This window comes from Enterococcus sp. LJL128 (assembly GCF_056924295.1).
Window position 1 is genome coordinate 1 of record NZ_JBXPBP010000002.1, and the last position, 111788, is coordinate 111788.

General features: G+C 38.6%; 129 protein-coding genes, 1 pseudogene, 1 riboswitch and 2 other annotated features (1 of these 133 running past the window's edge). Of the genes and pseudogenes, 99 read left to right on the forward strand and 31 right to left on the reverse strand.

Annotated features, from left to right (window positions below; all coding sequences use genetic code 11):
• Positions 1-361 precede the first annotated feature (361 nt).
• The 3 genes from AC1Z3K_RS02825 to nrdD all read right to left on the reverse strand — a co-directional run bounded on the left by AC1Z3K_RS02825 (position 362) and on the right by nrdD (position 4921).
• Entirely contained in the window at positions 362-1579 is a 1218-nt protein-coding gene (locus AC1Z3K_RS02825) for an IS110 family RNA-guided transposase (RefSeq protein WP_461731788.1), read from the reverse strand.
• Positions 1580-1813: 234 nt separating this feature from the next.
• Complete coding sequence (nrdG, locus tag AC1Z3K_RS02830) at positions 1814-2419, reverse strand: anaerobic ribonucleoside-triphosphate reductase activating protein (RefSeq protein WP_461731789.1); 606 nt, start codon at positions 2417-2419, stop codon at positions 1814-1816.
• A gap of 312 nt (positions 2420-2731) precedes the next feature.
• On the reverse strand, positions 2732-4921 hold the full coding sequence (gene nrdD / locus AC1Z3K_RS02835) for an anaerobic ribonucleoside-triphosphate reductase (RefSeq protein WP_461731790.1): 2190 nt from the start codon (positions 4919-4921) through the stop codon (positions 2732-2734).
• Between the two features lie 578 nt (positions 4922-5499).
• Between nrdD and AC1Z3K_RS02840 the strand changes: the two genes are divergently transcribed.
• The 8 genes from AC1Z3K_RS02840 to AC1Z3K_RS02875 all read left to right on the forward strand — a co-directional run bounded on the left by AC1Z3K_RS02840 (position 5500) and on the right by AC1Z3K_RS02875 (position 16008).
• Complete coding sequence (locus AC1Z3K_RS02840; protein ID WP_461731792.1) at positions 5500-6267, forward strand: ABC transporter ATP-binding protein; 768 nt, start codon at positions 5500-5502, stop codon at positions 6265-6267.
• A complete protein-coding gene (locus AC1Z3K_RS02845; protein WP_461731793.1) occupies positions 6254-8299 on the forward strand; it encodes an ABC transporter permease in 2046 nt (681 codons plus the stop codon). The genes AC1Z3K_RS02840 and AC1Z3K_RS02845 overlap by 14 nt, the downstream gene beginning before the upstream one ends.
• A gap of 155 nt (positions 8300-8454) precedes the next feature.
• The gene (locus tag AC1Z3K_RS02850; RefSeq protein WP_461731794.1) at positions 8455-9537 is read left to right on the forward strand and encodes a M42 family metallopeptidase; all 1083 of its coding nucleotides are present in this window, start codon (positions 8455-8457) and stop codon (positions 9535-9537) included.
• 13 nt (positions 9538-9550) lie between these two features.
• On the forward strand, positions 9551-10336 hold the full coding sequence (locus tag AC1Z3K_RS02855) for a DUF975 family protein (protein WP_426083952.1): 786 nt from the start codon (positions 9551-9553) through the stop codon (positions 10334-10336).
• An 87-nt stretch (positions 10337-10423) separates the two neighbouring features.
• Complete coding sequence (locus tag AC1Z3K_RS02860) at positions 10424-11164, forward strand: MBL fold metallo-hydrolase (RefSeq protein ID WP_461731795.1); 741 nt, start codon at positions 10424-10426, stop codon at positions 11162-11164.
• A gap of 24 nt (positions 11165-11188) precedes the next feature.
• Positions 11189-12193, forward strand: a complete 1005-nt coding sequence (gene lplA, locus AC1Z3K_RS02865) for a lipoate--protein ligase (RefSeq protein ID WP_426083948.1) — start codon at positions 11189-11191, stop codon at positions 12191-12193.
• A gap of 334 nt (positions 12194-12527) precedes the next feature.
• A complete protein-coding gene (locus AC1Z3K_RS02870) occupies positions 12528-14297 on the forward strand; it encodes a glycoside hydrolase family 35 protein (RefSeq protein ID WP_461731796.1) in 1770 nt (589 codons plus the stop codon).
• 37 nt (positions 14298-14334) lie between these two features.
• Positions 14335-16008: a hypothetical protein gene (locus tag AC1Z3K_RS02875; protein WP_461731797.1), complete on the forward strand. Its 1674-nt coding sequence runs from the start codon at positions 14335-14337 to the stop codon at positions 16006-16008.
• 538 nt (positions 16009-16546) lie between these two features.
• Here AC1Z3K_RS02875 and AC1Z3K_RS02880 read toward each other — a convergent pair.
• Entirely contained in the window at positions 16547-17605 is a 1059-nt protein-coding gene (locus AC1Z3K_RS02880; RefSeq protein ID WP_461731798.1) for a LacI family DNA-binding transcriptional regulator, read from the reverse strand.
• Between the two features lie 151 nt (positions 17606-17756).
• Between AC1Z3K_RS02880 and AC1Z3K_RS02885 the strand changes: the two genes are divergently transcribed.
• From AC1Z3K_RS02885 to AC1Z3K_RS02920, 8 genes are all read left to right on the forward strand, one after another.
• Positions 17757-18167: a hypothetical protein gene (locus tag AC1Z3K_RS02885; RefSeq protein ID WP_461731799.1), complete on the forward strand. Its 411-nt coding sequence runs from the start codon at positions 17757-17759 to the stop codon at positions 18165-18167.
• 2 nt (positions 18168-18169) lie between these two features.
• Positions 18170-19984, forward strand: coding sequence for a DUF2264 domain-containing protein (locus tag AC1Z3K_RS02890; RefSeq protein ID WP_461731800.1), 1815 nt, complete (start codon positions 18170-18172; stop codon positions 19982-19984).
• Between the two features lie 9 nt (positions 19985-19993).
• Positions 19994-21145: a glycoside hydrolase family 88 protein gene (locus tag AC1Z3K_RS02895; protein WP_426083937.1), complete on the forward strand. Its 1152-nt coding sequence runs from the start codon at positions 19994-19996 to the stop codon at positions 21143-21145.
• 53 nt (positions 21146-21198) lie between these two features.
• On the forward strand, positions 21199-22482 hold the full coding sequence (locus tag AC1Z3K_RS02900) for an ABC transporter substrate-binding protein (RefSeq protein ID WP_426083935.1): 1284 nt from the start codon (positions 21199-21201) through the stop codon (positions 22480-22482).
• A 104-nt stretch (positions 22483-22586) separates the two neighbouring features.
• Complete coding sequence (locus AC1Z3K_RS02905; RefSeq protein ID WP_426083933.1) at positions 22587-23489, forward strand: carbohydrate ABC transporter permease; 903 nt, start codon at positions 22587-22589, stop codon at positions 23487-23489.
• A gap of 13 nt (positions 23490-23502) precedes the next feature.
• Complete coding sequence (locus tag AC1Z3K_RS02910; protein ID WP_461731801.1) at positions 23503-24375, forward strand: carbohydrate ABC transporter permease; 873 nt, start codon at positions 23503-23505, stop codon at positions 24373-24375.
• Positions 24376-24394: 19 nt separating this feature from the next.
• Positions 24395-25069 carry a DUF624 domain-containing protein gene (locus AC1Z3K_RS02915; protein ID WP_426083929.1) on the forward strand — a complete coding sequence of 225 codons (675 nt, stop codon included), beginning with the start codon at positions 24395-24397 and terminating at the stop codon, positions 25067-25069.
• 124 nt (positions 25070-25193) lie between these two features.
• Positions 25194-25877: an O-methyltransferase gene (locus AC1Z3K_RS02920; RefSeq protein ID WP_461731802.1), complete on the forward strand. Its 684-nt coding sequence runs from the start codon at positions 25194-25196 to the stop codon at positions 25875-25877.
• 33 nt (positions 25878-25910) lie between these two features.
• Here the strand turns inward: AC1Z3K_RS02920 and AC1Z3K_RS02925 are convergent, their stop codons facing one another.
• The 3 genes from AC1Z3K_RS02925 to AC1Z3K_RS02935 all read right to left on the reverse strand — a co-directional run bounded on the left by AC1Z3K_RS02925 (position 25911) and on the right by AC1Z3K_RS02935 (position 27597).
• On the reverse strand, positions 25911-26444 hold the full coding sequence (locus AC1Z3K_RS02925) for a 3'-5' exonuclease (RefSeq protein WP_461731803.1): 534 nt from the start codon (positions 26442-26444) through the stop codon (positions 25911-25913).
• An 86-nt stretch (positions 26445-26530) separates the two neighbouring features.
• Positions 26531-27286 carry an exodeoxyribonuclease III gene (locus AC1Z3K_RS02930; protein ID WP_461731804.1) on the reverse strand — a complete coding sequence of 252 codons (756 nt, stop codon included), beginning with the start codon at positions 27284-27286 and terminating at the stop codon, positions 26531-26533.
• Positions 27287-27312: 26 nt separating this feature from the next.
• A complete protein-coding gene (locus tag AC1Z3K_RS02935) occupies positions 27313-27597 on the reverse strand; it encodes a hypothetical protein (protein ID WP_426083921.1) in 285 nt (94 codons plus the stop codon).
• A 237-nt stretch (positions 27598-27834) separates the two neighbouring features.
• Between AC1Z3K_RS02935 and AC1Z3K_RS02940 the strand changes: the two genes are divergently transcribed.
• Both AC1Z3K_RS02940 and murB read left to right on the forward strand, forming a co-directional pair.
• The gene (locus AC1Z3K_RS02940) at positions 27835-28749 is read left to right on the forward strand and encodes a Gfo/Idh/MocA family protein (RefSeq protein WP_426083919.1); all 915 of its coding nucleotides are present in this window, start codon (positions 27835-27837) and stop codon (positions 28747-28749) included.
• A 177-nt stretch (positions 28750-28926) separates the two neighbouring features.
• Complete coding sequence (murB, locus tag AC1Z3K_RS02945) at positions 28927-29832, forward strand: UDP-N-acetylmuramate dehydrogenase (protein WP_461731805.1); 906 nt, start codon at positions 28927-28929, stop codon at positions 29830-29832.
• Positions 29833-30148: 316 nt separating this feature from the next.
• Here murB and AC1Z3K_RS02950 read toward each other — a convergent pair whose 3' ends face one another.
• The 5 genes from AC1Z3K_RS02950 to cbpA all read right to left on the reverse strand — a co-directional run bounded on the left by AC1Z3K_RS02950 (position 30149) and on the right by cbpA (position 32370).
• Positions 30149-30355: a hypothetical protein gene (locus AC1Z3K_RS02950; protein WP_461731806.1), complete on the reverse strand. Its 207-nt coding sequence runs from the start codon at positions 30353-30355 to the stop codon at positions 30149-30151.
• A gap of 47 nt (positions 30356-30402) precedes the next feature.
• On the reverse strand, positions 30403-30612 hold the full coding sequence (locus AC1Z3K_RS02955) for a hypothetical protein (RefSeq protein WP_461731807.1): 210 nt from the start codon (positions 30610-30612) through the stop codon (positions 30403-30405).
• A 46-nt stretch (positions 30613-30658) separates the two neighbouring features.
• Positions 30659-30868 carry a hypothetical protein gene (locus AC1Z3K_RS02960; protein WP_461731808.1) on the reverse strand — a complete coding sequence of 70 codons (210 nt, stop codon included), beginning with the start codon at positions 30866-30868 and terminating at the stop codon, positions 30659-30661.
• A 57-nt stretch (positions 30869-30925) separates the two neighbouring features.
• Positions 30926-31183: a hypothetical protein gene (locus tag AC1Z3K_RS02965; protein ID WP_461731809.1), complete on the reverse strand. Its 258-nt coding sequence runs from the start codon at positions 31181-31183 to the stop codon at positions 30926-30928.
• A 542-nt stretch (positions 31184-31725) separates the two neighbouring features.
• Positions 31726-32370, reverse strand: a complete 645-nt coding sequence (gene cbpA / locus AC1Z3K_RS02970; RefSeq protein WP_461731810.1) for a cyclic di-AMP binding protein CbpA — start codon at positions 32368-32370, stop codon at positions 31726-31728.
• A 195-nt stretch (positions 32371-32565) separates the two neighbouring features.
• Here cbpA and rpmG point away from each other — a divergent pair, with 195 nt between their 5' ends.
• The 9 genes from rpmG to AC1Z3K_RS03015 all read left to right on the forward strand — a co-directional run bounded on the left by rpmG (position 32566) and on the right by AC1Z3K_RS03015 (position 41509).
• Positions 32566-32718, forward strand: coding sequence for a 50S ribosomal protein L33 (gene rpmG / locus AC1Z3K_RS02975; protein ID WP_426083906.1), 153 nt, complete (start codon positions 32566-32568; stop codon positions 32716-32718).
• Between the two features lie 17 nt (positions 32719-32735).
• On the forward strand, positions 32736-32906 hold the full coding sequence (gene secE / locus AC1Z3K_RS02980; RefSeq protein ID WP_426083904.1) for a preprotein translocase subunit SecE: 171 nt from the start codon (positions 32736-32738) through the stop codon (positions 32904-32906).
• A gap of 229 nt (positions 32907-33135) precedes the next feature.
• Positions 33136-33678 (forward strand): transcription termination/antitermination protein NusG, encoded by a 543-nt coding sequence (gene nusG, locus AC1Z3K_RS02985; protein ID WP_426083902.1) that lies wholly within the window; start codon positions 33136-33138, stop codon positions 33676-33678.
• Between the two features lie 814 nt (positions 33679-34492).
• Complete coding sequence (locus AC1Z3K_RS02990; protein WP_426081148.1) at positions 34493-35329, forward strand: ABC transporter permease; 837 nt, start codon at positions 34493-34495, stop codon at positions 35327-35329.
• Complete coding sequence (locus AC1Z3K_RS02995) at positions 35322-36101, forward strand: ABC transporter permease (protein ID WP_426081147.1); 780 nt, start codon at positions 35322-35324, stop codon at positions 36099-36101. Before AC1Z3K_RS02990 ends, AC1Z3K_RS02995 begins: the two co-directional genes overlap by 8 nt.
• A 60-nt stretch (positions 36102-36161) precedes the next feature.
• The gene (locus tag AC1Z3K_RS03000) at positions 36162-37202 is read left to right on the forward strand and encodes an ABC transporter ATP-binding protein (protein WP_461731811.1); all 1041 of its coding nucleotides are present in this window, start codon (positions 36162-36164) and stop codon (positions 37200-37202) included.
• 30 nt (positions 37203-37232) lie between these two features.
• Positions 37233-38297 carry an ABC transporter substrate-binding protein gene (locus AC1Z3K_RS03005; RefSeq protein ID WP_426081145.1) on the forward strand — a complete coding sequence of 355 codons (1065 nt, stop codon included), beginning with the start codon at positions 37233-37235 and terminating at the stop codon, positions 38295-38297.
• 180 nt (positions 38298-38477) lie between these two features.
• Positions 38478-40202, forward strand: coding sequence for an adenine deaminase C-terminal domain-containing protein (locus AC1Z3K_RS03010; protein WP_461731812.1), 1725 nt, complete (start codon positions 38478-38480; stop codon positions 40200-40202).
• Entirely contained in the window at positions 40199-41509 is a 1311-nt protein-coding gene (locus AC1Z3K_RS03015) for an amidohydrolase (protein WP_461731813.1), read from the forward strand. The genes AC1Z3K_RS03010 and AC1Z3K_RS03015 overlap by 4 nt, the downstream gene beginning before the upstream one ends.
• A 321-nt stretch (positions 41510-41830) precedes the next feature.
• Here the strand turns inward: AC1Z3K_RS03015 and AC1Z3K_RS03020 are convergent, their stop codons facing one another.
• From AC1Z3K_RS03020 to sdaAB, 4 genes are all read right to left on the reverse strand, one after another.
• Positions 41831-42616 (reverse strand): CPBP family glutamic-type intramembrane protease, encoded by a 786-nt coding sequence (locus AC1Z3K_RS03020; protein ID WP_461731814.1) that lies wholly within the window; start codon positions 42614-42616, stop codon positions 41831-41833.
• Complete coding sequence (locus tag AC1Z3K_RS03025; protein ID WP_461731815.1) at positions 42606-43274, reverse strand: TetR/AcrR family transcriptional regulator; 669 nt, start codon at positions 43272-43274, stop codon at positions 42606-42608. The genes AC1Z3K_RS03020 and AC1Z3K_RS03025 overlap by 11 nt, the downstream gene beginning before the upstream one ends.
• 300 nt (positions 43275-43574) lie before the next feature.
• Positions 43575-44435 (reverse strand): L-serine ammonia-lyase, iron-sulfur-dependent, subunit alpha, encoded by an 861-nt coding sequence (sdaAA, locus tag AC1Z3K_RS03030; RefSeq protein WP_461731816.1) that lies wholly within the window; start codon positions 44433-44435, stop codon positions 43575-43577.
• Positions 44436-44522: 87 nt separating this feature from the next.
• Positions 44523-45191: an L-serine ammonia-lyase, iron-sulfur-dependent subunit beta gene (gene sdaAB, locus AC1Z3K_RS03035; RefSeq protein ID WP_426081139.1), complete on the reverse strand. Its 669-nt coding sequence runs from the start codon at positions 45189-45191 to the stop codon at positions 44523-44525.
• A gap of 147 nt (positions 45192-45338) precedes the next feature.
• Here sdaAB and AC1Z3K_RS03040 point away from each other — a divergent pair, with 147 nt between their 5' ends.
• The 5 genes from AC1Z3K_RS03040 (at position 45339) to rplL (ending at position 48222) form a co-directional block, all read left to right on the forward strand.
• Positions 45339-45536: a hypothetical protein gene (locus AC1Z3K_RS03040; protein ID WP_461731817.1), complete on the forward strand. Its 198-nt coding sequence runs from the start codon at positions 45339-45341 to the stop codon at positions 45534-45536.
• A 169-nt stretch (positions 45537-45705) separates the two neighbouring features.
• Positions 45706-46128: a 50S ribosomal protein L11 gene (rplK, locus tag AC1Z3K_RS03045; protein ID WP_426081137.1), complete on the forward strand. Its 423-nt coding sequence runs from the start codon at positions 45706-45708 to the stop codon at positions 46126-46128.
• A 110-nt stretch (positions 46129-46238) separates the two neighbouring features.
• Positions 46239-46928, forward strand: a complete 690-nt coding sequence (gene rplA / locus AC1Z3K_RS03050; RefSeq protein ID WP_426081136.1) for a 50S ribosomal protein L1 — start codon at positions 46239-46241, stop codon at positions 46926-46928.
• Between the two features lie 145 nt (positions 46929-47073).
• Positions 47074-47209, forward strand: a sequence feature (ribosomal protein L10 leader region).
• 87 nt (positions 47210-47296) lie between these two features.
• Positions 47297-47794, forward strand: coding sequence for a 50S ribosomal protein L10 (gene rplJ, locus AC1Z3K_RS03055; protein WP_461731818.1), 498 nt, complete (start codon positions 47297-47299; stop codon positions 47792-47794).
• A 59-nt stretch (positions 47795-47853) separates the two neighbouring features.
• Positions 47854-48222 carry a 50S ribosomal protein L7/L12 gene (gene rplL / locus AC1Z3K_RS03060; protein ID WP_426081134.1) on the forward strand — a complete coding sequence of 123 codons (369 nt, stop codon included), beginning with the start codon at positions 47854-47856 and terminating at the stop codon, positions 48220-48222.
• Positions 48223-48324: 102 nt separating this feature from the next.
• On the opposite strand, the gene AC1Z3K_RS03065 is transcribed toward rplL, so the two are convergent.
• From AC1Z3K_RS03065 to AC1Z3K_RS03080, 4 genes are all read right to left on the reverse strand, one after another.
• Entirely contained in the window at positions 48325-49476 is a 1152-nt protein-coding gene (locus AC1Z3K_RS03065; RefSeq protein ID WP_461731819.1) for a site-specific integrase, read from the reverse strand.
• A 43-nt stretch (positions 49477-49519) separates the two neighbouring features.
• Positions 49520-49858 carry a hypothetical protein gene (locus AC1Z3K_RS03070; RefSeq protein ID WP_461731820.1) on the reverse strand — a complete coding sequence of 113 codons (339 nt, stop codon included), beginning with the start codon at positions 49856-49858 and terminating at the stop codon, positions 49520-49522.
• A 121-nt stretch (positions 49859-49979) separates the two neighbouring features.
• Positions 49980-50885 (reverse strand): helix-turn-helix domain-containing protein, encoded by a 906-nt coding sequence (locus AC1Z3K_RS03075; RefSeq protein WP_461731821.1) that lies wholly within the window; start codon positions 50883-50885, stop codon positions 49980-49982.
• A 566-nt stretch (positions 50886-51451) separates the two neighbouring features.
• Positions 51452-51847, reverse strand: a complete 396-nt coding sequence (locus AC1Z3K_RS03080; protein ID WP_461731822.1) for a helix-turn-helix domain-containing protein — start codon at positions 51845-51847, stop codon at positions 51452-51454.
• Between the two features lie 135 nt (positions 51848-51982).
• Between AC1Z3K_RS03080 and AC1Z3K_RS03085 the strand changes: the two genes are divergently transcribed.
• On the forward strand, positions 51983-52156 hold the full coding sequence (locus tag AC1Z3K_RS03085; protein WP_461731823.1) for a hypothetical protein: 174 nt from the start codon (positions 51983-51985) through the stop codon (positions 52154-52156).
• A gap of 12 nt (positions 52157-52168) precedes the next feature.
• Positions 52169-52417 carry a hypothetical protein gene (locus AC1Z3K_RS03090; protein WP_461731824.1) on the forward strand — a complete coding sequence of 83 codons (249 nt, stop codon included), beginning with the start codon at positions 52169-52171 and terminating at the stop codon, positions 52415-52417.
• On the opposite strand, the gene AC1Z3K_RS03095 is transcribed toward AC1Z3K_RS03090, so the two are convergent.
• On the reverse strand, positions 52414-52629 hold the full coding sequence (locus AC1Z3K_RS03095) for a hypothetical protein (RefSeq protein ID WP_461731825.1): 216 nt from the start codon (positions 52627-52629) through the stop codon (positions 52414-52416). The two genes, AC1Z3K_RS03090 and AC1Z3K_RS03095, sit on opposite strands and share 4 nt — an antisense overlap.
• An 83-nt stretch (positions 52630-52712) precedes the next feature.
• On the opposite strand from AC1Z3K_RS03095, the gene AC1Z3K_RS03100 reads away from it, so the two are divergent.
• The 20 genes from AC1Z3K_RS03100 (at position 52713) to AC1Z3K_RS03195 (ending at position 62439) form a co-directional block, all read left to right on the forward strand.
• The gene (locus AC1Z3K_RS03100; protein WP_461731826.1) at positions 52713-52997 is read left to right on the forward strand and encodes a hypothetical protein; all 285 of its coding nucleotides are present in this window, start codon (positions 52713-52715) and stop codon (positions 52995-52997) included.
• 33 nt (positions 52998-53030) lie between these two features.
• Positions 53031-53219 carry a hypothetical protein gene (locus AC1Z3K_RS03105; RefSeq protein ID WP_461731827.1) on the forward strand — a complete coding sequence of 63 codons (189 nt, stop codon included), beginning with the start codon at positions 53031-53033 and terminating at the stop codon, positions 53217-53219.
• 148 nt (positions 53220-53367) lie between these two features.
• The gene (locus AC1Z3K_RS03110) at positions 53368-53661 is read left to right on the forward strand and encodes a hypothetical protein (protein WP_461731828.1); all 294 of its coding nucleotides are present in this window, start codon (positions 53368-53370) and stop codon (positions 53659-53661) included.
• Positions 53642-53824, forward strand: a complete 183-nt coding sequence (locus AC1Z3K_RS03115) for a hypothetical protein (RefSeq protein WP_461731829.1) — start codon at positions 53642-53644, stop codon at positions 53822-53824. The genes AC1Z3K_RS03110 and AC1Z3K_RS03115 overlap by 20 nt, the downstream gene beginning before the upstream one ends.
• A 15-nt stretch (positions 53825-53839) precedes the next feature.
• The gene (locus AC1Z3K_RS03120; protein ID WP_461731830.1) at positions 53840-54085 is read left to right on the forward strand and encodes a helix-turn-helix transcriptional regulator; all 246 of its coding nucleotides are present in this window, start codon (positions 53840-53842) and stop codon (positions 54083-54085) included.
• Between the two features lie 5 nt (positions 54086-54090).
• Complete coding sequence (locus tag AC1Z3K_RS03125) at positions 54091-54387, forward strand: hypothetical protein (protein WP_461731831.1); 297 nt, start codon at positions 54091-54093, stop codon at positions 54385-54387.
• Positions 54388-54561: 174 nt separating this feature from the next.
• The gene (locus tag AC1Z3K_RS03130; protein WP_461731832.1) at positions 54562-55473 is read left to right on the forward strand and encodes a rolling circle replication-associated protein; all 912 of its coding nucleotides are present in this window, start codon (positions 54562-54564) and stop codon (positions 55471-55473) included.
• Positions 55470-56048 (forward strand): Holliday junction resolvase RecU, encoded by a 579-nt coding sequence (locus tag AC1Z3K_RS03135; RefSeq protein WP_461731833.1) that lies wholly within the window; start codon positions 55470-55472, stop codon positions 56046-56048. Before AC1Z3K_RS03130 ends, AC1Z3K_RS03135 begins: the two co-directional genes overlap by 4 nt.
• Entirely contained in the window at positions 56045-56287 is a 243-nt protein-coding gene (locus AC1Z3K_RS03140) for a hypothetical protein (protein WP_461731834.1), read from the forward strand. The genes AC1Z3K_RS03135 and AC1Z3K_RS03140 overlap by 4 nt, the downstream gene beginning before the upstream one ends.
• Complete coding sequence (locus AC1Z3K_RS03145) at positions 56284-56583, forward strand: NUMOD1 domain-containing DNA-binding protein (RefSeq protein WP_461731835.1); 300 nt, start codon at positions 56284-56286, stop codon at positions 56581-56583. The genes AC1Z3K_RS03140 and AC1Z3K_RS03145 overlap by 4 nt, the downstream gene beginning before the upstream one ends.
• A gap of 11 nt (positions 56584-56594) precedes the next feature.
• A complete protein-coding gene (locus tag AC1Z3K_RS03150) occupies positions 56595-57122 on the forward strand; it encodes a DUF1642 domain-containing protein (protein WP_461731836.1) in 528 nt (175 codons plus the stop codon).
• A complete protein-coding gene (locus AC1Z3K_RS03155; RefSeq protein WP_461731837.1) occupies positions 57119-57595 on the forward strand; it encodes a hypothetical protein in 477 nt (158 codons plus the stop codon). Before AC1Z3K_RS03150 ends, AC1Z3K_RS03155 begins: the two co-directional genes overlap by 4 nt.
• Positions 57592-57969 (forward strand): hypothetical protein, encoded by a 378-nt coding sequence (locus AC1Z3K_RS03160; RefSeq protein ID WP_461731838.1) that lies wholly within the window; start codon positions 57592-57594, stop codon positions 57967-57969. The genes AC1Z3K_RS03155 and AC1Z3K_RS03160 overlap by 4 nt, the downstream gene beginning before the upstream one ends.
• A gap of 319 nt (positions 57970-58288) precedes the next feature.
• Positions 58289-58660, forward strand: coding sequence for a hypothetical protein (locus tag AC1Z3K_RS03165; protein ID WP_461731839.1), 372 nt, complete (start codon positions 58289-58291; stop codon positions 58658-58660).
• A 2-nt stretch (positions 58661-58662) separates the two neighbouring features.
• Positions 58663-58854 (forward strand): hypothetical protein, encoded by a 192-nt coding sequence (locus AC1Z3K_RS03170; protein WP_461731840.1) that lies wholly within the window; start codon positions 58663-58665, stop codon positions 58852-58854.
• A gap of 12 nt (positions 58855-58866) precedes the next feature.
• The gene (locus tag AC1Z3K_RS03175; protein WP_461731841.1) at positions 58867-59469 is read left to right on the forward strand and encodes a hypothetical protein; all 603 of its coding nucleotides are present in this window, start codon (positions 58867-58869) and stop codon (positions 59467-59469) included.
• Positions 59466-60116 carry an N-6 DNA methylase gene (locus AC1Z3K_RS03180; protein WP_461731842.1) on the forward strand — a complete coding sequence of 217 codons (651 nt, stop codon included), beginning with the start codon at positions 59466-59468 and terminating at the stop codon, positions 60114-60116. The genes AC1Z3K_RS03175 and AC1Z3K_RS03180 overlap by 4 nt, the downstream gene beginning before the upstream one ends.
• Positions 60116-61063, forward strand: coding sequence for a site-specific integrase (locus AC1Z3K_RS03185; RefSeq protein WP_461731843.1), 948 nt, complete (start codon positions 60116-60118; stop codon positions 61061-61063). Before AC1Z3K_RS03180 ends, AC1Z3K_RS03185 begins: the two co-directional genes overlap by 1 nt.
• Before the next feature lie 13 nt (positions 61064-61076).
• Entirely contained in the window at positions 61077-61622 is a 546-nt protein-coding gene (locus AC1Z3K_RS03190) for a hypothetical protein (RefSeq protein ID WP_461731844.1), read from the forward strand.
• 139 nt (positions 61623-61761) lie between these two features.
• Positions 61762-62439 (forward strand): DNA-methyltransferase, encoded by a 678-nt coding sequence (locus AC1Z3K_RS03195; protein ID WP_461731845.1) that lies wholly within the window; start codon positions 61762-61764, stop codon positions 62437-62439.
• 23 nt (positions 62440-62462) lie between these two features.
• Here AC1Z3K_RS03195 and AC1Z3K_RS03200 read toward each other — a convergent pair whose 3' ends face one another.
• Positions 62463-62687: a hypothetical protein gene (locus tag AC1Z3K_RS03200; RefSeq protein WP_461731846.1), complete on the reverse strand. Its 225-nt coding sequence runs from the start codon at positions 62685-62687 to the stop codon at positions 62463-62465.
• Positions 62688-62766: 79 nt separating this feature from the next.
• Here AC1Z3K_RS03200 and AC1Z3K_RS03205 point away from each other — a divergent pair, with 79 nt between their 5' ends.
• From AC1Z3K_RS03205 to AC1Z3K_RS03375, 35 genes are all read left to right on the forward strand, one after another.
• A complete protein-coding gene (locus AC1Z3K_RS03205; RefSeq protein ID WP_461731847.1) occupies positions 62767-62913 on the forward strand; it encodes a hypothetical protein in 147 nt (48 codons plus the stop codon).
• Positions 62914-63001: 88 nt separating this feature from the next.
• A complete protein-coding gene (locus tag AC1Z3K_RS03210) occupies positions 63002-63622 on the forward strand; it encodes a sigma factor-like helix-turn-helix DNA-binding protein (protein WP_461731848.1) in 621 nt (206 codons plus the stop codon).
• Between the two features lie 219 nt (positions 63623-63841).
• The gene (locus AC1Z3K_RS03215) at positions 63842-64174 is read left to right on the forward strand and encodes an HNH endonuclease (RefSeq protein ID WP_461731849.1); all 333 of its coding nucleotides are present in this window, start codon (positions 63842-63844) and stop codon (positions 64172-64174) included.
• Positions 64175-64280: 106 nt separating this feature from the next.
• Positions 64281-64643 (forward strand): P27 family phage terminase small subunit, encoded by a 363-nt coding sequence (locus AC1Z3K_RS03220; RefSeq protein WP_461731850.1) that lies wholly within the window; start codon positions 64281-64283, stop codon positions 64641-64643.
• Positions 64643-66394 carry a terminase large subunit gene (locus AC1Z3K_RS03225; RefSeq protein ID WP_461731851.1) on the forward strand — a complete coding sequence of 584 codons (1752 nt, stop codon included), beginning with the start codon at positions 64643-64645 and terminating at the stop codon, positions 66392-66394. The genes AC1Z3K_RS03220 and AC1Z3K_RS03225 overlap by 1 nt, the downstream gene beginning before the upstream one ends.
• Before the next feature lie 16 nt (positions 66395-66410).
• Complete coding sequence (locus AC1Z3K_RS03230; protein ID WP_461731852.1) at positions 66411-67628, forward strand: phage portal protein; 1218 nt, start codon at positions 66411-66413, stop codon at positions 67626-67628.
• A complete protein-coding gene (locus AC1Z3K_RS03235; RefSeq protein ID WP_461731853.1) occupies positions 67625-68209 on the forward strand; it encodes an HK97 family phage prohead protease in 585 nt (194 codons plus the stop codon). The genes AC1Z3K_RS03230 and AC1Z3K_RS03235 overlap by 4 nt, the downstream gene beginning before the upstream one ends.
• Complete coding sequence (locus AC1Z3K_RS03240) at positions 68200-69489, forward strand: phage major capsid protein (protein WP_461731854.1); 1290 nt, start codon at positions 68200-68202, stop codon at positions 69487-69489. The genes AC1Z3K_RS03235 and AC1Z3K_RS03240 overlap by 10 nt, the downstream gene beginning before the upstream one ends.
• A gap of 17 nt (positions 69490-69506) precedes the next feature.
• Positions 69507-69746 carry a hypothetical protein gene (locus AC1Z3K_RS03245; RefSeq protein WP_461731855.1) on the forward strand — a complete coding sequence of 80 codons (240 nt, stop codon included), beginning with the start codon at positions 69507-69509 and terminating at the stop codon, positions 69744-69746.
• Complete coding sequence (locus AC1Z3K_RS03250; protein WP_461731856.1) at positions 69746-70027, forward strand: hypothetical protein; 282 nt, start codon at positions 69746-69748, stop codon at positions 70025-70027. Before AC1Z3K_RS03245 ends, AC1Z3K_RS03250 begins: the two co-directional genes overlap by 1 nt.
• Positions 70020-70358: a phage head closure protein gene (locus AC1Z3K_RS03255; RefSeq protein ID WP_461731857.1), complete on the forward strand. Its 339-nt coding sequence runs from the start codon at positions 70020-70022 to the stop codon at positions 70356-70358. Before AC1Z3K_RS03250 ends, AC1Z3K_RS03255 begins: the two co-directional genes overlap by 8 nt.
• Positions 70358-70741, forward strand: a complete 384-nt coding sequence (locus AC1Z3K_RS03260) for an HK97 gp10 family phage protein (RefSeq protein ID WP_461731858.1) — start codon at positions 70358-70360, stop codon at positions 70739-70741. Before AC1Z3K_RS03255 ends, AC1Z3K_RS03260 begins: the two co-directional genes overlap by 1 nt.
• On the forward strand, positions 70738-71055 hold the full coding sequence (locus AC1Z3K_RS03265; protein ID WP_461731859.1) for a hypothetical protein: 318 nt from the start codon (positions 70738-70740) through the stop codon (positions 71053-71055). The genes AC1Z3K_RS03260 and AC1Z3K_RS03265 overlap by 4 nt, the downstream gene beginning before the upstream one ends.
• Positions 71056-71067: 12 nt before the next feature.
• On the forward strand, positions 71068-71631 hold the full coding sequence (locus tag AC1Z3K_RS03270) for a major tail protein (RefSeq protein ID WP_461731860.1): 564 nt from the start codon (positions 71068-71070) through the stop codon (positions 71629-71631).
• A 3-nt stretch (positions 71632-71634) separates the two neighbouring features.
• Positions 71635-72129, forward strand: coding sequence for a Rho termination factor N-terminal domain-containing protein (locus AC1Z3K_RS03275; protein WP_461731861.1), 495 nt, complete (start codon positions 71635-71637; stop codon positions 72127-72129).
• Between the two features lie 35 nt (positions 72130-72164).
• Complete coding sequence (locus AC1Z3K_RS03280; RefSeq protein ID WP_461731862.1) at positions 72165-72341, forward strand: hypothetical protein; 177 nt, start codon at positions 72165-72167, stop codon at positions 72339-72341.
• Positions 72342-72355: 14 nt separating this feature from the next.
• Positions 72356-74824, forward strand: a complete 2469-nt coding sequence (locus tag AC1Z3K_RS03285; protein WP_461731863.1) for a phage tail tape measure protein — start codon at positions 72356-72358, stop codon at positions 74822-74824.
• A complete protein-coding gene (locus AC1Z3K_RS03290) occupies positions 74824-75582 on the forward strand; it encodes a phage tail protein (RefSeq protein WP_461731864.1) in 759 nt (252 codons plus the stop codon). Before AC1Z3K_RS03285 ends, AC1Z3K_RS03290 begins: the two co-directional genes overlap by 1 nt.
• The gene (locus AC1Z3K_RS03295; protein ID WP_461731865.1) at positions 75579-78191 is read left to right on the forward strand and encodes a phage tail spike protein; all 2613 of its coding nucleotides are present in this window, start codon (positions 75579-75581) and stop codon (positions 78189-78191) included. The genes AC1Z3K_RS03290 and AC1Z3K_RS03295 overlap by 4 nt, the downstream gene beginning before the upstream one ends.
• 14 nt (positions 78192-78205) lie before the next feature.
• Complete coding sequence (locus AC1Z3K_RS03300) at positions 78206-79096, forward strand: phage baseplate upper protein (protein ID WP_461731866.1); 891 nt, start codon at positions 78206-78208, stop codon at positions 79094-79096.
• Positions 79096-79380, forward strand: a complete 285-nt coding sequence (locus AC1Z3K_RS03305; protein ID WP_461731867.1) for a hypothetical protein — start codon at positions 79096-79098, stop codon at positions 79378-79380. Before AC1Z3K_RS03300 ends, AC1Z3K_RS03305 begins: the two co-directional genes overlap by 1 nt.
• On the forward strand, positions 79377-79724 hold the full coding sequence (locus AC1Z3K_RS03310) for a collagen-like protein (RefSeq protein ID WP_461731868.1): 348 nt from the start codon (positions 79377-79379) through the stop codon (positions 79722-79724). The genes AC1Z3K_RS03305 and AC1Z3K_RS03310 overlap by 4 nt, the downstream gene beginning before the upstream one ends.
• 3 nt (positions 79725-79727) lie before the next feature.
• On the forward strand, positions 79728-80210 hold the full coding sequence (locus tag AC1Z3K_RS03315) for a phage baseplate protein (RefSeq protein WP_461731869.1): 483 nt from the start codon (positions 79728-79730) through the stop codon (positions 80208-80210).
• A gap of 31 nt (positions 80211-80241) precedes the next feature.
• Positions 80242-80634 (forward strand): phage holin family protein, encoded by a 393-nt coding sequence (locus AC1Z3K_RS03320; protein ID WP_461731870.1) that lies wholly within the window; start codon positions 80242-80244, stop codon positions 80632-80634.
• Positions 80627-81421 carry an N-acetylmuramoyl-L-alanine amidase gene (locus AC1Z3K_RS03325; RefSeq protein WP_461731871.1) on the forward strand — a complete coding sequence of 265 codons (795 nt, stop codon included), beginning with the start codon at positions 80627-80629 and terminating at the stop codon, positions 81419-81421. Before AC1Z3K_RS03320 ends, AC1Z3K_RS03325 begins: the two co-directional genes overlap by 8 nt.
• Before the next feature lie 585 nt (positions 81422-82006).
• Positions 82007-82702, forward strand: a complete 696-nt coding sequence (locus AC1Z3K_RS03330) for a DUF1003 domain-containing protein (protein ID WP_461731872.1) — start codon at positions 82007-82009, stop codon at positions 82700-82702.
• Between the two features lie 171 nt (positions 82703-82873).
• Entirely contained in the window at positions 82874-83305 is a 432-nt protein-coding gene (locus AC1Z3K_RS03335; RefSeq protein ID WP_426081132.1) for a hypothetical protein, read from the forward strand.
• A 434-nt stretch (positions 83306-83739) separates the two neighbouring features.
• Positions 83740-83855, forward strand: a riboswitch (SMK box riboswitch).
• Positions 83853-85040: a methionine adenosyltransferase gene (metK, locus tag AC1Z3K_RS03340; protein WP_426081131.1), complete on the forward strand. Its 1188-nt coding sequence runs from the start codon at positions 83853-83855 to the stop codon at positions 85038-85040. It overlaps the preceding riboswitch by 3 nt.
• Before the next feature lie 184 nt (positions 85041-85224).
• Positions 85225-86700 carry an MDR family MFS transporter gene (locus AC1Z3K_RS03345; RefSeq protein WP_461731873.1) on the forward strand — a complete coding sequence of 492 codons (1476 nt, stop codon included), beginning with the start codon at positions 85225-85227 and terminating at the stop codon, positions 86698-86700.
• Between the two features lie 28 nt (positions 86701-86728).
• Positions 86729-87514, forward strand: coding sequence for an alpha/beta hydrolase (locus AC1Z3K_RS03350; RefSeq protein ID WP_426081129.1), 786 nt, complete (start codon positions 86729-86731; stop codon positions 87512-87514).
• A gap of 214 nt (positions 87515-87728) precedes the next feature.
• Positions 87729-88013 carry a hypothetical protein gene (locus tag AC1Z3K_RS03355; RefSeq protein WP_461731874.1) on the forward strand — a complete coding sequence of 95 codons (285 nt, stop codon included), beginning with the start codon at positions 87729-87731 and terminating at the stop codon, positions 88011-88013.
• 155 nt (positions 88014-88168) lie between these two features.
• Entirely contained in the window at positions 88169-88729 is a 561-nt protein-coding gene (gene amaP, locus AC1Z3K_RS03360) for an alkaline shock response membrane anchor protein AmaP (protein ID WP_461731875.1), read from the forward strand.
• A 13-nt stretch (positions 88730-88742) separates the two neighbouring features.
• Positions 88743-88937, forward strand: a complete 195-nt coding sequence (locus AC1Z3K_RS03365) for a DUF2273 domain-containing protein (RefSeq protein WP_426081125.1) — start codon at positions 88743-88745, stop codon at positions 88935-88937.
• A gap of 71 nt (positions 88938-89008) precedes the next feature.
• Entirely contained in the window at positions 89009-89536 is a 528-nt protein-coding gene (locus AC1Z3K_RS03370; protein WP_426081124.1) for an Asp23/Gls24 family envelope stress response protein, read from the forward strand.
• A gap of 49 nt (positions 89537-89585) precedes the next feature.
• The gene (locus AC1Z3K_RS03375; protein WP_426081123.1) at positions 89586-89828 is read left to right on the forward strand and encodes a GlsB/YeaQ/YmgE family stress response membrane protein; all 243 of its coding nucleotides are present in this window, start codon (positions 89586-89588) and stop codon (positions 89826-89828) included.
• 67 nt (positions 89829-89895) lie between these two features.
• On the opposite strand, the gene AC1Z3K_RS03380 is transcribed toward AC1Z3K_RS03375, so the two are convergent.
• Complete coding sequence (locus AC1Z3K_RS03380; RefSeq protein ID WP_461731876.1) at positions 89896-90552, reverse strand: TetR family transcriptional regulator; 657 nt, start codon at positions 90550-90552, stop codon at positions 89896-89898.
• 229 nt (positions 90553-90781) lie between these two features.
• Between AC1Z3K_RS03380 and AC1Z3K_RS03385 the strand changes: the two genes are divergently transcribed.
• The 6 genes and pseudogenes from AC1Z3K_RS03385 to AC1Z3K_RS03410 all read left to right on the forward strand — a co-directional run bounded on the left by AC1Z3K_RS03385 (position 90782) and on the right by AC1Z3K_RS03410 (position 97312).
• On the forward strand, positions 90782-92500 hold the full coding sequence (locus AC1Z3K_RS03385) for an ABC transporter ATP-binding protein (RefSeq protein WP_426081121.1): 1719 nt from the start codon (positions 90782-90784) through the stop codon (positions 92498-92500).
• A complete protein-coding gene (locus AC1Z3K_RS03390) occupies positions 92497-94266 on the forward strand; it encodes an ABC transporter ATP-binding protein (RefSeq protein WP_426081120.1) in 1770 nt (589 codons plus the stop codon). The genes AC1Z3K_RS03385 and AC1Z3K_RS03390 overlap by 4 nt, the downstream gene beginning before the upstream one ends.
• Before the next feature lie 316 nt (positions 94267-94582).
• A complete protein-coding gene (locus AC1Z3K_RS03395; protein ID WP_461731877.1) occupies positions 94583-95653 on the forward strand; it encodes an acyltransferase family protein in 1071 nt (356 codons plus the stop codon).
• Between the two features lie 63 nt (positions 95654-95716).
• Positions 95717-95991 (forward strand): annotated as a pseudogene (locus AC1Z3K_RS03400) (response regulator); the annotation flags it as partial.
• Positions 95992-96213: 222 nt separating this feature from the next.
• Positions 96214-96387: a winged helix-turn-helix domain-containing protein gene (locus tag AC1Z3K_RS03405; RefSeq protein ID WP_461732058.1), complete on the forward strand. Its 174-nt coding sequence runs from the start codon at positions 96214-96216 to the stop codon at positions 96385-96387.
• A 1-nt stretch (position 96388) separates the two neighbouring features.
• A complete protein-coding gene (locus AC1Z3K_RS03410; protein WP_461731878.1) occupies positions 96389-97312 on the forward strand; it encodes a sensor histidine kinase in 924 nt (307 codons plus the stop codon).
• 197 nt (positions 97313-97509) lie between these two features.
• Here the strand turns inward: AC1Z3K_RS03410 and mnmM are convergent, their stop codons facing one another.
• The 5 genes from mnmM to AC1Z3K_RS03435 form a co-directional block, all read right to left on the reverse strand.
• A complete protein-coding gene (gene mnmM / locus AC1Z3K_RS03415) occupies positions 97510-98073 on the reverse strand; it encodes a tRNA 5-(aminomethyl)-2-thiouridylate-methyltransferase MnmM (protein WP_426081115.1) in 564 nt (187 codons plus the stop codon).
• Positions 98073-99041 (reverse strand): tRNA modification radical SAM protein MnmL/YtqA, encoded by a 969-nt coding sequence (gene mnmL / locus AC1Z3K_RS03420; protein WP_461731879.1) that lies wholly within the window; start codon positions 99039-99041, stop codon positions 98073-98075. The genes mnmM and mnmL overlap by 1 nt, the downstream gene beginning before the upstream one ends.
• A gap of 16 nt (positions 99042-99057) precedes the next feature.
• Positions 99058-99708 (reverse strand): phosphatase PAP2 family protein, encoded by a 651-nt coding sequence (locus tag AC1Z3K_RS03425; RefSeq protein WP_426081113.1) that lies wholly within the window; start codon positions 99706-99708, stop codon positions 99058-99060.
• 381 nt (positions 99709-100089) lie between these two features.
• Positions 100090-101139 (reverse strand): DUF4097 family beta strand repeat-containing protein, encoded by a 1050-nt coding sequence (locus AC1Z3K_RS03430; RefSeq protein ID WP_426081112.1) that lies wholly within the window; start codon positions 101137-101139, stop codon positions 100090-100092.
• A 1-nt stretch (position 101140) separates the two neighbouring features.
• Entirely contained in the window at positions 101141-101791 is a 651-nt protein-coding gene (locus AC1Z3K_RS03435) for a DUF1700 domain-containing protein (protein WP_426081111.1), read from the reverse strand.
• A gap of 300 nt (positions 101792-102091) precedes the next feature.
• Between AC1Z3K_RS03435 and AC1Z3K_RS03440 the strand changes: the two genes are divergently transcribed.
• The 4 genes from AC1Z3K_RS03440 to abc-f all read left to right on the forward strand — a co-directional run bounded on the left by AC1Z3K_RS03440 (position 102092) and on the right by abc-f (position 109659).
• On the forward strand, positions 102092-104122 hold the full coding sequence (locus AC1Z3K_RS03440) for a LysM peptidoglycan-binding domain-containing protein (protein WP_461731880.1): 2031 nt from the start codon (positions 102092-102094) through the stop codon (positions 104120-104122).
• A gap of 47 nt (positions 104123-104169) precedes the next feature.
• Positions 104170-104395, forward strand: a binding site (T-box leader).
• Positions 104396-104516: 121 nt separating this feature from the next.
• Positions 104517-107030 carry a leucine--tRNA ligase gene (gene leuS / locus AC1Z3K_RS03445; protein WP_461731881.1) on the forward strand — a complete coding sequence of 838 codons (2514 nt, stop codon included), beginning with the start codon at positions 104517-104519 and terminating at the stop codon, positions 107028-107030.
• Between the two features lie 271 nt (positions 107031-107301).
• Positions 107302-107703 carry a FosX/FosE/FosI family fosfomycin resistance hydrolase gene (gene fosX / locus AC1Z3K_RS03450; RefSeq protein ID WP_426081108.1) on the forward strand — a complete coding sequence of 134 codons (402 nt, stop codon included), beginning with the start codon at positions 107302-107304 and terminating at the stop codon, positions 107701-107703.
• Between the two features lie 348 nt (positions 107704-108051).
• The gene (gene abc-f / locus AC1Z3K_RS03455; protein ID WP_426081107.1) at positions 108052-109659 is read left to right on the forward strand and encodes a ribosomal protection-like ABC-F family protein; all 1608 of its coding nucleotides are present in this window, start codon (positions 108052-108054) and stop codon (positions 109657-109659) included.
• A gap of 157 nt (positions 109660-109816) precedes the next feature.
• Here abc-f and AC1Z3K_RS03460 read toward each other — a convergent pair whose 3' ends face one another.
• The 3 genes in view from AC1Z3K_RS03460 to AC1Z3K_RS03470 are tightly spaced (at most 16 nt apart) and all read right to left on the reverse strand, a layout consistent with a single transcriptional unit that may run on beyond the window.
• The gene (locus tag AC1Z3K_RS03460) at positions 109817-110635 is read right to left on the reverse strand and encodes an amino acid ABC transporter substrate-binding protein (protein WP_461731882.1); all 819 of its coding nucleotides are present in this window, start codon (positions 110633-110635) and stop codon (positions 109817-109819) included.
• 14 nt (positions 110636-110649) lie between these two features.
• Entirely contained in the window at positions 110650-111285 is a 636-nt protein-coding gene (locus tag AC1Z3K_RS03465) for an amino acid ABC transporter ATP-binding protein (RefSeq protein ID WP_426081105.1), read from the reverse strand.
• A 16-nt stretch (positions 111286-111301) separates the two neighbouring features.
• Positions 111302-111788 carry the 3' portion of an amino acid ABC transporter permease gene (locus AC1Z3K_RS03470; protein ID WP_426081104.1) on the reverse strand. The gene runs 155 nt beyond the window's last position, so only the last 487 of its 642 coding nucleotides appear in the window; its start codon lies off the right edge, out of view; it ends in the stop codon at positions 111302-111304.

The window sequence follows — 111788 nt, forward strand, 5'->3', positions numbered from 1 at the left end:
TTAACCCCTGTCAGCTCTAGTATCTCTTTTGTTGTCTTTCCTTCAATTTTCAATTCAATTACTTTCTCTTTGACTTCAAGAGAATACGCCATTTTTTTCTTCATCAAAAGCACCTCCGCTAAATTTATTATATAAAATAAATTCAACGGAGGTGCCTCTTTTTTATATTCTCATTCTTGGGGGTCAGTGCCCTTCTGTCACAACCTCTTCCTACGATTAGTCAAGAGGAAAATAGAAAAATAATTTTTGTAGATCATCGTTAAACGAGAACTAGTCCAATGAAGAGTAAACTAAATAACCCAGGTGAATCGCTGAAATTTTTACCTAGGCTTTGATATAATTATGGTATAAGGATTCGTCCTTATTGGTCGTTGGAGACCGTATACGCATACGCGTATCTTGTATGATTCTTAACCATGGAATGCATACATTTCAGAAGCTTGTTCATACAGGCAACTGTGGCAACCTTTTCCTTTTTTGGGAGGGGTTGCTTTTTTAGTTTGTAATAATAATCAACGATATGATTGGAGACTGCGTGCTGCTGACGAATCATGTTTCGAATGGTGAAGTAGAGAATCTTGCGTTCCTTTGGGTTTCCTCTTTTATTAATGTGATCCTTCCCCCTATACTTTCCAGACTGAAAACGCCGAATATCAATTCCGACAAATGCATTCAGTTTGTTGGAAGTAGAGAACCGTCGAATATCGCCTAGCTCTCCAAGTAGAAGAGCCGCCGTTGGCGCGCCGATACCCGGAATACTCTGAAATAATTCAAACGCTTCAAGAGACTGAGCGACTTCAATCATCTGCGCCATTATTTGTTCCTTTTGTTCTAATAGGTCTTGAAGAAGTTTGGCATAGTAAGCGACTTTCTGACAATGGATACTGTCCGCTTCTACGGCAGGATAAGAGTTGGTCGCATAGTCTAAAATCTGGTCGGCTTTCTGCCAAGCCCTGTTTTCGGAGATTCGTTTTCTGGTCGTTTTCATTAAACGGTTCTTGATTTTCGTTCGACTGGAAGCGAGAACGAACACCGGATGAGGAAACAGTTCAATCAACGATAGAGCGTAAGGTGTGATACGACTAGAAAAAAACAGCTCCAGTTCAGGGAATGTCGATTGAAGTCCGTTGTGAAGATCCATACGAACTTGGCTGATTTTTCCTTCTATCTCTTGATAAAAGCGTGAAAGATCACGTAGTTTAAGATAAGGCACCTGCTGGTGCTGTTTTACTTCTCGTTGATTTTTTTGGTGTGTTTGAGCGAGTTTGTGTGCATCGATTTTATCGGTTTTCCAGCTACGTAGGGAACCTTCCTCCATCTGTTTTTTTGCTTCCAAAGGATTCAAGAGGCAGTAGGACAACTGATTGTCCTGACAGAATTTTTCTAAAGGACGAGAGTAGACACCCGTCGCTTCAAAAACAATTTCGGGTGTTTCGGACAGCGCATTGATTTCTTGAAGCAACTGTTGGAAACCAACTTGATTATGTTGGATTTTCCCTTCCGATAAACAACGAGTCCCATGATAGAGCACTTTGTAGCTTTCTCCTTTTGATACATCAAGAGCTAGAATAACTGTCATTGTTTTCTTCTCCTTTTCTTTTTTATTGAAAGACCTTCACTGATTCCTTCCGATTCTACTTTCCTTTACACGGACTCGAAGTCCCAACATACTTAAACCTGATTCTAAAAGGATAGTGAAGGAGCTCGGTTTATATTTCGGACTCGTGGTCCTTGAGGTTTTGTTCGAGCTTCCTTTCACCCTCACTATACGCTATAAATAGAAAATAGTGGGTAAGATATTCCGTCGAATACCTTACCCACTAATCTTAGTATGTTTAATTTGTTCATAAGCGGTTTCTGCATCGTGGCATTTATCCCAAATGACTGCTTTTCCAGCTGCCAGTGATTTTTTTACATCAATAATTCGCTGATTACTGCTGCCTCTAAACTGTAAATTTAGGTTTCTTTTGCTAAGTTCAAAGCGGCCGTCTACCAAAATATCTATCTTGCCAAGCAGCTCCAGCTTATCAGGGGTTTCAAGAAGCAGTTCTTCAAAAGTATAGCCGCTCCATGACCAAATATCCTTTTTAATCCCAAACTCCTGATGGATTCGGTTGACAACCTTTAAGCAGACCTCTGTATTTAGAAAGGGTTCGCCGCCAAGCAGGGTTATCCCTTGAACATAATCATGAGAAAGATCTTCAATGATTTTTTCTTCTAACTCAGCTGTGAAAGGCTGTCCATACTTGAAATTTTGAACAGCTTTATTAAAACAGCCCTCGCAGGCAAAAAGACAACCGCTGACGTATAAGCTGTTGCGGACACCTTCGCCGTCTACAAAGTTAAATGCTTTATAGTCTGCAATGTAATTCTGACTGTAGTCCTCAGCACGCCATTCTTTTGGAGCTGGATTGTTCATAACAATCATCCTTTCAATAAGGCTTCTTAAGTCGCGGCATACGGCTTGAAGCGGGAAGTTATCTACAAGACTGCTGTACCAAAGCAAGTAAAGCAGAAGGGAGAAGAAGCATTTTACTTAAAAAATAGAAACGCAGCTTTAGGATTGACGGTTCTCATGATACAGCACTTTATTGTAGTCAACGAAGCGTGGGATACATGGAAATATCATTTTTTCATATTTAAGGGGCTATAGCATCGTCAAATTGACGAATGTCACAACCCCTTTAAACCTATCAGTCTGTTTGTTAATTAAAAACTAGAAGTAAAGCTGCTATTTCATATGTTTGACACGGGAAGAAATTTCTTTGTGACGTCCGTGAACCATTGGACGTGCTTGGGGATTGCCAAGGTAGCCGCAGGTTCTTTTTACAACATCACATGATTTTGGATCATGGTTGCCGCATTGCGGACATTCGAATCCGCGCTCCGTTGGCTGGAAGTCGCCTTCATAGTCACATTCGTAGCAATGATCGATTGGTGTGTTTGTACCAAGATAGCCGACACGGTCATATGCGTAGTCCCAAACAGCCTCCAAAGCTTTTGGATTTTGCTGAAGAACAGGGTATTCACAATAATGGATAAAGCCGCCGGAGCAATATTTTGGATAGTCTTTTTCAAAATCCAGCTTCTCGAACGGTGTTGGATTTTTCCGTACATCATAGTGGAAGCTATTTGTATAGTATTCCTTATCTGTAATGTTATCTACAAGTCCGAATTTTTCTGTATCCAGGCGGCAGAAACGGTCTGTCAGGCTCTCGCTTGGCGTAGAGTAGACACTAAAGTGGTAACCGTAATCATTCCCCCATTGATCAGCAGAAGCCTTCAAACGTTTCACTACATCTAATGTCAGGTCCTTTGCTTCAGGATTGGACTCCCACTCGCCCCCGAAAAAGGCAGAAGCTACTTCATAGAGTCCGATATAACCTAAAGAAACAGTCGCCCGTTTATTTTTAAATAATTCGTTGACGGACTCTTTTCTTGAAAGACGTTTGCCGAAGGCACCATACATATAAAGAATAGGTGCATTGGCTGGAGTCGCTTCTTTACAACGCTCTACGCGATAAACAAGAGCATCCTTCATAATTTCCAGACGTTCTTCAAGAAGCGTCCAGAATTTTTCGAGATTGCCGTTTGCTTCTAAAGCAATTCTAGGCAGGTTCAACGTCACAACGCCTAAGTTCATGCGGCCAACGTTAATTTCTTCACCATTTTCATCTTTCCACCCTTGAAGGAAAGAACGGCAGCCCATTGGCACTTTGAAGCTTCCTGTTAATTCCACCAGCTTGTCATAGCTCAGAACATCTGGATACATCCGCTTTGTAGCACATTCTAAAGCTAACTGCTTAATATCGTAGTTTGGATCTTCTGCATTTAAATTAGTGCCGCGCTTTAACGTGAAAATCAGTTTAGGAAAAATTGCTGTTCGTTTTTCACTGCCTAAGCCGTTGATTCTAATTTGTAGAATTGCCCGTTGAATCTCACGCTCAAACCAGTTTAGTCCTAGGCCAAACCCTAAAGAAGTGAAAGGTGTTTGGCCGTTAGACGTGAATAAAGTATTAATTTCATATTCAAGACTCTGCATCGCATCATAGATATCTTTTCTTGTTTTTTCTTTTGCGAACTCTTCTTGTTTTGCCTCGCCGTCAATCCATTTTTTTGCATCAGCTAGATGTTTAAAGTAATTCAGTTCAGCAAAAGGCGCCAGTAATTCATCCACACGATCGGCAGAACAGCCTCCATATTGACTAGAGGCAACGTTGGCGATAATTTGTGAAATTTGTGCAGTAGCAGTTTGGATTGATTTTGGTGATTCTACTTCAGCGTTTCCAATTTTGAAGCCGTTGTTCAGCATGCCTTTGAAGTCAATTAGACAGCAGTTGGTCATTGGCGTATATGGATGATAATCCAAATCGTGGTAATGAATATCGCCTTTTTGATGGGCATTTGCTACGTGCGGCGGCAGCATTTTTAAGCCAATCGACTTGCCGACAATCCCAGCAGTTAAATCACGCTGAGTATTAAAGACATCACTATCCTTATTCGCATTCTCATTAACAACTGCCTGATCTTTATTTAATAATTTACCGATTGTAAAGTTGATATCGGTTGACTTGGTACGTTCGAAATCACGACGGGTACGGTAATTGATGTATTCCTCTGCCAGTTCGTATTCATTTCTTTCCAGTAAGATATGTTCAACGATATTTTGAATTTCATAAATTTTTACATCCGAAACAAACCGTTCTGAAATCTCCTGATCAACACGTTCAACAATTTCCTGGATACGCTCATGTGCAAGAGGGGTTAAAGGACCATTGATTTTTTGTTCAGCCTTGATCAAAGCATCATATATTTTTTGATCGTCAAATTCGACAAGGCGTCCGTCTCTTTTGATTATTTTCATCTTGTTCAGTGATGAAGCAGTAGTACTCAATGGTGATTCTTCTCTTATTTCCATCATAAATTTCCAGCTCCTCGATGACTTATTCCTCATATATCATAAAACAAATTTTCTTTTCTTTCAACAATATATAGTGTTTATTTTTAAAAAGAACAGGGGTGAACGCCTATATGTTGTGTTTGGAGGTTTTGAAAATTCTGTGAAAGCAAGTACAGCGATGCTTTGAGAAGGTTAGCTGAAATAAAAAAAAATTCTGAGAAAACATGAAACGATATTTTGAAGATTTACGGCAAAAGGAGAAGAAGGAACCATCCGTATGAAATATATGTGAAAGAGTAAACAGTATCTCTGGATTCCACAAAAAAATATGACGAAATATGGTTATCTATACCAAGAATCAGGATAAATTATTTATTTTGGTTAGTTTGCTTCTATTTATGAAATAAAGGGTATTGGATTTAGTTGGTATCGGTTTATGTGTACTTCTTTAGAGACTCCGACACAACCAGGTAGAATAATCGGTAGAACAAACCAAACTAAGAAATTTGATTTTCTACGATACAAATACAACGTAAAAATGTTCAGTTGCTGAAAATATTGGTAAAATGACAGTAATACATAAGATGGGCGGAAGAACAATGGAAAAAATTATTGAGATTCAGCATGTAAGTAAATCGTATGGCTATTTGCTGAATAAGGTTAAGGTTCTCGATGACCTTTCTTTTTCTGTAAATAAAGGAGAGTTTGTTGGGATTATGGGCCCCAGCGGTGCGGGAAAATCTACGTTGTTAAATGTTATTTCCACAGTCGATACACCCTCATCAGGACTGGTAAAGATTAGTGGAAAAAATATTTTGGAAATGAGAAGCGGCCAGCTGAGTGACTTTCGCAGGAGAAAAATTGGTTTCATTTTCCAAGATTTTAATCTAGTGGAGTCATTAAATGTCAAAGACAATATTTTGCTCCCGCTGGCAATTGACCATATACCAGTACATACGATGGAGGAACGGCTGCAGCATGTGGCTGAAATTTTAAATATAGAAAAAATACTTACAGCCTATCCGGCAGCTGTTTCAATTGGTCAGAAGCAGCGGGTGGCAGCTGCTAGAGCCTTAATTGTCAATCCTATGTTGATTTTTGCAGATGAGCCAACGGGTTCACTTGATTCTAAAGCTGCTGCAGAGCTGCTGCAATATATGTCGGAAATGAATCGGCAGGATCATGCAACGATTGTTATGGTAACTCATGATCCGTACACAGCAAGTTATTGCAATCGAGTGCTGTTTATTAAAGATGGTTCTTTTTTCTCTGAAGTTGTTCGTCAAGGATCCCGGGAACAGTTTTTTAATCAGGTAATCGATATGCAGGCTACGATTGGAGGTGGGAATCGTCTTGATCATTTCTAAACTGGCATGGAAAAGTGTACGCTCTCAATACTATCACTATGCGGTATATCTAATCGGAATGATTTTTGCGGTGACGATTTATTATAGCTTCCGAGCGATTGCTTATGATCAGATTCTTCTTAATAGTGTGGGTAGTGAAATACGTCTCAAAAATACGATGGAATGGGGCGGGTTTCTAATTATCATTATGATAATCAGCTTTATGTTGACTGTTAACCAGTTCTTTTTTTCCAGAAGAGTAAAGGAGATTGGCATTTATCAGCTGATTGGCATGAGAAAAAGACAAATTGCCGGGGTCTTCTTCTCAGAAATATCTATTTTAGGCATCACCGCATTGGTGATTGGATTGCTTTTAGGAGTTATTTTTTCCAAACTGTTCTCAATGATTCTGATAAAGGTAATGTTTTTAACTATTGAAAGCAGTATTCGCTTATCCTTTCCAGCAATGCTTGAAACAATAAGCGCATTTATTTTTATCCTGCTGCTGATTTCTATTCACAGCTGGTTTTTGCTTTATTCTTATCAGCTGACTAGTTTCTTTAAACGGGATGAGAAAGCGGCAGTAACGATAGAGCAGCTTACTAAGAAACAGCTGTTCTTGGGCTGTGTAGGCGTAGGTCTTATTTTGGCAGGCTATATTCTCTCTTTTCATGTTTTGTCTTTAGCTGCAGATGATTTTAACCCAGTGATACTATTGAGTTTGCCTTTTTTGTTAATCGCTCTTTGTTCTGCAGGAACCTATTTATTTTTCAAATATACGATTCATATTTTAATTTGGCTTTTTAGTCGAGGGAAGCAGCGCTATTACCGGGGGTTAACCATGCTGGTTGCCGGAAGTACTCGCCTGCATTTATTCAAGGGCAGCAATACATTAACTACAATTACAATTTTTATCGCCTGTTCGTTAGGAATTATCGGTGGCTCAGCTTCGTTTTATACATTAGGAATAGAAGGAGTAACGCGTACAAATCCAACAGACTTTCTGGTCAGCAGTGAACTTTATGGTACTATTCAAAAAAATATAGAGCAGAAAACAAGTATTACGCAGTCCGTCCCGTTAAAGTTTAAAGTTATCGGCGGTCAGTATCGGCAAACGATTAAAAATCAGGAAACAACTACTCTGACAGAGCCAATCAATTTATTAGGGGTGTCAAATTATCGGGAGTATCAAAAAATTAATCCTTATCTGAAACCGATTGTTTTGAAGAAAAAGGATAGTGCGGTGATGATTGATGATATGCAAAATGGCTTTCGCGAGCTTATTACATATGATCCCGTTGTGAAGCTGACAGATGGACTAATGCTGGAAACAGAGGGAAGTGTACCGGATTATCTGGGAAATGCAATGCTCCGGTATAACCAGCGGACCATGATTGTGTCAGATGAGCTGTTTAATCAAGTAAAGACTGCCGCGGCTTATGAGCTGACAGCATTTAATATTAAAAAGAATAACGACAGCCAGCTGACAGATGCTGCGCTGAAGGGCATCAACAAGGAATGGCAGGGACCAATCTATTATGAACTGAATAATGACGCAGGAAGCGTGAAAGGCTATGTTTCCACGGTATCTAAAAAAAATTCGGAGGACTCAGAAGAACATGAGGTATGGCGCTTAAATTATACTAGCCGGCTGCCCAATCTGGAGCATACTAGAAAAGAACTGGGGATTTTTCTGTATATTATTCTATTTGCAGGAATCTTAGCGCTGGTTATTTCAGGGAGTGTACTGATGGTTCGGCAGTTTTCAGAAGCAGAGCGGGAAAAAACGACATACCAGCTGCTAGAGCGTTTAGGAATTTCCCGCAGACAAATCCAGCGGCTGGTTTATCAGCAAAATATTATTATTTTCTTTTTGCCGATGCTTTTGGGGATTTTTCATGCCTTTTTTGCTGTTCGTCTGTTCAATCAGGTAGTACCAAGTTCAGGCTACCAGCTGGCATATCTTTCTTGTGGACTGCTTATACTAATCTATGTTATTTATTATATGATAACTGCAAAAATTTATTATTGGATTGTCAGCAAGGGGGATTAGAAAAAAGGGGGTAAGTCAAAAGCAGGACTTTTAAAGAATCTATTTTTTCGAGACTGTAAAGTAAGGATGTGTCCTACTCTGTGCTTTTTCTATTTTTAATCCTGCGATGAGTGTTATAATATTTTAGAAATGATTTTTGAGAGGAGCTAAGGCAATTGGAAAAACATGATGAGAAATTATTGATTGAGCTTGTAACTGCAAAAGGGGTTCCTGGAAATGAAGGAGAGGTACGGGCAATCTTCAAAAAATATGCAGAGCCTTTCGCAGATAAAATAATGTATGATGGTCTAGGCAGCATTATTGCTAAACGCTCAGGTGATAAAGAAGGTCCTAAAATCTTTTTCTCCGGGCATATGGATGAAGTTGGGTTTATGGTTACTCAAATTACGGAAAAAGGTTTTATCAAATTTCAAACACTCGGCGGCTGGTGGGGACAGGTTATGCTGGCTCAGCAGGTGCAGATAACTACTGGAGCAGGAGATGTTATCCACGGTGTAATCGGTTCAAAACCGCCTCATGTGCTAACACCTGAGGTTCGTAATAAACCCTATGAGTTGTCCGATATGTTCATCGATATTGGAGCTTCAAGTGAAGAGATGGTAAAAGAGTGGGGAATTAAGCCTGGTGATATGATTACACCATATATTGAGTACAGACGAATGAATGATACAAAATTCCTATTGGCTAAGGCTTGGGATAACCGTATTGGAACTGCTGTTTCTCTGAAAGTACTGGAAAATTTAGCACAGGAGGGTCACCCAAATATTCTTTATGCAGCTAGCGATGTTCAGGAAGAGGTAGGCTTGAGAGGGGCTCAGACAAGTACTTATCTAGTTGATCCAGATATTGCGTTTGCTTTAGATACTGGAACCGCTGGGGATACACCGGGAATGACTGAAAAGGAAGCTGATTCAAAATTAGGCGAAGGTCCGCAGATTCTGATTTATGATGCTTCGATGATTCCTCATAAAAAACTAAAGGATTTTGTTATACAGGTTGCTGAAGAAAATAATATTCCCTTCCAGTATACAGTTATTGCAGGGGGCGGAACAGATGCTGGAAGAATGCATTTAACCAGAAACGGTGTCCCTTCTCTGGCAATCACAGTACCTGTGCGCTATCTGCACTCCCATACATCAATTATTCATGAGGACGATTACTTGAATACGGTTAAGCTAGTAACAGAGGTTGTTAAACGTTTGGATCAAGAAACAGTTCTTAAAATCAAAGAATTTTAAAGGAGCATAAACAATGAATAATCAGGTAACAAATGCAGAGCATAGAGAACGTGCTCGAAAAGCGCTGTCCGGCAAGTGGGGAACAATGGCTCTGCTTATCTTTTGCGGTTTTTTAGTTCGGATGATAATCAGCACCTTAGTAGGCAGTGTCTTTCCTATGGAAAGCGGCAGCAATGGTGAGAATTTAGTCAGCTTTCTGCTGAACAACCTGCTGTTTTTTGCATTTACCTATGGAACATATAATGCTGCACTGCAGGTAATCAGAGGACGGTCCGTGGATATCTCGCTACTGACATCTATTTTCCGTAAAGAGCTTTATCTGCCAATGTTAATTATTAATTTTATTCAATATTTGGTACAGCTGCTTGTCAATTTAATTACGCTGTTGCCGGTACTCTTGACTGCTGGTTTGACTATGTATCTTGGCTTGATGTTCAATACAGTTTCAGTTGCACAGTTTCAAAATGAGATGGCATCAGATGGGCTTCTTGCAGTTGTCATGTTATTGTTCTCTCTAGCTCTGTTATTAGTTGGAATTTTCATCAGTGGTGTTTTCCAGTTTGCAGTTTGGATTAAGCTGGATCAGCCAAATCTTGGTGTAGGGGATATTTTACGAGACGCCTTTGGGTTGATGAAAGGACGTTTCAAGCAGTATTTCTTCCTGCAGCTGTCTTTTGTCGGTTGGTATATTCTGGGCGCTATGGCTTTAGGTATAGGACTATTTTGGGTTATTCCTTATCATGATGTAGCTGTAGCGAGCTTTTATGATAGTGCCCAGCGGGAAAAATCACCGTTTTAATAAACAGTCTGTAAAATAAGGCTGCTGAATAATAACTAAACATTAACTAGACCCTATACACAATTTATCTGATTGGAGGAACTGGAAATGAAAATCACTGTTCTTGGCTGTCTAGGCGCCTATCCATATGAAGGACAAGGAACGAGTTCGTATCTATTGGAATCAAACGGCTTTCATTTACTGCTGGATGCTGGCAGTACAACACTTGTGAATCTAGAGCAACACCTTGATCCGTTAACATTGGATGGAGTTATATTGTCCCACTATCACCATGACCATATCGCTGATTTAGGTGTTCTGCAGTATTATCGGCAGTTGTATCCTAGTTTGACGCCGGTTCCTGTTTTGCCGATTTACGGTCATACGGAGGATGCTGTTCATTTTTCTGCATTGGGTTTAGATGGAGTGTCGCAGGGCATTCCTTATTTTGAAGCAGAAGAGCTGAAAGTTGGACCATTTCGCATTACGTTTATGAAAACAATCCATCCAGTTCCCTGTTATGCTATGCGGTTTGTAGAAGAAAAAACGGGTAAAGTATTGGTATATACTGGAGATTCAGGATATCTGGAAAGCTTTGTTGCTTTCGCAGACAAGGCCGATGTTTTCTTAGCAGATACGTATTTGTTTGAAGGGAATGAGCGCCATCATGCCCACTTCACTTCAAAAGAGGCTGGCGAGCTGGCAAAAGCAGCAGATGTGAAGAAACTAGTTTTGACTCATCTTCCTCAGCATGGATCATTGGATATGTTGAGAGAGCAAGCTGAGCAGGCTGCAGACTATCAAATGCCAGTGACAGTAGCTAGTAAAAATCTGGTTCTTGAAATATAAGCAGAAGCATAGGAGGAAAAACAAGTGATATTTGTACCAAATGAAAATAATGATCCTCGCATCAATTTAGCGATTGAGACCTATTTGTTGAAAGAAAAGCCTTTGGATGAGCCGATTTTGCTTTTTTATATCAATGAACCATCGATTATCATTGGTAGAAATCAAAATACAATTGAAGAAATCAATAAAGAATATGTAGAAGAGCACGGTATCCATGTTGTCCGCAGACTAAGCGGCGGCGGAGCTGTTTATCATGATCACGGAAACTTGAATTTCAGTTTTATTATGCCTGATGACGGTAATTCCTTCCGGGACTTTGAGAAAGTGACTAAACCAATTATTCAAGCACTGCATGAGTTGGGAGTTGCTGGAGCAGAGTTAAAAGGACGAAATGACTTAGTTATTGACGGTATGAAGTTTTCCGGAAATGCTATGTACGCTACTGAAGGACGGATGTTTGCTCATGGGACTCTGATGTTTGACAGTGACATCGATGAGGTTGTGAATGCACTAAAGGTGAGAAAAGATAAGATTGAATCCAAAGGCATCAAATCAATTCGCTCTCGTGTAACCAATATCAAGCCTTTCCTGCCGGCAGATAAACAAGGAATGACAACAGAAGAATTTCGTCAGGAAATTTTGTTGAAAATTTTTGGTGTTGATTCTGTTGATCAAGTGAAAACTTATGTACTGAATGAAAAGGACTGGCAGCGTATAAACCAGATTTCAGAAGAATATTACCGTAACTGGGACTGGAATTACGGCAAATCACCTTCCTTTAACTTAGAACGAAGACATCGTTTCCCAATCGGATCGATTGAGGTTCGGATGGATGTGGAAGAGGGAGCAATTAAGGAGCTGAAAATTTATGGCGACTTCTTTGGTCTTGGTGAGATTAAGGACGTGGAAGAACAGTTGACTGGCGTGAAATACGACAAAGCGGCTATTGAAAAAGCGGTGGAAAAAATTGATGTAAAAAAATATTTTGGTGCGATTGATAAATCAGAATTTGTAGAGTTACTTTACTGAGAAATAAAGTAGGATTTTTAGCTTCTGAAAAAATTGAATACACTTTAGGGTTTGGAACGAAAAGCAGGAAATATCTGTTTTTGTTGCAAGCTCTTTTTTTGTGAATAAGATGAACCTAGCAGACATTTATTTGTCAAAAAAGCTCGCAAATAGCTATTTTGACAAGCCTAGTGACGATAAAAAACTAATCTGTTGAGTCAACGCAGTTTACGTATAAGCCAATTAAAAGCTGCCAAGAAAGAGTAATAGAGAGTGCTGTAAAATTTTGATTTGATATATTTTGGAATACCTGTTATTATTTTTAGTAAAAATTAGTAAAAAACAGGAGGAAAGAATGACTACGTTTGAAATTAAAGATGAGTTTTACTTAAATGGCGCTCCGTTTAAAATTATTTCAGGTTCCATTCACTATTTTAGAGTAGTACCTGAGTATTGGCAGGATCGTCTTGAAAAGCTGAAAGCTTTGGGATGCAATACAGTAGAAACCTATGTTCCCTGGAATCTGCATGAGCCTGACGAAGGGAAGTATTGTTTTGAAGGACAGCTGGACTTGAGAAAGTTTATTCAAACTGCTGCCGACTTAGGGTTGTATGTGATTGTAAGACCGGCCCCTTATATTTGTGCTGAATGGGAGTTTGGCGGTTTACCTTACTGGCTGTTGAAAGATGCTGGACTCAAGCTTCGTTTTGATAATCCGGAATTTATTGAGAAGGTTGACCGTTATTTCAGCCAATTATTTTTAGTAATTGGTGATTTGCAGATTTCTTCCGACGGACCAATTATCTTGTTTCAGGTTGAAAACGAGTATGGAGGATATGCAAACGATAAAACCTATCTAAAAAAAATGATTAAATTAATGAAAGAGAAAAATGTAACCGTTCCCTTAGTTACTTCTGATGGTCCGTGGGGAGATATGTTGGAAAACGGTTCGGTGCAGTCAGAAGCGCTGCCTACGATTAATTGCGGATCGAAAGTAAAGGAACATTTCAAGCGTTTACGAGCCTTTCATGAAAAAAAGCGGCCCTTAATGGTCATGGAGTTTTGGATTGGTTGGTTTGATGCTTGGGGAGATAAGCAGCACCATACGACAGATGCCGAGCTGGCTGCTGCTGAGCTAAATGATATTTTGGCTGAAGGTTCGGTAAATATCTATATGTTTCATGGCGGCACAAATTTTGCATTTACTAATGGTGCTAATTACTATGAGAAGCTGGCACCTGATGTAACCAGCTATGATTATGATGCTTTATTGACGGAATGGGGTGAAATTACCCCTAAATACCGAGCCTTCCAGCAAGTGATTGCAAACTATACAGAAATTCCTAAGCTGGAGCTTTCTCAAAAAATTAGTCGAATTCATTACGGCATGTTTCAGGTAGAGGCAAAAACCTCTTTGATAGCAAATTTAGCATGTCTAGCAGAAAAAAAGACACATAATTATCCTTTATCAATGGAGGAGCTGGATCAGGGATTTGGCTATGTTTTTTATCAAAGCAGTATTGGGAAAGCTCGGACAGTTGAAGATTTTCGGCTGATTGGCTGTATGGACCGGGCACATATTTTTGTAAACAATCAGCTTCAAGCCATTCAGTATGATCAGGAATTAGGTGAATCACTGTCCTTTGAGCTGGCAGAGCCAGTAAATGATTTAGGAATCCTTGTTGAAAATATGGGGAGAGTGAACTACTCAGTGAAAATGAATCATCAAAAGAAAGGGATTTCTGATGGAGTAGTTATTAATGGCGCTTTTCAAAGTGAATGGTCTATGTACCGTCTGCCTATGGATAACTTGGAGCAGCTGGATTTTGCCTTGGCTTGGCAGGCTGGACAGCCGGCATTTTATCGAGTTCAAGTGATGATAGAAAAGATAGGCGACACCTTTATCGATTTGACTGGCTGGGGAAAAGGATTTGTGGTAGTTAACGGATTCAATATCGGGCGTTATTGGGAAATTGGCCCTCAAAAAAGACTCTATATTCCTGGTCCGCTGCTGAAAAAAGGACAGAATGAGCTGATTATTTTTGAGTCGGAAGGAAAAGCCGGCAATCAGATTCTCTTGACCGATACACCAGATTTGGGAAAAACTGAGTGTAAGAAGTGTTGACTAATTACATGATACAGAGATAAGGAGGAATAGATTCATGGTGAATTCACTCGAAAAAGAAATCATCGCGGCTGGGGAAACCTATCTGCTTTCCGGTCAAATTGCTGTTCTGCCAGTTTCAGGCTATGAGGAATACTTAGCAAGCGGAAATAGAATTAAGTTTGAAAAGAGTTATTTTGAACGCCGTCGCCAATTGGCGGTTATAGGATTGGCAGCTTATTTGGAGGATAGACAGGAGTTTAGTGAACTGTTGGAGCAAATCTTGTGGGAAATTTGTAATGAGTACACTTGGGCGCTGCCTGCTCATTTGCCTGTTACGGGAAATGAATACGGTCGGGAAAGTTCAGTCTATCTAGATCTTTTTGCAGCCGAAACTGGTCAAGCGTTGGCTGAAATTCTTAAGCTGACGGGAAACAGAATCTCTCCGTTGGTTTATCAACGGGTTACAGATGAAATCGAACGACGAATCTTTACTTCTTTTGAATCCCATAGCTGGGACTGGGAGTACAAAGAAAATAACTGGAGCTCAGTTGTTGGCGGTTGTGTGGGAATGACTGCCCTTAGCCTAATGCCGCCTGAAAGTCGACGGCTCGCTCGCTTTATCAAACGGCTGGATCAATCAATGCAGAGCTATTTGAATGGCTTTGGCTCGGATGGTGCTTGTGTAGAAGGAGTGGGCTACTGGGGATATGGCTTCGGCTACTTTCTCTATTATGCGCAATGTTTGGCTGAAGTGAAGGGGGATACCCGGTATTTGGATTTACCAAAAACAAAAGCGATTGCAAAATTTCCCTATTATATGATGATGAATCAGCAAAATTACATTCCTTTTTCTGATTATTCCCAGCCGGAATTACCAAGCGGCCTGTTAAGCTATTGTCAGAAACAATTTGGTGCAGCTGTTCCAGAGATAACACAAACCAGTGGATTAGATGCAGACCATTGTTATCGATTTGCTCAAATCTATCGAAATCTAGTTTGGAGTCATCAAACAAAAGGAGCAGAAAAAACTGCAGCAGTCCAATATTTTCAAGATGCTGAATGGCTGGTAATTCGTGAACCAGATAATGATTTTCTATTTGCTGCTAAAGGCGGAACGAATCAGGAAAGTCACAACCATCTGGATGTAGGTCATTTCGTTTTAGGAAGTATCGATGCGTTATACTTAACTGATTTAGGTGCTGGAGAGTACACCCGAGACTACTTTGTCGAACAGAAAAGATATGACTATTTTCCACCTAGCGCCGACAGTCACAGTATTCCAGTCATTAATGGTCAAAGACAACAGCCGGAAACCCAGTCTTCCCAGAAAGCTGTCTTCAGTCAAATGAATGAAGGTTACTGCTTCCAGCTAGAATTGAAAGAGTTTTACTCGAAGAACAGTGAGTTAAAAAGTGGGGAACGAAAGTTTATCATTAATCAGCAGACAGGTCAGGTTAAATTAAGCGATTCATTTTCTTTTAGTCAGGAGAAAAATGAAATCAGCGAACGCTTTATCACTCAGATTCCGCCAATTATTCAGGATAATCATGTGCTGTTGAAAGGAGAGCGGCGTTGTGAAATCCACTTTGAGACAGAGCAGCTGTGGGTAAAGGAAAAGAAGTTTAAAGATCATAGCGGATGCGAACAAATAGCATACATCATAGGAGCTGATTACCAGCTAGGTAAAGAAGCTGTTATCGAGGTAAAAATCCGGATGCAGAATAATTAAAAAGAATGAGGTCGAGACAAAAGTGTTTAGCTCCGAGAACCAAGTAGGTACTGTTCAACATCAGCTCATCCTTCACTGTGTTTCACAGCAATAAGACGGATTATCCGGAAATTGTCAAGAAACACTACGAGGGAACCGAGTAGATGTTGATTGATACCTACCTGGAGCTTTTCATATTTTTGAGATAGTTCGGCTTATTTCCGAGAACTTCAACTCTTAGTGCTTTTAGCACTTAGAAGTTGATGCTATCGGAACGAAGTGTAGTGAGCTACTTTTGGAACGCCGTTTATTCGGATTTTAGAGAAAGAAGAGTTCGGGCATTTTCTTATGTCCCAAACTCATCCTTTTTTGTAAATAACTAGGACCTATCTGGAAATTATAGCAGTGAGTATGTTCCTAATTTCTATGAATTTCATCTTCAGATAAATCTGAGGCTGTGTTAGAAGTGTTTTGCCTTGAAAAACAGACCATCTCGCTCTCACTGAAATCTCTGAACGCTCATTTCCTTTAGCGTTTTCAAACAAGCTTCAGGGAGCTGCTACAGGGGGCGCGGCGGAGCAGTAGATTCACGCACAGTAAGCTCTGTGCTGAGGAAAACACGGCGGGAAACACCAGGATTTTGCAGCCTTTCATGAAGCAGATTAACACCAGCTTCTCCCATTTCTTCCGTGAATGCATGGACTGTAGATAAGGGAGGAGCTACGTAACGTGAAATTGATAAATCATTAATACCCATAACACTGACTTCTTCAGGTATTTTAACTTTATGGGCAGTTAGAGTATGAATAACCCCGATTGCAAATGCATCATTCGCGGCAAGAATTGCTGTAGGCAGCGCATCGCCCCATTTGGCTAACGCCTGCTTGGTTAGCTCTTCTCCAGTCTGGACATCTAGCCGGCTGTTTTCTTTTACGATAAAGTAATTTTCATCAAATAGCTTCTTGGATTCCATCATATCAATATACGTATTGACGGTAGGAGTCTTATAGCGCCGGTATCCATGCAGGTTAAGACTCTCTTCAGCACCAATAAAGGCAATTTTTTCGTGACCAAGTGTCAGCAGATGATTAACGGCTAGTTCAGTTGCCTGAATAAAGTCTGTGTTGACTGAGTCGTATTCCTCTAATGGATAATTGCTGCCAATCACGCAAAGGTTGGCATGTAGCTGCTGCAGCTGTCGAACGGTCTCCTGGGTAAACTTGCCGATTGCGAGTAAGCCGTCGGTCGCTTGAATAGACTGTTCGTCAATCTGTGAGAATTTCAGCACGTTGTATCCCAGCTCTGCTGCCCGTTTCTCCACACCTAAGCGAATAGCCATGTAATAGATATCCTCCAGCTCTTCATCGTCCGTCCGCCACTGGATAATACCGATTGACTGTTCAGCCAAGGCTTTCGCTGCAGCAGCGGAAGCCGCTTTTTCAAGTGCTTTATTTTTATTCTTTGATTTATATTTTGTGTAGTTAAGATTTTCTGCTGCTTCGAAAATTTTTCGCTTGGTTTCTTCCGTCACAGATAATGTTGCATCATAGTTTAATACACGGGAAACAGTGGATATAGAAACCTTTGCCGCCTGTGCAATATCAGTAATTGTTGCCATGCACACTCCTCCTTAATAGATAACTAGTCGTACTACTAGTATATTTCTTTTTAGTAAAAAAAATCAAGTATAAAAAAAATTTTACCAAAAACCTTGATTTTTTTGCTAAAAAACAGTAAAATTTTAATCAAGAAAGCGTTTTAATCGAGAGGTGGTTATTATTAAAAAGAAGTTTCTGCTATTATTTATTCTTGTTATTGCCTGTTTTACTGGATTTGTTAGCTTTGCTAACCAAAAAGAACCTGAAGCTATAAAACAGAATAATTTTAGTAAAAAAATGGTTGCTGAACTAAAAAACAAAGCAAAAACTTATTCTGAAGAAGATTTTCAGGAAGGAAATGTTCCGTTAAATGAATTTATTTGTATAAATGGTCAAATTATTAAAAGCGACAGTAAAGAAGAAAAGATAAAAAAAGGCGACCGCTTTATGCTTTTAAGTGGAGACAGCAGATATCAGGTGATTAATGAACAGGAAGAGTTACTAAGAATTGGCGATAACATCACAGTATATGGTGAGTATTACGGTTTTTTGAAAGGGACATTCATTGAACAGGGGGAATAATTGTGCTGGATATGAGTATTAGAGAGAACTTATTTGAAACAAAACAGGAAATGACTGAGGGATTTACTGCATTATTTAAGCCGCTAGCTCCCTTTTTTACAGCAGAAAAGCCAGGACATCTAGGGCTTGGTACACACGGGACTGTTTATAATGATGAACGGCAAGAGGTTGAAGCATTTCTGAGACCATTATGGGGGCTAGGTCCTTATTTGACAGAAAAAGACAGTCCGTTTCTAGAGGGCTATCTTGAAGGCATCAAGGCTGGAACCGATCCGAAACATCCGCAGTATTGGGGTGAAGTGACAAATTTTGATCAGCTAATTGTTGAAATGGCATCTCTTAGTACAGCAATCTTGTTGAATCAGGAAAAAATCTGGGACAGCTTAAATGAACAGGAGCAGCAGAATCTGCATGCCTGGCTGATTCAAGTGAACGACCATACAATACCTGAGAATAACTGGCATTTCTTTCGAATATTAGTCAATGTAGCAATGAAGAAATGTGGTAAATCTTATTCTCAAGACATGATTGATAGTGATTTAGCTGTTATTGACAGCTTTTATTTAAAAGACGGCTGGTACTATGATGGTCAGGAAACACAGATTGATTATTATGTATCCTTTGCTATTCATTATTACAGCTTGCTCTATTGCCGTTTTATGTCTGATGAAGATTCGGAGCGGACAGCAATTATGAAGGACCGGGCAATAAAATTTGCTCAAACCTTTAAATATTGGTTTGACAGTCGGGGAGAAGCAGTTCCTTTTGGACGTAGTCTGACCTATCGTTTTGCTCAAGTCTCTTTTTTTAGTGCTCTTGTCTTTGCGGATGTAGAGGCATTGCCTTGGGGAGAAATCAAAGGATTGATCAGCAGACATCTCCAAAACTGGATGAAGCAGGATATTTTCACACCGGAAGGCTTGCTGTCAGTTGGCTACCATTACCAGAATCTAGTCTTTGCCGAAGGATACAATGCACCGGGTTCGCCTTATTGGTCCTTTAAAACATTTATTCTTTTAGCAGTTCCTAAAGAGCACCCTTACTGGCAGGCAGAAGTACAGCCGTTAAACATACAAAGCAATCCATTGAGTCTGCCGGTTAGCCGTAATTTTTATCAATATAATCAGGATAGAAGCCATCTTCAAATGTTTCCTGCGGGACAATTTCTTCATTATCAAAATCATGCAGGACCAAAGTATAGTAAATTTGTTTATTCTTCCTACTTTGGTTTCAGTGTTCCAAAAAGTAATTATTTATATTACGAAGGAGCCTATGACAGTTGTCTGGCGTTAACAGAGGATGATCACTATTTTAGAAGCAAGGATCAGGATACAAAGTATGAAATAGCTGCTGATCGAATCATTCATTATTGGCAGCCCTGGCAGGATGTATCCATAAAAAGCACGATTGTTCCTCTAGAAAACTGTCACGTACGTATTCATGAAATCGATACACAGCGTGAGCTAAATGCTTATGAAGGAGGATTCAGTTTACAGGGGGAAGCATCAGCAGTTTGTCAGATTGCAGGTCAGCATGCTGTGTATAAAACGGCTGTCGGAACTTCAAGTGTGGAGGGTATTGCTGGATTTACCAAAGCCGATATTGTTCGTACAGAACCAAATACCAGTCTTTTCTTTCCAATGACTATGCTGCCTCATGTGAAAGGCAGGTTGGAAAAAGGCAAGCATTTGCTGGTGTCTCTAGTGAGCGGTCGGCTAGTAGATGAAGTATTGGAGAAACCGGTAATTATTATAGAAGAAAATCAAATAAAGATCTCTCAGGAATCCTCAGAAAAATATGTGGAGCTGAGAAAGTAGGAGGAAATAATGGAATCAGTATCATTACAGGCCCGATTTTCATGGCTGGAAGAAGAGATTGCCTATGTTTTGCAGAAAGTAAAAGAAAATCAAAGGATATTTCAGAAGCTGGTTCCCCCAGCAGCAAGTAATCAGCAAATCTATGAACCAGAAGAGAATATTGATTGGACGGCCAGTTTCTGGGTAGGCATGCTGTTTCTGGCTAAAGAAATGAGCGGTTCAGAAGGTTTCGATAAAACGATAGAAAGTCAAATGGATTCTTTTACAAAACGTTTAGAAGAAAGAGTTGAACTGGAAACACATGACATTGGTTTTTTGTATATATTATCAGCAATTGCAGATTATCAGGTGAACAAAAATGAGGCATCCAGACAGCTGGCGATTCAGGCAGCGGACTTGTTAATGGCGCGTTATTCTGAAAAAGCGCAGATTATTCAAGCCTGGGGCAATTTGAACGATCCTGCTGAGGGAGGTCGAATGATTATCGATTGTCTAATGAACCTTCCCCTGCTCTATTTTGCTTCAGCTGCTACCGGTGATGATTCGTATAAAAAGGCAGCCTATGCCCACGCTAAACAAACGCAGCGCTATATTGTGCGTCCTAATTATACAACCTATCACACCTATTTTTTTGATACAGAAACAGGAGCGCCTTTGGAAGGAAAGACTGCGCAGGGCTATTCAGACAGTTCCTGCTGGGCACGGGGACAGGCTTGGGGAATTTACGGATTTACTCTAAGCTACCTTCATACAGGGGATACATCCTTTCTTGATACAGCAAAGCACTTAGCAGATTATTTTATCGAAGAGCTGCCGGAGGATTTAATACCATACTGGGATCTAGTGTTTGATGACGGGAGCGGCGAGGAACGAGACAGCTCTGCTGCAGCCATTGCCGCCTGCGGCTTACTCGAACTGGCTAATCAGCTTCCTCTTTCAGAAGAACGCCGTGCCGTATATCAGAATACCGCTGCAGCTATTATGAGCTCTCTCGCTCAGCACTATACTACGGTGAATCAGCCTCAGTCAAATGGTCTTCTCCTTCACGGTGTTTACGACAAAAACACTGGAAAGGGTGTGGATGAATGTATGATTTGGGGAGATTATTATTACATGGAAGCGCTGATGCGGTTGAAAAACAGCTGGTACAGCTACTGGTAAGGAAACAAAGGGGAAACCCTATAAAATAAAAAATTATATTTGGAGGTCTTGAGATGAAAATGTGGAAAAAAAGTTTGATTGCAGCAGTATTATTAGGGACTGTAGCAGCGCTAACTGCTTGTGGCAGTGGGTCAGATAAAACCGATGGAAGTAAGGATTCAGCTGATAGCGGAGATGTGGAGTTAAAAGTCACGACTTGGAATTATGATACAACACCTGAATTTGAAAAACTGTTTCGGGCATTTGAGGAAGCAAATCCAGGAATTAAAGTAACTCAGGTTGATATTGCTTCAGATGATTACGATACGAAACTGACAACAATGCTTTCTTCAGGAGATACAACAGATATCCTGACAATGAAGAACCTGCTGTCTTATTCAAACTACGCACTGCGTGATCAGTTGGTAGATTTAAGTGATCATATTAAAGATTTAGATACAGAGCCTGCAGCAGCCAGCTATGAAATGTATGATATTGAGGGGCAGACATTTGCACAGCCGTATCGAACTGATTTCTGGGTATTATATTACAATAAAAAAATGTTTGACGAAGCAGGAATTGACTATCCGGATAACCTGACATGGGATGAATATGAAGAGATTGCAGAAAAACTAGCAAAACCAGAAGAACAGGTTTATGGCTCTTATCAGCACACGTGGCGTTCAACGATTCAAGCGATTGCTGCTGCTCAAAATGACGGCGACTTGCTTGAACCGAAATACAGCTATATGCAGGATTACTATGATCGGGCGCTGAGAATGCAGGAAAGCAAGTCACAGATGGAATTTGGAACAGCCAAATCAACAAAAGTAACTTATCAGTCTCAATTTGAAAACTCTAAAACAGCGATGATGTATATGGGCAGCTGGTACATGGGTGCATTATTGACAAATAAAGACGAAGGAAAAACAGATGTGGAATGGGGAATTGCTCAAATTCCTCAAAAGAAAGCCGGCGAAGCAATTGATACCTTTGGATCGCCAACAGCTTTTGCAATCAATAAAAACTCAAAACACCAAGAGGCAGCTCAGAAGTTTCTTGATTTCTGTTCAGGAGAAGAAGGAGCAAAAGTACTGGCTGAGTTGGGCGTAGTTCCGTCTTATAAAACAACAGCTATTGATGATTTGTATTTCTCACGTCAGGGAATGCCTTCTGATGAAGTATCTAAAAAAGCATTTAATCCTGAAAATGTAGCTATTGAATTTCCGGTAGATAAAAACGGACCGGCAATTGATAAGATTCTTCAAGAAGAGCATGATTTAATTATGGTGAATGATGAAACACCAAAAGAAGGAATTGCTAATATGGAAAAACGTGTAAAATCTGAAACCGAGTAAAGAATGAGAGCCGTCTGAAAATCAGTATAGCTGATTTTCAGACGGAGTAAGAAAGGGGGACCGCTGTTGAGCGCTTTTGTTGATAACGCTTGACAGACTAAGCTATGGAGATTACATCAAAAACGAAAGAAGCCGGTAGACTGAAGCGTAAAAATACATTAGTTGCCTGGTCATTTATTGCACCTAACTTTATTGGATTTTTCTTATTTACATTGATTCCTGTCATTTTTTCACTGATTTTGGCATTTATGAGCTGGGATTCTTTTTCTACTCCGGAATTTGTCGGGCTGAAGAATTTTGCTAAAATGCTAAAAGATGATACTTTTTGGATTTCGTTGAAAAACACATTTTTGTATACAATAGGTGTTGTTCCACTAACCTTAATCTGTTCCCTTGGACTAGCAATTTTATTAAATCAGAAGATTCGCGGGATGAAGTTTTTTAGAACAGCGTTCTTCTTTCCTTATGTGACTTCACTGGTTGCAATTGCTGTTGTCTGGAATATGCTGTTTCATCCGACGATGGGTCCAATCAATCAGTTTCTACAGCATTTTATTGCTAATCCTCCAGGCTGGACTTCCAGCTCAGACTGGGCGCTGACAGCTATTGTTATAGTAAGTGTGTGGCGGGGGATGGGATACTATATGATTTTATACTTGGCTGGGCTGCAGAGTATCCCGAAAGAGCTGTATGAAGCAGCATCAATGGATGGCGCAAATAAATGGAAGCAGTTCATGAATGTGACGATTCCATCCCTGCGTTCAACAACCTTTTTTGTCACAATTATGCTGATTATTAACTGCTTCAAAATTTTTGACCTGGTGCAGGTGATGACAGCCGGAGGCCCAGGACGGGCGACCAACGTTTTAGTTTATAATATCTATAACGAAGCCTTTGTAAAATTCAATTTTGGCTATGCTTCGGCGATTGCTATGGTGCTGTTTGTTATTGTACTTTCAATCACAGTCATTCAGTTCAAATGGAATCAGATGAGAGAACGAGTATAAGGAGGAGCAACGAATGGAAGCAACTGTTCAAAAGACAGAAACAAAAGATAAAAAAAAGAAGAAAGACCGGCTAACTATTGGCCGAGTGTTGCTGATTGTTGTTCTAATACTCTTGGCGCTGATTACACTCGTCCCTTTTATCTGGATGGTATCTGCTTCTTTTAAAACAAATAATGATGTGTTTGCAATTCCGATTCAATGGGTACCCAAAGAATGGCATCCAGAAAATTATTCAGTTATTTGGGAACGAATCCCTTTAGTTACTTTTTTCAAAAATACAGCATTTTTAAGTATCATCATTACGCTGATTCAGCTGTTGACTTCCAGCTTTGCAGCCTATGGTTTTTCAAAGATGCATTTTAAAGGAAGAGATATACTGTTTTTAGCATACATCGGAACCATCGCTGTTCCATGGCAGTCTTATATGATTCCTCAGTTTATTATGATGCGGCAATTAGGACTGACTGATACCTTATGGTCACTGGTTCTGCTGCAGGCCTTCAGTGCCTTTGGCGTGTTTCTTTTGAAGCAATACTACAGCAGTATACCAGATGAGCTCTGTGAAAGTGCTCGGATTGATGGTCTGACAGAGTGGGGGATTTACCGGAAAATCATTTTGCCGTTAACTAAGCCTGCGCTGGCTAGTTTAACAATTATCACATTTGTAAATACTTGGAATGATTATATGGGACCGTTTATCTACTTATCTTCTACTGAAAACAAAACGATTCAATTAGGTTTGAAAATGTTTGTCGGTTTATTTGATGCAGAATACGCGCTAATCATGGCGGCTTCGGTTGTATCCATTTTACCAGTAGGGATTGTCTTTATTGCTATGCAGAAATATTTTGTAGAAGGCATCGCGACATCTGGAATGAAGGGATAAGGAAAGGAGAGGAAGGATTATGCTTCGAAAGCAGACATTTGATAATAATATTTACATGAAGCTGTTTCGCTGGGCGTATCTATTTTTGATTAGCAATCTATGTTTTCTTGTGGCAATTTTGCCCTTTTTCTTAGCAGCTTGCCTACTAGCGATAGACATCAGAAATTTACCGTTCTTTCTTCTTGGCTTATTGTGTTTTGGTCCAGCTTTGTCAGCACTTTTCGTTGTCATTAATACATTCAAAGAGGAACAAGAAGTTGAACCAGTCCGCTCATTTTTCAAAGCATATAAGACTTTCGGATTAAGAGGCATGATTTTCTGGCTGCCGTGTTGGCTAGGAGCAATTATTACTATTACCGACAGCTTATTTTTCGCAAAGTTTTCTTATGGTCAGTGGCTGATTCCCTTTTTCTTGCTGCTGCTTTTGATTCTAACTGGCTGGAGTATCCATTGCTTATATTTTCAGGTAAGAAATCCTGACGCCTCCATCAAGAGTGTTGGGCGAATTGCCTTTTACTACACACTGCGGAAATGGTATGCCAGTCTACTGAATATTGTGCTCTTTTCTCTAATGCTGCTGTTGATGATGTTAAAACCGCAATTTGGGTTCATACTAACACCAGCACTTTTTGCGGGTATTATTTATTTAAATGCAGGGAAGCTCCATATGCCTAAGCAGACAGCTGTCGATTAGCGGAAGACTAGTATTTGACAGGCAGTTGCTGAGCAGTACGCTGTTTTGTTCAGCAGTTGTCCAGAGCTTTTGACTTTGATTCCCGGAATTCGTATAATAGTGGACGGGAAAAGGAGTGGAGAATATGCGGAATGAAATGATGCACCGGCCAGTCGTAAAAAAAGAACTGCTTGAATTTATGAGGGAAAAGCAAAAGAAGCTGACAGGAGAGCTGGGTGTAATTGAAGAAGAAGCCCACAAAGATGAAATCCCTGTTATTCCTCATGAAACGGTTGTTTTTCTGCAGTTTCTACTAGGACAATTAAAACCGCAGGCTATTTTGGAAATTGGCGCAGCAATTGGTTTTTCTTCCAGTCTGATGGCGCAATATGTAGGTGAAGACGGGCATGTAACAACGATTGACCGTTTTGATGTCATGATAAGAAAAGCAACGAAAACTTATGAACGTTTAGGTTTGACTGATAAGGTTACTTTATTGGAAGGACAGGCATCAGATATTCTACCTACATTGAATCAACAATATGATTTTATTTTTATGGATAGTGCAAAATCAAAATATATTGAATTTCTGCCGGAATGCCTTAGACTTTTGAAAACGGGCGGAGTGCTGATGGTGGATGATGTGTTTCAAGGTGGTACAATCCTAGAACCTACAGAGGAGATTCCACGAGGAAAGCGGGCTATTCACCGCAAGCTCAACGAGTTTCTGGAAACGGTTATGACACATCCTGATTTAACATCCACGCTTTTACCATTGGGAGACGGTGTTATTTTGATTACGAAAGAAAAAGACAGTATACAATTATAAAAAGACGCGTCCCAAAAGGACGCGCTTTTTTTATCAACGTAGTGTAATCATTTTTTTCAGAGGTTCGGTTCCAAACATCTTTTCCTGATGGAGCAGGATTTCAGCACAGGCTCTGCTGTCCTCTAGTGCATCATGATGATTTTTCAATTGAATATTAAGGTTATCACAAACGGTGTTTAGTTTGTGGTTTGGAAATTCAGGAAACAGCTTCCGGCTGGTTCTGACCGTACAAAGGGATAAATAATTAGGCTGCTCCAAGTGATAGTAATCCAGACAGCCTGCTAGTACACCACAGTCGAAGCCGGCATTGTGAGCAACAACAAGACTATTTGACTGAAAACAATTATGAATCTGCTGCCAGACCTCTGGAAATTTTGGTGCATCGGCAACGTTTTCCGGTCGAATGCCATGAATCTGAATATTTTTCCAGAAAAAATCTGTTTCCGGTTGAATTAGGGAATAGTATTCACCGACGATGCGGCTATTTTCAACTTTTATCAAGGCAACTGAACAGGCACTATGCTTAGCATAACTAGCCGTTTCAAAATCAATTGCGTAAAAATTCATGCTCAGGATCCTTTCCTTGTGTTGTAATATCTATATTATAACCTATTTGTTAATAAAATCATTCAAAAATGAGAAGAATAGAAAAATTAAACATTAATAACAACCTCTACAGGGCAATGATCACTTCCTGTAATAGAGGTGTGAATTGTAGCTGAAGCTAAAGAATCTTGTAGATCTTCTGAAACAAGAAAATAATCAATACGCCAGCCGGCATTGTTTTTTCGGGCGTTAAAACGATAGCTCCACCAAGAGTAGACACCTTCTTGGTCAGGGTAGAAATAGCGGTACGTGTCAATGAAGCCGTCAGCGAGCAAGTCTGAAAATTTTTGTCGTTCTTCAGGTGTAAAACCAGCATTTTTTTGGTTGGTTTTCCAGTTTTTCAAATCAATATTTTGATGGGCAACATTTAAATCACCGCAGAGGATAACCGGTTTTTTCTCTTTTAATTCATCTAAATAGCGGCGGAAAGCATCTTCCCAGGTCATACGGTAATCTAATCTTTTTAATTCATTTTGAGAGTTCGGTGTATAACAGGTAATCACGTAATATTCAGGATATTCAAGTGTAATCACCCGACCTTCAGTGTCGTGTTCTTCAATGCCGATTCCATAGTAGGCAGACAAAGCTTCTTTTTTTGTAAAGATGGCAGTCCCGGAGTAACCCTTTTTTTCGGCGTAGTTCCAATATTGATAGTAGCCTGGCAGTTCGAGCTCTATTTGTCCTTCTTGAAGCTTTGTTTCCTGCAAGCAGAAAAAGTCTGCGTCTAATTCCTGAAAAACGTCCATAAAATTCTTTTTCACAACAGCTCGCAAGCCGTTAACATTCCATGAGATACACTTCATTTTTTTCGCTCCTTATATTCATTCTTTTAAATAGTCAATTTATCTGCTGAACCAAGAACAGCGGTGTTATTAGCTTTTCGGTTTTTTATCAATAGGAAACTAGCTTTAAAAAAGAAAGTAATTGAAAGTCCTGCAGCGAGCATTCCAAATAGTAAAATAGCTGGTTTATCCATTAGCTGCAGAAAGGCAGACAAATTTCCAGTATACTTATGTAACTGTGACTTAACCACAAATACAAAAATATCAGCTGCCAGCATCAACAATAACCAAGAACCGAAAAAATACATCCGATAATTCATTTTATTTCTCAAATTTCTGCTCCTTTATAAGCAATATATTCCGATTATACCACTATTATTGTAGTAGAAAAGGAAAGTTTGTTTTAAGATAAGAAGAGAAGTTAAAAACAGGAGACTTTTCAGTTAGGTAGTAAGTCCTTTATTTTGATACCCGCCATTGAAAGGTGTGTTTTCAACAAGTATAGTAATATTAGTATAAAAGTGTAATGATTGTCTAACAGTGACAGTATATATTGAGGAGGATATTTTATGAAAATCGGTGTAATTGGATTAGGAAACATTGCTCAAAAGGCTTATCTACCAGTCTATAGCGAACTAAGAGATGAAGGAGAATTTATCCTTGCAACAAGAAATGAAAAGACTAGACTGAAACTGAAAGAGAAATATGGTTTTCAGCATGTTGTTGAAACGATTGATGAGCTGATAACAGCTGGAATTGAAGCTTGTTTTGTTCATGCAGCAACAGAAGTCCATGTGGAAATCGTAGAGAAGCTATTGAAAGCTGGAATTCATGTATGTGTGGATAAGCCGTTGAGCGAACATCCTGCTGAGGTTAAACGGTTAAAGGCATATGCAGATGAACAACAGCTGATTTTAATGATTGCCTTTAACCGCCGTTTTGCGCCTTTGGTATCCGAATTGAAAGATATTGAAGATAAAAATCTAATTTTACTGCAGAAAAATCGAATAGATGCGCCAGGAGAAACTGGATTTATGATTTATGATCTATTTCTTCATCTTGTGGATACTGCTGTCTATCTATTGGATAATCCAATTCAGCAGATACAGTCTAAAATTATTGAGGAAGAGGGACAGCTGCAGCGGGTCTTTTTACATCTGGAAACAGAGACAACCACTGCTATCTGTTCTATGGATTTAAGGTCTGGAGCGAATACGGAAAGCTATCAGGTAACCGCACCCCAAGGGACATATACCTTGGATAATTTGACCGATTTAACGATTCAAAATACTGCCGGAATTCGAAAACAAGGATTTGGCGACTGGGAAACAACCTTGGATAAACGGGGCTTCGCTCCCTTGATCAGAGCATTTATTCAGGGAATCAAGCAAAAAGATACCACAGAACTAAAGCAAAATGATGTATTATTAAGTCACGAGCTGTGCGGAGAGATGCTGAGGAAGCATCAGCGTCACATACTCTGAAACGTTCAGTGGATGAAAACGTACAGAAAATCTACTATTATAAAAGCAAGACATATTTGAAAAGATGCTTTGCTGATTGAAAGACTGAATCAAATGTTCTAGCTGGATTTATATAGAAAGTTTCTTATCGTCATGCTAGAATAATAGAGATATTCGTGAGAAAGGAAACGACGTTTAATGGATAAAAGGAAGATTCAACAGGCGCTGCCGGAGACGACAATTTTATTTGATGAGCCTTTAAAAAATTTCACCTTCACCAAGACTGGCGGGCCGGTGGATATGCTGGTTTTTCCAAAAACAAAAAAAGAAGTACGACAGGTCATTCTTTTTTGTAAGGAGAATAACATTCCCTGGCTAGTACTAGGCAACGCTAGTAATTTGATTGTTCGCGACGGAGGTATTCGTGGTGTTGTTCTAATGCTTACAGAGATGAATCAAATCAATGTTAGTGGAGAAAAGATAGTTGTTGATGCCGGAGCAAAACTTATTGATACAACGTATGAGGCATTAAAAAACGATTTGACCGGTTTTGAGTTTGCCTGCGGTATTCCTGGAAGTGTCGGCGGAGCTGTGTATATGAATGCCGGCGCTTATGATGGTGAAATCAAAGATGTCTTTGAAAAAGTTGATATTCTGCTGCCTGACGGAGAATGCCGTACACTGAGGAATGAAGAGATGAATTTTTCCTATAGACACAGTGCTGTACAAGACATGACTTGTATCATTTTACAGGCAGAATTCTCTTTGGAAAAAGGCAATCATGCGCAGATTAAGCAGCGCATGGATGAGTTGACAGAGCTGAGGCAATCAAAGCAGCCGTTGGAATATCCCTCATGCGGCAGCGTGTTTAAACGCCCGGCAGGACATTTCACAGGGAAGCTGATTCAGGATGCTGGCTTACAAGGGCTGAAATGGGGCGGTGCTCAGATTTCAGAGAAGCATGCAGGCTTTATTGTAAATATAGATCAGGCAACCGCTACAGACTATGTAGAGCTGATAGCTCATATCCAAGAAGTAATCAAAGAAAAATTTGATGTTGTTTTAGAAACAGAGGTTCGGATTATTGGTGAAGAAGTTCTGTAAAGGATCTGTAAATCAGGCTATAATTGATTGAAACGTATTTTACAAGTCGTTTTTTAGAAGGATACCAAAGTAGGAGAGGAACAGCTTTGCTCCTAAATAGAACCAGAGAGCAAGCCGCCATTCAATGAACAAGAGTCTAAAACGGTAAGAACAAAAATATTCCCATCGAAAATAAGCAAAAATTCACGAAAATGTGAGAAGTACCTAGTAGGAATCAGTCAACTTCGACTGGCTTCTATTCGTGTCCCTGTCATTTTCGTGAATTTCTGTTTATTTTTTTTAGATGAACCCTTTTATCTTATTTGCTTCTTTCTATTTAAAAACCTAGCCACTCCATAAATGTATGTTCTTCCTTTTCATCATTATCAAAGTCAATCAATGCGTCATGCTCATCATGTTCTTTAAAGTTACTTACTACATAACTTTTGATCTCTTCTTTATTTAGTTCCTTTTCTGCTGCTTGAGACACTACTCCTAAACATGCGATTGCTCCAATTATTCCTACCATTACTTTTGTTTTCATCATTTTTTTCTCCTCATCATATTGTTTTATTTTTTGGTTAATCCTATTTAAAAACCTAGCCACTCCATAAATGTATGTTCTTCCTTTTCATCATTATCAAAGTCAATCAATGCGTCACGCTCATCGTGTTCTTTGAAGTTATTTACTACATAGCTTTTAATCTCTTCTTTATCTAGTTCCTTTTCTGCTGCTTGAGACACTAATCCTAAACACGCTACTGCTCCAAGTATTCCTACCATTACTTTTGTTTTCATCATTTTCTTTTTCTCCTCATCTATTGTTTTATTTTTTGGCTAATCCTATTTAAAATCCTATCCATTCAAAAAATGTATGTTCTTCCTTTTCATCATTATCAAAGTCAATCAATGCGTCACGCTCATCGTGTTCTTTGAAGTTATTTACTACATAGCTTTTAATCTCTTCTTTATCTAGTTCCTTTTCTGCTGCTTGAGACACTAATCCTAAACACGCTACTGCTCCAAGTATTCCTACCATTACTTTTGTTTTCATCATTTTCTTTTTCCCCTTATCTATTGTTTTGTTTTTGTTCGTTACTGTAACTCATTGTTTTTATTTTAAAAATGGGACTTTTTTCTTTATCTGTTCTTTTAATACCACAAATAATTCTGTCATCACTGTCTCTGCCTGCCGCATATCAACTGAAGAATCCTCTACAATGAAGCTGGTAATTGCCTGCATATTTTTACTTGATGTTCTTGTGAGATTTCTTTCACAATATCTTTCGTAGCTTTTGATAATGGCTTCGCACGTTTGCCAATCGATTTGACTTCTTTCTGAGATAGTGTTCATTGTTTGTACATAATTCATTATGTTTTCCTCCTAATTTCCAAGACCGACTGTCTGTCGTTTTAAGAGCATTTTTTTCCTCAACTTCTGTTGAGGTTAGGTGGGTAATCAACTTTTTTGATTTTAGACTGACTGTCGGTTTGTTTATGCTTTTATAATAAACTGTATTTTTTATTTTGTCAACAAAAAATTCATATTTTTTTGTACACACGTTTAAATAATGATTAAATACCACCGCAATAGGCTTATTCCAAAGATTTTATTCTTAAAATTGCAAGAAATTATTTTTAGTTTAAAAAGTTTTTTAGAGTATGTTTGAAAACACTAGTGTTGATAATATTCGAGTGTGTGACAGGACTCGTTGGCAGAAATAGTCGCTGATGTGCTGCATAAGTATCCTTTTCTAGGCTACCGCAATTACCCGTAGAAATCTCATATGCTCGGGCACGCGCTAGTGATTTTAAAACGTTAAAAAAGCAGGCCTGAGTTTGATAAGGTGCATCAAACTCAGGCCTGCTTTTTTAGAAGGCGTATTATCTACTCTTTAGTTCTATTGTTGTTTCTTAATTTTCGTTGTTTTTCAAACCTTCCATCTCAACGACCTTGAAGTTCTTTCTTTCCAGCTGTTCAACAATGAGCGCACAGGTTTCTTCTGTTGTGCCAGAAGGAAGAGTAATCAATGTTCTGCGGATAAAATCACCCTTACCAATATCTAAAGTGATACAGCTTGCAATGCTGCTGTGCTTTGCGATAATTTTAGAGATAGCTGCTAAATCCCCCTGCTTGCCAGTTGAAGCAATTGTCAAAACGTAGCTGCCTGTCTCAATATTCCAAGACTGTGCCAGAATATTCAGTAGTGTGCTGTGAGTCAAAATACCGTAAAAGTGATTGTTTTCATCGAGAACAGCAATATACGGTAATTCTTTAATAGTAAAGAAAACCTTGAAAAATGATGTATTGACATAAATGAACTTTGTTGCATTTTTCAAAAGATAGGTAACCGGCAGGCTCATGTCGCCACCGTTTGCTTTATGTCTATAGATATGCATTTTATAGATATTTCCACGGAAGATTTTTCCTGATTCATCAAGAATTGGTACGCAGCGGTAGCCGGACTCTTCCAATATGTTTAAAGCTTCTTCTAACGTACAGGATTCATTTACTGTAGTAAGATTTTTCTTTTTTAAAACAACAGATTTTAATAACATAGCTAAACCTCCTTAAATTGTATGTTTCGGACAAATTAATAATACCATATCTTGAAAAAAAACAATAGTAGACAGAGAGTTAAGGTGGATAAAAAAACAGAGAACTGTACCTGCTGATTAAAAGAGGAAAGATTGACTTTTGAGAGAAATGATGCTATTCTTAGTAGTGATTTTGTGAACAGAGGAGGAAAGTTGATGGCGGTAAAGAAAGCAGCACTTGCCTGTTCCGTTTGCGGCTCCCGTAATTATTCTAAGGCGGTAACCGAAGGAAAACGCGGAGAGCGATTAGAGGTCAAAAAATTCTGTAAATATTGTGGACAGCATACATTGCATAAAGAGACAAAGTAAGTATTGGAGGGGTAAAAATGAAGTTTTTAAAAGGCGTAAGAGATGAAATGAAGAAAGTAACTTGGCCGTCAAAAAAACAACTGCGTAAAGATACCTTGATTGTTATTGAAACAACAGCAATCTTTGCAGCGCTATTTTTCGTGATGGATACAGCGATTCAGGCTATTTTTGGTTTGATTCTTCGTTGATTCCAACTGGTATTTTTCATTGGTGAATGGTATACTGGTTGTGGTAAAGAAAAACTTCGGGAAAGCTGAGGTTTTTTTATTTTTCTTAAAAACAATTAATTTAACTATATAAATCCTGTAAAAGATTCTGCGCACATAGAGTGACCTTTGCCTATCACAGATAGTGAAGGTCATCTCCAGATATCTCGTTTCTTTAACAGAATTTATATATAAAGGAGCTTGAACAGGAATGGAATCCTACGAAAAAAATTGGTACGTGCTGCATACGTATTCCGGCTATGAAAACAAAGTAAAGGCGAATATTGAATCTCGTGCTCAAAGTATGGGTATGGGGGATTTTATTTTTCGTGTCGTTGTTCCGGAAGAAACAGAAACTGAAGTGAAAAACGGTAAAAGTAAGGAAATTGTCCATAAGACGTTCCCAGGTTATGTACTTGTTGAGATGGTCATGACGGATGATTCATGGTATGTTGTACGTAATACGCCAGGAGTAACAGGATTTGTTGGTTCCCATGGTGCAGGAAGCAAGCCGGCGCCATTGCTGCAGGAAGAAATTAATCATATTTTACGTTCTATCGGCATGAGCACTCGCCAAAATGATTTGGAAGTTTCAATTGGTGAAACTGTCCAAATCATTGAAGGAGCCTTCTCTGGATTAGAAGGAGAGGTAACAGAGATTGATGAAGAAAAACAAAAACTAAAAGTTAATATTGATATGTTTGGCCGTGAAACAAGCACAGAGCTGGATTTTGAACAGGTAGATAAAATCTAAGTTGAATAAAATCATAAAGCTTGGAATAAAATCAGAGATTTTCTGATTTTATTCCAAGCTTTTTTACTAGCGTTAGAAAAACTGTATCATTTAACTGAGGAATCGAGTGTTGCTTTGGCTATGATAATCCCAGAGACAGGATTTTTTACCAGTGTAAAATGTTATAGAGTAAAAAGGGTGCCCTTAAAATAAAGTGGACATCTTTTTTATTGGTAAAGTAATTATAAAATTTTTATGAGTTATAAATTCAGTAATATCAAGGAATAGTGAGAGAGGATTTAGCTTCACGAGCGGCTGTTTTTAATAATAAGTCGAGTCGGCCTATTGACAAAAGGGCATCATATGTTTGACTCGTACTCGTTTTTTGAGAGTGTTTATCCATTTCTTTTTCAATATGCAAAAGAAATCTCCAGATACTTACCAATAAAATTATTTTGTAGAATAATGTACGGTTTTTAACTATATAAAAAAGAAGTTTCTATTTTTTGTCAGATGATTTCAGTTGGTTATTAATGTTCGTGTTTATCCTTTGTATATCAAGATGATTGTGAACGAAAAAAATGTAGTTAGTTATATGTTGCTAAAAGTTGGTTAAACTAGATTTGCATAGGGGCTGAATCTGAAAAAAATGAATTTTTAATGATAAAATTTTGTTTGGATTTGAACTTATTAATAGAAAAAGCGAACAAAATATTTATGTTATATTTGTGAATTGAATAGATTACGCATTTTTGCTAATAAAGATAATTTTTTTATTGTAAATGTTCGTGTTTTTAATTATAATATTATAGAAAAACGAATAAGGAGAGATGAAATGAAACGGAATGTTCCGTATTTAATCGTAACACCAGGTGTTATTTTGCTATTATTTTTTATGATTGTACCATTGGTAAACAGTATCTGGCCGACCATTTTTACAGATGCAGGAGCGAGTGTAAAACCTTATACGGATTTTTTGACGGATGATTATAATCTGAAAATCTTTATTCGTACGATACGGGTATCGGTAATCGTGACTTTAATTTCTGCAGTTTTAGGTATTCCAGCAGCCTATTATATTGCAGGAGTCAGTAAAAAATGGAAGAGTATTTTAATGGCAATGACGATGTTTCCTTTGCTGACGAATTCTGTTATCCGCAGCTTTGCCTGGATAAATATTTTAGGGAAATCAGGTGTAGTTAACAATGTATTGTTAAGCTTGGGAATAATTGATCAGCCTCTAACTTTATTGTATACAGAATTTTCAATTATTGTCGGTTCGGTCTATCTTTTTCTGCCTACAATGATTATGACTTTAGTTGGGGTCATGGAGAATATTGAATCAGAGACATTAGAAGCAGCTGAAACATTAGGTGCCAGTCCGTTTAAAGCCTTTTATAAAATAGTTTTGCCGCTGTGCACACCAGGCGTGATTGTTGGGAGCATACTGGTTTTCACTGGAACAATGACAGCCTATACAACGCCACAGCTGCTAGGCGGAAATAAAAATATGCTGCTGGCAACCTTCCTTTACCAAAAAGCGTCAACTCTGGGAGACTGGACCTCTGCAAGTGTAATTGCTTTGATTATGATTGTGACGACGTTGATTGTGAACAAGGGATTAAATATTATAGCGGCTCGTTTAGATAGAAGGGAGTTAAAGAATGCGTAAACAAAAAGGAATGACTCTGATTGCGGTTTTGGTTTTTGCTTTTCTATTTCTACCGTTAGTGGTCATCGTTGTGACTTCTTTTGGCAAATCAGCTACCATCCAGTTTCCAATTAAAGAATTTTCTCTGGACTGGTATCAAAAGGCGCTGACCTCTGACACATTTATGGGCAGCTTTAAGCTGAGTTTGACAATTGGTATTGGAGCTACGCTTCTTGCGCTTCTGGTTGGCGTTCCAACTTCGTATGCACTATCACGTTATAACCTTAAAACTAAGAATATTCTAAAGAGCTTCTTTCTTTCACCGACGATGATTCCCGGTATTGTAGTGGGCTACTCTCTCTTTCAGTTTGTAGTAATTCAGCTTCGCCTACCGGTAATGCAGGGGCTTTTGATTGGTCATTTTCTAATCAGTCTGCCGTATATTATCCGCGTAGTAGGTTCAAGCATGGAGCAACTGGATTTTTCTATTGAAGAAGTGGCGTGGACGCTAGGATGTACTAGGGCTAGGGCGTTTCTACAGGTTGTTTTGCCAAATGTATCTTCTGGAATTTTTGCAGCATTTATGTTGGCTTTTGTGAATTCCTTCAATAATGTTCCTGTCTCGATGTTCTTATCAGGTCCAGGTGTGACAATGCTGCCGACTTCATTACTGAGCTATATTGAATACACCTATGATCCAACGGTATCAGCTATATCAGTAATGATTATGCTGCTGACGATTTTGCTGATGTTTGTTATTGAAAAAACCTTGGGGCTGGCCTCTATCGCCTAGTAAAAAAGCTTTATGCCTTTATAAATAAAATGGATGATTACTGAATATAGGAGGAAGAATGTGAGCTTTGTAAATTTAAATAAGATTCGTGTCAGTTATGATGGGAAACAAAATATATTGGAAGACTTAAATATTTCGATGGAAAAAGGTGAGCTGGTTTCTTTGCTAGGACCTAGCGGCTGTGGGAAAACAACTACGCTGCGGGTAATTGCCGGTTTGATTTCACCGAATGACGGTTCGTTTAAGCTGGATGATCAAGAGCTTGTAAAAGTACCGGTGCATAAGCGGAATTTTGGCATGGTTTTTCAAAGCTATGCGTTATTTCCTCATTTGACGATTACAGAAAATGTGGCTTTTGGTTTGAAGCTTCGCAAAGAAAAGAAAGAAACAATAAACGAAAAAGTAGCAGCTATGCTGGAAATATGCGGGTTGGGTCATTTGGGTGACCGCTATCCTAAACAGTTGTCGGGCGGTCAGCGTCAACGGGTAGCCTTAGCACGTGCCTTGGTAATTGAACCTAAGCTGCTTTTACTGGATGAACCCCTGAGTAATCTGGATGCGAAGCTGCGTGTGCAGATGCGGATTGAAATTAAGAGAATTCAACAGCAGCTGGGAATTACAACGGTTTTTGTTACACATGATCAAGAAGAGTGCTTTTCAATCTCTGATAAAGTAGCGGTAATGAATAATGGGGTTATCGAACAATACGATACGCCGGAAATAATTTACCGCAGCCCTAAGACGAAATTTGTGGCTCATTTTATAGGCTTTGAAAATTTCTTTGCTGTAGATTGGGTAGCAGAAGGTCGCTATCAGGCAAAAGGCAATGTTTTTGAAACTAGTTATAAACAGCAGCCAGCTGACAAAATCGTTGCAACCATTCGCCCGGAGGATATTGAAATTGCTTCGGAAGCTGAAGTCAATTGTGTTGATGGACAAGTAGAAGTACGAACATTTTTGGGAAAAAGCTATCAATATGAAGTTGTCACTTCTCTAGGTAAGTTTCTAGTTAACGGTACGGATAAACAAATTTATGAAGCAGGCGATACAATCGTACTGCACTTTCCAAAGGAAAAAATTGTTCTTTTGGAAGATAAATAAAAAAATTAAAAGTGAAAAGAGGAAAAAGTTGTGAAAAAACGTTTTGCATTAGGTTCATTGGTATTGGCGAGTGTATTAACTTTAGCAGCCTGCGGTGGGGGCAGCTCAGACGGCTCTTCAACAGACAAAAAGGCATCCAAAGATTTAGTTGTATCAACCTTCGGCTTAAGTGAAGATATCGTAAAAAGTGATGTAATGGCGCCTTTTGAAAAAGAGTTTGACGCTAAAATCACAATGGATGTAGGAAATAGCGGAGACCGTTTCAACAAGCTGGTAAGTAATCCGACAGGCATTGATGTGATTGAGTTGGCGCAGGCAAATTCTGCAGATGGTGCCTCTAAAGAGTTGTTTGAAAAGCTTGATGAGAAAAAAATTCCGAATGTAGCGGAATTGACCGATGGAGCTAAGGAAGTGTTCGACAGCGGTGCAGGTGTTCCCATAGCTGTTAACAGTGTAGGAATTGTTTATGATAAGGAGAAGGTCGGTAAAGAAATCAAAGACTGGTCAGATTTATGGGATGCATCTTTGAAAGGAAAAATCTCTATTCCTGAAATTACAACAACTGCCGGTCCATTGATGATGTATATTGCCAGTGACTACAGCAGCCAGGACATCACGAAGGATGATGGGAAAGCAGCCTTTGATGCATTGGAAGAGCTGAAGCCAAACATTGTTAAAACTTATGCAAAATCTTCTGATTTGGCGAACATGTTTCAGGCAGGAGAAATTGAAGCGGCAGTTGTAATGGACTTTGCCTATGATATTATCAAGGGAGAATCTGATACGATTGAGTATGTGGTACCGGAAAGCGGCACCTATGCAAACTACAACACAATTAATATTCCTAAAGAAGCTGCCAACAAAGAGCTGGCATACGAGTTTGTAAACTATAGAATTAGTGCGGATTCACAAAAGGCTAAAGCGTTGTCGCTGAACGAGGCACCAACTGTCAAAGGTGTTGAGCTGACAGAGGAAGAAGCAGGCAATATGACGTATGGAGCAATTGCAGACCGTGCCAAAACAGTGGATTTTGATTTTGTTAATGGCCAGCTGACAAATTGGATTGACCAGTGGAATCGATTGATTAATCAATAAAAATATGAAATGACTGGGACGGAAGTGAAGTTCCAGTCATTTTTTTAGAATGAATACAGCTCTAGGGAACGAAAAAATTAAAATGATTTACTGCAGCACCTCAAGGAAGAATCTACTGAAAAAACGTTTCGAAAAAAGTTATAATTGATAAACCGACAATAAAGTGAGGCGTAGAAAAAAATGAACATAGATCTATTAGTTAAAAATGTACAGGCTTTTAATACCATAAAACAGAAATTTGAAAAAAAGAATGTTGCCATTAGCGGAGAGAAATTTTACTACATAAGTGCTCAAGAGCTGGATTCGCTGAATCCGGAACAGGTTATTGAAGGAAACGGCCGCTACATGATACCGGGACTAATTGATATCCATATGCACATTGAAAGCTCAATGACAACGCCGACTATTTTCTCAAAGTCCGTTCTACCGTTTGGCGTAACAACGGTTGTAGCCGATGCACATGAGATGGCTAACGTTTTTGGTATTGACGGCTTAACTGAGTTTATGGCAGCAGACACGGAGGTGGATATTTTTCATGCAATTCCATCTTCTGTTCCTTCCACCACTCCTGAGCTGGAAACCACTGGAGGAATCATCGGGCTTGCGGAAACTGCTGAGCTGTTGGAAAATCCTAAAATTGTTTGTCTTGGAGAAGCAATGAATTTCAAAGGGATTGCGAATGAGCCGGAGTCTTTGATTCGGCAAATTATCGATCTTTGTCGTGAAAAACGACCAACAATGCCTCTAGAAGGACATTGTCCTAAAATTTATGGTGAAGATTTGGCAGCATTTCTTTATAGCGGTATTTCTTCCGATCATACCCACCAGTTTCCTGACTCTTTGGCTGAAAAAATTGAAAGCGGCATGTTTATTCAATTTCAAAATAAGTCCATTACACCAGAAAATATGGCAGTGATTGTTGACAACAATTATTATGAGTTTGCTTGTATCATTACCGATGATGTAATGGCGGATGATCTTTTAAAAGGTCATCTAAATGAGAATTTGAAAAAGGCTGTTCAAGCAGGTTTGCCGCTGGAACAGGCAATTTATATGACGACTTATACACCAGCTCGGCGAATGGGCTTTAATGATAGAGGAATGATTGCGCCTGGAAAATTGGCAGATTTTATCTTATTAGAGGATTTAGAAAGCTTTGCTATTGAGTCGGTTTATAAATCAGGGAAGCGTATGTATACTAAAGGCGATAAAGTTAGTTATCCAGCTAAAATAGAGGAGTTTCCGCCGTCGTATTTGAAATCAGTCAAATGTAGAAAGCTAACTGCCGCAGACTTGAAAATTCCGGTTAAAACAGAAAAAAGCAGCGTTCGCTGCAATGTCATTCAAAAGCAGGAGATTGGAACCTTTACAGAGCGCATCACAAAAGAGCTGCCAGTTAAGGATGGATTTTTAGATTGGGAAAATTCAGACTGCGCATTGCTTGTTGTTATGGAACGTTACGGTAAGAATGGCAATATTGCCTATGCCTTGATGGAAGAACCTATCAAGGAAAATGGCAGTATCGGGACAACTTGGGCTCATGACCATCACAATGTTATGGTTATGGGAACGACCAGCGAGGCTCTTCTTAAAGCTCAGCATGAACTGCTGGCTATGCAGGGGGGCTATGTAGTAGTCGGTGAACAGGAAACACTGGCGGTATGTCCATTGCCTATCGGCGGTATTTTATCCCAGGTACCCATTGAAGAATTAGGGACGGCACTTCAAAACGTTCGCCAAGCAATGCAGCAGCTGGGCTACAAGAATATGAATGAAATTATGTCCTTCTCTACGTTGTCTTTACCAGTTTCACCAGCAATCAAAATGACAGATAAAGGAATGATGAATACTAGAACACAGGAATTCTATCCATTAGTGTTCCCGGAAGACGGTGTAATAGGATGAGTACGCTAATCACAAACGTTCATATACTGACAATGGATAACCAGATGAAAGAGTATAAAAACGGCTATGTTTTGGTAGAAAAGGAGCAAATTGTCGCGATAGGAGACTGGCAGCATCAGCCCTTGGATGCGGACGAGGTGGTCGACGGCAATGGAGGACTGCTTCTCCCAGGATTTGTTAATACCCATACACATGTTGGAATGATTCCTTTCCGTTCATTAGGAGATGATGTGCCGGACCGGCTGCGCCGTTTCTTGTTTCCTTTAGAAGCTTATATGACAAAAGAGCTTGTTGGAGCCAGCAGTGCTTATGCTATCAGTGAAATGCTATTAAGCGGTGTAACCAGTTTTTGTGATATGTATTATTTTGAAAATCAAGTTGCTGAGGTTTGTGATAGCTTTCAAGTACGAGCGCTAGTTGGGGAAACAGTCATTGATATGCCTACCTGCGATAGCGAACAGCCGTCTGGCGGTATAGAGTATTGCAGGGAATTTCTGCCAAGGTGGAAAAATCATCCGTTGGTTACGCCTGTAATTGCTCCCCATGCACCAAACACGAATACCTATAAAGGATTGGAAAAAATTGTCGCTATGAGCGAGCAGCATCAAGTTCCTATAACAATGCATGTGGCTGAAATGGATTATGAGCTAAAAGAACTAAGTGATCGTTATCAACAGACTCCATTTGAACTTTTAGAGCAAATTGGCTTTATGAACCGTCCTTTTATCATGGCGCATTGTATTCATGCAACGGATGAAGATATTCTGCTGACAGCAGGCTATAGGGAGAATGTGAAAGTCGCGCATTGTATTGGCGCAAATACGAAATCAGCAAAAGGTGTCGCTCCTGTTAAAAAGATGCTGGCAGCCGGTCTAAGCGTTGGGTTAGGAACAGATGGCCCCAGCAGTGGGAATACGTTGGATTTGTTTACACAAATGAAGTTATTTGCCAATTTTCATAAAACCTGGGAGCTGGACCGGGCGCTATTTCCAGCGAAAGATATTGTTCGGCTGGCGACTAGAGGAGGTGCTGAGGTACTGAATCTCAAAGATACTGGTATAATTTCAATTGGTAAGAAAGCGGATTTTATCATAGTTGAAACACAGTCAATCAATATGTTCCCGTTGTTTGATCCATATTCTGTGCTGGTGTATTCGGCGAATGCCTCAAATGTTCAGCATGTCTGGGTAAATGGAAAGCAGCTGGTGAAAAATCATCAGCTTGTTAATCATGACTTGAGGGAGATTAAGGCAAAGCTATATGAGCAAATGAGCGGTTTTGTAGTAGAAGCTAAAAAAAGAATGTAGGAAAGCGGATAGAAAGAATAAATAAGAATAAAGTGACTCTTGAAAAGGTTCATCCACAATCTGAGAATCTGTGGAAAGAAATAAACTTCTCCTCTGTTATGATCAGCTCCACGAGTTGGTAATTTTTGCCATTGAGGAGTATAATCTCTTTCATTGTTTTTCATTCAATTTTCAGTGTACAGGTTTTTCTGTGGCTTTGAAGGAAAAATATTTTTTCGCTCACTAAAGGCACCTGTGCTGAACTCATCATATAGTGAATTCAGCATAGGTGCTTCTTGCTTGAGTTTGAAAAACTCTAAAAAGTTAGTTGAGAGAAGAAAACTATATGTCCGCTTTTTGCTCCTGTTTTTTTGAGTGAACTTGCTGTTCTCTGGTCTTTTTTAAAAATAAAGCAAACGCTATTGACACTATCAGCAGTACAAAAGCTGAGAACATCTGTCCATTTAACACGTACACATCCCAAAAGGCATTGATTAGAGCATGAAAGACAATGCATAGATAGATACTGTTGGTATAGTTATAAAGACCACCCAGTAAATAAGAAAGAGAAAGACAAGCGACAGAGAAATAAAGAAAATTCATTGTTGATTGATTGGAGCCAGCAATAAACCATAAGGGTACATGCCATAAGGTCCAGATAACAGCAACAATCGTATCGCTAGCAAAAACTGAATATTTTTTCTGGAGTGCAGGCTGCAGGAAACCCCGCCACCCTATTTCTTCGATTCCTCCCCCAATAATCATAATAGGAAACTCAAGAAACGCAAGATAAATCGGCAGCTTTTGGACAGCTCCGCCAAGTAAAACAGGTAAAAAGGCAAAGCTAAAAGCTAAAAGGATTATAACTAAATAAATAGATACTGAATGACGAAAATTGAGGATATTCCCTAAAAATTGCTGCCACTCATCTTTGCTGCTGCTTTTTTTATGCATGATTAATTCACTAATAGCTGGTGAAATCCCACCAAAAATGAATAAAATCATGACAATTGGATGTTGAAAGGGCATATGCAGACATTGGGTCAAGAAGATTGCCCCTCCCCATAGGCTCCATGATAAAGTAAATGTGAAAGCTAAAAAATGTGAAATACTTCGCTTATGATTCATTTGATTTTCCTCCCGTTAATAATGATAATACAGATATATTCAATGCTTCAAACAGCTTTGGAATATTGAGTGTTTCCTTCTTTATTTTTTGGTAATAGCATTGATTGATGATAGAACCGGTGATACCGTCAATTGCACCACTCATAAACGATAGGATTACTTCAATTGAAAATAGAGGGGTAAATTCTCCGGATTCTATTCCTTTAGAAATTTGGATCATGACTTGCTTCATCCAATATTGTCCTTGCGCCTGTTCATTTAATCGGCCTAAAATCTTTTTTTGCCGATCAGGCTGACTAGCAAGCATTGCTGTCAGTTCATATTGGATTTTTCCAATTACTGAAACGTTGCTTTCAACATATTCACCTAGAAATACAAATAGCTTTTGAAGATTGTCAGACGAAGAAGTTTCTGGTTTGATTATTTTATCTAAAATTGTATAAAAATTTTCGTTGCTGCTTTGCTGATTCAAGGAGCTTACTAAAAGATCGTCTAAATCTTCAAAATACCGGTAAATTCCTCCTTTACTGATGTTTATTTCCTTGATTACATCCGTCATGGTTATTTCATACAATACTTTTTTTTTACAAACGGCTAGAAAGGCATTAATGATAGCCTGTTTCTTTGTTTGAATATACTCTTCAGTTACTTTGGGCATAATAAATTCCTCCTGTTTTTAAAAATGAGACATATCTCATTTATTATAATAACAGACTGTTCCGGAGATGGCAATATAAAAATGAGAGTATGTTCATTTTTTTGGAATAAAAAAAGTTTAGGATAAAATAAAATCCTAAACTTCTTGAATTATCTACATAAAATTAAAGCATGGAGAAGAAGCAGTTGCTTTAAGAATATACCGAAATTCATTCGAAATATTGTAATGCACTTTGTATGAATTTTAGTATACTCATTAAAGCTGAATCCCTTAATAGGATTTTGATGAAATACCTAACTGCTATTTTAAGTTGTCAGTTAATCGTTTTGCGGTTGGTGTCGCAGCTAGACCGCCTTCTGCGGTTTCTTTGAAAATACTTGGCATTTGACGGCCAACCTGATACATAGCCGCTATTACCTCATCAGGAGGAATCACACTGTTGATACCAGCTAAAGCCATATCAGCAGAGATGAATGCCTGAGAGGAGCCAAGTGCATTGCGTTTTACACAAGGAACCTCCACCAGTCCAGCTACCGGATCACAGATAAGCCCCATCATATTTTTAAGTGTAATGGCAACCGCTTGAGCAGCTTGTTCTGGGGAGCCGCCAGCCGCACAAACTAATGCTGCACTTGCCATAGCACTGGCAGAACCTACCTCCGCCTGACAGCCTCCCTCAGCACCGCTGATAGAAGCATTATTTGCGATGACCAGTCCGAACGCACCCGCAGTAAACAAAAAATCAAGCTGTTGTTCGTGAGTCAGCTGTAGACGGTGGATGGCAGCCATTAGAACACCCGGGACAACACCGGCACTACCGGCAGTAGGCGTTGCGCATATCAAGCCCATATTTGCATTAACCTCATTAACGGCGACTGCATTGCGGACGGCAGTAAGAATCGTCTCACCACTTAGAAACTTTCCTTCCGCTATGTAATTGTTTAGACGAGCAGCATCTCCGCCAGTGATGCCGGTGACAGAGGTTACACCATTCACCCCTTCAACGATGGACTGCTTCATTACAGTTAGATTCTTATTCATTGTTTCGATAATCCGCTCACGAGGACATTCATGTGTTTCCATTTCAACTGTAATCATTAATTCAGCTACAGAAGAGAAGCTTTGCGCTTGCTCCACAAGCTCTTTTATAGAAAAAAACATCCTATCACCTTCCTCTATTTAACTAGTCAAAATGACTGTTCTATATTTTATTCCTGCAGCATTGCGCTGCTTTAACGTTTTAAGACATTAGTCAAAATAGTTTACGTTGTGAATATCAGGAATCTCGGTTAGTTTTTCGACAACAATCCCGGCAGAACGCTGGTCAACCTCAATAATCATGATGGCTTTTTCACCTTTAGATTCTCTGGTCACAGTCATCGTACCGATGTTGATTCCCAGCTCGGAAAGCTGATTTGTCACTTTGGCAATCATCCCAGGAACATCCTGATGAACAATAATAAAAGTAGGGATTCCCATATTCAAAGAAATTTTAAAACCATCCAGCTCAGAAATCTGAATATTTCCGCCGCCTATGGAAATGCCTGTCACAGATAGCTTGCGTTTTCCCTTGGAAACTAACAGCTGAACAGAATTAGGATGATCTGCTTTCTCGTTTTTAGGAACGAATAACACTTCCAATCCTTGCTCATGCGCGATTTTCAGCGAATCGGCCAGCCTGGGATCATCCGGTTCCATCCCAAGAAGTCCGCCAACCAAGGCAATATCCGTCCCGTGACCTCGGTAGGTTTTAGCAAATGATTCATATAAATAGATATCTACAGTGTCAGGCTGCTCTCCGAAAATGGTTCGTACGATTTTCCCAATTCGGGCTGCGCCGGCAGTATGTGAACTGCTGGGACCAATCATTACGGGTCCAATGATATCGAAAACACTTTTATAGCGTTGCTGTTCCATGGTTTTCTCTCCTTTATCCTTAACTTAGTCCGTACTTCTACTATTATATAGAATAGCACCGCATGTAGTTTATCACATGAGATAAAAAGAAAAAAGTGTTGAGAAAATACATAGAAAATATTTTTAAAGAGTTGAAAAACTATATAAGTGAAGGAAAGTGTTCAACAAAATGGTCAAAAGGGATCAGCATCGAAAGAAGTAGCCGCAGTCATCTATCAAGCGCCAATTGATCGAAGTTCTAAGCTTCGCTATAGTGTAGGGAAAAGCCGGCAGCTGATTCAGCTTAGAAAATTTTTACCGTTGCCGCTTTATCAGCTGCTGATAGGAAACGTAATGGCAGGCTGATTGAGAAAAAATACTTGGAAATAGCATTGAAAAAAAAAGGCAAACCGTGTATACTATCTAAGTGTGCATTTTTGTACACGTCTATTCCTGGTGTTTTCAGGAGAGACCAGTGGGAGGAGAAATCTTCATCTCCAATTAACCACATCACGGACTCAAGGAGGTATGTCTCGTGGCAAAAAAAGTAGAAAAATTAGTTAAATTGCAAATTCCTGCAGGTAAAGCAACACCAGCTCCGCCAGTAGGTCCAGCATTAGGTCAAGCGGGTATCAACATTATGGGATTCACTAAAGAATTCAACGCTCGTACAGCTGATCAAGCAGGTTTGATTATTCCAGTAGTAATCTCTGTATATGAAGACCGTTCATTCACTTTCATTACAAAGACACCACCGGCTGCAGTATTGTTGAAAAAAGCTGCAAAAATCGATAAAGGTTCAGGCGAACCAAACAAAAATAAAGTAGCTAAAGTAACTAGCGATCAAGTAAAAGAAATCGCTGAACTTAAAATGGCAGACCTAAACGCAGCTAACGTTGAGTCAGCAATGCGCATGGTTGAAGGAACTGCACGAAGCATGGGGATCACTGTAGAATAATTTTTACACAGGACATCCTAAAGAAGTAGCTTCTCAGTCGGTTTCATATTGAAAGATATGAATTACGTGGGAGGTTCTACCGTTATAACCACAATCTAGGAGGAAACAAAATGGCTAAAAAGAGCAAAAAATTGCAAGATGCATTGAAAAAAGTTGATAGTACTAAAGCTTACTCAGTAGCAGAAGCGGTAGCTTTGGCTAAAGATACAAGTATTGCTAAATTTGACGCAACTGTTGAAGTTGCTTACCGTCTAAATGTAGACCCTAAAAAAGCAGATCAACAAATCCGTGGAGCAGTTGTACTGCCAAACGGAACTGGTAAAACACAGACTGTTTTAGTATTTGCTAAAGGTGAAAAAGCGAAAGAAGCAGAAGCTGCTGGCGCTGACTATGTTGGCGATGCTGACATGGTTAACAAAATCCAACAAGGCTGGTTTGACTTCGACGTAGTTGTTGCAACTCCAGACATGATGGCTGAAGTTGGTAAACTAGGTCGCGTATTGGGTCCTAAAGGTCTGATGCCTAACCCTAAAACTGGGACTGTAACGATGGACGTAACAAAAGCAATCAACGAAGTAAAAGCTGGTAAAGTAACTTACCGTGTTGATAAAGCTGGTAACATTCATGTTCCAATCGGAAAAGTATCATTTGATACAGACAAACTGATTGAAAACTTCAATACAATTAACGATGTATTGTTGAAAGCTAAACCTTCAGCAGCAAAAGGTCAATATATCAAAAATATTTCAGTGACAACTACATTTGGACCTGGAATCCACGTTGACCAATTTTCTTTCTAATTAGAAAAGTGCAATAGCCCGTTTAGATTGTGAGGAAATTTGTCTATTTACCGAATAATCTGGACTATGAAGCTAGATTGATAGAAAAGCTGAATAATTAAAAAAATTATTGACTCAACTGCCTTATCTATGGTAAGGTAGTTGAGGTTAATGAATAACTGTACCGAAGACAGCAGGTGACATACGTCTTAATTTCCTGCCGAGGACGCTGGCATTGATAATTATCAATATCAAAAGGTCCCTCTATGTCTACGGTGGCATGGAGTTTTTTGTTGTTTATACAGCTTTTTGAAGAAAATGCTGTATAACAGTGCTTCCATATGTTTGAAGCCTCAAAACTTCACCATCAAAATCAGGAGGTGAAATAAATGAGTGAAGCAGCAATCGCTAAAAAAGCAGGTCTAGTTGATGACGTAACTGAAAAATTCAAAGCAGCAGCTTCTGTAGTCATCGTTGACTACCGTGGTTTAACTGTTGAAGAAGTAACGAACTTACGTAAACAACTACGTGACGCTGACATTGAAATGAAAGTTATTAAAAATTCTATCCTTTCACGTGCAGCTAAAAAAGCTGGTTTAGAAGGTCTTGATGAAGTATTCACAGGTCCTACTGCTATCGCATTCAGTAACGAAGATGTAGTTGCTCCAGCTAAGATTATGGATGAATTTGCTAAAGACGCAAAAGCATTAGAAATCAAAGGGGGAGTTATCGAAGGCAAAGTTTCTTCTTTGGAAGAAATTACTGCTCTTGCGAAACTACCAAGCCGCGACGGTTTACTATCTATGTTGTTGTCTGTTCTACAAGCACCAGTCCGCAACGTTGCCTACGTTGTCAAAGCAGTGGCAGAAAAAGAAGAAGTTGCTTAATTGCAGCCTAGCATCATAAAAAAATTAATAAGTGAAAACTTAAATGGAGGAAATTAAAAATGGCATTGAACATTGAAAACATTATTGCTGAACTAGAAACAGCAACTATCTTAGAACTAAGTGAATTAGTTAAAGCTATTGAAGAAAAATTTGACGTATCTGCAGCAGCTCCTGTAGCAGCAGCAGGTCCAGCAGCAGGTGGAGCAGCTGAAGAACAAACAGAATTCACTGTAGAATTGACTGCAGCTGGCGACCAAAAAGTTAAAGTTATCAAAGCAGTTCGTGAAGCGACTGGTCTTGGCTTGAAAGAAGCTAAAGCTGTAGTTGACGGAGCTCCTGCACCAGTTAAAGAAGGCATTTCTAAAGACGATGCTGAAGCATTAAAAGCTGCTTTAGAAGAAGTTGGCGCTTCTGTAACATTAAAATAATTCTATTAATTAGAGTTAGAGGCTATAACCCTTATAGGACAAGGGTTATAGCCTTTTTTTATTTCCGAAAAAATTCGATTGACCATACTATTGACCATACAATTAAAAATCTGCGTAGGCAGCAAAGCGTTGAGCATTTGCGTCCTTCTTCTTTTTAGACACATGAGCATAAATATTTAATGTAGTCTGAACATTGGAATGCCCTAATCTATCCTGCACTTCTTTTGTGGTGGCTCCAGCTTCAAATTGTAAGCTGCAGTGAGTGTGACGAAAACCGTGAACACTTATATCGTGTAAACCAGAACTCGCACATACACTCTTATTCCAACGGTTTAATGTGGTCTGAGCAAGAATACCATTCTTTTGAGTTGAGAAAATTAGTTGGCTGTCATCAAATGCATTAATATTAATACCAGCAACAAGCAATCTTTTTTTCTGATCCATCCGCCATTTTTTTAAGACTTGTATTGTGCGTTCATCTATAGAAATTATTCGGCTAGATGTCATTGTTTTTGGGTCAGAGAGATGAAGCTCATTGTTCTCATTTCGAGTAACTGTTTTAGATATATTAATTGTTTGATTAGCAAAATCAATATCTTTCCACTGTAAAGCTGTTAGCTCACCTTTACGCATGCCGGAAAATGCTAACAACCGAAACGCGGGGAATACCATTGGATTTATTTCCTTTTCGCAATAAGTCAGAAACCTCTTTAACTCTTCGAGTTCATAAAACTTAATCTTCTTTTCTTTTACAACTTCAACAGTTTTAGAAAATTTTACATTCTCAAAAGGATTTGTAGCAATAACTTTCAGTTGAACAGCATAATCGAATACAAGCGAAGTGTAGGATTTTAATGCCCGGTAGGTGGCATAATTTGCCTTCCATTCGTTCACTACCTTCTGACAATACAAGGATGTATATCTTGAAATTCTCATATCGCCAAAAGATTTTGAAATATTCTTTTGAAATAAGAATTCTACACGTTGGTAAGTACTTGGCCGAACAGTACCTTTGTATTGTTGCAACCAGATATCCTTAACGTTGTTAAAACTATAATTTTGTTCGGGAATATATTTACCTTCAGATGCTTCTAGTTCCAATCTTTTCTGAGCTAGAGCAGCAGCCCGTTCGCTAGGGAAATTTCGTCTGGTTGTATACTTCTTTTTTCCAGAAATTGGATCTGTTCCTAAATAAGATTTGAACATCCAATACGTTTTCCCGTCTGCTTTTGTATATGATGTTGGCTTTGCCATAAAAATTCCTCCTAAATTGCCCGCCAGCGTATAGGAGATTAGCTCACTTCTTTGATATAAAGCTAAGTTGTTCAGTCGGGATAATACTCTGCTTTGCAGCTGATTCCATCATAGTATAAAAAATATTCTCTACAGACTTTATCCTATCAGCGTCATACTTCTCATTCAATAACTTAACAAACTTTTCTTTATAAATATCGTTGTTTAATTCCCGGCATTTGATACTTCCCAAAGTAGGAATGATGTCTTCAATGAGAGCTATTTTAACTTGTCTTATTTGGTCTTGTAGACACAACGTATTATAATACATCAGCCAAATATTTCCCCATTGCCGTATCGTTAAATCAGTACTTTCAAAATCAAAATCATCGTATTCTATCATGTTGTTTTCGTCTCCTTACATATGATAGAATAGGTATAACGAATAAACCTATTCTATTTAGTGTTTGTTTGTCTGGTCACATCCTCAGCTTTGGTCGGTCGGGGATGTGTATTTTTTTAGATTAATCATAAATAACCGAATCAAGAGTATTATAATCCTCTTGATTTTTTAATACATAATATTGATATTCAAAGACTTTTTTCATAGATTCATCTTCTACAAATTCCATCGATTCTATCAAAAACTTAATTCCTTCTAACCTCTCTTTATCCTTAGTTTCAATATAAGAAATAGTAATTTCGTTTAGTTTAATAAAAAAAGAGTATCTTAATTCAGGATGAATCTTTGCAAAATGTTTGTGTTTTGCCAAAATTTCTTTTGCCGTTTTCAAATCGTTTCTAAATGCGGCGATATCACAGAAGTTATTATAGATTTTATGTATTTGCGTTCTGTAAACTTGAGTATCTTCGCTAAAATCAAAGGGTGAAAAACTAGGAATTCTTTGGTATAAGTTGAGCAATTCTTGGTAACTAAGCAGCTGGGGAGAAAAATCAGCAACGAGCTTTAAATCATAAAGGTTGAAAAAATCAATATTTCCATTAACTATTTTCTTGAACTTAGCTATATCTGATTTACTAAATTTTGGCACAACTGAAGGGAATTTACGATGCAAATGTCCTTTAGTAATCATATAGAAATGGAAATCCTTATTACTCTGATTTTTTCGTTGATCAGCATAAGAAAAAAGTGAAGTAACTTCTTTTAGATTAGACTCACCGTTAACGGCATTTAAAAATAATGCATAAAATTCATGAGATTCATCTATTAAGCGTACTTCTCTTTCAAAATCTGATATTTCATAGTCTAGTCTTTTTAGCAGAAGCTTTAAAGTCTCAAAATTTGGTTCTTGCTGGTTAGTTTCTATTTTAGAGTATGTTTGCCGAGATGAAATGCCTACCGACAAATCATTTTGCATAATTCCTCTTCGCTTTCTAAATTTTCTAAGAACCTCTCCGGTTTTAATCATTCAGTGTTTCCTTTCGGAGTAGTTATTTTATTCTTTTCTCTAATCAAAATAAGGTACTTTTAACCAAAAAAATGTTAATAATATTGTCATTTTAATACAAATGAGGGGGAAATGCTCGTTTTTTGGACATTTCTAATTAATATAGTGTGTTATCTAATTTCAGTGTTATAATTTTAATATAATGAAAAAAGGAGGTGCCATTTTGGAGTTATTTATCGCAAGTATGATTACCGTACTAGTACAGGTAATTGGAGGGTAACAAAAAAACAGGAGCATACATTCTCAGATGACTAGTCCGAATGTATAAAAGCACCTAGCTAGTGCTGCTCCCGCTCTGTAGAAACTCTACAAATTTAAGTATATCAGAAATCTACAGGGCACAACACTAATTTTCTAAATAATTAAATAAACCTATTATTTAACTAAGCCCTTTATCATAAATAATAAGGGGTTGGCAGCATGGAAAGAGAAAAAGAAAAAATCATTTATTTATTAAACATGGTCAATAATAGAAAAGTGCTCAAGACCATATATAAACTTCTCTACTTCCACATAACAGAGACTGATTAATCAGTCTCTGTTTTTTTGTTTCCAGAAACCATCATATATTTATCGATAATGCTTTCTAATGCATCCCATTCTGATGTATCAAGTTTTGCAAAAGTTCGGAAAAGATTTTGGTGGAACTCATTTTCTCCAAAAGCTACCTTTGCAAGAAATTTTGTAAACTCATCATCTTCGTCTACCTCTATAAACATTTCGCCTTCACCAGTAGTTAACCACATATAGTCAACATCAAACTCCTTGCAGATAGCTTTGATAGTTCGTTCAGTCACTGTACGTCTACCTGTTTTCCAAGATGAAACAGCTGTTTCAGTAACGCCAAGCCTTTCAGCAAAATCGTATTGTTTAATACCCTTATTTTTTAATACAGTGATTAATTCAGCTATTCTATCATTCACGTATATCACCTCCGCAGTTTTAATATATGATGAAAAATGAGCATAGTCAAGAAAAATATTATAATTTTATTGACAAAATGAACTTAGAGCATTATTATATGAGCATAGACAAGAAAATTTAGGGAGGTGAGTAAAATGACTAAAGTTACGAATGAACAAAAAGAAAGAGTTGCAAACAAAATTTCTCTATTGGATACAAGAGGAAAAGAGTTTGCTGCTGGAGTAATTGTCGGGATGTTAAGTCAGTCTGCTGTCACTAAGGAAATAGATGAAGTGATTCATGAAGTTGCAGATAAACAATCAGCGTAGGAGGTGGAAAAGATGAGAAGGAAATATCCATATCAAAGAGGTTGTAAAACTTTACGCAGAAATAGCAAAGCGCTTGAGAGATTGTTAATTGATGCACAAAAACAAATTGTTGGTACGGGAAAGGATAAATACGGAAATCTTCATGATTCGGTAATTATTGATGAAATAAAAAGATTAGCGGCAGAGCATGTAGGGCACAGATCAGAAAGAGGAAACGCCGCAATGGTTGAGTTCATTGCAGCGATATTAAAAATTAGCTAATTACTTCTAATTATGATGGATTCGACATCAGAACTTGAAAATGAGAATGACAAAAATTTGTCGTCACTTTTAGAAATGAAAGTGAATGGGTAATCAAGAAAATAAGCAAATTCTTCAGGAGAAAACTCGTTCCCATGGTGATCTTGAATTGTTTTCAAATTTTCAATTTCAGTTATCGTTCCGTCTTTAAATTTAATTTCTGCAGTATACATTATTATCACCTCCTTAACGTCAATTATACACGAGGTGATGAATAAATTGATAAACAATATTAACAATAAATGGAGGTGAAACGATGTCAGTCACAATAATGGTTCCTGTAGAATTACCGGATGAATTCTTTAAAAAGGTACAAGAAGCAATGGTGGATTCAATGAAAGAAATTGCAGAACTATATGTTAGAGCTCATGATTTACCAGAGTATCCAACAGCAGCTGAGCTTAAAAGAACTTTGAAAATCGGTGATGTAAAAGTTAATCAATGGATTGAAGGTGGATTACCTATTATTCCATGGAGTAAAAAGGAAAACAGGTTTGACCGAGAGGATATAAAAGCACACATCCAAAAAATGAAAATATAAAATATGCCCGCCAGCGTATAAGGAGATAAACCAATGAACTGCAATCAATTACTAACTAAAATTCTTGAAGAACAAAAGCAAACAAACGAGTATTTGAAATTTCTAGCTGAAGTAGAGGTTCAAAAGAAGGCTCCAGAATTTGAGCGCATTGCTTTAGACGGTGCAACAGACGGGAAAACCATGTTCTCAGTTCGTAGAAAACAATCTAGGAATAGCCAATGAAACCATTCTTCATAGCAGTAAGCATAATATTCTTCGTTGTTTCGCTCGCTTACATCAAAAACAATCAATTAACAGCTGCTACAATCTATCTTCTAATGTGGATTACAATGTCAATTATTTATAGAAGGGAGCTGGAGAAGAAGTGAACATGGTTGAAAAGTATTTCGAAATGCAAATGAGCAGACTAGAAAATCCTATAGTCAAAAAAATGGGGTTATTTCTAAACGGAATTACAGTTACCCAAAACGATAGCGGGATGGAGCTGCTACTGTACCAGGAGCCATTCTCTGATGTAGTTGTTATGGTAGTTTACGATGAAAATCACGAAGAAATTCGAACAGATAGATTTTGCTATCGAAAAGAAAAAGATGACTGGATAGTATTACCTCCAAAAGAGAGGCAGGAGATGGCAGATGATCAGAATGAAGAAAAAAATTATTAAGGCCTTGCCGGATGTAGCCCTGATGGTTGTCTCTGGTTTATCCTTTAGGGCTTCGTTGTTGTTAGGATTACTAACTGTCGTTGTCTGGGCAACGATAGGAATCACCAATGATTTAAACAAGACCACCGAAGGGAACAGCAGAAAACGAAAAATCATAAATTGAAAGGAAGATTCAAAAATGAAAAAACAAGCAACCTCAAAAACAGGAACTATTATGGATAGTCAAATTCATGTATACCGGGCAATGCATCGGATGACCCAGCAGCAGCTAGCCGACAAAGTAGGAGTATCCCGGCAGACAATTATTCAGCTGGAAAAAAATCAGTACAATCCGTCCTTGCTGATAGCTCATGATATTGCGGAAGTATTTGAAGTACCTATTGAGAAAATCATTATCTTCAAGAAGCCTCCGAAGGAGGAATAAGAATCTTGAGATATTCGGAAGAACAAAAAGAAGCTGCAACAGCTTATTTCCAGTCCGAAAGTGGAACCATTCTATCTGAAGAAGAAAAGCCTTCGGGAAATTATGTATACCAGGTGAAGCTATTCGGAAGAAATGAACGGATAAAAATTGACTATGATCGCCTTTGGGTATGGAAAAATTGGGATTGGCGTCCAATTCCTCAAGCAAATCTCCCTCGCAGGAAAAGAGAAAAAAGTTTAGCAGCTGAATTCGCAGCGGCGAACTTAGTAAAAGAAAAAGACACCATGAGCAGCCACTCATGATGCCAAAATTAAAACCTTGTCAGCAAACAAGGTTTCCGATTGCCTTCCAAGAATGAAAAACAACTACTCAATACAATTATTATATCATTCTTGGAAAGTTTTTTCAATTTAAAACGCTGCTATGTCGGCGTTTATCGTCCTTGTATAGTGTATTAACATTGTGACGGAACGAAAATGAAAGCAGGGAAAAGAATGATTAGCGAGCTGTTTATCAGAGAGAAAATAATGCAGTGTGGAAATTATTTTGAAGCGGATCTAATTCCCCGGACAAATAAAGCAGACCGAGCAGTCAGAGGAAAAAGAGGAAAGAAAGTAAAGTTGTCCAAGCCGGCACAGGATGATTTGAACGATAAAAACTCTGCGAGATATTTCACTTTACTAGCAAACGGCAATTTTGAAAACAACAAGGATTTCTGGTTTACAGGCACATATACTACAGAAAACATGCCGACTACCTTCGAACAAGCAAATAGACAAGCTAAGAATTTCATTCGCAGGTTAAAGCCAAAATATAAAAAAGTCTCAAAAGAGCTGAGGTACATTCTAGTCACTGAATATCGTTTTAATGAGGAGACGGGAGAACAAAGCCACTTCCACCATCATATTTTATTGAGCAAAGGAATCGGTAGAGACGAGATAGAAGATACCTGGTCTATAGGTAGAGGTAAGAACAAGCAAAAATTGGGGCGTACGCATTGCCGGGTTCTTCAGTTCGATGAAAATGGTATCGCAGGAATCGCCCACTATGTAAATAAAGGCCGTTATGGTCAACGCGGCAGAAAGAAGTGGTCCAGCTCAAGAAACCTAAAGCGGCCTTTTTCAAAAACTAATGACTACAAATATACACCAACACAACTTACACAACTAGCCCTATCTCAAAACTACGGTATCGAACGATTAGAGAAAATCTATAACAACTATTTTATTAGTGAAATTGAACCGAAGAAATTTGAAGAGACAGGCTGGCATATTTATATTCGAATGTGGAAAAAAACTGCTGTTCCTTGGAAAACAACGATACAGAAAGAAATGATTCAGAAAAATAGAATTAAGATTTTTGAGGAAAACGAAAGGAGAAGGAGATGACCACAAAACAAAAGAATCCAATTAAGAGTCAACAAAGCGCTCTCAATAATAAACAAGGAGCCATGTTTGAAGACCTTATTCTGAAAGGTTGTGAAGTTTATAGGCAAAAAGGCAGAGCATCGATTGAAAAAACGCCAGAACCATTTAAGGTCCTTAGTTTATCTAAAACGAAACAAGGACAATTCACTGGACAATTTCAGAAACATAAAAAAGCGCAGCCGGATTTCAAAGGAGTTCTAAACGATGGCAGGGCAATCATTTTTGAAGCAAAAGTATCAATGGATGGAAGAAATCGAATTAATCAAAATAGAATTACCGATACTCAAATGAAGCAGCTGGATGAGTATGAACAAATGGGAGCTGTTGCGGGTGTCTGTGTTCTTATCAATAAAACGGCAGCATTTATTCCATTAGCAGTATGGAAGCACATGAAACAACTATTCGGAAGAAAGTACATGACTGAAGAGGAAGCCGCGCTTTTTCAAGTTGAGACATTTTCAGCAATTCTTTTTCTTAACTACATTGACCAGACAACCAGTACTGATTTTATAAATGAATGGAGCAATCGAATATGATGAATCAATCAGAAGTAAAGATGTTTCTTGCAAATTTTTTCGAAGCAAAAGGATTATTATTCGAAGGTTCATACATCGCTAACGAGAACGGCCAACAAGTAACTAAAATTGTTTGTTTTGGTTCGAAAGGTAGATTTGAGATGAAACTAACAAAAAATCGCGAATTATACACTATGTCGACAGACCGTAAGCGATGGATTCAAATTGATAATTACTTAGAGATAGGAGTAACGAGATGAACCGAGTAGAGCAGCGGAGGTATCGTCAAAAAGTATTAGTGAAGTTGTTTGCAGCTGCTGACTTTGGAAATAAAGATGCAATGAAAGTTGCTGAAGCTGTAGGGCATTCAATATATGACGAGCCCTTGGATCGCACAGGAGAAATACTTGTAATTTTTAAAGACGGTACTTCAAGAACTTTTGTATCCAAACAACAAGCAGCTCAGATACTTAAAATATCTACCAATACAATAAGCCTACATATTCGAAGAGGGACAGCGGATTGTGCTGGACGTTGTTATGATTTGAAAATTTAAGGAGGCAGAATATGAGTAAGTTAGATGAAAAGATATCAGATTGGACAAATTGCCTTCGACGGTTTTATAGAGGTGAAGAGCAGAGTCAAGATGTATTAATCAGGGCAATGCTAACTGATTTAGGAGAAATAAAAGCGGAGCATGAAAAACAGAAAAAGCGTGTTGAGGTTCCGCCCGTCGTCGCTAATTACTTAAGCATAGGCGATAAATCACTAAATATAGCATTCTTAGTAGCAAACAAGTACAATCTGTCTCTATCTGATATAAGAGAGGGTGAGCTCAAGCAATGGCTCAGAGAAGTATCGATGGAAGACTTGTTGAGTTTGGCTAATGGCTACGCAGTGAAGCAGGAACCGCTGTATTATGTCGTTTTGGCAGAAAACAAAGGCGGCTTTAAATATGTATTTTTAAATAAAGATGGAACTGTGTCACATACAAATAACAAAGAATGTGTTTCAAAATTCACTGAATCAGAAATCAAAGCTATAGACGAGCGATACTGGGCGTTTGCGGTGCCAGTTGAGGAGGAAACGAAATGAAAATGAACTGGACTGAACTAGAAGCTTTGTCATCTATAGTTGAAAGCGAAAAACAGCTAAAAATATTGCTGGCAGAAAAAATAGACGAAAAACTATTCGATTTAGAAACAGAAATGTCAATTTCGTATGAATGTGGCGATGCTGATAAAGGGGAAAATATTCGGATTGCTGCTGATAGCGAGAGAGAGGCATTAGTAAGTTTGAGGAATCATCTGAAAATCACAAATGATGATTTAAAAGATTCTGGACTGAGAACGGAGAGCGAAGCGATGAAATTCAAAGATTTATGTAAAGTACTAGACGAGTATGTAGTTGTTAGAGTTATGAATTCTAATGGTTATCCCATGGCAGAAGTTCCAGTAAATGAAATAAGTGAATTTCCATTCGATGAACTAGAAATAGAGAGTATAGTAACGGATTTAGAAGGAATTCTGTGTGTACGTGTGAAGTATGGCGAGGAGGAGCAGGGATGAGTTTCTCAAAGAAAAGGATAAAACAAATCAAACATCAAATCAAAAATGGAAAAATACAACTAAAAAACTTTACAGTCTCTGATTTGAATTTTGAAGAAATAAAAGAGGAAATGTTCCAAGCAGCTTTGATTGATTTTTTAGATTTTCTAAATATAAAACAAGATATTCATAGTTTTATGGCAGAAGCGATGAATGGCAACGAAGATAGATTGAAAATCGCACAGTTTGTTGCTGATGAGCTAATGAAAAAAATTAACGATTTGGGTATCAAGGATGGCGATGTCAAAAGTATCAAATACGTAAATAAAGAGGCATATGATTCCCCGCTAGAATTTCTGAAAGAAGAGGGATTAATGCTGAAAAAGCAGGGATAGCTAAAAGCTATCTCTCAATCTTAATCACTGTTAGAAGAGCATCGAAAGTATCAGGATTACGTGATGATTGTAAATCAACTCGTCTGACTAAATACTCACTGTACTCATTGAACAGTTCAGCATCTGAATTATCTGTTTCCAGTCTAGTGAGTTGGATATAATCTCCACGGCGAGGAATTATAGAAAAACAATCATTATGATAAGTTGTGATATCTCTATTTTCAATATGTATTTGAACATTGTATGACATAAAGCACCAGCTTTCATTTTTAGATAAGTATAATATGTAAAAAATAAATTGGCAATAGGAGGAACAGGAATGAAGAAATTTAAAGCTATACCAATTGAAAATAAAAAAATTGTAGAAGATATGACTGGTCAAAAACTTGATGCGGAAGGATATATTCACGGTTACTACGTAGATGGATATATCGTTGGTGATTTTGTGGATGTTACAGATGAGTACGCAGCGCTAGAATTCTGGTGTGAGGTCGATAAAGATACGCTATTTGAAGAAAAAATGACAAAAAAAGAATGGCTACAATTATCACCTCGTCAAAAACTAATTCGTGCTGGTTATTCTGAAAAGCAACTAGATGACATGTTGAAAGATTATCCTGATGATGATCCAGAGGAAATTTATGAAAATGAACTTTCTGAAATGGCGTCATCTGCCGAATGGGAGGAATAACAATGAAAAAACACTATGCAATAAAACGTGATGGCAAGTTTAAACATTTCCCTCAAGAGAATTATAATACAGAACTTAATAAGAGCTGCTTATTTGTCAATAAGGGTGCTGCAGAGAAAAACGCTTCAAGTCTTGACAAAGTAGTCTTGATTGAACTAAGAGAAGTACCCAAAGAACTTTGGGGAAGGTACTAAGGAGGACTGGCAATGACAGAACAGAAAGAACAAGTAGAAAAGACCCCGATTTATCAAGAAGATAAGCTAATCGGCTATTGTACAAGAGTTTCGCTTTCTGAAATAAACGAGGGTTTGGATGTTGAGTACAGATATACCATAAAGGATTTTGAAGCTGTAAAAGATGAACCAGTTCAGTCGGCTTTCAAGGTCGGGGAGTATTACTCGTTTAATAATGAAAATAAAAAGGAAATATTCAAAGTGTTGGAAATCAATAATGGCAGGATGATTGTTAACTCATATAGAGTAAATCTAGATATGTTTAACGAATATTCATCATATACAGATGGGAACGCTATTGCTGTTACTGATTCGAAAATAGCAACTACTGACGAAATAGCACTCTTCAAACGTGCCGAGCATTTTCGCAGCAAAGGTAGAAAGTTGGATGAAATCAAAGCAGGTGATTTAATCGAATATGATAATCAATTCATTATCGCTGGTCATAATACATCGTCTGGTTATGTGCGTGTAAAAATTTCTAATTTTAAGCGTACAATAGCAGAAATGGCAGAAGTTAACTTAATCATGACAGCCGAAGAACTAGCTTTAAAGGCGCAGGAGGTAGAAGGATGAAGCTAACGACTGAAATCATCAATCAGCTACTACAGATTGACGATTCTTACAAAGCTCCAGCTGCACTCATGAAATTCCTTTTTGATAAAGAGCAACGAGAAGAACTATTTCGCCAATTCTTAGCAATAGAAAATCGGTTAGATTATGAGTGGTTTCAATCTTACTTTGAAAATGAGCATGCTGATAGAAAAAACAAGAAGCAAGATTTTACTCCCGATTCCATTAGTCAGCTGCTATCTAAGTTGACAGGCAATAAATCATCAAGCTTGGACATCGCTGCGGGGACTGGCGGCTTAACGATACAAAAATGGGAACAGGATCGCATGAATGAAACAATCGCAACCTATAAGCCATCGATGTTTTTATATCAATGTGAAGAGTTATCAGATAGGGCCATTCCCTTTCTGTTGTTCAATTTAATGATTAGAGGGATGAACGCTCTAGTCGTTCATGGAGATTCTATCAGCAGAGAAGTAAAGCAAGTTTACTTTGTTCAGAATGATAATGACGATTTTATGTACTTTAGTAGTTTGAACGTTATGCCACAGAGCGACACAGTTACTAAAGAATTCGAAGTGGAAAAATGGATAGAAGATCCGATTCAACATGTCGAGAGCCCTATTATGCCACAATTGGAGGTATCTTAATGGCTAAAAAGAAAGAAATTCTCTTTTGTGATTATTTTGAAGAATGGATTGAAATTTATAAAGTCGGTGCGATTGCTGATGTCACATTGAACAAATATTACACAGCAGCTAAAGTTCTTAGAGAAGTTTGTCCTCGTTTATTTTTATCTGATTTTGATAGAAAAGAGTATCAGCGAATCATCAATGAGTATGCCAAGACACATGAGAAACAGACGACTATTGATTTTCATCACATTATAAAAGGCTGCATAAAGGATTTATTTCATGAAGGGCTATTAGATAAAGACCCTACTTATCGAATTGTACTGAAGGGTAAGGAACCTAGCAAGAAAAAGAAACAGAAGTTTTTGCAGGTTGATGAATTGAAACGATTGTTACAGTCGCTCAATCTTTCTAAAGGAATCAATATTGACTGGTTTATTTTCCTAACGGCCAAGACTGGTATGAGGTTTGCAGAAACATTGGCTGTAACTCCCGCTGACTTCGATTGGCAAGAAAATACCCTTTCAATCAGCAAAACATGGAACTATAAATCAGCAGCTGGAGGATTTAAAGCCACTAAAACTGCCGGCTCTGTTAGGAAAATAAAAATAGACTGGCAGATTGTCGGACAGTTCAAGACGCTTATTCAGGATTTGCCAGGAGATGAACCGATTTTCATCAAGCGATTAGAGAATGGAGCGTACAAGCGGCAGTTCAATTCAACTTACAACAATTTTCTTGCTTCAAAGTGTCGTTCTATTAATATTACAGAAATTAACATACACGCCTTACGACATACCCATGCTAGTGTTTTGCTTGCTGAAGGCGTGTCTATCCACACAATTTCAGCTAGACTTGGACACGCCGATGTTGGAGTCACGCAAGAAACATATGCTCATGTTCTTGATGAGCTGCAGAAAAAAGACGATCAAAAGATGATGGCTGTTTTAATGCAGATAGCTTAAAGAGGTGGTAATGATGGCTGGAGGTAGACTTTGGACTGAGGAAGACGATATTTATTTAGAATATTTTGTGTTTGGGAATGATACACCATTAAAAGAAGCCGCACTTTTTTTAAATAGATCAGAAAAATCGATTAGTTATCGATTGTGGGCACTACGTAAAGAAAACCCTGAAATGAAATTAATGTCTAAACCTTGGACGGACAAAGAAGATGCTTATTTAAAAAATAATTATCCCATGTTAACCCCTGAAGCTATTAGTATCAGATTAGGTAGAACAGAAGGAGCAGTTCAAAGGCGAGCAAGTCGTTTAGGAATAAGGAAAAGAAAAGACATTAAAATCTATGATAAAGAGATTAGGGAAATGCTAGCAAGTGGCTGCTACCTAATAGATGTGAGTGAAAAGTTAAATTTGACTATGGGATCACTTATTACTTATCTAAGAGCACAAAATATACCATACAAAACAATGCCATTAGAAGAACGCAAAAGACGAAATAAAGGATTTAGAAAAATAATAACCGATTACCAAAAATTGCAAAGTGCGAAGTACGGTAATTAACTAAACAGAAAGGGGCGGGAGGTTTACTGCAGGAACAAAGAGCTCTTTACTCCTTTCAAATATGACAATAGAACTAAACAAAATTTATAACGAAGACTGTTTGATAGGTATGCAGAGTATAGCTGATAAGTCAGTAGATATGATATTAACGGATTTACCTTATGGGACTACGCAGAATAAGTGGGATTCAATTATTCCATTAGAGCCACTATGGGAGCAGTATGAAAGAATCATCAAGGATAATGGTGCAATAGTTTTGACAGGATGTCAGCCCTTCACAAGCCAGCTTATCATGAGTAACCCAAAATTATTTCGTTATGAATGGATTTGGGAAAAAACAACTGCTACTGGACATCTGAATGCAAAAAGAATGCCTTTAAGAGTACATGAAAATATCCTTGTATTTTACAAGAAACTGCCACAGTATATCCCACAAATGACACAAGGTCATACCAGAAAGGTGTCTTCTGCTGAGCATAAGAGGAATAGTAAAAAATCAACAAACTATAACGACTACCAATTGACGTCTTACGATAGTACGGAACGTTATCCACGCAGTGTTTTGAAATTTGGTACAGATAAACAGAAATCAAAACTACATCCAACACAGAAGCCAGTCAGCCTTTTTGAGTACCTGATTAAAACGTACACAATTCAAGGTGACACTGTTCTTGATAATTGTAGCGGCTCAGGAACTACTGCAGTCGCTTGCTTGAATACTAATAGAAAATATATCTGCTTTGAAAAAGAGAAGGAATATTATCAGAAATCGATTGAACGTGTTGAGGATATCACTAAACAGATAAAATTATTGTAAATAAAAAAGTTCCCATAAGGGAACTAGACAAACTTAATTGTTAAATCAAAATTCGAATGGTGGATAATTCTCGAAGTACCATTCTTTAGTTTTAATTCTATGAGATTGCCATCAAATACACTACCAATAGAAGAAATTTGATTTCCAATTTCATCAAAAACAGACATCTTTAAACCACCATCCCGCTTGGCTCCTAAGTATCTGTTGAAATCATTTACAATAAACATACCACGATCATAATCGGACATAAAAATAAAAACCTCCTTTTCTTTTAATGATACCAAAGTGAGGATGCAAATACTATATTGAAAATAGGAGGTATAAAGGATGAAGGATAAATTAATGATTGTCCGAGATGAAAAAGCAAAAGGTTATGATTTGCCTGATTTCGGAATTGTCACAATCAGAGTTAGTGATGGAAAAGTGACGATGATAGAAACGACGAAAAAAGAAATCATGGATATAAAAAATTAGTCTGACTGGAAAAACCAGAGGACGTAAGCAGGAAAATTCTCCTAGCTTATGTCCTCTTTTTATTTTTATCAAATAAGGAGGATTTATCATGTTGGATTGGGAGAATAGGAAGAAGCTGATAGCTGAATACAAAAACGATTTAAAGGACTTAAAAAGACAACATAGGCAAATAGCCTGTAAAAGATATACATACAAAGTAAAAATTAATGGAAAACAATGTTCTAAGATTCACGATGATCGGACTGCTGAAGAAGTAACCAAACAGAGAATACTTGCTGAATCTATCTCATCAACTGAGTATTCATTGTTCTGGTTAATTAAGGGATATGAACAGCCATACACAACAACCACTATATCAAGATTGCCCATCTATAAAAGAGATCAGTTGTGGGCACAAATAGAAATGATTGAATCTAGAGGAATTTCAACTCCGGTACAGCTGCAATATAAAGATATAGATGGAAAGGAGCAGAATGATAGTAAAAAGCAAGGTCAGATAGAACAGGTAAAAGAAATTATAAGTACATTGTCCGAAAGAGAGCGTGAACTTTTCTATTTAAGGCATACAGCATTTTTAACAGAAGAAGAATGTGCCGAAAAAATGAGTATAGCTTTAGGAACAGTAAAATCAATGTCTCAGCGAATTAGAGATAAGATTAATTATTATTTTGAATATGGACATCAAATCGATCTGTTCGGAACAATGTAAGGCAGATTCCGGAAATCTTGTAACCCAAAAGCAACAATAGGTGAGAGCTCTATTTAATAGTCTACTCACAACTAAAATAAAAAGACGTCTAATAAAGCTTCTCTCTAGAAAGCTATTGTCTGCGGAAACAGAATAAGATAGCGAACGACTCAGTATCGTGTTATAAGACGTTAATCGGCTGAGCGATTAGCGGTTCCCTAGTTTTAGAAAGGAAAGATTATGAAGAAAGTAAATCCATTCTATCAGTCAAAGAAATGGATAAAAAAGAAAAATAAAGTATTGCGGAAATTTAAATATGAATGTCAAGAGTCTGCAAGGTTCGGCAATAACATACTTGCTGATGTCGTGCATCACATTTACCCATTGGAATTATATCCAGAACTTGCCTTAACCGAATGGAATCTATTGCCATTAACAAACGAGAAACATAATTCTTTTCACAGCAGAAAAGACCACTCGGTAACTAAAGCTGGAGAGTATTGGCAAAGAAAAAGAAAAAAAGAATTTGAAGAATGGAGGAAAAATAATAGCCCCCCTCTAATTAAAAAATAAAAATTAAGCAATGAGAACCGAGGATGAGAATTTCTTCCCCCCACGAGGCAGATTTGAGAAAAAGGGGTGTGGAGTATGAAATAAATTGCAGAATTGAGGTGATGAAATGGCGAAGCTGAAAAGCAGACGAACCATTAAGAATAGCGTGGTTAAGTCGATGGAAGAGCTAGGAAAATATAAGAAAGAATACGATATAATTATTGAAATTTTTGTTGATTTATTGGACCAATATCAGCATTTATATGAGCAGTTTGAGGGCAGTTCGTATCAAATTACAGAGGAATATACAAACAATGCTGGGGCGATAAACGAAAGAAAAGTACCGTTAGTGACCGCGCTAGAAACACTGAGAAAGGATATCTTGAACTACTCTGATCGTCTTTGTTTAAATCCTAAAGCCCTGAACGAAGCGAAAAAGACGGCACCCGCTGGCTCATCGCCTTTTAATGCGCTGTTGAAAAATCTATAATGGATATCAGTAAAATCAATTCTCCTCATTTTTCGGTTGCTATAGAATATGCGACGGCAATCGTCGAAGGAAAGAAGACGGCTTGCCAAGAAAACCGCCAAGCGGCACAAAGATTTCTCGATGATTTAAAACGGGATGATTTGGAATTCAGACAGAATCAATTTGATTTTGTCATTAATTTTATTGAAAAAGGAATCACGCATCAACAAGGAGAAGATTTATCCGGAAAATCCTTGAGAGGTACACCGTTATATTTACAACCATGGCAGAAATTCATCATTGTTAATCTACTGGGATTCTTTTTACCCGGTACGAGTATCCGACGTTTTAAAGAATCATTGTTGATGATTGCTCGAAAAAATGGCAAGACGGCGTTTGCTAGTGCGTTGGGCGAGGCGCTTTCTGTTCTTGAAGCAAAATCTGGAAGCAAGCTGTATATCCTTGCGAATAGCTTGACCCAAACCATGGAGTCATTCGGTTTTCTAAAATACAATATCGAAAGATTCGATGATCCGGCATTTCAAGTTCGAGACAATAATCAAGAACACTCCATCACTGCCGATTTTGGCGAGGATGGTTCTTTTTATATCCGAGCGTTGGCGAATGATCCAAAGAGGCTTGATTCTCTTAACAGTAATTTGTTGATATTGGACGAGGTCCATACTTGGAAATCCGCAAAACAGTATATTTTGATGAAGAACAGTCAAAAGGCGTATCGAAATAAATTGTTGATTGCCATCAGTACCGCTGGAGATATTCCTTCCGGCTTCTTAGCGAACCGTCTGAAATATTGTCAAAATGTGTTAAACGGAACGATTGCTGATGATGAATACTTCATTTTTATTTGTAAAGCTGATCAGGATGAAAGAGGAGAGGTGAGGGAATATACTAATCCAGATATTTTGGAAATGGCAAATCCTTCAATGGGTGTATCCGTTTCTTTAGAGGATTTGAAAAGGGATGCAGAACTTGCCTTGAATGATCCGCAAACGCGAGGGGAATTTTTTAATAAGACATTGAATATTTTCACTTCGTCTATGTTGGCTTACTTTAATATTAATGAATTTATTTACAGCAATGAGCAATACGAGTGGTCATTGGATGAATTGTTGAAGAAAAAAATCAAATGGTACGGCGGTGCTGATTTATCAAAAATGCACGATTTAACGGCAGCTGCTTTGTACGGTTCATTTGATCATGACGGGAAGGAAATCGATATTGTAATCACTCATGCATTCTTCCCGATTGTAAACGCCACAAAGAAAGCAGAAGAAGATGCAATACCACTTTTTGCATGGAAACAAGACGGATTTCTTACGATGTCGAATACACCGACTACGAGCTATGATGATATTGTCAACTGGTTTATCGCGATGAGAAAAAGAGGATTTAAAATAGCGAAGGTCGGTTTTGATAGAAAATTTGGTCGTGAGTTTTTCCAAAAAATGAAGAAGGCGAAATTTAAAATTGTGGATCAACCTCAGTATTTCTGGCGAAAGTCAGAAGGCTTCCGGCGCATTGAGCTAAAGGCGAAAAATACTGAGTTCTATTATTTAAGCAATGAATCATTTGAGTATTGTGTACAGAATGTCCGAGCGATAGAGAAGACAGACGACATGATCCAATATGAAAAAGTAGATGGTGATGACGGAAATATGCGGATTGATATATTTGATGCTGCTGTTTTTGCTTGTTGCCAAATGCTAGAGGATACTGGAAAATCCGGAATGTCTGATTACTTAGAAAGTTAGGAAAGGAAAGATGAACATGGGATTTTTTGACCGCATTAGAGGAAAGGCTAGAATTCGATCTGAGCCTAAGAAAAGTACTGGAGAAGAAAATGCACCGGTTGGTTACTTTTTATCAGAAGAGGCAAAAAGTTTGCTTGTCCCTGGATATACCAGATTGAGTGATAACCCCGAGGTACGGATAGCTATTGATAAAATTGCTGATCTTGTTTCCAATATGACGATCCATTTAATGGAAAATACAGATAAGGGCGATGTCAGAGTAAAAAATGAGTTATCTAAAAAGATTGATATCAATCCTTGCCAGAATATGACGCGTAAAAATTGGGTCTATTGGATTGTAAAAACGTTACTTTTAGAAGGAGATGGAAATTGTATTGTTTTTCCTTCTGTTGAAGGGAATATCATAAAAAACCTAATTCCGTTATCCCCTTCAAAGATTAGTTTCACTGAAGGAGCAGAAAGCTATAAAATTCTTTATAACGGCAATCAGCAACTCAATCCAGAAGATGTTCTTCATTTTGTGATTAATCCAGATTCGGATAAGCCGTGGTTAGGTACCGGCTATCGGGTTACTTTGCGAGATATAATTGGTAACTTGAGGCAAGCCACAGCAACTAAAAAGGCCTTTATGAGTAGTGAGTATATGCCGAATGTCATTATCAAGGTTGACAGCGATGTAGATGAACTAGATTCAGAGGAAGGGCGCGAAAAATTAGAAGATCGCTATTTGAAACGATCAAAAGCTGGAAAGCCTTGGATTATTCCGGCTGATCTTCTGGAAGTTCAACAGGTCAAACCGTTAACATTAAAGGACATTGCAATCAATGAAGCGGTTGAACTCGACAAGAGAACAGTGGCGGGAATCCTTGGCGTACCTGCTTTCTTTTTGGGCGTAGGTTCATACAATAAAGACGAATACAATAATTTTATTGCGTCGAAAATCATGTCAATCGCACAAATATTACAACAAACACTCACGAAATCATTACTCGTAAATCCGAATTGGTATTTTAAATGCAATGTGAAAAGTCTGTATGCCTACGATGTCGATACATTAGGAAACTTAGGGATGAATCTTTATATAAGAGGGATTGCGACAGGGAATGAAGTGAGAGGTTTAGTTGATTTTGATCCACGAGATGGGCTGGATGCATTAACCATCTTAGAAAATTTCATTCCCCAGGAAATGATTGGTGAACAAAAGAAACTGAAAGGAAACGAGGTGGAGGAGTGAAGAAGAGAGAAAAGGTTCGGCAATACCGAAGTCTTAATATTGAGTTGAATACCAGGAGTGATGAAGCCAGCGGAGAAAAAAGAATCGCTGGTTATTTTGTTGTTTTTAATTCTGAGACGGAATTATGGCCGGGAGCCTACGAAGAAATATCGCCAGAAGCTTTAACAAATATACCAGACGATGTACGAGCGCTATTTGATCACGACACATCAAAAGTGTTAGGGCGGACGAAAGCGGGCACCTTGACGTTGTCGATTGATGAAAAAGGGCTGTATGGTGAAATCATCATTAATGAAAATGATTCTGACGCAGTCAATTTGTATGAGCGTGTAAAACGTGGCGATATTGACCAGTGTAGTTTCGGCTTTGAAATTCTGAAAGAAGAAACAGAGCACAGAGAAGATGGTTCAATCAAATGGATCATTAAAGAAATCATTCTTTATGAAGTCTCTGTTGTGACGTTTCCGGCTTATGCGGATACAGCAGTAGAAGCTCGGCAACAGCAGTTCAATAAAATAAATGAATCAAGAAGAAATGACCTAAAAAAACAACTGAAGGAGAGACTAAAAAAATGGCATTAAGAAAATTAGTTATCGGAAAGAAATTAAGAGAATTGAAACCAGCATTGGCAGAGGTAAGAAAAGGGCTGGCGAACTTTGCTAAGCGCGAAGGTGAGCTGGAATCTGCAATCGAAGAAGCATCAACCGATGAAGAAATGAAAACGGTGGAAGAAGAAGTCGAAGAATTAGAAAAAGAAATTAAAGATAAAAAAGCGGAAGAAACCGCGCTGGTCGAAGAAATTGAGCAGTTGGAGGAAGAATTAGAAGAACTTGAAGACCAGCAACGTGCCGTGTTAGGAAAAGGAGAGAAGAGAAATATGCCAAGAAATCAACAAGTACGAACAGTAGGAATGGGAGAAAACTATTTCACTAGAGAGGTAACGGACTTCTATTCTGACTTGCGTTCAAAATTGAATATGAGAGCGAATGGGAACGTGCTGCCGCCAACTGGAGACAACGAAGTTATCATTCCGGATTTAGTTATGAATCGTATTCGTGAACGAATCGGTGATTATACGACTCTTTATCCGCTGGTTGATTTGGTAATGGCTAAAGGTAGAGTGAAATTAGTTCTGGATGTCGACACAAAAGAAGCAACTTGGATGGAGATGCGCGGCGTTAGTCTACCAGAAGATGATGATTCTGAGTTGACAGCAGTAGAATTTGAAGGATTCCTATTGGGACGGATTGTTTATATTGATAATTCATTGCTTGAAGATGCGCAGCCAATTATTAATCTGGATGATTATCTGACCAAGCGAATTGCTCGTTCTATCGCAAAAGGAATTGATAAAGGGATCGCTATAGGCGAAGGACCTACAAAAAAACAACCAGAAGGAATCATTCCGCAAATTCCGACTGAAAATAAAGTGACAGCAAAACCGGCCTACGCGGAAATTATCCCACATTTAGGCAAAATTGATACTGGAGAAGATGCAACAGGAGAAATCACTGTGGTGATGCACCGGCAAACCTATTACGAAAGAATTGCTGCATTGACATTGCATGTCGATAGCAACGGACATGATGTTGTACAATTACCAAACCTAAAAGAACCGAATTTCTTGGGACTTCCTGTTACTTTCAATAACTATATTCCGAAAAATAAACTGATTTTTGGGGTATTTGAAAATTATACATTAGTTGAGCGAGAAGCTGCGCGAATCGATGCGTCAACTGATTATAAATTCAGAGAATATCAAACAGCCATTCGAGGCATTGGACGCTATGACGGAAAGCCAGTTCTTCCGAAAGCTTTCGTAGAGGTAACATTGGATGTCGAAACTGTGCCGGAAGCATAAGAAAGAGAGGGAGAATAATGTATAAAGTACTCCATACATTTCGAGATTTGACAGATGATAATTATATTTATAAGCGGGATGAATCTTATCCACGAGAAGGCCATGAACCAAAAGCAGTACGAATCAAGCAGCTGTTAGCGAATGACAATAAAGGTCGCGCGGAAGCATTGAAAGGTTCGCCAGTAATTGAAAAGATTGAAGAAGGAGCAGCGGAAACGGATTTATCAATTGACGAAGCAAAAGATGGTGCTGAATAATGGAAAAGAAAGCAGATACAGTATTAATGCTTCTTAAAATGAATTTAGGAATCTCTAAAGACAATAGAGATTCCTATTTGTCGGCAATCACCGAAGGAATCAAGGCTGAATTGTTAGATAAAGGAGTTACTCTTAGCGATGAAAATCCTGATCACTTAATGTTTTTAGTAGATTTCGCTGCGTGGCGTTATCGGTCACGAGGTGAGGGGGTACTTCCACGAAACCTACAATTTAGAAAGCATAATTTAATTGTTAAATATGGTGGTGTGAATGATGGATAATACTTGGGATGATGAAGTCACACTAATAACTGAGATTTATAAACAGGATGCAGAAGGTCAAACGGTTTATGATGCAATTGGTCAACCAATCAGAGAAGCAGACAAGGAAGAACCGATTTGTTGTTATGAAAAACCAGTTGGTCGCTCTGAACATTATGCCGCTGGGCAAAACGACATTCAAGTTCTTTGCTTGCTGATTATTCATCCTTATGAATATGAAGGAGAAACGGCAGTCATTTACGATGGACGGCGACTGCACATTGAGAAAACCTATTTGATGAATGCGGAAGAATTAGAGCTGACATGCATTGAAAAGTTAGGTGATCCATAATGGCTATTCGAACAGCGACAGGGAAATTATCACAAGCTATTGTGCAAGAATTGAGTTTGTATACAGACGAAGTACAACAAGATATTAATACAGCTGCAGAAAGAATTACCAAGGAAGCTGCTGAGCAGGTAAAAGCAAGCAGCCCGAAGCGGACAAAAAAGTATTCAAAGGATTGGCGAGTAAAAAAAGTATCGACTGGCAGAGAGAACAGCTTCTCATGGATTGTTCACAATGCGACGCGGTATCAGTTGACCCATCTTTTAGAGCGTGACCACGCTTTAAGAAACGGTGGACGGTCTACTTCTCAGCCGCATATTGCGCCAGCAGAGGAAGAGGCTGTTCAAAAATTTATCGAAGCGGTAGAAGGAGCAATACGCCGATGACATTGGATGAATTGAAAAAAATATTGGATTTTACAGGTTTACAAGTCGCGTACCGTCAGTGGGAAAGAGGGAAGGTCCCGAACCTTCCCTATATTATTTATTATCAAGAAAATACAGACAACTTCACGGCAGATAATCATGTTTTCCATAAAGGGACACAGGTATCTGTTGAACTCTATTCCAATTTGAAAAACATCCTTGCTGAACAAATGATTGAAAAAATATTTGATGATAATAGATTGGAATGGGAAGCATCTGAAACCTATATAGAATCTGAAAAAATGTACTTGGTTTTATATGAAATAACCATTTAGGAGGAAAAAAGCATGAGCGAAAATAAAGTAACCTTCGGGTTAGAAAACTGTCATTACGCCCCGGCAACTATTTTGCCAGATGGAACAATGACTTACGAAAGTCCGGTGCCATTTCCCGGTGCTGTAGACCTAACTCTTGATGCCAACGGCGATTTGTTAGAGTTTGAAGCAGATAATATTGTTTACTATACATCAGTAGACAACAAAGGATACACAGGAAAATTAAATATGGCGTTGATTCATGATCATTTTCTTACAAGCTGCTTAGGAGAAGAAATTGATACAGAGGACGGTGTACAGACAGAGCGATCCAACGCGTTGACGAAGCCATTTGCTTTGATGTTCCAATTCGAAGGGGATAAAAATGCAGTTCGGCATGTGCTATATCATTGCTCGGCAAATCGCCCGGCGATTGGAAGCTCGACTGGAAAAAATGTAAATGCGACTGAATTAGATTTCAACGCCACACCACGACCGATTGATAAGGCAGTAAAGACGAAAACTACAGGAACAACAAAGCCGGGTGTTTATGATAATTGGTTCGCTGCAGTATACGAGAAAGCACCAGGGGTTTAAAATATGGAGAAGACTATCTATGTTGCTGACCGCCCTATTCGATTAAGAACGAGCGCAGCGATGTCTATCGTTTATAAAAATCAATTTGGCACGGATTATTTTTCGGATTTAATGAAGTTAGCAAAAATTTTTGATGTTCCGGTGGATGAAAAAAGAAAAGATGAATTGAAACTGTTAACACTGAAAGGGTTAAAAGAACAGGCGAAAGACTTGAACATAGAAGGATACTCAAAAATGAATAAGGGGCAATTAATCAGAGAACTTCTGCTAAAAGAGGAGCCCAAAAAAATTGACATCCAAAACCTCTCTTTTGAATATTTAGATAATTTGGACATGATGGTAATTTTCAATATTCTTTGGACAATGGCTAGAATGGCTGACCGGACTGTTCCTGATCCTTTTGAGTGGTTAGATAGTTTTGAGGTTCTACCAATTGAAGTTGTATTGCCTGAGATAAAAGATTTATTGGAAAGTAGCATTAAAACAAGAAAAAAGTAAATGATGAAATGAGTTCCAGTGATGAAGTATTGACTGTGGAATCATTTCTTTTTATTTGCAAAGAAATCGGTCTGTCATTTAATGAATTAGAGCTAATGGATATAGGTCAGTGCTTAGACTATATACAACAGTGGATTGATGAAAAAAGCTTAGAAGTAAATCCAACTGGGATTTCAAGGAAAGCTGGACAGAAAGATTTTGATAGGTTTTAAAGGTAGGTGAGAAAATGGCAGGGAAAAAAATTAACGGTATCACAATCGCGTTGGATGCAGATACAAAAGGTATAACTAGTGGACTAAAAGAAATCACGACTCGATCCACAAAAGTATCAGCGGAATTAAAACAAGTAGAACGGCTTTTAAAATTGAACCCTAACAGTACAGAACTATTAGCGCAAAAGCAGCAACTACTTAGTGAACAGGTAGCGACAACAAGCGATAAGTTGAAGGCACTAAAAGGAGCGCAAGAAGATGTCACGGCGGCTTATCAAAATGGCGATATAGGAGCTGAGCAATACCGGGCCTTTCAGCGGGAACTTGTGACAACAGAAGGTGCATTAGAAGGATATAAAAGTCAATTACAGAATATGCAAGGTGAGCAGGATAAACTAGGGCAAAATACTAGTCGACTTGATTCCCTTTTTCAAGCTACCGGCTCATCTATTGAAGATTATCAAGATATTTTAGGTTCACGCTTAGTAAATGCTATAAAGAACGGTACAGCAAGCTCTGATGATTTAGAAGTAGCAATAAATAAAATTGGTAAGAGTGCACTTGGAAGTGAAGTAGATATCGGTGCCATGAAAGAGGCACTAGATAAAGTAGATGATGGCGACTCTATTGAAGCTGTACGAAACGAATTGGAAGGGCTGTCTACAACAGCAGATACAACGGGCGAAGCACTGAACAACATGGGGGATGGAATTGCATCTGGAAATTTGATAGATGCAGTGGACAAGCTTTCTGTGGTTGGTGATAAGCTAAAAGATTTTGCTGGTAACGCTCAAGACGCCTTTCGCGAGGTGGATGAAGGGGCTGATATTATTGTTACTAAAACTGGAGCAAGCGCTGAGGCTATTGATAGTATGTCAGAAACCTATAAGAATATTACTAATAATTTACCAGTTGATTCATTTGCTGATGTAGGGTCGGCAGTCGGGGAGATGAATACACAGTTCGGTTTCATGGATGATCAGCTAGAGAACACCACCGAATACCTTTTGAAGTTTGCAAACATTAATGAAGCGGATGTCAGCCAATCCGCAATTTATGCAAAGCAAGCAATAGAAGCTTATAAACTTGAAAGTAGTGATTTTGGTTCTGTTTTAGATTCAGTTACACAAACTGCTCAGGCAACAGGGCAATCAGTTGATAGTTTATTCGATAAAACGATTAAAGGGGGACCACAACTTAAATCGTTAGGCTTATCTTTTGGAGAAAGCACCGCTTTGATGGGAAAGTTCGAACAATCAGGGATTGATAGTGGAAAAATGCTTTCGTACCTATCAAAAGCCCGGACAGTCTATGCCAAAGATAATAAGACCTTACTGGAAGGCTTAGAAGAAACCAGTAGGCAAATGAATAATGCTACAAGTGAAACAGAAGCATTGCAAATAGCTACTGAGATATTCGGAAGTAAAGGCGCTGGTGTAATGGAGGACGCATTCAAAAGAGGTGCTTTGAATTTGGATGGGTTGGCAGCTGCAGCAGCTAATGCAAATGAAGTAGTAGGACAAACATTTGAAGATACCTTAGATCCAATCGATATGCAACAAGTAGCGATGCAGAATGTAACGAATATCATGGCTGAATTTGGCGGGATGATTGCAGAAGCAGTATTACCAATCTTGGAAGTATTGATCCCGATTGTTCAACAGGTTGCAGAATGGTTTACTAATCTACCAGGACCAGTCAAACAATTTATGGTTATTTTGGGTGGTATGATTGTTCTTGTTTCATCTTTAGCACCAATAATTACAGCCGTCATGGCCGTAATAACTGCCGGACTTGGGGGAGCGATATTACCACTAATTGCGGGTGTTGTTGGCGTAGCTGCTGCAATAACAGCAGCAATCGCCATTTTCCAAAATTGGGGTGCTATTTCCGAGTGGTTGGGAGAAAAATGGGACGCATTTGGTAAATGGATGGGGAATTTTTGGGATGGTTTATCAAAAGGAGCATCCGGAGCAATTCAGGGAATGTCTGACTTTTTCAAAGAGAAAATGGACGGAATTGTTAACGGAGTAAATGATAAAATCCAAAAAATTAGAGACTTTTTTAAGTTTCTAAAATTAAAATTTCCAAGTATAGAGTTGCCTAAACTTCCTCATTTTGGATTGAAAATGAGTTCAAAAAAGATTTTTGGAAAAGAGATTTCTTATCCGAGTGGGCTAGATGTAAAATGGTTTGCTAAAGGTGGGATTTTAACCAAACCTACTATTTTTGGTCAAGCTGGCGGGCAATTATTAGGTGGAGGAGAAGCTGGACAAGAAGCAATCGCGCCGTTGGATAAATTGATGGGGTATATTAGAACTGCTGTATCCGAAGCTAATGGAGGCGGAGATGAAATACATTTACATTTAAGTGCGTTTGGAAGTTTGCCGAAATCTGTCATGGATGAAATGGCTGAGTATTTAGTTTACAAATTTACGGATATAAAGAAACAGAAAAGTCCTTATGATTCGGGGTGGGTATAATGCTTGAAATCATGCAGGAAGGAACTTTTGTTTTTAATGGCAAATCGAGTGAAGAAATAGGTTGTTATATCAGAGAACGCCCAAAAAGAATTAAAGGAAAAAGAATGGTTGAGATGAAAGAGGTTCATGGAAAGAATAAACTTGTTCCGATTGATAAGGGATACTATACAAATTCGATTCTCTCACTCTCATGTTTCTGTTTGCTTTCTTCGTATAGTGATCTCTATTTTATAGAAAATGAAGTGTCAGCACTTTTAGATAGTGCAGGGGAGTATGTACCGTTTATACCATTTTATGATCCTCATTATGTATACGAGGTAATCAATAATAATGAAATTAGTTTTGAAGGGACGCGAGGAAGTAAGCTTGCTGTTCCTTTTTCTTTTGAATTATCTGTTGCTCCGTTTAAATACCGTATGACTGGATTGCATACTCAAGAATTTTCTGACGCTTTTAAACTTGAAAATCCAGAGAAATATTACTCAGAACCATACATGAAGATTTACGCTTCTGGCAATATCACTATTTATGTGAATGAGGAACCGTTCGTAATAAACAATATAGAGAAATTTATTGAGGTTGATAGCAATCCCGATATTCTAGAGGTGTACAAAGAAGAAGGCGGAAAGATTATCAACCAGAATCATAAAATGATTTCCGATGATTTCCCGATTTTTATTCCTGGATGGAACGAAATTTCTTGGAAAGGAAATGTAGAAAAAATAGAAGTGAAAGGTAGGTGGCGGGCAAGAGCATGATTCCGATTTTATACAAGCCGAAAGAAACAGACTTCTCTCATAACGGGCTAGGAAAGTTACCCGATTGCATCAGCTGCTTTGTGGAAGAAGAGAGAAACGGACAAAATGAAGCTGTACTCACGTTTCCTATCACAACAAAGAAAAGCGAGTACTTACAGGAAGCGGGCTACCAAATCAAAGCGAAAGCGAATGATTTGGATGAACCGAATGTTTATGTCATTTACAAGTTTGATAAAGACATGTCTACTGGAGTTCTTACTGTTCGAGGAATTAGCCGAGCTGTCTCGAAACTGAAAGGTCGATCAATTAAGCGATTGGTAATCGAAGGAAAAACAGGTGCGCAAGCGATGCATATGATCCGTGGCGCTATGGATAAAGATACAGATATTGACTTCTTTTCTGATATTAGCACTGTATCGAGCTCGGAATTTGAAATCACGAACCCGTTGAACTGCATCGGCGGTTCCCAAGGCTCGTTATTGCAAAATTGGGGTGGAGAAATTAAACATGAGCCGTTTAAAATCTCTTTACTGAAGAATCGTGGTCGAGAAAATGTCACAACAATTCGTTACGGAAAGAATTTAGCTGGGTTATCAATAGAGACTGATTTTGATAGTTTGCTGACAAGAATTTTCCCTTACGCCGATTTACAGAACAAAGAAGGAGAAACAGAACGAATATGGGGAAAACAAGTTGATAGCCAGTATATCAATAACTATGATGATATAAGGACAGACCATGTTCAATTCACAGAAGAGCAAGGTGTAACGGATTTAGCCACATTAGAGAAGGTAGCTAGTAAATACTTTACCTCATTAAATCCGGGAATCGATTTGCCGAAATGTATAATCAAAGCGAACATTTCCCAAATACAAGAATCAAGCAAAACGGGAAAATTTGAAAACCTGAGGAAAATTGGGCTGTGTGACACAGTCACGATTTATTATAAACGCTTTGATATAAAAATTTCTGCGAAGGTAAACAAAATCAGATACAACAGTTTGTTAGAACAAGTCGAAGAGTTTACGGCTGGCAGCGAACAATATACTTTTTTCCAAGCGCAGAACAATCAAATTATGGAGACGTTAAAACAGATACCCAACAAACAATATGCTAGTACATTTATTGAATATGTTACTCAAGTAATCAGTGGAAATGATGGTGGAAATGTCGTTTGGTGGCCTAAAAATAGACCGAGTGATTTATTTTTTATAGATACAGACGACTTAGAAACAGCAAAAAAGGTACTTCGAATAAATAAATCAGGTATTGGTTTTTCATCAAAAGGATGGAAAGGACCATTTAATACTGCATGGACTTTAGATGGTGTATTTGTTGCGGATTTTATAAAATCCGGCACACTCGAAGGTGTCGAAATTCATTCGAAAAATAATGAATACGATATAGAATTATTCAAAGGTGTTCTTGATTTTAAAGATATCGAAGGAAAGAGCATTGGCACAATCAAATCGACACGAGAAGGTTCAGGAAGCGCCGGGCTAGAAATTATTCAACATGAATCATATAGATTTCAAATTAGTATGCAGACGAAAAGTGGAGAGAAAAAGCAAATTTTTCTCATTAGATCGGACGGAGATGGAAAGTCATCCGTTCATATCATGAGAGATACAACAATTGTCGGAAATCTTAATATTCACGGGAAGCTAATTGTTAACGGACAAGAAATTAAACCAGGTGGCAGCGGCGGAGGAGTTACACCGCCGGAGCTAACAACTGAGCAGGAAAAAAATGCGTGGCAAGTGTGGCAATTTCTGAAATCAAAAGGATACACTGAACAAGCTGCCGCAGCCATTTTAGGGAATGTGGAACAAGAATCCGGAATAATTCCCGACAAAGATGAAGGAAGCGGAGGACCTGGTTACGGACTTGTTCAATGGACTTCACCGCTCGCGGGCGAAAGTGGTCGGGCATATGTTCAAAGATTGCTTCAGCAAGCAGGGATTACTGGTGATTATCGAAGTTTAAATGTTCAATTGCAATTACTAGAATGGCACATGCACAACGGTCAGTATATTCCTACAAGTGCTTATCCATATAGTGTTGAACAGTTCAAACAGTTAACCGATATATCAGTCGCTACACCTGCATTTGAGGCGAACTTTGAACGCCCTATGGATACCCACCCTGAAAGAATAGGGATGGCGCAACGTTGGTACGATAAGTTTAAGAATTTAGGTTCAGGTACTGAAGGTTGGCAAAATCCAGTTCGTTCCGATTATGTGGTTACCCAAGAATGGGACCATATAGGATGGGGAACTACTGTAATTCATGGTGGTATTGATTTAGCGAGTGTGCCAGCAGGAAGTAAGCCACCTATTTATGCAGCTAAAAACGGAACTGTTATCGAGATAGTTTACAATCACCCGGAGGGTGGTAATTATGTAGTTATTGACCATGGTGATGGATATTGGAGTTATTATGGTCACTTTGACAGTGTTAACGTTTCGCAAGGTCAGAAGGTGACCAATGCGGATGTAATTGGAATAATGGGTGCAACTGGATTGGCTTCCGGTGTTCATTTACATTTTGAGGTTTGGAAAGGTTCGCAATGGAATCGTATTAACCCGCGCGATGTTATTAATTTTTAGAAAGGAGCGAGTCAATGACAACGTATCAAATGAATCTAAGTACGACTGAACCAAACAACTACGTAGGTATTATTAGAGTTCGGCAGTATGATACTGAATCACAAACATTTGATGTAACGATTACTGAGAACGGTGTACCTGTTGATTTTACAGGATTAACGCCGCTTTTTTATGTCCGAGGGAATCCAAATACATCCAATTGGATATCTGAACAAAAGGTTACTGAAATTGTGGATGCTAAAAATGGAAAGCTACGTTATACACTTTCTCATTATGACATGCAAAATCTTGGTAAGAATAAAGGTTATTTTGCATTTCTGGATTTAAAAGAAGATGGTGATGTAAAAGAAAAATTTGAGCGAACCTTTCAGTATTCAACAAAGGATTTTTCTTTCGAAGTGATAAAGAACGCTTTTTCGGACGGCATTCATGACAGCAACTATATCTGGACCTTTGAAGAAATGTTGCGGTATTTCATGGAATGGATTAAAGAATCTCAAAACACCTATGACGGTTGGTATGAGGAAGCAAAAACAGAATTGCAGCGAATCATTAAGGAATTTCAGTCTTGGATTTCATCAAATCAAGATATTTACGATGAATGGCTTAATGAAAATAAAAATAATTTTCTTGATTGGTTTGATTCGATTCGAGATATCTTAGATGAAAACGCCGCTGGTAATCTATTGCTGTTAATTGAAGCATTAGAGAAAGAGATGAAAGAATCACATTTCACTTTGGAAAGTGGAGAAGTTGGGATATTACGCACGATTCAAGATGACAATTTTAGCAAGAATAGAACTGTTGAAGTGATAACTAATGTTAATGATGTAATGAAAGATTCAGCGTTAGTTATTACTGAAGTAAAAAAGGGAAATGTCTTTTACTTTGAGGAGGCAAAATAATGGATACTGCTATAAAAAAAGTAATGGAAACAGATGGTGACGGGGTTAAGAGACAAATTTATCCCGAAACACACGTCAATGCAATTATAGGGATAAGTGAAGGTGGAATGATTGACTCACCGGTTCAATCTGTCAATGGAAAAACAGGAAGCGTACATTTAACGATTGACGATTTAGGAGATTCACCGACACTTCAAACTTTAAAGAATATGATAGAAGCGTTTGAAAACGGGGCGTTAGGTAGCAACATTACATTAGAAGAAATCGAGGAGACTAGCGAATGACTAAAATTGTAAAAATTAATCTAAATAATGACCAGGTGTATCCACAAACACATGCTGACGCGGTTGTTGGTCTAACAACTGTTAAAGGTGAAACGGGTGATAAGGGTGATAAGGGAGATATTGGACCAGTTGGACCACAAGGTGTTCAGGGGCTAAAAGGGGATACAGGTGCAACTGGTCCAAAAGGAGATACTGGTCCTCAAGGTGTAAAGGGTGATGCTGGTACAAATGCAACAACAACCGCAGTGGCAACTCAAACTGTAAATGGGCTGATGTCAGCAACAGACAAAAAGAAAGTTGATAATTTACCTGTATTTACTTTTGAAGAAATCGGGGAGGTTTAATGAATGAGTAAAATTATTAGACTTAAAGAAAAAGATGAAGTTTTATATCCGGAAACACATGCTAGTGCTATTGAAGGATTTAAAGAAACACTATTAAATGCAGTGTATCCGTTAGGCGCAGTATTTATGAGTATAAATGATGTTAATCCAGAAACATTTCTGGGTGGGACCTGGGAAAGATTTGCAAATGGAAGAACGTTGGTTGGTGTTAATGAAGGTGATAGTGATTTTGTAGCAAATAAAACTGGCGGGAGTAAGACACATACCCATGATTTGGACGCGTATGCCCAAATGCAAATTTCGTCTACTTACCTGGGTGCAAAAACTAGGACTGGGACTTATACTGCAAATGTAAAAGCCACAAGTTTTTCAGGTATCGCCGAAACTGCTGCTAAAGACCAAGGTGTTAATATATCTGGTAAGGCAACATCAGCTTCGAGTTTACAACCTTATCAGACAGTTTATATTTGGAAAAGAACTGCATAGGAAAGATAAAATAAAAAGTTAGGTGGTAATTATGGAAATGTTTGATTATTTAGAGAGATTTATTATAGATGCGGATCACAAAGCGATTTACGTATTGGCTTTAATTTGTGGAGCGATGGCTATTGATTTTCTCAGCGGAACATTGGCTGCGAAGATTAATCCTAGTATTGAGTTTCAAAGTAAATTAGGTATAAATGGAATTCTAAGAAAAGTAGCCAGCATTGTCTTGCTGCTTTTTTTTATTCCTTTAGCTCCACTTATCCCGTCAGGTGTCGGAGTAGGATTAGTTTATGTCCTCTATATTGGCTATTTATTAATGGAACTAAAATCAATATTGGAGAACTATGAGAAGTTAGGTATAGGTACCGAATTATTCCAAGGGTTTATTGATAAATTAAAAGGGAAGGATGACAAAGATGGTTAATGTTGAACTGCAGGTTAGACAAGATTTACCAATCGTAGGGATAAATCCATACCGACAAATTCATTTGCATAGTACGGGTAATCCTAACAGTACAGCACAAAATGAAGCCGACTACATGACCCGCAAAGATATCAATTCAGGCTATTATACTCACGTGGTCGGTAATGGGCGTATTATTCAAACTGCACCTGTTCGTCAAGGAGCCTACGATGTTGGCGGTGGTTGGAACTATGAAACATATGCTGCTATCGAAATAATTGAAAGTCATAAAACACAAGCTGAGTTTGACATTGATTATAAATTATACATTGAACTGGCTAGAAAATTAGCAGATGAAGCTGCAATACCTAAGACACTCGATTCAAGTGATTTGGAAGGGATTAAAACACACCACTATTGTACGTATAATCAACCTAATAACGGAAGCGACCATATAGACCCATACCCTTATTTGAGTAAAAGAGGTGTGACGAAAGAACGGTTAGTCAATGACTTGATGAACGGATTTGGTAAGATACCTAATGAAGAAGCACCAGTGATTACAGCACCACAAAAAGAAGAACCTAAAACAGAATTGGAGGAAGTAAAAATGGTATGTATTTATAGCGATGGGAAGGCACAATATTATTATAATGGGATTACAATTAAGAAGTTAACACACCCTGACCAAGTGAAGGTTTTACAAGAAATCTATCGGAAAAACAACAATCGTGAATTACCTAGCTTTGACTGGAGTAATAAGAGTGCTCCCTGGTTTGCTCGATTGAAAGAGACATTGGTAAAATAATAATAAAAATATCCCACTTCTGATGAGGTAGGGTTATTTTTATATGACGTCATCGGAAATTAAGAAAATCTCCTATAAGCTGGCGGGCAAATTTGACCATACATTGACCATACTAATGAACGAAGATTAGATATATATAATAGAAAGAAAAAAGAAAATTCACTATTATATCAGTATCTAAGAACTATCAGAAAAGGTTAAATATGGGGCGTATTAAAACATTAAAATAATTCTATTAGATAGGGTTGAAGACGGTATCTTTCCAAGAAAGATGCCGTTTTTTTTGTTTTATGCAATTTGTGTCGTTAAGAAAAAATCAGAGACATTCTAGTTTTGTTCATTTGTTATTCCGTTGAAAAAAGAACAATGAACCCTCCTCGATACCCATCTTGCATCCTCTTCAAGAGGCCGATTTTCTTCGAATCTGAATCTCCGTTATTTGCTTGTATGCGCCCCAGTCATCAATAAATGGCCTTTTACCTGTAATCTTCTTAAAACATTCCCAAACCCATGACTAAATCAAAATAGTATTGAAAAATAAAGAGAAAAGGTATTATGTGAGTAAAGATAAGGAGTTGAAATAGTATGAATAAAAAAGATAAAAATAAGCTGGAAACTATTCCAATGGCGGATGTAGAAGAAGAAATCAGCAGCTTTATCCTGAAGCACAACCCCAAACTGACGATGAAATCGGTTATTACTTATCCAGAGCTTTTAAATTACAGAATGAACTATATTCGGGAACTATTATCGGATGAATCATTGAAAAATGAACAGCTAAACCATTTGATTCATAAACATCTTCAAGAGAATGAAGTGATTGTAGAAAAACTAAATAAAAGAACAGGTGAAAAGCTTAGTCTAGGGCAGCGAACAGCTGATGCAATTGCTAAATTTGGAGGAAGCTGGCCATTTATTTTTATATTTCTTTTTGTTCTATTTGCTTGGATTGTACTAAATAGCACAGCTTTGATTTTTCAGCCATTTGATAAATACCCGTTTATCCTGTTAAATTTGATGCTATCTTGTTTGGCAGCTATTCAGGCACCGATTATTATGATGAGTCAAAACCGACAAGAAGACAGAGATCGAGAACAAGCAAAGAAAGACTATAAGGTTAATTTGAAAGCGGAAATAGAAGTCAACGTTTTGCACGAAAAAATGGATTATATGATTAATGATCAGTGGCAGCAGATGGTCAAAATTCAGAATATTCAACTGACCCTTTTAGGAGAGCTGCAGGAACAGCTGGAAGAAATGAAAAAAACTGAGAAAGACTGATTTTATAGCTTTAAATAAAAATAACGGACGTTACCTAAAATAGAAGCTTTTAAGTATTTTATAAAGAACATTATGTTTCTGTCATACCATATTACTTGATAGAATGACCCCTTCGCTATTATAATGACAATATGAGCAGTTCGTTTGACTTGCTTGGAAGGGGAGAGTTTGATGTTTGATTATACAGATACAGTGCTATCAGTAATGCAGAGAGTTGAGGTATACAATGAAATTTTCACAACGATTTCCAAAGAGATTCAGCAAGAAGGCTATGAACAAACTGTAAATAGAAAGAAGAAGGATACTTACGTCTTTTGCAGGAATAACGTGAATCGTTTGTTTATCGAGGATGAGAATTTTAGAAAAGTACTTGTTCCTTATGGAGAAAAAGCTGCTACTCAGCTTTTATGTAAAGGATTGGATGCCTATAAACGTGGTGTCTATTATTGGATTGATGCAATGGATGATAGTTGTATGATTGTGGATGATGACAAATTTGCTCATGGTTTAGATCGGATTAGAACGTCGTTTGAATTAATCAATCAGGCGTGTAAAGAAGCTTGTGGCGGAATAGAGAGCGCCCACAGTGTACACAAAATGTAGACCTTATTTTTTTGAAAAGTGTATCGTAATAACGATGATTGTAATTATTTTTTGTAGTCCTTAATTAAAGTAGATAAAAAGTGGTAAAATGAAGAAATTTATAGAGCTTGGAACAAAAAAACAGGAAGTTTCTGATTTTGTTTCAGGCTTTTTTATTTTGAAGAAATAAACTTTGCCAAGTCGTTTCGTGTCTGCTGAGCCATTTGGCGTCGCTTTTTTAGTCTGACAAGCCCTATAGTGAATCAAGCTGATGTAAGCGTCTTGAAAATAGCTGTTAATTTCTGATTTTCTGACAGATTTGGGAATAGATTAGTGATTAGGCATTTTGGGAACCGATGATCTAAAGGATTATCTGATTAATTATATAAGAAATAATAGAATCGAATTTATTTTCATTTAAAATGAGCTTTTTTCAGAATTATTTGCTATACTGGTATCGTTACAAGTTCCCGAAAGGATTTACAGTGTAAAGACAACCGAGAACACCGGTTGATTTTTTATGTAAAGATGCCTTGTAACCGAATATTAATTAGGGGGAATACTTATTATGGCAGAGAAACATTTATTTACATCGGAGTCCGTTTCAGAAGGACATCCGGACAAGGTAGCGGATCAGATTAGCGATGCAATTCTGGATGCCATCCTGACTCAGGATCCTATGGCAAGAGTTGCTTGTGAAACATCTGTTACAACAGGTTTAGTGTTGGTTTTCGGAGAGATATCAACGACAGCTTATGTGGATATCCAGAAAATTGTACGTCAAACAGTAAAGGATATTGGGTATACAAGAGCAAAATATGGCTTTGATGGTGAAACAGTTGCTGTTCTTGCAGCAATTGATGAGCAGTCTCCAGATATTGCTCAGGGAGTAGATGAAGCTTTGGAAGTTCGCGGTGATGCGGACGAAAAGGACGAGATTGGTGCTGGAGATCAAGGACTGATGTTTGGTTTTGCAGTGGATGAAACACCCGAATTAATGCCATTGCCTATCTCTTTAAGTCATCGTTTAGTACGTCGTTTGGCAGAGCTGAGAAGAGCGGATACCTTGCCTTATCTTCGGCCAGATGCAAAATCTCAAGTGACAGTGGAGTATGATGAAGCTGGACAGCCGAAACGGGTAGATACTGTTGTCATCAGCACACAGCATGATGAGAATGTTACACTGGAGCAGATTCAAAAAGATGTCAAAGAATTAGTTATAAAAGAAGTTATACCGGAAAAATGGTTAGACGAAGAAACGAAATATTTTATCAATCCAACTGGACGTTTTGTGATTGGTGGTCCTCAAGGAGACGCCGGGTTGACTGGCCGTAAAATTATCGTTGATACGTATGGCGGCTACGCTCGTCATGGCGGCGGTGCTTTCTCCGGGAAGGATGCAACAAAAGTTGATCGTTCAGCAAGCTATGCTGCACGTTATATTGCTAAGAATCTTGTTGCTGCTGGTTTAGCTAAAAAGGCTGAAGTACAGCTTGCTTATGCAATTGGTGTGGCTCAGCCAGTATCTATTTCGATTAATACCTTTGGTACAAGTGAAATTCCTGAAAGTAGATTGATTAAAGCTGTCCGTGAGAATTTTGATTTACGTCCGGCGGGCATCATTGAAATGCTGGATTTACGCCGTCCGATTTACAAACAAACAGCAGCATACGGACATTTTGGTCGTACAGATATCGAACTTCCTTGGGAGCAGACAGACAAAGTCGAGGCTTTAAAAGCTAGTTTGGGGGAATAAAGAGGCGGCTCTGTTAAGTGATTAACAGAGCGCTTCTTTTTCTTTGACTAAAAAAAATTGATAATTTCATTTTATTCGGAGTTTTTAGAAAAAAATTTGGGTATTTAATTATGTCTCAAACTTCTTATTGGTATAGGCTGACTTGGACAGCAAGATGAAATTGAAAAAACGAGGAGAGCACAATATGGAAAGACAAACAAATATAAAACTAGTCACACTTGGTGTTTTTACAGCAACCTTCATGACCGCAATCGAAGGAACCATTGTTTCAACAGCGATGCCGACGATTGTCGGTTCTTTAGAGGGCATGGAAATTATGAACTGGGTATTTTCTATTTATTTATTAACGAATGCCATGCTGACGCCAATCTATGGAAAGCTGGCTGATAAAATCGGCCGCAAACCGGTATTTCTGATTGGGATTACTGTATTCATTATCGGATCTTCTTTTTGCGGTCTCGCCCCTAATATGCTGACGCTAATTATTGCCCGGGCGATTCAAGGGATCGGTGCGGGAGCTGTAATGCCGGTAGCCTTAACGATAATTGCAGATATTTATCCGATGGAACAGCGGGCGAAAATATTGGGCTTGAACAGTGCCGCATGGGGAGTTGCGAGTGTCTTTGGACCATTAGCCGGTGGTTTTATTGTTGATACAATTGGCTGGCACTGGATATTTTTTATCAATGTTCCAATTGGTCTGGCTTTGTTGGCATTAATCAGTGTATATCTTGTTGAACCAAAAAGAAAGAGCTCCAATCAGCCAATGGATCTTCTCGGCAGTGGTCTGCTTATGTTGGTATTGTTGACGCTGCTGTTGTCTTTTCAGATGATTGGGGAAGGCGGCTTCTCACTCAATATTCTACTGTTTTTAGCATTGACTATAATTTTCTGCCTTCTATTTGTCAGAACTGAAAAACGTGCTGCAGATCCGGTTATTTCTCTTCATCTGTTTAAAAATAAAACCTTTATGCTGGTTAATCTCGTGGCAGCATTAATCAGCGGATTTCTAATGGGTATCGAAGTGTATATTCCGATGTGGCTTCAGGGAGTTTTAGGAACCAGCGCAGGTCTTGGGGGCTTGGCATTGGCGCCTATGTCTATCCTTTGGATGATTGGTTCATTCTATGCCAGCAGCTTAATGGGAAAAACAACGGTTAAAAATGTCTTAGTTCTAGGTCTGTCCATTATTTTGATTGGCGGACTGAGTTTGACAATTGTTCCTGTTCAGACACCTGTATTTTTATTCTTTGCTATTTCTTCAATTTTGGGAATAGGATTTGGGTTAACGATTACAACCACGACGGTTACTGCACAAAACAGTGTGTCGAGCGATGAAGTTGGTGTAGCAACCTCCTTCAATACATTATCACGGACTATTGGACAGACTGTAATGATTTCTATCTTTGGTGTCTTGCTTAATGCGGCAATGGCAGTTAATCTAAAAAACAGTAGTTTGGATGTTGATTCCAGTGTGATGAACCAGCTGGTAAATCCTCATACGGCGCATCAAATTCCTGCGAAACTGCTGCAGCCTTTGCGCACAATTTTGTATAGTGGTCTTCATTCGGTTTTTCTGACGGGGATTGTTTTAGTTGTTGCGGCCCTCTCAATGGTTTTATTTTTGCAGCGAAAAAAAGCGCAAACAGTGTTAAAATAAAGTAACATTGAAAAAGTGAGGGATTGTAATGGCATTTTTACAAGCAAATATTTATTCAAATGTATTAGGTATGGAAGTAATGATGAATGTAATTTTACCTCAGCAGACGAAGAAGATTTTCGGAACAGACAGTGTGGGAAACAGAAAAGATGTTCCTGTATTGTATCTGCTTCACGGGATGGGGGGCAACCATAGTGTTTGGGAAAGAAAGTCAAATATTGAACGCTATGTAGCTGATTATGGAATGGCTGTAGTGATGCCTTCCACTGATTTAGGCTGGTATGCAGACACAACCTATGACATGAATTATTGGACATTTCTTTCGGAAGAACTTCCGGAAATTTGTCGGGAGCTTTTCCCACAGCTTAGCCGAAAAAGAGAAAAAACATTTGCTGCTGGATTGTCTATGGGTGGTTATGGGGCTATGAAGCTAGGGTTGATGCAGCCGGAAAAATTCGCCGCAGTTGCCTCTTTGTCGGGACCGCTTCATATTGCTGCTGGAGTAGACAGCCTTCTTTCGATACGAAGTAAAGCTTATTGGGAAGGTGTTTTTGGTCCATTGGAAAAACTGAAAGATTCTGAACATGATTTAGTTTATCTGCTGAATAAAAAAATTCAAAACAAAGAAGAGCTTCCCAAGTTTTTTATCACTTGCGGTGAAGAAGATCCGTTACTACCGGCTAGTCAGTACGTGGCAAATATGTTGAAATCAGATAATTATGACCATTTCTTTGAGACTTCCCCTGGAGGCCATGACTGGATTTTTTGGGATAAATGGCTGCAAACCGTTATCTCCTGGCTACCGTTAGCTTAACTTGTATTCATAGTTATTGAAATTTTTAATTCAGATTATTTGTTAATTAAAGTTGACATCCGTGGCATATCTTTTTATGATTGAAGTATAATTGTTATTTTTGTCATTAAGTGAAAATGTTTTTATATTCATTTTAAAATTAACTTATAGAATGGATGTATAGATAATGTAGAACTGAAAAATAATAATCGTATTTTAAGAAGGAGATTTTGAAATGGATGAAAAAAATTATCGAAAATGGCGAAGTGAGTTTGGACAACAGTTGATGAAAGAAAATCCAACAAAACCAAAAGAGGTTAGAAACGCACTGCTTCAGGTTGATGATATTCAAAAGCAGTTCGAAGGACTAAAAAGCGTTCTAGAGGAGACTCGACAGCTTAACGAGTCGATGCTGGCAAGCTATGAAAAGCAGTTTACGGCTGAGAGAAAGAAAAAAATTGAAAAGACTAACCTAATTTCTTTTGAAGAATTCAGTTTAAAAAACGAAGATAAACATTGATATAATGGCTATTTGAACAACAGCAGGCAGATATTTATATATTTGCTTGTTGTTTTTTTTTTTGAAATGTAAGTCGTTATTTTTGAAAAAAGCAAAAAGTGACTCTACAATGAAAATGTAAAGTTTTTTAGAAAGTTGGAATGGAGGGAGAGAAATTGAATCGAAGCAAAAAGGTCATTCTAGGCTTGATCATCATTATTGGGCTATCACTTTTGATCCCCTTAATTATTTATAACGATCAGGTTGGTATCTTAGCATTTCCCGAACAGAAACTGACTTATTCATTGTTTATTGGACCAGTGCTGAATGGCTATCTGTTTTGGGCTAGTGTAGTTTTGTTTGTATTACTTGTAGCATCTTTCTTTGTTGTTCTGTTCTGGCCTAAAAAGGAAAAATCTGTGATAGTGAAGGACTTGAATGGGCAATTAAAAATTGAACAGAAAAGTATTGAAAGCTATGTCGCCGCAAATCTAGATCAAAGACAGTTCATTGAAAAGCCGAAGATAAAGGTTAATATGACAAAGAATAAAATAGTAATTAAGGTTTTAGGCAGATTCGGTGAATATCAGGGAATTGTTCCCAGCGCGGAACAGGCAATGGTTCAAATGAAAGAAGAGCTGCAGACTCTTCTGGGCGTAACTGACAGGTCGATTGATATAGTGATTGAGTTTGTCGATTATGTTCCAGAAGAATCGAAGAAATCCAGAGTTGAGTAGAGAGGTGATCAAGATGAAAGAGATTTTTGACGAATACAAATGGCCGATTATTGGCGGTATTGGTGGTCTGATTTTAGCAGTATTGCTGATGACTCTGGGCTTTTTTAAAACACTTTTAATCCTTATCCTGATGGTAGTTGGAGTCTATGCAGGATTTTACTTGAAAGCTACGGGTTTAGCGGACCGCTTGTTTAAACAAAAGCCGTAACAAGGCTAATTATCACTAGGTTATAATATTAAATTTATATATTAGAACAAAAAAATTGGGAGGTAAAAAGAATGGACACTCAAAAAACAGTAATGACAAATCAACAAACAATTAAAGGTGAATTGACGTATGATGATAAGGTTATTCAAAAAATCATCGGCATCGCTTTGGAAAATATTGATGGACTTCTAACAGTGAACGGCGGTTTCTTTTCAAATATTGCTGAGAAGCTTGTAAATACTGACAATGTTACCTCTGGTATCGATGTTGAAGTAGGGAAGAAACAAGTTGCAGTTGATTTAGACATTGTTGCAGAATATGGTAAGGATATCTCTAAACTATTCAAAGATATTCAAGCAACAATTGTTGAAGAAGTGAAAAAAATGACTAGTCTTGAAGTGATTGAAGTTAATGTGAATGTTGTTGATATTAAAACAGTAGAGCAATACAAAAAAGATTCAGTAACGGTTCAAGACAGAGTTGGCGATTTTGCTGAAAATACTGGTGAGTTTGCTTCAAACCAAACAGATAAAGCCAAAAAGGCAATTGGTAGAGGGGCAGATAAAGCCAAAGAACAAATGGAACCGCGTGTAGAGTAATCATTAAAAACTAGAGTCGATACTTACTTATAGAAAGAAGGAAATTAAGATGGGATTAATATGGTCACTTTTAGTAGGGGCGTTAATTGGTGTGATTGCAGGAGCGATTACGAATAAAGGAAAATCAATGGGCTGGATTGCGAATATTGCAGCTGGTTTAATTGGTTCAGCAATTGGACAAAGTATACTGGGACACTGGGGACCAAGCTTGGCAGGAATGGCATTAGTTCCGTCAATCGTTGGAGCTGTAATCTTAGTAGCTGTAGTCAGCTTTTTCTTAGGCAGAAACTAATTACCGACAGGCTTTTATTATCATATCAGAAAACGGGAAAGCAGCAATCTGCTGTATTCCCGTTTTTTTAATGTTCTCCTGACTCGACAGCCAAACCATTTAGAAATATTGTAATCATTTTTTTGAAGGTATCCTTTTGGCATTGCTTTTGTCGAAATTGAAGGCTTTCTGCTATGTTTGTCAATTGATTTTCGTGAAGGTACTGTTTCATTAAAACAACCTGTTGATTTAAATAGTCATCACCATCAACCATCTTATGATAAAGCTGTTGTTCCTCCTGAACATCTACCAATAATCCCAGCAATAAATGCTGTAGTGAATTCACAGCTGTAAAGCTGTCTTCAATAGAGAAGCCTGCTTTTTTTAGGATTGCCAGCATTTTATCATAACGTATTAGACGTGAAGGGTAGGATGGTATGGTATGTAGTTCGATTTCAAGCGCACAAGGGTAATTCTGATACAGCTCATAATAATTTTCCATGTATAAAAATAGGGTGTGTCGCCAGTCTTCCTGCTCCTCAGGATCCTGAAAGTGTCTGTCCACTTCTTCGGCCATGCTCTGAAGAAGGGCCTGCTTATTTTGAAAATACCAGTATAAAGCTGGAGCTTGAACACCCATTTTTTTCGCGATGTTGCGCATAGAAAGCTTTTCAATATTTGGTGTTTCATCTAATAATTGAAAAGCTGTTGCAATAATTTTTTCTTTGGAGAGCTTGTTTTCCATTTTTTTCATCCTTTAGCATGAATTTTGTGTAAACTGCTTGTATTTACTCCTTAAAATATGGTAAATTATTGTGCAGTCTATTTTACAGTGTTAAATTAAATGGTTTGGCAACAGCCCGTGTCTCGCTGCAGTCGATTCATATTTATAATAACACATTCCCTCTCTTATAAAAACGTTGCTGAAAATGAGGCGAAAATAGGCTGAGTTTAAAAAGAAAGTAGGGGAATTGATGAACATTGTTATGGACCACGTAAAAAAGTATAAGAAGGAAACAATTATTGCTTTATTTACAGTGATTATTATGGTCATGTCTGCTCTCTGGCAGCCTAAGCTGCTGCAGCAGGTGCTTGAAGCAATCATTAAAGAAGATAACAATAAGATGCAGTCATTAGGCGTGTATTTAATTGGAATCGCAGTGCTGGGACTTATTGCAGGTGTAATTAACACAATTTTTTCTGCGAAAGTAGCTCAGGGAGTAAGTGCGGATATTCGTGAAGCAGTCTTCCGAAAAATTCAAACCTTCTCATTTGCTAATATAGAAGAATTCTCATCAGGAAATCTGGTTGTTCGACTAACAAATGATATTACACAAATTCAAAATGTTATTATGATTGCTCTGCAGTCATTGTTTAGAATACCGATTCTTTTTATCGGCAGCTTTGCGCTGGCGATGACAACATTGCCCCAGCTATGGTGGATTATTGTTTTGCTGGTTGTTGCTGTCATTATTATCACTATGCTGTCGTTTTCTCAGATGGGCAAGCACTTTACCATTATTCAAAATCTGATTGATAAAGTGAATAGTATCGCAAAAGAGAATTTAATGGGGATTCGCGTAGTAAAATCCTTTGTGCAGGAGAAAAATGAGCTGGAACGGTTTGGTAAGGTAAGTAACGATTTAACCAAGCACAATGTCATCGTAGGAACTTTATTTTCGGTGATGATTCCATCGTTTATGCTGGTTGCTAATCTAGCGGTAGCAGGGGCAATTTTCTTTGTGGGTGATTTGGCGAAGAATGACCCCACATTGATTGGCGGCATTGCTTCATTTATGAACTACCTTATGCAGATTATGATGGCAATCATTATCGGCGGTATGATGATGATGATGACTTCTCGTGCAGCAGTATCTATCAAACGGATTAAGGAAGTTATGGACACCGTTCCAGCAATTACGTATCCTGAAGTCCCTGAGCAGGAGCTTGACGGTAGTGTGGTTTTTGACCATGTCAGCTTCCATTATCCAGGTGATGATACCGATACACTGAAGGATGTATCCTTCACCATTAAGCCAGGAGAAATGATTGGCGTAGTTGGTGCTACAGGTGCCGGAAAGTCGACTTTGGCACAGCTGATTCCCCGTCTTTTTGATCCGACGGAAGGAACTGTGAAAGTTGGCGGAGTAGATCTGCACGAAATTAATGAGCATAGTCTGCGAAAGACCGTTTCATTCGTTCTGCAAAAAGCAATCCTATTTTCAGGAACAATTTCTCAAAACCTGCGGCACGGGAAACGTAATGCAGATGAAGGGGATATGACCAGAGCGACTCAAATCGCTCAAGCCCGTGAGTTTATTGAAAAGCTGTCTCTAGGCTATGAAGCTCCAGTAGAGGAACGGAGCAGTAATTTTTCGGGTGGACAAAAGCAGCGCCTGTCAATTTCCAGAGGGGTTATTGGCGATCCTAAAATACTGATTCTTGATGACAGTACGAGTGCTTTGGATGCTCGTTCGGAAAGTCTGGTCAAAGAAGCTCTGGAAAATGATTTGGAGAATACAACAACGATTATCATTGCGCAAAAGATTTCTTCCGTAGTAAATGCGGATCGCATTTTGGTGTTGGATAAAGGGAAGCTTGTGGGAGAAGGAACACACAAGCAGCTGGCAGCTGAAAATGAGGTATATCAAGAGATTTATGAAACGCAAAGAGGAAAGGATGAGGTAGAATGACGGACTTAGTTAAAGCAAGTAAATTCTTTTATCATTATTTGAAAAAGTATAAATTATCCTTTTTCATCATTGCTGTAACGATTGTCGCAGCTACCTATCTGCAAGTAAAAGCACCTCAATTTATTGGTGAAGCAATCGAGGAGCTGACAAATTATGTTTTAGGCTTTATGCAGGGAAAAGATGATAAAACAGCATTTATTGGAGTTATCCAAAAGCTGGTCATTTTTTATGTCTTAACCAGTGCGGCAAATTTTGTCTATAGTATTTTATTTACACAAGTTGTTGGGAAATCGACTAACAGAATGCGTTTAGGATTGTTTAATAAACTGGAAAAGCTAACAATCCGCTTTTTCGATTCTCATAAGGATGGAGAGATTTTAAGTCGATTCACCAGTGACTTAGATAATATTCAAAATAGTCTCAATCAGGCATTGCTGCAGGTTCTAACGAATGCTGCGTTGATTGTTGGTGTGCTGATTATGATGTTCCAGCAAAATGTTGAACTGGCGTGGGCAACGATTGCTTCAACACCGGTTGCGGTTTTTATTGCTGTGGTGATTATTCAAAAAGCCAAAAAATACGTAGATATTCAGCAAGATGAAGTTGGCAGACTGAATGGATATATGGACGAAAAAATCAGCGGTCAGCGGGTAATTATTACCTATGGACTTCAGGACGAGACCATTGACGGTTTCATGGAGCAGAATAAAAAAGTTCGGGAGGCAACCTTTAAAGGACAGGTCTATTCGGGACTGCTGTTTCCAATGATGCAGGGAATGTCTCTGGTTAATACAGCGATTGTTATCTTCTTTGGCGGCTGGCTAGCACTCAACGGTCAGGTGGACCGGGCAGCAGGTCTCGGTCTGATTGTGACATTTGTTCAATACTCACAACAGTACTATCAGCCGTTAATGCAGATATCATCGGGCTACAGCATGATTCAGCTGGCTGTAACTGGTGCGAGAAGGTTGAATGAAATGTTTGATGAGCCGGATGAGGTTAATCCTGAAAACGGTAAAGAAATTACTGGTGTTCATGAGTCTGTCGCATTAAATAATGTAGATTTTGGCTACGATGAACAAGTTCCTATTTTGAAAGATGTTTCAATCAAAGTGAACAAAGGCGAGATGGTGGCGCTTGTAGGACCAACTGGTTCTGGTAAAACAACCATTATGAACTTGCTGAACCGCTTCTATGATGTTAATAGCGGCTCAGTAACCTTTGATGATACAGATGTTCGCGACATTGAGTTGAGCAGCCTGCGTGCCCATGTGGGAATTGTTTTACAGGATTCTGTGCTTTTCTCAGGAACGATTAGAGAAAATATTGCTTTTGGGAAACCGAATGCACAGGAAGAAGAAATCATTGCAGCTGCAAAGCAGGCAAATATTCATGAATTTATCCTGTCTCTTGAAAAGGGCTATGACACAGAGATTACAGAAGAAAATAATATTTTTAGTACAGGACAAAAGCAGTTGGTTAGTATTGCCCGTACGATTTTAACTAATCCTGCTCTGTTGATTTTGGATGAAGCGACAAGTAATGTTGATACTGTAACAGAAGCGAAAATTCAAAAAGCAATGGAAGAAGCAATTAAGGGGAGAACCAGTTTTGTGATTGCCCATCGTCTGAAAACTATTTTGAACGCAGACCGTATCGTTGTTTTGCGGGATGGTAAAGTAATTGAAGAAGGAAACCATAACGAGCTGTTGAAGCTGCATGGTTTTTATTCCGAACTATACCACAATCAATTTGTTTTAGAATAGACTTATGGGATTAAATACTAAGGAATGCTGTTTCAATTTCTAAGCATAGAAAACTTAGTTCTGTTAATTCTATTTTTAATCTTAAAAACTGAATAACAAGTGTAGCCAGAGAAGATTCTTTAGGAATAAGCCGAAATATACGAAAATAGCTTCTATTTTCAGTGTATTCCGGCTTATTTTTTGCTGGGGATTTTGATATGCCTTAAAGTTAGCGTGAGAAAAACAGCAGCAGGAATAATTAATGTTCAGTTAATGTTTGGCTGTTAGTAGGTTAATGGTCTAATCGTATTCTATACCTATCAAAGGAGGAGATAGGATGAATACTCAAAGACGTATCTTAACATTAAACTTTACTGGAATTGATTTAGTCAAATATGCAGCGGCAATTATGATCATTTGTATTCACTGTGACGCAGTTGTGGACAGCCTGCTCTATAATTTTATTATAAAAAATATTATCTGCCGTTTGGCAGTTCCTTACTTTTTTATTACGGCTGGTTTTTTTGTCAGAAAGGGTATGGCGAAATCAGAAGGCTATCTTCAACGCTACCTTCTAACAATGGGAAAATCTTACCTGTTATGGAGTCTGTTGTTTTTACCACTGGGACTTCAATGGATTAGTCAGCAGTTTGACTTGCCAATCTTGGTTTACCCAGTGGCTTTACTTGTCGGACTGATTTATGTAGGAACCTATTATCATCTCTGGTATATTCCAGCAACGATGTTTGCTCTTGTTCTGACTCATTTCCTGCTGAAGCGTCTAGGCTATGTCAAGCTGTTAGGGTTCAGCATAGTGCTGTATAGTTTAGGGTGTCTGGAGTCATATAGTGGTTTGCTGAATGGAACAATGCTAGGGGATCTGTTTAAATTGTATCAGCAATTTTTTATTACAACACGAAACGGTCTGTTTTTTGGCTTTGTATTTATTGTTTTAGGCTTCTTATTACATGATTATGGCAATAAATTAGCGATAATTCAATTATATTCCGGACGTCTTCTGATTTTACTAGGTATTATATCTCTTCTAGAAGGAATGCTGCTGTTTTTTTATCCAGGAACAGACGCAAATTTTCTTTTCAGCCAGCTATTATTTAGTCCAGTATTTTTTCTGTGGACGCTTTCTCTGCGGGTTCCGAAGAACTGGAATTATAGACAACTGCGGGAATTAAGCAAGTATTATTATTTTTTACATCCGCTTGTCTTATTTTTCAGTCAGCTGCTTTTGGCACAGCTTTCAGTTCAATGGCTGCTTCCCACAGGTTTACTTCAGTTTCTGCTGGTAGTGAGTGTTACTCATCTGCTAAGTACAGGAATAATCAGTATTACTGGGAAACTGCGGGCGCGTAAAAATGCACCGGCAATCAAGCCGCAGCATGTTCAAAACTGAAATTGTCAGCACGAGCTTCCTATGGTAACCTTGTGTTAATACCATATAAAGGAGACCGGCAGGATGGCAAATATACTAATTGCAGATGATGAAAAAGAAATTATTGATTTACTAAAGCTGTATTTGGAACGCGACGGAACTGTAATTTTTGAAGCTGCGAACGGTAAGCAATCTTTGGAAGTGCTGGAGAAAGAAGCTATTGATTTGATAATATTGGATATTATGATGCCTGAACTGAACGGTTTTGAAGTGACAAAAAAATTCGTGAGCAAAGTAGTATCCCAATCATGATTATTTCTGCAAAAATAGATACAACCGATAAAATATTTGGATTAGAGCTGGGGGCGGATGACTATATTACAAAACCTTTCGATCCCCTAGAAGTAACAGCTAGAGTCCGCGCAGCTCTTCGAAGAAATTATGAACTGAATCAGCAGCAGCGTCAACCGGAACAAATCGTTGTCAGAGAGCTGACTCTTGACATGGGACAGTGTTTGCTGATTCGTCAGGGGGAAGAGATTCCCCTGACCTCAGTTGAATTCAAGGTATTGTTTTTATTGATGAATTCTCCAGGACAGGTTTTTACCAAAGAACAAATTTTTGAAGCCGGCTGGGAAGACAGCTATGTAGTGGATGATAATACAATTCGAGTATGTATCAGTAAGCTGAGAAATAAAGTTGGTGAGCATAATATCAAGACCATTCGTGGTCTGGGGTATAGATTGGAGAAGTAAGATGAAGGGTTTGCGACGCTTTCTTATATTTCTGTTTATTGGTTTGACGATACCAATGATTATTCTGTATACAATTGTTGATACTGTTTTTATCTATTATACCAATACGTATCACGAGAGACCTTCACTAATGCTGGCTGGCTATGGTGGTGTGATTGTGATTAAGGTTGTATTCTTCTTGCTATTTCTTTTTGTCTTTATCCGTTTGATTAGTAAAAAGATTCAAGAAGAAAATGTCCGTTATTCAAAAGAGAAAATGACGTTGTTTGCAAATATTGCTCACGATCTTAAAACACCTAGTACTTCTGTCATGGGCTTTGCACAGGCTTTGGCAGAAGGGGAAGTAGCAGAGCCGGAAAGACAAAAGGAGCTGCTTAAAACAATCTATGAAAAATCAAAGCAGTCAAATGAGCTGTTGGAATTGATGTTTCAATATACAAAGCTTGAAAGTACTGATTATCCTTTTATATTCGAAAAACTAGATTTGCAACGGCTGCTGAAAGAATCAGTCGCTTCTCTTTATAACCAGTTTGAAGAACGACAGATTACTTTGGTGCTGGACTTTCCAGAAGAAGAGGTATGGCTGGAGGCTGACCGTACAGAACTGACAAGAGCACTTAATAATCTTTTAGTGAATGCATATACCCATAATCCTGTCGGCAGCAAGGTATTGGTTCAGCTAACTGTTAAAAATGATCTTGTTGAGGTCGTCATAGCCGATACAGGAGAGAGACTAAGTAAGGAAACAGTTGAAGAAATTTTTCTACCGTTTATACAAAAGGATTCTGCCCGTCAAAAAGGCAGCGGCTTAGGACTAGCCATTACGAAAACGATTATTGAACGTCATGGGGGAACCATCTCTGTGGTCCATACAGTTCCTGAATATACAAAAGGATTTATGATTCAATTATCTAAAAGTAATTAAAAAGAGGGGGATGACACTAGTAAGAGTTTATCCCTTGAAATCGAATGGACAGTGTTCTGAAAGCTACCATATCTTCGGAAATAAGTCAGGCGATACAGAAAATAGGAGAAGCTATTTTTTGTATCGCCTGACTTATTTTTTTAGGTAAAGCACTTTTGTTCTATTGTCACTTTTAGCCGGAATCAGCAGCTGATTTTCTATTTCTTTTCTATACAATATAGAATAGGCGGCTGGTTCATTTGATTGATAAATTGATAAGTGAGCACATTGTAGAGCTTTTGTGGCAGGTTTTGACAAAGCTGTTGAACCATTTCCAATTCCCGTTCTCCACCTTCATGTCCATAATAAACGACGAGAATAATTCGCCCTTTGGCTGTTAGCCGCTCTAGAACAGCATTTACAGCTATTTCTGTAGTTGCTGGCTGAGTGATAATTTCTTTATCGCTTTTTGGCAAATACCCTAGATTAAATATAGCCGCCTTAACAGTAGTATTTGAAGGCAAAGCCTCACTGATTGTTTCATGTCCTTGATGAAGTAATTCTACTTGTTTGGAGAGCTGAGCAGCTTCAAGCCGTTTTGCCGTGTTGGCAATAGCAGTTTCCTGAACATCAAAAGCGTAAACTTTTCCAGAGCTGCCGACTAGAGAAGCTAATAGTTCTGTGTCATGTCCATTACCCATCGTTGCATCGATTACGTGATTACCCGGCTCAATAACCTCTTTCAGCAGCGTATGGCTGAAGTGTAAAGCAGTTTGCAGCATTAAATCATCACCTTTACTTCTTTTCGGGCATTGTATTTCCCTTGGTAGCTATCCCGTGTTTTCATTTCGTTGTCTATCGCGTTTAGCACTTCCCATTTTTTTAGACTCCACATCGGACCAATGAGAGAATCGTAAGGAGCGTCGCCAGTTAAACGGTGTATAATAATTTCCGGCGGAATCATTTCCAGCTGATCACAGATTACTTCAACATATTCTTCCCGGGTCATTAATTGTAGACGTCCTTCATTATAGTCCCGCATCATTTTTGTGTTTGTCATTAAGTGAAGCAGGTGAAGCTTAATTCCCTGAATATCTGAATCCAGAATTGTCCGCCGCACATTTTCCAGCATCATCTGCCTATCTTCACCTGGCAGACCGTTAATTAGATGAGTACATACACGAATGCCGTGTTTTCTAAGCTTTTCTACGCCATCTAAATAGGTTTGGTAATCATGGGCACGATTAATTGCTGCACTAGTGTCTTCAAAAGTTGTCTGTAGTCCTAACTCTACCCAAAGATAATAGCGTTGATTCAGTTCGGCTAGATAATCAACGACATCATCCGGCAGACAATCCGGGCGTGTACCGATTGCTAGACCTACAACACCAGGTTCGTTGACCACCTGCTCAAAGCGGTGACGAATGACCTCGACAGGCGCATGTGTGTTAGTAAAGTTTTGGAAGTAGACGATGTACTGATCAACATTCGGCCACTTGCCATGCATCATTTGTATTTCCTTTTGAAATTGGACTGGCAGAGGATCATGAGGGGCCACAATCATGTCGCCGGAACCTGATACACTGCAGAAGGTACAGCCGCCTTTGGCAACAGTCCCATCCCTGTTTGGACAGTCAAATCCGCCATCAACAGGTACTTTAAAAATCTTTCCGCCAAATTGCTTACGCAACGCATAATTCCATGTATGATAACGTTTATTGGCATCATCTGTATAAGGAAATAAAGTCATATTATCTTCTTCTTTCTCAAGGTTGTTTATTTTTGAAGCGTAAAGTAAAGCGTAATTTTTGATAGATAGGGTAGGTCATCAGCAGCCAGAAAAGTCCAAACGAAAATCCGCCAAGTATATCACTGGGGAAGTGAACACCCAGATAAACTCTGCTAATACCAATAAATAGAATAATGATACCCAATATTACCTGCAGGATGCGGCAAAGCATCTTTTTTTCTATAAATAAGGGCAGTAATAAAATGATTGTACCATAAAGAAGAACACTACCGGTGGAATGCCCGCTTGGAAAGCTGGAGCTGTGCTCGATGACCAGATGTTCAAGCGTAGGTCTTTCACGCATGAACAGCAGCTTAACCAGCGGATTGAGAACACCAGCAGCAAAGGCTGTATTGGCGAATAGCCAGATTGCTTCTGCGTAGTATTTCTTTAAGAACAGAACCCCGGAAGTCAAGACTGCCAAGACTGCAACAGTCAAAGGATTCGCTAGCTTTGTGTACCAAATGAAAAATTGATTTAGAGCTGGATAAGGACCTCGAATACTACCAGTAACTGCCTGGTCGAAGTTGTGCAGCGATTCAGGATAAAATTTTACCAAATAGCCTAGAAAAATGAAAATCAGCAGAAAGCAGCTCCCGGCAAATTGGTAATAGAGTTTGTTTTTCATAGCGTCGATTCCTTTATAAAAATTTTGATTAATTTAACCATACGAATAACAGTATAGCTTATTGTAGGAGATTTGAGAAACTGTCGATTTCTGTTTAATAAAATGTTAACGAAAAACTTTTGCTGAGACTGTCCTATAAGAAAAGAGAAAACGGGTTGGAACCTGGGAGACACAAACGATGTTTTCGGTTTTTAAAATCGAAAGAATGTAATCTAAACGCAAATTCCTCAAAAAAAGCCGAAATATACTGGAAAACAGGCTAGGCTATTTTCCAGTATATTTCGGCTTTTTCACAGAGCTGACCATTTTTGCCGCAGCTCTTTTTTGTGATTGGGTTAATTAATAGTTAGAAGCGATAAGAAATGGGTCGGATAATATAGATTATTCCCAGTCATCATCCATGTAATCTTCAGGATATGCCCCAACGCCCGTGACATAGATGTCTCCAGTTGCTGTCTTAAGTTCAAATTTTGAACCGTCTTTTCCTCGGGAATAAGTATTATTTTCTGTATCAAAGATGCTGACATCACCTAAATCGGACTGAGCTTTAATTGAAATGTTTTCTACCTCTTCGTAGAGTTCGATATCAATATCACCGTGCTCCATAATCGCTTTGAGCTCCTTAGGCCATTCTTCACCATACAAGTAAATTGAGCCGTTTTTCCCAGATAAATCAGCTTCGCCGCGAAGATTCTGAATATGAAACTCGCCACTTTTCGATTCAGCTTTAGTCGTTGTACTCTTAATGTTTGTCAGATAGATATCACCTGTTGAAGTTGTTAAATCAATCGTATTTCCTGAAAGTTCATAGGCATCGATTTTTCCATGATCATTTTTTATAGTAAGTTCATCAATTGTTGCTTCGCCAAAAATATCAATGTCGCCGCTTTTACTTGTCAGATTAACTTTCTCAGCAGTTGAGCCAGCAAGTGAAATTTCTGAGTGATCGAGGTCTACATCCAGCTCTTTTGCTGTAAAATTAGATAAGTATACACTGCCAGTCGCATCTCCATCAACAACGACACGATCAATATCTGAAGGTACAGTCAATGTTACATGGGAAGACTCTATATGAAACATACGGAATTGAAAATGATCTGTGCCTTTGTTTTTAGTACTACCGTTCACAGTGGCGGTCAGCTTATCTCCAGATTCATTGACATCTAAAGAACCTTTTAATGGTTCGGTAACGCTGCTTCGTGCTTCCATTTCAATTTTATTTGTTGCTGATGATTCAATGACATAATCAGTATCTCCTGATAGCTTCAGGTGGAGTTCCTTAATTTTATCCGTATTTTTAACAGTATACTCTTCGTTTTTTACTTCTACCATACTTGTTTTAGCGCGTTGGTAGAAAACAGCACTCCCAACAGCTCCTACACCCATCGCAAGGATCCCAATAGCTAAAAAGAAAATTGTCGTCTTTTTCATATTATCCTCTCCCTCCGAACACTTTTCCATGCCATTTGATGTAGCGCTTCAGTGATGCAAAGAACAATCTGGTCAATGGAGTTAAAATCATTATTCCGATTACTCCGGCTCCAGACAAGAAGACGCTAAAGAATAATTGAAACAGTCCGGCATCATTGAAGCCGACAATGACTGAATAGACACCAAGTATCGGTGATAGCAGGAAGAGCACTGCAGCCAGCCAGCAAGAGAAGACAACTGCTGCAAAAGCGAAAAACATCCAAAACATAAATAGGAAATCAAATGCCAGTAGTGCACAAATCTTCAGCACACGAACACCAGGTTTATCAGGTCTTTTGTAGTCATAGTGATCATCGTAAGGGTGATCATACATATCTTTTTCATAGGGGTCGTAATCCTGAACAGGCGAAAATTCCTGCCAGCCATCTCTTGTCAAACGTTTTTCAGGAACTTCAATATCGAATTCCTGTAAAATTTCTTCTGCAATAGAACGAGGTTTGCCTAAGCTTTTTGCAATTTGCTCTTCAGCTTCTCCAGAAGCAATTCGTTCGTCAAAAATCTCTTCGTATTTGTCTAAAACAGCTGCCTGCTGCTGATAGGATAATGGCTTTAAATATATTTTCAGTTCAATCAGAAAATGTTCTTTATTCATAAGTTCTCCCTCATTTCATTTTTATCTTTCTGTAGTAGTTCTCTCAAATACACTATAAATTCTAATTGGTGGAATAACAAGTGGTTTTGAGTAAAATCGGTCTAAGGTAAAGGTGGAAATAGGTCTTTAGTCGTAGTCGTTCAGTAAGTAAAAAATATAATTCTTATATAACATCAAATTCGATTTATATAATTTAAAGATAAATAGCTGATGAATGATTATATCTTTTAATTTTTTTTAAAAAAAGGTATACTGTTAGTTGAGTAATTTTCTTTTTTACTACTATCGGAGGACTTAATTATGGAAAAATTATCACGCAAAGAAAGAAGGAAAGCGGAACAAAATTATCGCACAGCGGAACAGCTGAAAAAAAGCACAACAATGCTTGGATCAGCACTAGCGCTATCATCAATTGCCGGCTCAACGATTATACTGCCAAAAGCGGTGGAGGCGACAGAGGGTGGAAGCAACAGTGCAGAAATTAGCCCGTTGCTTGATGGTTTAACGACTGAAACACAGCTTCAACAGGAAGAGACAGCAACAACTGAAGAAACTACAGAAGAGACCACACAAACAGAAGAAACGAATGAAACAGAAACAGGAGAATTACCGACAGAGACGACAGATAGTATAGAAAGCGAAGAGACACAGGCCCCTGTACTGCCGGAAGAAGAGAAACCTTCTTCAACGGATGAAATTATTGGAGCCAGCCCGTTTGCAGCTTCTGCTAGAAGTGCTGTAACAACATCTTCATTTGTTGCAAGTATTGCTGGTCATGCAAAATCTGTAGCCACCGCTAATGATTTATACGCTTCTGTGATGATTGCTCAGGCAATTCTGGAAAGCGGCTCTGGATCAAGCTCATTGTCACAAGCACCTTATTACAATTTATTTGGCATTAAGGGCAGTTATAATGGTCAATCTGTATATATGAATACTTGGGAGTATTTGAACGGGCAATGGGTCGTGAAAAATGAGGCTTTTAGAAGCTATCCATCTTTTACAGAATCATTTGCAGATAACGCCTACGTCTTGAGAAACACTTCTTTTCAGGCTGGTGTGTATTACTATTCAGGTGCATGGAAGAGCAATACCAACTCTTATACAGATGCAACAGCGTGGCTCACAGGTCGGTATGCAACAGACCCAAGCTACGGTACAAAACTGAATTCAATTATTTCGGCAAACAATCTTACACAGTACGATACTCCGTCCACTGGTGGAAATACAGGTGGAAACGGAAATGGGGGGAATACTGGCGGAGGCTCATCATCCGGCGGCAGCACAACACAAGATGTTATTCATACAGTTGTTTCAGGCGACAGTTTATGGGCTCTTGCGAGTAGATATGGAACATCAATTGCCAACATTAAAAGTTGGAACAATCTCTCCAGTGATGTGATATACATAGGACAGAAGCTGACTGTACAAAAAGGCAGCTCGTCCGGGGGCAGTACCGGCGGAGGTTCATCCTCTGGGGGCAACAATAACTCAGGTGGCTCAGGGACAACGACAGACACATACTATACAGTAAAATCAGGGGACAGCCTGTGGGCCATTGCGAACATAAACGGTGTAAGCATCGCTAATTTACGCAGCTGGAACAATATCAGCGGTGATATCATTCATCCTGGACAGCGGCTGATTGTCAAAAAAGGCAGCGGCGGCAGCTCTGGCGGAAATACTGGTGGGGGTTCATCCTCATCCGGCGGCAACAATAATTCCGGCGGCAGCACAGGTACAACGACAGACACATATTATACGGTAAAATCAGGGGATAGCCTATGGGCCATCGCAAACATAAACGGTGTAAGCATTGCTAATCTACGCAGCTGGAACAATATCAGCGGAGATATTATTTATCCTGGACAGCGGCTGATTGTCAAAAAAGGCAGCGGCGGCAGCTCTGGCGGAAATACTGGTGGGGGTTCATCCTCATCTGGCGGCAACAATAATTCCGGCGGCAGCACAGGTACAACGACAGACACATATTATACGGTAAAATCAGGGGATAGCCTGTGGGCCATCGCAAACATAAACGGTGTAAGCATTGCTAATCTACGCAGCTGGAACAATATCAGCGGAGATATTATTTATCCTGGGCAACGCCTTGTTGTTAAAAAAGGCAGCGGCGGCTCCAGCAGCTCTGGTTCTTCTTCGAATAACTCGGGAGGCTCCAGCAGTTCGAATAGTAAAACCCATGCAGTGAAGAGCGGAGATACATTATGGGGATTGGCGCAGCAGTATTCAACAACCGTTCAGAGAATCAAACAGTTGAATAATTTATCTGGAGATACCATTTATATCGGGCAACAGCTGAAAGTTGCGTAAAAGGATTGAATTCCTTCTGAAAATTTGTTAGTATAACGTCATATATCAATACAACGATGATAAGGAGTAGTAGAAAGAACTCTGTTTTAGAGAGCGCATGGCTGGTGAAAATGCGCACAGAAGCTTTTGAACTCGCCTTGAAGTTGATTTTTGCTGAAAATTAGAGTTGAAGTAGGCAGAAACGGCGGCGTCCGTTAACACGCTAAAGGTCTATTCAAACAAAGCGGATAGACAAATTTAGGTGGTACCACGTTGGCATTCAACGTCCTATGGGATTGTTTTCCATAGGACGTTTTTTATTTTTATCAGGTAAAAGACACGCCCTGTGTATAACAGCTGTAAGGGATACCAGTATTTATCAAATGTATTGAAAATGAACAATTGGAGGAGAAAAATGAATTACGATCACAAAAAGATTGAAAAAAAATGGCAAAAATATTGGGCGAAAAACAATACGTTTAATACCCATGATGATCCTGAAAAAGAAAAGTTTTATGCGTTGGATATGTTTCCCTATCCATCAGGACAAGGTCTTCATGTCGGCCATCCGGAAGGGTATACAGCTACAGATATTTTATCTCGGATGAAAAGAAGTCAGGGCTATAATGTTCTTCACCCAATGGGCTGGGATGCATTCGGACTACCTGCAGAGCAGTATGCACTGGACACAGGAAATGATCCGGCAGAATTTACAAAGAAAAATATCGAAACATTTAAACGACAAATCAATTCATTGGGCTTCAGCTATGACTGGAATCGTGAAATTAATACGACGGATCCTGAGTATTATAAATGGACACAGTGGATTTTCACTAAGCTATACGAAAAAGGGCTGGCCTATGAAGCAGAAGTAGCTGTAAACTGGGTACCGGAGCTGGGAACCGTTATTTCAAATGAAGAGGTTATCGATGGAAAAAGCGAGCGGGGCGGTTATGATGTTATCCGCAAGCCTATGCGTCAGTGGATGCTGAAAATCACGAAATATGCAGACCGTTTGCTGGACGATTTAGATCTTGTTGACTGGCCGGAAAATATTAAAGAAATGCAGCGAAATTGGATTGGCCGTTCTGAAGGCGCAAATGTAACCTTTAAAGTGGAAGGAACAGATAAGGAGTTTACTGTTTTTACAACGCGTCCTGATACATTATTCGGTGCCACTTATTCTGTATTAGCCCCTGAATTGGCGCTTGTACAGGAAATAGTAACTGACGAACAAAGAGAACAAGTGGAAGCTTATATTGAAGAGGCTGGGAAAAAATCAGATTTGAACCGAACAGATTTAGCGAAAGAAAAGACTGGAGTTTTTACTGGTGCTTATGCAGTAAATCCAGTCAATGGTGCGAAAATCCCAATCTGGATTGCTGATTATGTGCTGGCTTCTTATGGTACAGGTGCAATCATGGCAGTTCCAGCACATGATGAACGTGACCATGAATTTGCTAAAACTTTTGGATTGGAAATTATTCCTGTCCTAGCCGGCGGAGATGTTGAACAAGAAGCTTTTACAGGCGATGGTCCTCATATCAACTCAGAGTTTCTTGATGGAATGGATAAAGAAGAAGCAATTACTGTAATGAATCAGTGGTTAGAGGAACACGGTGCTGGGAAAACAGAAACTAGCTATCGCCTGCGTGACTGGCTATTTTCCCGTCAGCGTTACTGGGGAGAGCCGATTCCGGTGATTCATTGGGAAGATGGAACGACAACAACTGTTCCAGAAGAAGAATTGCCGCTGGTACTGCCAAAAACTGATGATATTAAGCCAAGCGGAACTGGAGAATCGCCGTTAGCAAATATCGAGGATTGGATTAATGTTGTTGATCCTGAGACTGGTAAAAAAGGCCGACGTGAAACCAATACAATGCCGCAATGGGCTGGCAGCTCATGGTACCATTTGCGCTATATTGATCCACATAATAAACAGATGATTGCTGATCCTGAAAAGCTGAAGCGCTGGCTGCCTGTGGATATTTATATCGGCGGGGCAGAGCACGCGGTTCTACATTTGCTGTATGCTCGTTTCTGGCATAAATTCCTTTATGATATTGGTATTGTTCCGACGAAAGAACCTTATCAAAAATTATTTAATCAGGGAATGATTTTGGGTCAAAGCTTCCGTGATTCTCGCGGTGCTTTAGTGCCAACGGATATGGTGGAAAAACGTGACGGCATCTGGGTAAACAGTGAAAACGGAGAAGAGCTGGAAGAATCTCCAGCCAAAATGAGTAAATCACTAAAAAATGTGGTCAATCCTGACGATGTTATCGAGAAATATGGTGCAGATACACTGCGTATGTACGAAATGTTCATGGGACCTTTGGAGGCATCGATTGCCTGGAGTGAAAATGGCTTGGAAGGCAGCCGTAAATTCCTTGACCGGGTTTGGCGTCTAATTGTAGATGAACAAGGAAAAATGCGGGACCGCATTACCACAGTTAATGATGGAAAACTGACAAAAGTTTACCATCAAACGGTTAAGAAAGTAACCGAGGATTTAGAACAGCTTCATTTCAATACAGCAATTTCTCAGTTGATGGTCTTTGTTAATGAGGCAAATAAGGCAGAGGTTCTGCCTTATGAGTACGTGGAAGGCTTTGTTCAGCTATTGGCGCCAATTGTACCCCATTTGGGTGAAGAACTATGGGCAATCCTGGGGAATGAAGGCAGCGTTGCTTATGTTGTCTGGCCGGCATATGATGAAAGTCAGCTAGTCGAGGATGAAGTTGAAATTGTACTGCAGGTTAATGGAAAAGTCAGAGAAAAGCTGGCTATTGCTAGAGGACTAAGTAAAGAAGAAATGGAAGAGAAAGCCATGGCTTCAGAAGGCATTAAGTCCTTTCTTGAAGGGAAAACAGTTCGTAAAGTAATTGTTGTTCCGGATAAACTAGTAAATATTGTAGCGAACTAAAACGATAGAGAAAATAAAGCTGGACCAAAAGTGTTTTACTTCAAGAATCAGAGAGGCACTGTTCAACATCAACTACCTCACTGTGTTTCTTAGCAATAAGCCGTACTCTAGGAAAATGATTCCATACATTTTCAATAGAGTACGGCTTATTTTCGAAGAAGCGGTTTTGGGACCACCATTTATTCGGAGTTAGGTATACTAAGAGGTTGGGGATTTATTATTGTTCCAAACCAATTTTACTCTAAAAGAAAAGGATATTTAAGGAGGGATAGTGATAGAAGGCTTGAGTCATCTGACATTCATTGTGAAGGATATAGAAAAAGCCGCTCGATTTTTCCAAGAACTATTTGATGCAAAAGAGGTTTATTCAAGCGGCGAGCAGACTTTTTCAGTTTCCAAGGAAAAATTTTTTCTAATTGGTGAGCTATGGATAGCAGTTATGGAAGGTGAGAGCTTACCAACGAGGACGTACAATCATGTTGCTTTTAAAATTGAGCAGGATGATCTAGATGACTATATCCGAAAAATCGAGGCGTTAGGCTTAGATTTTAAAGATGGTCGAAGTAGAGTTGAAGGAGAAGGCAGTTCTATCTATTTTTACGATTATGATAACCACCTATTTGAGCTGCATACGGGAACACTTGAGGAAAGACTAGGACGTTATCAGCAATAGACAGATTGCATGGCTTCTCTCCCCATGTTACAATATGAAAATAAGAAAAAGATAAGGTGGTGAATAAGCATGATGGTCGTTATGTCAAAAATAACATATAGAGTATTTGATTTTCTTGGATTTATTTATTTTTGCTATAACATTATTTCCATTTTTTTCTATCAAGGGACAAGTGTGTTCAAAAATAGAAAAATAATCAAATAAACAGACCATTCAGACTTATTCATACGAATTCGATTAATGAATTAAATAACGTAGTAGGTCATGGGTATTTCTTTCCTGTGGCTTTTTTTTATATCATTATAAGATATATTTCCAAGGTTCTGAATGGCAGAAAAGAGGAAAACAATGTTAATTCAATTACAGGGAGTAGAAAAAAATTACAGCACGTATCCATTATTTGAAAACTTAAATATAAAGATTGAAAAGGGGGAACGGATTGGAATTGTAGGAGCAAACGGCTCTGGAAAAACGACAATTCTGAAAATGATTGCGGGGATTGAAGGAATAGACAAAGGAACAATCAGTATTCAAAAGAATACAACAGTCGGGTATTTGGCTCAGGTCCCAGAAGCAATTGAGCAGACGGTTAGGGAATATTTGCTAGCTTCATTTGAAGAAGTCAATGGACTTCAGAAGCAGCTCAAGTATTTGGAAGAGCAGATGGCTAATCCTCAGGCAGATTTTGACCGGCTTTTGCTGCGCTATGGTCGTTATCAGGAAGAGTTTGAGGGAATTGGCGGGTATGATATTGAAAACCGGCTGGAAATGATTACAAATGGATTATCAGTTGCCCATTTATTGAATTCCCGCTTTAATGAGCTTAGCGGCGGCGAGCAGACTATTGTTAATCTAGCCAGAATTCTATTGCAGCAGCAGGAAGTCATGCTGTTGGATGAACCTACCAATCATCTGGATGTCCAGCGTATCAATTGGCTTGAAGGGTACCTTATTCATGAAAAAGCGACCTGCCTGATTGTTTCTCATGACCGTCAGTTTTTGAATACAGTTGTAGAAAAAATAGTTGAGATAGAAGATGGCGCTGGTTGGGAATATAAAGGAAATTATTCCGCATATAAGCAGCAGAAAGAAGAGCGTCTGGAAAAACTGCGAAGAGATTTTGCAGAACAGCAGAAGGAAATTCAAAAAATGAAGCTTGCAATCAGAAGATTTAGACAATGGGGGCATGAGGGCGATAATGAAAAGTTCTTTAAAAAAGCAAAGCAGCTGGAACATCGTCTGGAAAAAATGCAAAAAGTACCAAAGCCTAAAGTAGATAGTCAAAATCTAGGAAGCGGTATTTTTCAAAAAGCAGATCGTTCTGGAAAGGAAGTTCTTATTGTTAAGGATATCGCCAAAAGCTATGATTCCCGTACTTTATTTGGTCACAGTAGTTTTACCTTGTTCTGGCAGGAGTGTACAGCCATCATCGGGGGAAATGGTGCCGGAAAGACAACTTTAATGAAACTGATTCTGGGAGTGGAAGAACTAAGTGATGGAGAACTTCGTTTGGGAAGTAATGTGAAAATCGGCTACCTTCCTCAGGTGATTCAGTATGAACAGCCTCAGCGAACGATTTTACAGGAATTTATGTATGAATGCTCTTTAGGTGAACAGGAAAGCCGCAGAATTCTAGCTGGCTATTCCTTTTATAAAGAAGATGTGCTGACGCAGCTCAGGTTTCTCAGCGGCGGAGAAAAAATTCGGCTGGAGCTGGCAAAGCTGATGCAGCAGCAGATTAACTTTTTATTACTCGATGAGCCTACCAATCATTTGGATATAGAGACAAGGGAAGAAGTCGAGGAGATTCTAAGTGATTTTAAAGGTACTTTGCTGGCCGTTTCACACGACCGTTTCTTCCTGGAAAAAATGTTTCAGCACTTTCTAGTAATCGATCACCAGAACATTACTAAAGAGACTGGAAACTATGCAGAAATCATGAATCAAGAAAAGTAATGAGAAGTAATCGTAGAACTAAAACAGCAGAAGCAGACAAGCAGTTCATTGAGAACAGCTGTCTGGCTGCTGTTATTTTTATTGGAATCATAAATACAAAGTTTTTATAGATAATGACAGTATCATTCAGCATAGCTTTTAAATGTAGTCCGAAAAGCTAATGACTTGTTACATCTTCACCAAACCATTTTTTTGAGATTTTTTCCAGCTGACCGTTTTTCTGTAGTGTTTCAAAAGCAGCATTAATTTTATCTGCTAGTTCAGGGTCTGTTTTGCGGATACCCACGGCAAAGGTCTCTCCTTCAAATGCCCCAGTCACGATAGAGTAGTTAGAAAGATTATCCTCATGAGAGAGGTAGTAATTGGCATACACTCGATCAATCAGCAGCCCGTCAATTCTACCTGATTTTAAATCCATAAAGGCTTCATTAAAACCGTCATACAAAACAGGTGTCTGATCTTTAACAAAATTTTTCAGAATTTCCGGCTGTTCTTCAAAGCTGTGGTAGCCAGATGAACCGTTTTGAACACCAAGGATTTTCTCTTTCATATCGGAAAATTGATTAATCTTGTTCTTTTTTAATGAAACGACAACCTGTTCATTTTTCATATAATCGTTGCTAAAAAGGACTTTTTCTTCCCGTTCAGCTGTTTTGGAATAGCCGTTCCAGATAAGGTCGATAGTTTGATTTTGCAGTTCATTTTCTTTCATTGACCAGTCAATCGGCTGGAAGTCAATTTTTATGCCGTATAAATCAAAAACAGCTTTTGCCAAATCTACATCGAAGCCAATAATTTCACCTGATTTGTTTTGGAAACCCATTGGAACAAAAGAGTCATCCAGACCAATGATAATGCGTTTTTCTGTTTCAATTCGCTGCCACTGATCAGCGTTGCTTCTTTTTCTACTGCAGCCGGTAAAAAATAAAGTCAGGAGCAGAACGATTGGAATAAATAAGAAAAAAGTTTTTTTCATAAAAATGTTCCTTTCTATTGAACCGGAGCAACCGTTAATAATTGATCAGCGATATTCTCCGCAAAGTGCATGTCATGGGTAACAACAATCTGAGTGATTCCTTCTTCTTTTAAGCCTAAAATAACTGCTTCTACCTGCTGCCGTAATTCCGGGTCTAGTGCACTTGTTGGTTCATCATAGCCTAGAACCTTTGGCTTCATAGCTAATGCACGAGCTAAAGCTACCCGCTGCTTTTGCCCGCCGGAAAGTTGATAAGGATAGAGTGTTTCTTTTCCGGAAAGACCTAGCCGGTCAAGCAGTTCCAACGCTTCGTTAATGCTTTCCTGTTTGGATTGTTTTAGGGAGAGAACAGGCGCTAAGGTAACGTTGTCAAGAACAGAGAGATGAGGAAATAGTTGGAAATCCTGAAAAACAATTCCTACTACTTGGTCAGCATTATCCATCATAACAGGATCAAAAACTGCTCCATCTATTCTAAGCTCACCAGCGTCAATTGTTTCTAGCCCGGCAAGGCACCGTAGTAAAGTAGTTTTACCGCCGCCGGAAGGACCAACAATGGTTAATATTTCTCCGTCAGGGATATCCATAGATAGCTGGTCGATAATCGTTCGACCGTCGAATTGTTTGGTTAAATTTTTTATTGTCAACATGTCTGTACCTCCTCGATTATCTATAATACTGATAGTATTTTTCGATTTTTTTAGATGCAAGTGTTAGAAGTGCTGTAAATAGTAGATAGATAATTCCCACTAATGCCAGCGGTAAAATTGTCACGTCTCTGCTCATCGCAATTTTTCCGGCTCTTAGAAGATCCCCTAAACCCAAGACATAAATCAACGAAGTATCTTTAACAAGATTAATTACCTCGTTGCCAATTGAAGGCAGAACAATTTTTACTACCTGGGGCAAAATGATTTTCTGAATCGTCTGCAGTTTGGTTAACCGCAGTACCTTTGCGGCTTCGTATTGACCTTGGGGAATAGATTGAATGCCACCACGGAAAATCTCGGCAAAGTAGGCTGCATAGTTTAAAATGAAAGCAAAAAGAGCAGCATCATAACGTTCAAAAACGATGCCTACTAAAGGCAAGCCATAAAAAACAAAAATCAGCTGCAGCAGTAAAGGTGTTCCCCGCATTAACCAGACATACGTA

What these genes read in the sequence shown, in the direction of transcription:
- AC1Z3K_RS03220 (WP_461731850.1), top strand. Translation starts at nt 64,281, where the DNA reads ATGGCGAAGCTGAAAAGCAGACGAACCATTAAGAATAGCGTGGTTAAG.
- abc-f (WP_426081107.1), top strand. Translation starts at nt 108,052, where the DNA reads ATGTTAATTCAATTACAGGGAGTAGAAAAAAATTACAGCACGTATCCA.
- nusG (WP_426083902.1), top strand. Translation starts at nt 33,136, where the DNA reads ATGGAATCCTACGAAAAAAATTGGTACGTGCTGCATACGTATTCCGGC.
- murB (WP_461731805.1), top strand. Translation starts at nt 28,927, where the DNA reads ATGGATAAAAGGAAGATTCAACAGGCGCTGCCGGAGACGACAATTTTA.
- AC1Z3K_RS03260 (WP_461731858.1), top strand. Translation starts at nt 70,358, where the DNA reads ATGGCTATTCGAACAGCGACAGGGAAATTATCACAAGCTATTGTGCAA.
- AC1Z3K_RS03285 (WP_461731863.1), top strand. Translation starts at nt 72,356, where the DNA reads ATGGCAGGGAAAAAAATTAACGGTATCACAATCGCGTTGGATGCAGAT.
- AC1Z3K_RS02840 (WP_461731792.1), top strand. Translation starts at nt 5,500, where the DNA reads ATGGAAAAAATTATTGAGATTCAGCATGTAAGTAAATCGTATGGCTAT.
- AC1Z3K_RS02940 (WP_426083919.1), top strand. Translation starts at nt 27,835, where the DNA reads ATGAAAATCGGTGTAATTGGATTAGGAAACATTGCTCAAAAGGCTTAT.
- AC1Z3K_RS03195 (WP_461731845.1), top strand. Translation starts at nt 61,762, where the DNA reads ATGATATTAACGGATTTACCTTATGGGACTACGCAGAATAAGTGGGAT.
- AC1Z3K_RS03185 (WP_461731843.1), top strand. Translation starts at nt 60,116, where the DNA reads ATGGCTAAAAAGAAAGAAATTCTCTTTTGTGATTATTTTGAAGAATGG.
- AC1Z3K_RS03305 (WP_461731867.1), top strand. Translation starts at nt 79,096, where the DNA reads ATGGATACTGCTATAAAAAAAGTAATGGAAACAGATGGTGACGGGGTT.
- AC1Z3K_RS03215 (WP_461731849.1), top strand. Translation starts at nt 63,842, where the DNA reads ATGAAGAAAGTAAATCCATTCTATCAGTCAAAGAAATGGATAAAAAAG.
- AC1Z3K_RS03270 (WP_461731860.1), top strand. Translation starts at nt 71,068, where the DNA reads ATGAGCGAAAATAAAGTAACCTTCGGGTTAGAAAACTGTCATTACGCC.
- AC1Z3K_RS03105 (WP_461731827.1), top strand. Translation starts at nt 53,031, where the DNA reads ATGAACTGCAATCAATTACTAACTAAAATTCTTGAAGAACAAAAGCAA.
- AC1Z3K_RS03250 (WP_461731856.1), top strand. Translation starts at nt 69,746, where the DNA reads ATGGAAAAGAAAGCAGATACAGTATTAATGCTTCTTAAAATGAATTTA.
- AC1Z3K_RS03135 (WP_461731833.1), top strand. Translation starts at nt 55,470, where the DNA reads ATGACCACAAAACAAAAGAATCCAATTAAGAGTCAACAAAGCGCTCTC.
- AC1Z3K_RS03245 (WP_461731855.1), top strand. Translation starts at nt 69,507, where the DNA reads ATGTATAAAGTACTCCATACATTTCGAGATTTGACAGATGATAATTAT.
- AC1Z3K_RS03165 (WP_461731839.1), top strand. Translation starts at nt 58,289, where the DNA reads ATGAAGAAATTTAAAGCTATACCAATTGAAAATAAAAAAATTGTAGAA.
- AC1Z3K_RS02920 (WP_461731802.1), top strand. Translation starts at nt 25,194, where the DNA reads ATGCGGAATGAAATGATGCACCGGCCAGTCGTAAAAAAAGAACTGCTT.
- AC1Z3K_RS03275 (WP_461731861.1), top strand. Translation starts at nt 71,635, where the DNA reads ATGGAGAAGACTATCTATGTTGCTGACCGCCCTATTCGATTAAGAACG.
- mnmL (WP_461731879.1), bottom strand. Translation starts at nt 99,041, where the DNA reads ATGACTTTATTTCCTTATACAGATGATGCCAATAAACGTTATCATACA.
- nrdD (WP_461731790.1), bottom strand. Translation starts at nt 4,921, where the DNA reads ATGATGGAAATAAGAGAAGAATCACCATTGAGTACTACTGCTTCATCA.
- nrdG (WP_461731789.1), bottom strand. Translation starts at nt 2,419, where the DNA reads ATGAACAATCCAGCTCCAAAAGAATGGCGTGCTGAGGACTACAGTCAG.
- AC1Z3K_RS02855 (WP_426083952.1), top strand. Translation starts at nt 9,551, where the DNA reads ATGAATAATCAGGTAACAAATGCAGAGCATAGAGAACGTGCTCGAAAA.
- AC1Z3K_RS03355 (WP_461731874.1), top strand. Translation starts at nt 87,729, where the DNA reads ATGGATGAAAAAAATTATCGAAAATGGCGAAGTGAGTTTGGACAACAG.
- AC1Z3K_RS03440 (WP_461731880.1), top strand. Translation starts at nt 102,092, where the DNA reads ATGGAAAAATTATCACGCAAAGAAAGAAGGAAAGCGGAACAAAATTAT.
- AC1Z3K_RS03395 (WP_461731877.1), top strand. Translation starts at nt 94,583, where the DNA reads ATGAATACTCAAAGACGTATCTTAACATTAAACTTTACTGGAATTGAT.
- AC1Z3K_RS03100 (WP_461731826.1), top strand. Translation starts at nt 52,713, where the DNA reads ATGTCAGTCACAATAATGGTTCCTGTAGAATTACCGGATGAATTCTTT.
- AC1Z3K_RS02895 (WP_426083937.1), top strand. Translation starts at nt 19,994, where the DNA reads ATGGAATCAGTATCATTACAGGCCCGATTTTCATGGCTGGAAGAAGAG.
- AC1Z3K_RS02925 (WP_461731803.1), bottom strand. Translation starts at nt 26,444, where the DNA reads ATGAATTTTTACGCAATTGATTTTGAAACGGCTAGTTATGCTAAGCAT.
- sdaAB (WP_426081139.1), bottom strand. Translation starts at nt 45,191, where the DNA reads ATGGAACAGCAACGCTATAAAAGTGTTTTCGATATCATTGGACCCGTA.
- AC1Z3K_RS03390 (WP_426081120.1), top strand. Translation starts at nt 92,497, where the DNA reads ATGACGGACTTAGTTAAAGCAAGTAAATTCTTTTATCATTATTTGAAA.
- AC1Z3K_RS03010 (WP_461731812.1), top strand. Translation starts at nt 38,478, where the DNA reads ATGAACATAGATCTATTAGTTAAAAATGTACAGGCTTTTAATACCATA.
- AC1Z3K_RS02875 (WP_461731797.1), top strand. Translation starts at nt 14,335, where the DNA reads ATGGTGAATTCACTCGAAAAAGAAATCATCGCGGCTGGGGAAACCTAT.
- AC1Z3K_RS02860 (WP_461731795.1), top strand. Translation starts at nt 10,424, where the DNA reads ATGAAAATCACTGTTCTTGGCTGTCTAGGCGCCTATCCATATGAAGGA.
- AC1Z3K_RS03405 (WP_461732058.1), top strand. Translation starts at nt 96,214, where the DNA reads ATGAATTCTCCAGGACAGGTTTTTACCAAAGAACAAATTTTTGAAGCC.
- AC1Z3K_RS03025 (WP_461731815.1), bottom strand. Translation starts at nt 43,274, where the DNA reads ATGCCCAAAGTAACTGAAGAGTATATTCAAACAAAGAAACAGGCTATC.
- AC1Z3K_RS03020 (WP_461731814.1), bottom strand. Translation starts at nt 42,616, where the DNA reads ATGAATCATAAGCGAAGTATTTCACATTTTTTAGCTTTCACATTTACT.
- AC1Z3K_RS03015 (WP_461731813.1), top strand. Translation starts at nt 40,199, where the DNA reads ATGAGTACGCTAATCACAAACGTTCATATACTGACAATGGATAACCAG.
- AC1Z3K_RS03255 (WP_461731857.1), top strand. Translation starts at nt 70,020, where the DNA reads ATGGATAATACTTGGGATGATGAAGTCACACTAATAACTGAGATTTAT.
- AC1Z3K_RS03310 (WP_461731868.1), top strand. Translation starts at nt 79,377, where the DNA reads ATGACTAAAATTGTAAAAATTAATCTAAATAATGACCAGGTGTATCCA.
- AC1Z3K_RS03075 (WP_461731821.1), bottom strand. Translation starts at nt 50,885, where the DNA reads ATGATTAAAACCGGAGAGGTTCTTAGAAAATTTAGAAAGCGAAGAGGA.
- AC1Z3K_RS03115 (WP_461731829.1), top strand. Translation starts at nt 53,642, where the DNA reads ATGAAGAAAAAAATTATTAAGGCCTTGCCGGATGTAGCCCTGATGGTT.
- AC1Z3K_RS03365 (WP_426081125.1), top strand. Translation starts at nt 88,743, where the DNA reads ATGAAAGAGATTTTTGACGAATACAAATGGCCGATTATTGGCGGTATT.
- rplJ (WP_461731818.1), top strand. Translation starts at nt 47,297, where the DNA reads ATGAGTGAAGCAGCAATCGCTAAAAAAGCAGGTCTAGTTGATGACGTA.
- AC1Z3K_RS02900 (WP_426083935.1), top strand. Translation starts at nt 21,199, where the DNA reads ATGAAAATGTGGAAAAAAAGTTTGATTGCAGCAGTATTATTAGGGACT.
- AC1Z3K_RS03140 (WP_461731834.1), top strand. Translation starts at nt 56,045, where the DNA reads ATGATGAATCAATCAGAAGTAAAGATGTTTCTTGCAAATTTTTTCGAA.
- AC1Z3K_RS03380 (WP_461731876.1), bottom strand. Translation starts at nt 90,552, where the DNA reads ATGGAAAACAAGCTCTCCAAAGAAAAAATTATTGCAACAGCTTTTCAA.
- secE (WP_426083904.1), top strand. Translation starts at nt 32,736, where the DNA reads ATGAAGTTTTTAAAAGGCGTAAGAGATGAAATGAAGAAAGTAACTTGG.
- AC1Z3K_RS02960 (WP_461731808.1), bottom strand. Translation starts at nt 30,868, where the DNA reads ATGATGAAAACAAAAGTAATGGTAGGAATACTTGGAGCAGTAGCGTGT.
- AC1Z3K_RS03145 (WP_461731835.1), top strand. Translation starts at nt 56,284, where the DNA reads ATGAACCGAGTAGAGCAGCGGAGGTATCGTCAAAAAGTATTAGTGAAG.
- AC1Z3K_RS03150 (WP_461731836.1), top strand. Translation starts at nt 56,595, where the DNA reads ATGAGTAAGTTAGATGAAAAGATATCAGATTGGACAAATTGCCTTCGA.
- AC1Z3K_RS03085 (WP_461731823.1), top strand. Translation starts at nt 51,983, where the DNA reads ATGACTAAAGTTACGAATGAACAAAAAGAAAGAGTTGCAAACAAAATT.
- AC1Z3K_RS03325 (WP_461731871.1), top strand. Translation starts at nt 80,627, where the DNA reads ATGGTTAATGTTGAACTGCAGGTTAGACAAGATTTACCAATCGTAGGG.
- AC1Z3K_RS02880 (WP_461731798.1), bottom strand. Translation starts at nt 17,605, where the DNA reads ATGGCAACAATTACTGATATTGCACAGGCGGCAAAGGTTTCTATATCC.
- AC1Z3K_RS03070 (WP_461731820.1), bottom strand. Translation starts at nt 49,858, where the DNA reads ATGATAGAATACGATGATTTTGATTTTGAAAGTACTGATTTAACGATA.
- metK (WP_426081131.1), top strand. Translation starts at nt 83,853, where the DNA reads ATGGCAGAGAAACATTTATTTACATCGGAGTCCGTTTCAGAAGGACAT.
- AC1Z3K_RS02870 (WP_461731796.1), top strand. Translation starts at nt 12,528, where the DNA reads ATGACTACGTTTGAAATTAAAGATGAGTTTTACTTAAATGGCGCTCCG.
- AC1Z3K_RS03095 (WP_461731825.1), bottom strand. Translation starts at nt 52,629, where the DNA reads ATGTATACTGCAGAAATTAAATTTAAAGACGGAACGATAACTGAAATT.
- AC1Z3K_RS03315 (WP_461731869.1), top strand. Translation starts at nt 79,728, where the DNA reads ATGAGTAAAATTATTAGACTTAAAGAAAAAGATGAAGTTTTATATCCG.
- AC1Z3K_RS03435 (WP_426081111.1), bottom strand. Translation starts at nt 101,791, where the DNA reads ATGAATAAAGAACATTTTCTGATTGAACTGAAAATATATTTAAAGCCA.
- AC1Z3K_RS02950 (WP_461731806.1), bottom strand. Translation starts at nt 30,355, where the DNA reads ATGAAAACAAAAGTAATGGTAGGAATAATTGGAGCAATCGCATGTTTA.
- AC1Z3K_RS02825 (WP_461731788.1), bottom strand. Translation starts at nt 1,579, where the DNA reads ATGACAGTTATTCTAGCTCTTGATGTATCAAAAGGAGAAAGCTACAAA.
- AC1Z3K_RS03330 (WP_461731872.1), top strand. Translation starts at nt 82,007, where the DNA reads ATGAATAAAAAAGATAAAAATAAGCTGGAAACTATTCCAATGGCGGAT.
- AC1Z3K_RS03300 (WP_461731866.1), top strand. Translation starts at nt 78,206, where the DNA reads ATGACAACGTATCAAATGAATCTAAGTACGACTGAACCAAACAACTAC.
- AC1Z3K_RS03465 (WP_426081105.1), bottom strand. Translation starts at nt 111,285, where the DNA reads ATGTTGACAATAAAAAATTTAACCAAACAATTCGACGGTCGAACGATT.
- AC1Z3K_RS03265 (WP_461731859.1), top strand. Translation starts at nt 70,738, where the DNA reads ATGACATTGGATGAATTGAAAAAAATATTGGATTTTACAGGTTTACAA.
- AC1Z3K_RS03065 (WP_461731819.1), bottom strand. Translation starts at nt 49,476, where the DNA reads ATGGCAAAGCCAACATCATATACAAAAGCAGACGGGAAAACGTATTGG.
- AC1Z3K_RS03225 (WP_461731851.1), top strand. Translation starts at nt 64,643, where the DNA reads ATGGATATCAGTAAAATCAATTCTCCTCATTTTTCGGTTGCTATAGAA.
- AC1Z3K_RS03385 (WP_426081121.1), top strand. Translation starts at nt 90,782, where the DNA reads ATGAACATTGTTATGGACCACGTAAAAAAGTATAAGAAGGAAACAATT.
- AC1Z3K_RS02955 (WP_461731807.1), bottom strand. Translation starts at nt 30,612, where the DNA reads ATGATGAAAACAAAAGTAATGGTAGGAATACTTGGAGCAGTAGCGTGT.
- sdaAA (WP_461731816.1), bottom strand. Translation starts at nt 44,435, where the DNA reads ATGTTTTTTTCTATAAAAGAGCTTGTGGAGCAAGCGCAAAGCTTCTCT.
- AC1Z3K_RS03345 (WP_461731873.1), top strand. Translation starts at nt 85,225, where the DNA reads ATGGAAAGACAAACAAATATAAAACTAGTCACACTTGGTGTTTTTACA.
- AC1Z3K_RS03335 (WP_426081132.1), top strand. Translation starts at nt 82,874, where the DNA reads ATGTTTGATTATACAGATACAGTGCTATCAGTAATGCAGAGAGTTGAG.
- AC1Z3K_RS03350 (WP_426081129.1), top strand. Translation starts at nt 86,729, where the DNA reads ATGGCATTTTTACAAGCAAATATTTATTCAAATGTATTAGGTATGGAA.
- AC1Z3K_RS03155 (WP_461731837.1), top strand. Translation starts at nt 57,119, where the DNA reads ATGAAAATGAACTGGACTGAACTAGAAGCTTTGTCATCTATAGTTGAA.
- AC1Z3K_RS02915 (WP_426083929.1), top strand. Translation starts at nt 24,395, where the DNA reads ATGCTTCGAAAGCAGACATTTGATAATAATATTTACATGAAGCTGTTT.
- AC1Z3K_RS03375 (WP_426081123.1), top strand. Translation starts at nt 89,586, where the DNA reads ATGGGATTAATATGGTCACTTTTAGTAGGGGCGTTAATTGGTGTGATT.
- AC1Z3K_RS03130 (WP_461731832.1), top strand. Translation starts at nt 54,562, where the DNA reads ATGAAAGCAGGGAAAAGAATGATTAGCGAGCTGTTTATCAGAGAGAAA.
- AC1Z3K_RS02995 (WP_426081147.1), top strand. Translation starts at nt 35,322, where the DNA reads ATGCGTAAACAAAAAGGAATGACTCTGATTGCGGTTTTGGTTTTTGCT.
- AC1Z3K_RS03120 (WP_461731830.1), top strand. Translation starts at nt 53,840, where the DNA reads ATGAAAAAACAAGCAACCTCAAAAACAGGAACTATTATGGATAGTCAA.
- AC1Z3K_RS03370 (WP_426081124.1), top strand. Translation starts at nt 89,009, where the DNA reads ATGGACACTCAAAAAACAGTAATGACAAATCAACAAACAATTAAAGGT.
- AC1Z3K_RS03425 (WP_426081113.1), bottom strand. Translation starts at nt 99,708, where the DNA reads ATGAAAAACAAACTCTATTACCAATTTGCCGGGAGCTGCTTTCTGCTG.
- AC1Z3K_RS02930 (WP_461731804.1), bottom strand. Translation starts at nt 27,286, where the DNA reads ATGAAGTGTATCTCATGGAATGTTAACGGCTTGCGAGCTGTTGTGAAA.
- AC1Z3K_RS03320 (WP_461731870.1), top strand. Translation starts at nt 80,242, where the DNA reads ATGGAAATGTTTGATTATTTAGAGAGATTTATTATAGATGCGGATCAC.
- AC1Z3K_RS03295 (WP_461731865.1), top strand. Translation starts at nt 75,579, where the DNA reads ATGATTCCGATTTTATACAAGCCGAAAGAAACAGACTTCTCTCATAAC.
- AC1Z3K_RS03170 (WP_461731840.1), top strand. Translation starts at nt 58,663, where the DNA reads ATGAAAAAACACTATGCAATAAAACGTGATGGCAAGTTTAAACATTTC.
- cbpA (WP_461731810.1), bottom strand. Translation starts at nt 32,370, where the DNA reads ATGTTATTAAAATCTGTTGTTTTAAAAAAGAAAAATCTTACTACAGTA.
- AC1Z3K_RS03240 (WP_461731854.1), top strand. Translation starts at nt 68,200, where the DNA reads ATGGCATTAAGAAAATTAGTTATCGGAAAGAAATTAAGAGAATTGAAA.
- mnmM (WP_426081115.1), bottom strand. Translation starts at nt 98,073, where the DNA reads ATGCTGCAAACTGCTTTACACTTCAGCCATACGCTGCTGAAAGAGGTT.
- AC1Z3K_RS03200 (WP_461731846.1), bottom strand. Translation starts at nt 62,687, where the DNA reads ATGTCCGATTATGATCGTGGTATGTTTATTGTAAATGATTTCAACAGA.
- AC1Z3K_RS03210 (WP_461731848.1), top strand. Translation starts at nt 63,002, where the DNA reads ATGTTGGATTGGGAGAATAGGAAGAAGCTGATAGCTGAATACAAAAAC.
- AC1Z3K_RS03290 (WP_461731864.1), top strand. Translation starts at nt 74,824, where the DNA reads ATGCTTGAAATCATGCAGGAAGGAACTTTTGTTTTTAATGGCAAATCG.
- rplA (WP_426081136.1), top strand. Translation starts at nt 46,239, where the DNA reads ATGGCTAAAAAGAGCAAAAAATTGCAAGATGCATTGAAAAAAGTTGAT.
- AC1Z3K_RS02910 (WP_461731801.1), top strand. Translation starts at nt 23,503, where the DNA reads ATGGAAGCAACTGTTCAAAAGACAGAAACAAAAGATAAAAAAAAGAAG.
- AC1Z3K_RS03090 (WP_461731824.1), top strand. Translation starts at nt 52,169, where the DNA reads ATGAGAAGGAAATATCCATATCAAAGAGGTTGTAAAACTTTACGCAGA.
- AC1Z3K_RS03205 (WP_461731847.1), top strand. Translation starts at nt 62,767, where the DNA reads ATGAAGGATAAATTAATGATTGTCCGAGATGAAAAAGCAAAAGGTTAT.
- AC1Z3K_RS03160 (WP_461731838.1), top strand. Translation starts at nt 57,592, where the DNA reads ATGAGTTTCTCAAAGAAAAGGATAAAACAAATCAAACATCAAATCAAA.
- rpmG (WP_426083906.1), top strand. Translation starts at nt 32,566, where the DNA reads ATGGCGGTAAAGAAAGCAGCACTTGCCTGTTCCGTTTGCGGCTCCCGT.
- AC1Z3K_RS03460 (WP_461731882.1), bottom strand. Translation starts at nt 110,635, where the DNA reads ATGAAAAAAACTTTTTTCTTATTTATTCCAATCGTTCTGCTCCTGACT.
- AC1Z3K_RS03180 (WP_461731842.1), top strand. Translation starts at nt 59,466, where the DNA reads ATGAAGCTAACGACTGAAATCATCAATCAGCTACTACAGATTGACGAT.
- AC1Z3K_RS03190 (WP_461731844.1), top strand. Translation starts at nt 61,077, where the DNA reads ATGGCTGGAGGTAGACTTTGGACTGAGGAAGACGATATTTATTTAGAA.
- AC1Z3K_RS03110 (WP_461731828.1), top strand. Translation starts at nt 53,368, where the DNA reads ATGGTTGAAAAGTATTTCGAAATGCAAATGAGCAGACTAGAAAATCCT.
- AC1Z3K_RS03430 (WP_426081112.1), bottom strand. Translation starts at nt 101,139, where the DNA reads ATGAAAAAGACGACAATTTTCTTTTTAGCTATTGGGATCCTTGCGATG.
- rplL (WP_426081134.1), top strand. Translation starts at nt 47,854, where the DNA reads ATGGCATTGAACATTGAAAACATTATTGCTGAACTAGAAACAGCAACT.
- AC1Z3K_RS03175 (WP_461731841.1), top strand. Translation starts at nt 58,867, where the DNA reads ATGACAGAACAGAAAGAACAAGTAGAAAAGACCCCGATTTATCAAGAA.
- leuS (WP_461731881.1), top strand. Translation starts at nt 104,517, where the DNA reads ATGAATTACGATCACAAAAAGATTGAAAAAAAATGGCAAAAATATTGG.
- AC1Z3K_RS02990 (WP_426081148.1), top strand. Translation starts at nt 34,493, where the DNA reads ATGAAACGGAATGTTCCGTATTTAATCGTAACACCAGGTGTTATTTTG.
- AC1Z3K_RS02905 (WP_426083933.1), top strand. Translation starts at nt 22,587, where the DNA reads ATGGAGATTACATCAAAAACGAAAGAAGCCGGTAGACTGAAGCGTAAA.
- AC1Z3K_RS03230 (WP_461731852.1), top strand. Translation starts at nt 66,411, where the DNA reads ATGGGATTTTTTGACCGCATTAGAGGAAAGGCTAGAATTCGATCTGAG.
- AC1Z3K_RS02965 (WP_461731809.1), bottom strand. Translation starts at nt 31,183, where the DNA reads ATGAATTATGTACAAACAATGAACACTATCTCAGAAAGAAGTCAAATC.
- AC1Z3K_RS03410 (WP_461731878.1), top strand. Translation starts at nt 96,389, where the DNA reads ATGAAGGGTTTGCGACGCTTTCTTATATTTCTGTTTATTGGTTTGACG.